This is a genomic window from Tunturiibacter gelidiferens, assembly GCF_013410115.1.
Taxonomy (GTDB): domain Bacteria; phylum Acidobacteriota; class Terriglobia; order Terriglobales; family Acidobacteriaceae; genus Edaphobacter; species Edaphobacter gelidiferens.
In genome coordinates this window covers 1,614,229-1,729,571 of sequence record NZ_JACCCV010000002.1, presented here as the reverse complement: position 1 = coordinate 1,729,571, position 115,343 = coordinate 1,614,229, and the positions used below count along the sequence as shown (strand labels likewise).

At 55.8% G+C, this 115,343-nt stretch carries 87 protein-coding genes, 1 tRNA gene and 4 pseudogenes (1 of these 92 running past the window's edge); 51 read left to right on the top strand and 41 right to left on the bottom strand.

All coding sequences use genetic code 11. The features are described 5' to 3' along the window. Nucleotides 1–82 precede the first annotated feature (82 nt). From HDF12_RS19235 to lepB, 6 genes are all read left to right on the top strand, one after another. The gene (locus HDF12_RS19235) at nucleotides 83–787 is read left to right on the top strand and encodes an RNA polymerase sigma factor (protein WP_179586011.1); all 705 of its coding nucleotides are present in this window, start codon (nucleotides 83–85) and stop codon (nucleotides 785–787) included. Next, on the top strand, nucleotides 784–1,467 hold the full coding sequence (locus HDF12_RS19230; RefSeq protein ID WP_179586009.1) for a zf-HC2 domain-containing protein: 684 nt from the start codon (nucleotides 784–786) through the stop codon (nucleotides 1,465–1,467). Before HDF12_RS19235 ends, HDF12_RS19230 begins: the two co-directional genes overlap by 4 nt. A 44-nt stretch (nucleotides 1,468–1,511) precedes the next feature. Beyond that, complete coding sequence (locus tag HDF12_RS19225) at nucleotides 1,512–1,871, top strand: nuclear transport factor 2 family protein (protein WP_179586007.1); 360 nt, start codon at nucleotides 1,512–1,514, stop codon at nucleotides 1,869–1,871. Nucleotides 1,872–1,947: 76 nt separating this feature from the next. Beyond that, on the top strand, nucleotides 1,948–3,750 hold the full coding sequence (locus tag HDF12_RS19220) for a tetratricopeptide repeat protein (protein WP_373563964.1): 1,803 nt from the start codon (nucleotides 1,948–1,950) through the stop codon (nucleotides 3,748–3,750). 309 nt (nucleotides 3,751–4,059) lie between these two features. Then, nucleotides 4,060–4,890, top strand: a complete 831-nt coding sequence (gene rnc, locus HDF12_RS19215) for a ribonuclease III (protein WP_179586005.1) — start codon at nucleotides 4,060–4,062, stop codon at nucleotides 4,888–4,890. Further along, nucleotides 4,887–5,756, top strand: a complete 870-nt coding sequence (gene lepB / locus HDF12_RS19210; protein WP_179586003.1) for a signal peptidase I — start codon at nucleotides 4,887–4,889, stop codon at nucleotides 5,754–5,756. Before rnc ends, lepB begins: the two co-directional genes overlap by 4 nt. Before the next feature lie 4 nt (nucleotides 5,757–5,760). Here the strand turns inward: lepB and HDF12_RS19205 are convergent, their stop codons facing one another. Continuing rightward, on the bottom strand, nucleotides 5,761–7,203 hold the full coding sequence (locus tag HDF12_RS19205) for a trypsin-like peptidase domain-containing protein (protein ID WP_179586001.1): 1,443 nt from the start codon (nucleotides 7,201–7,203) through the stop codon (nucleotides 5,761–5,763). A 358-nt stretch (nucleotides 7,204–7,561) separates the two neighbouring features. On the opposite strand from HDF12_RS19205, the gene HDF12_RS19200 reads away from it, so the two are divergent. Continuing rightward, a complete protein-coding gene (locus HDF12_RS19200; RefSeq protein WP_179585999.1) occupies nucleotides 7,562–8,236 on the top strand; it encodes a GNAT family N-acetyltransferase in 675 nt (224 codons plus the stop codon). Between the two features lie 81 nt (nucleotides 8,237–8,317). Here the strand turns inward: HDF12_RS19200 and HDF12_RS19195 are convergent, their stop codons facing one another. Continuing rightward, on the bottom strand, nucleotides 8,318–8,905 hold the full coding sequence (locus tag HDF12_RS19195; protein ID WP_179585997.1) for a ferritin-like domain-containing protein: 588 nt from the start codon (nucleotides 8,903–8,905) through the stop codon (nucleotides 8,318–8,320). A 163-nt stretch (nucleotides 8,906–9,068) separates the two neighbouring features. Continuing rightward, a complete protein-coding gene (locus tag HDF12_RS19190; RefSeq protein ID WP_257025741.1) occupies nucleotides 9,069–9,365 on the bottom strand; it encodes a hypothetical protein in 297 nt (98 codons plus the stop codon). A gap of 146 nt (nucleotides 9,366–9,511) precedes the next feature. Between HDF12_RS19190 and HDF12_RS19185 the strand changes: the two genes are divergently transcribed. Further along, entirely contained in the window at nucleotides 9,512–10,087 is a 576-nt protein-coding gene (locus tag HDF12_RS19185) for a PEP-CTERM sorting domain-containing protein (RefSeq protein WP_179585995.1), read from the top strand. Nucleotides 10,088–10,251: 164 nt separating this feature from the next. Here the strand turns inward: HDF12_RS19185 and HDF12_RS22055 are convergent, their stop codons facing one another. Next, nucleotides 10,252–10,416, bottom strand: a complete 165-nt coding sequence (locus HDF12_RS22055; protein WP_218892505.1) for a hypothetical protein — start codon at nucleotides 10,414–10,416, stop codon at nucleotides 10,252–10,254. Nucleotides 10,417–11,023: 607 nt separating this feature from the next. On the opposite strand from HDF12_RS22055, the gene HDF12_RS19180 reads away from it, so the two are divergent. The 8 genes from HDF12_RS19180 to HDF12_RS19145 all read left to right on the top strand — a co-directional run bounded on the left by HDF12_RS19180 (nucleotide 11,024) and on the right by HDF12_RS19145 (nucleotide 20,826). Continuing rightward, complete coding sequence (locus HDF12_RS19180; protein ID WP_179585993.1) at nucleotides 11,024–11,878, top strand: PNPOx family protein; 855 nt, start codon at nucleotides 11,024–11,026, stop codon at nucleotides 11,876–11,878. 198 nt (nucleotides 11,879–12,076) lie between these two features. Beyond that, on the top strand, nucleotides 12,077–14,095 hold the full coding sequence (locus HDF12_RS19175) for a glycosyltransferase 87 family protein (RefSeq protein WP_179585991.1): 2,019 nt from the start codon (nucleotides 12,077–12,079) through the stop codon (nucleotides 14,093–14,095). Between the two features lie 339 nt (nucleotides 14,096–14,434). Beyond that, on the top strand, nucleotides 14,435–15,391 hold the full coding sequence (locus tag HDF12_RS19170; protein ID WP_373563962.1) for a phytanoyl-CoA dioxygenase family protein: 957 nt from the start codon (nucleotides 14,435–14,437) through the stop codon (nucleotides 15,389–15,391). 63 nt (nucleotides 15,392–15,454) lie between these two features. Continuing rightward, a complete protein-coding gene (locus HDF12_RS19165; RefSeq protein WP_179585989.1) occupies nucleotides 15,455–17,341 on the top strand; it encodes an ABC transporter ATP-binding protein in 1,887 nt (628 codons plus the stop codon). Between the two features lie 447 nt (nucleotides 17,342–17,788). Further along, entirely contained in the window at nucleotides 17,789–18,547 is a 759-nt protein-coding gene (locus HDF12_RS19160; RefSeq protein WP_257025740.1) for a hypothetical protein, read from the top strand. Next, complete coding sequence (locus HDF12_RS19155; protein WP_179585987.1) at nucleotides 18,544–18,843, top strand: c-type cytochrome; 300 nt, start codon at nucleotides 18,544–18,546, stop codon at nucleotides 18,841–18,843. Before HDF12_RS19160 ends, HDF12_RS19155 begins: the two co-directional genes overlap by 4 nt. Before the next feature lie 35 nt (nucleotides 18,844–18,878). Continuing rightward, nucleotides 18,879–20,096, top strand: coding sequence for a putative sugar O-methyltransferase (locus HDF12_RS19150; RefSeq protein WP_179585985.1), 1,218 nt, complete (start codon nucleotides 18,879–18,881; stop codon nucleotides 20,094–20,096). Between the two features lie 88 nt (nucleotides 20,097–20,184). Further along, nucleotides 20,185–20,826 (top strand): DUF2306 domain-containing protein, encoded by a 642-nt coding sequence (locus HDF12_RS19145; RefSeq protein ID WP_179585983.1) that lies wholly within the window; start codon nucleotides 20,185–20,187, stop codon nucleotides 20,824–20,826. A gap of 115 nt (nucleotides 20,827–20,941) precedes the next feature. Here HDF12_RS19145 and HDF12_RS19140 read toward each other — a convergent pair whose 3' ends face one another. Continuing rightward, nucleotides 20,942–22,408, bottom strand: a complete 1,467-nt coding sequence (locus HDF12_RS19140; RefSeq protein WP_179585981.1) for a hypothetical protein — start codon at nucleotides 22,406–22,408, stop codon at nucleotides 20,942–20,944. 368 nt (nucleotides 22,409–22,776) lie between these two features. On the opposite strand from HDF12_RS19140, the gene HDF12_RS19135 reads away from it, so the two are divergent. Then, nucleotides 22,777–22,866, top strand: a tRNA-Ser gene (locus HDF12_RS19135). 568 nt (nucleotides 22,867–23,434) lie between these two features. Here the strand turns inward: HDF12_RS19135 and HDF12_RS19130 are convergent. Together HDF12_RS19130 and HDF12_RS19125 are read right to left on the bottom strand one after the other, a co-directional pair. Then, nucleotides 23,435–23,758, bottom strand: a complete 324-nt coding sequence (locus tag HDF12_RS19130) for an acyltransferase (RefSeq protein ID WP_179585979.1) — start codon at nucleotides 23,756–23,758, stop codon at nucleotides 23,435–23,437. Between the two features lie 995 nt (nucleotides 23,759–24,753). After that, entirely contained in the window at nucleotides 24,754–25,470 is a 717-nt protein-coding gene (locus tag HDF12_RS19125; protein ID WP_179585977.1) for a hypothetical protein, read from the bottom strand. 439 nt (nucleotides 25,471–25,909) lie between these two features. Here HDF12_RS19125 and HDF12_RS19120 point away from each other — a divergent pair, with 439 nt between their 5' ends. Both HDF12_RS19120 and HDF12_RS19115 read left to right on the top strand, forming a co-directional pair. Further along, nucleotides 25,910–26,104, top strand: coding sequence for a hypothetical protein (locus HDF12_RS19120; RefSeq protein ID WP_179585975.1), 195 nt, complete (start codon nucleotides 25,910–25,912; stop codon nucleotides 26,102–26,104). A gap of 27 nt (nucleotides 26,105–26,131) precedes the next feature. Continuing rightward, a pseudogene (locus HDF12_RS19115) lies at nucleotides 26,132–26,560 on the top strand (IS3 family transposase); the annotation flags it as partial. A 166-nt stretch (nucleotides 26,561–26,726) separates the two neighbouring features. On the opposite strand, the gene HDF12_RS19110 reads toward HDF12_RS19115, so the two are convergent. Beyond that, nucleotides 26,727–27,986 (bottom strand): IS110 family RNA-guided transposase, encoded by a 1,260-nt coding sequence (locus HDF12_RS19110; protein WP_179585973.1) that lies wholly within the window; start codon nucleotides 27,984–27,986, stop codon nucleotides 26,727–26,729. 143 nt (nucleotides 27,987–28,129) lie between these two features. Between HDF12_RS19110 and HDF12_RS22530 the strand changes: the two are divergent. Further along, nucleotides 28,130–28,540: pseudogene (locus tag HDF12_RS22530) on the top strand (integrase core domain-containing protein); the annotation flags it as partial. Here the strand turns inward: HDF12_RS22530 and HDF12_RS19100 are convergent. Continuing rightward, nucleotides 28,500–28,847 carry a hypothetical protein gene (locus HDF12_RS19100; RefSeq protein WP_218892503.1) on the bottom strand — a complete coding sequence of 116 codons (348 nt, stop codon included), beginning with the start codon at nucleotides 28,845–28,847 and terminating at the stop codon, nucleotides 28,500–28,502. The pseudogene HDF12_RS22530 and the gene HDF12_RS19100 sit on opposite strands and share 41 nt — an antisense overlap. A 385-nt stretch (nucleotides 28,848–29,232) precedes the next feature. Between HDF12_RS19100 and HDF12_RS19095 the strand changes: the two genes are divergently transcribed. From HDF12_RS19095 to HDF12_RS19080, 4 genes are read left to right on the top strand one after another with little or no spacing between them, the layout of a single operon-like run. Continuing rightward, nucleotides 29,233–30,684 (top strand): TolC family protein, encoded by a 1,452-nt coding sequence (locus HDF12_RS19095; RefSeq protein ID WP_179585971.1) that lies wholly within the window; start codon nucleotides 29,233–29,235, stop codon nucleotides 30,682–30,684. After that, nucleotides 30,681–31,001, top strand: coding sequence for a YtcA family lipoprotein (locus HDF12_RS22975; RefSeq protein ID WP_179585969.1), 321 nt, complete (start codon nucleotides 30,681–30,683; stop codon nucleotides 30,999–31,001). Before HDF12_RS19095 ends, HDF12_RS22975 begins: the two co-directional genes overlap by 4 nt. A gap of 11 nt (nucleotides 31,002–31,012) precedes the next feature. Continuing rightward, entirely contained in the window at nucleotides 31,013–32,239 is a 1,227-nt protein-coding gene (locus tag HDF12_RS19085) for an efflux RND transporter periplasmic adaptor subunit (RefSeq protein ID WP_179585967.1), read from the top strand. Further along, on the top strand, nucleotides 32,208–34,310 hold the full coding sequence (locus tag HDF12_RS19080; RefSeq protein WP_179585965.1) for an FUSC family protein: 2,103 nt from the start codon (nucleotides 32,208–32,210) through the stop codon (nucleotides 34,308–34,310). Before HDF12_RS19085 ends, HDF12_RS19080 begins: the two co-directional genes overlap by 32 nt. An 81-nt stretch (nucleotides 34,311–34,391) precedes the next feature. On the opposite strand, the gene HDF12_RS19075 is transcribed toward HDF12_RS19080, so the two are convergent. The 6 genes from HDF12_RS19075 to HDF12_RS19050 all read right to left on the bottom strand — a co-directional run bounded on the left by HDF12_RS19075 (nucleotide 34,392) and on the right by HDF12_RS19050 (nucleotide 37,932). Next, the gene (locus tag HDF12_RS19075) at nucleotides 34,392–34,625 is read right to left on the bottom strand and encodes a hypothetical protein (RefSeq protein WP_179585963.1); all 234 of its coding nucleotides are present in this window, start codon (nucleotides 34,623–34,625) and stop codon (nucleotides 34,392–34,394) included. A 228-nt stretch (nucleotides 34,626–34,853) separates the two neighbouring features. Beyond that, the gene (locus tag HDF12_RS19070; protein ID WP_179585961.1) at nucleotides 34,854–35,306 is read right to left on the bottom strand and encodes a DUF2924 domain-containing protein; all 453 of its coding nucleotides are present in this window, start codon (nucleotides 35,304–35,306) and stop codon (nucleotides 34,854–34,856) included. A gap of 172 nt (nucleotides 35,307–35,478) precedes the next feature. Continuing rightward, nucleotides 35,479–36,054, bottom strand: coding sequence for a phage terminase large subunit (gene terL, locus HDF12_RS19065; protein WP_179585959.1), 576 nt, complete (start codon nucleotides 36,052–36,054; stop codon nucleotides 35,479–35,481). Nucleotides 36,055–36,075: 21 nt separating this feature from the next. Continuing rightward, nucleotides 36,076–36,915 carry a hypothetical protein gene (locus HDF12_RS19060; protein WP_179585957.1) on the bottom strand — a complete coding sequence of 280 codons (840 nt, stop codon included), beginning with the start codon at nucleotides 36,913–36,915 and terminating at the stop codon, nucleotides 36,076–36,078. Further along, entirely contained in the window at nucleotides 36,912–37,346 is a 435-nt protein-coding gene (locus HDF12_RS19055) for a DUF5681 domain-containing protein (RefSeq protein ID WP_179585955.1), read from the bottom strand. The genes HDF12_RS19060 and HDF12_RS19055 overlap by 4 nt, the downstream gene beginning before the upstream one ends. Beyond that, a complete protein-coding gene (locus tag HDF12_RS19050; RefSeq protein WP_373563989.1) occupies nucleotides 37,336–37,932 on the bottom strand; it encodes a DNA-methyltransferase in 597 nt (198 codons plus the stop codon). Before HDF12_RS19050 ends, HDF12_RS19055 begins: the two co-directional genes overlap by 11 nt. On the opposite strand from HDF12_RS19050, the gene HDF12_RS19045 reads away from it, so the two are divergent. After that, nucleotides 37,870–38,886, top strand: a complete 1,017-nt coding sequence (locus HDF12_RS19045) for a tetratricopeptide repeat protein (protein ID WP_179585952.1) — start codon at nucleotides 37,870–37,872, stop codon at nucleotides 38,884–38,886. The genes HDF12_RS19050 and HDF12_RS19045 overlap by 63 nt on opposite strands. A gap of 602 nt (nucleotides 38,887–39,488) precedes the next feature. Here the strand turns inward: HDF12_RS19045 and HDF12_RS22970 are convergent. Together HDF12_RS22970 and HDF12_RS19035 are read right to left on the bottom strand one after the other, a co-directional pair. Next, nucleotides 39,489–39,965, bottom strand: coding sequence for a VanZ family protein (locus HDF12_RS22970; protein ID WP_373563988.1), 477 nt, complete (start codon nucleotides 39,963–39,965; stop codon nucleotides 39,489–39,491). Between the two features lie 991 nt (nucleotides 39,966–40,956). Next, nucleotides 40,957–41,385 (bottom strand): DUF3738 domain-containing protein, encoded by a 429-nt coding sequence (locus HDF12_RS19035; protein WP_179587119.1) that lies wholly within the window; start codon nucleotides 41,383–41,385, stop codon nucleotides 40,957–40,959. 45 nt (nucleotides 41,386–41,430) lie between these two features. On the opposite strand from HDF12_RS19035, the gene HDF12_RS19030 reads away from it, so the two are divergent. Further along, nucleotides 41,431–41,838, top strand: a complete 408-nt coding sequence (locus HDF12_RS19030; protein ID WP_179585948.1) for a hypothetical protein — start codon at nucleotides 41,431–41,433, stop codon at nucleotides 41,836–41,838. 569 nt (nucleotides 41,839–42,407) lie between these two features. Continuing rightward, entirely contained in the window at nucleotides 42,408–45,818 is a 3,411-nt protein-coding gene (locus HDF12_RS19025; RefSeq protein ID WP_179585946.1) for a hypothetical protein, read from the top strand. Between the two features lie 524 nt (nucleotides 45,819–46,342). Here the strand turns inward: HDF12_RS19025 and HDF12_RS19020 are convergent. Next, nucleotides 46,343–46,906, bottom strand: coding sequence for a hypothetical protein (locus HDF12_RS19020; protein ID WP_179585944.1), 564 nt, complete (start codon nucleotides 46,904–46,906; stop codon nucleotides 46,343–46,345). A gap of 401 nt (nucleotides 46,907–47,307) precedes the next feature. Then, the gene (locus HDF12_RS19015) at nucleotides 47,308–49,362 is read right to left on the bottom strand and encodes a phospholipid carrier-dependent glycosyltransferase (RefSeq protein WP_179585942.1); all 2,055 of its coding nucleotides are present in this window, start codon (nucleotides 49,360–49,362) and stop codon (nucleotides 47,308–47,310) included. Between the two features lie 973 nt (nucleotides 49,363–50,335). Here HDF12_RS19015 and HDF12_RS19010 point away from each other — a divergent pair. Then, nucleotides 50,336–50,857, top strand: coding sequence for a GNAT family N-acetyltransferase (locus HDF12_RS19010; protein WP_179585940.1), 522 nt, complete (start codon nucleotides 50,336–50,338; stop codon nucleotides 50,855–50,857). 75 nt (nucleotides 50,858–50,932) lie between these two features. On the opposite strand, the pseudogene HDF12_RS22965 reads toward HDF12_RS19010, so the two are convergent. From HDF12_RS22965 to HDF12_RS18995, 3 genes and pseudogenes are all read right to left on the bottom strand, one after another. Continuing rightward, nucleotides 50,933–51,049: pseudogene (locus tag HDF12_RS22965) on the bottom strand (DUF4826 family protein); the annotation flags it as partial. Next, a complete protein-coding gene (locus HDF12_RS19000; RefSeq protein WP_257025817.1) occupies nucleotides 51,030–51,362 on the bottom strand; it encodes a ParB/Srx family N-terminal domain-containing protein in 333 nt (110 codons plus the stop codon). The gene HDF12_RS19000 and the pseudogene HDF12_RS22965, both read right to left, overlap by 20 nt. A gap of 469 nt (nucleotides 51,363–51,831) precedes the next feature. Continuing rightward, nucleotides 51,832–55,347, bottom strand: coding sequence for an Ig-like domain repeat protein (locus HDF12_RS18995; RefSeq protein ID WP_179585938.1), 3,516 nt, complete (start codon nucleotides 55,345–55,347; stop codon nucleotides 51,832–51,834). Nucleotides 55,348–55,835: 488 nt separating this feature from the next. On the opposite strand from HDF12_RS18995, the gene HDF12_RS18990 reads away from it, so the two are divergent. Further along, on the top strand, nucleotides 55,836–56,888 hold the full coding sequence (locus HDF12_RS18990; RefSeq protein WP_257025738.1) for an AraC family transcriptional regulator: 1,053 nt from the start codon (nucleotides 55,836–55,838) through the stop codon (nucleotides 56,886–56,888). 370 nt (nucleotides 56,889–57,258) lie between these two features. Here the strand turns inward: HDF12_RS18990 and HDF12_RS18985 are convergent, their stop codons facing one another. After that, a complete protein-coding gene (locus tag HDF12_RS18985; protein WP_179585935.1) occupies nucleotides 57,259–58,266 on the bottom strand; it encodes a hypothetical protein in 1,008 nt (335 codons plus the stop codon). A 295-nt stretch (nucleotides 58,267–58,561) separates the two neighbouring features. Here HDF12_RS18985 and HDF12_RS18980 point away from each other — a divergent pair, with 295 nt between their 5' ends. Continuing rightward, nucleotides 58,562–59,257 carry a hypothetical protein gene (locus HDF12_RS18980; protein ID WP_179585933.1) on the top strand — a complete coding sequence of 232 codons (696 nt, stop codon included), beginning with the start codon at nucleotides 58,562–58,564 and terminating at the stop codon, nucleotides 59,255–59,257. A gap of 345 nt (nucleotides 59,258–59,602) precedes the next feature. Here the strand turns inward: HDF12_RS18980 and HDF12_RS18975 are convergent, their stop codons facing one another. Continuing rightward, complete coding sequence (locus HDF12_RS18975; protein ID WP_179585931.1) at nucleotides 59,603–59,911, bottom strand: hypothetical protein; 309 nt, start codon at nucleotides 59,909–59,911, stop codon at nucleotides 59,603–59,605. 545 nt (nucleotides 59,912–60,456) lie between these two features. Next, on the bottom strand, nucleotides 60,457–61,461 hold the full coding sequence (locus HDF12_RS18970; RefSeq protein WP_179585929.1) for a VWA domain-containing protein: 1,005 nt from the start codon (nucleotides 61,459–61,461) through the stop codon (nucleotides 60,457–60,459). A gap of 680 nt (nucleotides 61,462–62,141) precedes the next feature. Here HDF12_RS18970 and HDF12_RS22700 point away from each other — a divergent pair. Next, the gene (locus tag HDF12_RS22700; RefSeq protein ID WP_179585927.1) at nucleotides 62,142–62,654 is read left to right on the top strand and encodes an ABC transporter permease; all 513 of its coding nucleotides are present in this window, start codon (nucleotides 62,142–62,144) and stop codon (nucleotides 62,652–62,654) included. Nucleotides 62,655–62,972: 318 nt separating this feature from the next. Here HDF12_RS22700 and HDF12_RS22960 read toward each other — a convergent pair whose 3' ends face one another. The 3 genes and pseudogenes from HDF12_RS22960 to HDF12_RS22955 form a co-directional block, all read right to left on the bottom strand. After that, a complete protein-coding gene (locus HDF12_RS22960; RefSeq protein ID WP_373563987.1) occupies nucleotides 62,973–63,332 on the bottom strand; it encodes a transposase in 360 nt (119 codons plus the stop codon). Beyond that, nucleotides 63,220–63,837 (bottom strand): hypothetical protein, encoded by a 618-nt coding sequence (locus tag HDF12_RS22520; RefSeq protein ID WP_257025737.1) that lies wholly within the window; start codon nucleotides 63,835–63,837, stop codon nucleotides 63,220–63,222. The genes HDF12_RS22960 and HDF12_RS22520 overlap by 113 nt, the downstream gene beginning before the upstream one ends. Nucleotides 63,838–64,052: 215 nt before the next feature. Then, nucleotides 64,053–64,241, bottom strand: a pseudogene (locus HDF12_RS22955) (transposase); the annotation flags it as partial. Between the two features lie 1,145 nt (nucleotides 64,242–65,386). On the opposite strand from HDF12_RS22955, the gene HDF12_RS18945 reads away from it, so the two are divergent. Next, nucleotides 65,387–65,596 (top strand): dihydrofolate reductase family protein, encoded by a 210-nt coding sequence (locus HDF12_RS18945; RefSeq protein WP_179585922.1) that lies wholly within the window; start codon nucleotides 65,387–65,389, stop codon nucleotides 65,594–65,596. Nucleotides 65,597–65,670: 74 nt separating this feature from the next. Here HDF12_RS18945 and HDF12_RS18940 read toward each other — a convergent pair whose 3' ends face one another. Both HDF12_RS18940 and HDF12_RS18935 read right to left on the bottom strand, forming a co-directional pair. Then, on the bottom strand, nucleotides 65,671–66,849 hold the full coding sequence (locus HDF12_RS18940; RefSeq protein ID WP_179585920.1) for a hypothetical protein: 1,179 nt from the start codon (nucleotides 66,847–66,849) through the stop codon (nucleotides 65,671–65,673). A 239-nt stretch (nucleotides 66,850–67,088) separates the two neighbouring features. Then, on the bottom strand, nucleotides 67,089–67,865 hold the full coding sequence (locus tag HDF12_RS18935) for an ABC transporter ATP-binding protein (protein ID WP_179585918.1): 777 nt from the start codon (nucleotides 67,863–67,865) through the stop codon (nucleotides 67,089–67,091). A gap of 75 nt (nucleotides 67,866–67,940) precedes the next feature. Between HDF12_RS18935 and HDF12_RS18930 the strand changes: the two genes are divergently transcribed. The 5 genes from HDF12_RS18930 (at nucleotide 67,941) to HDF12_RS18905 (ending at nucleotide 76,615) form a co-directional block, all read left to right on the top strand. Beyond that, complete coding sequence (locus HDF12_RS18930) at nucleotides 67,941–68,261, top strand: PadR family transcriptional regulator (RefSeq protein ID WP_257025735.1); 321 nt, start codon at nucleotides 67,941–67,943, stop codon at nucleotides 68,259–68,261. Continuing rightward, nucleotides 68,258–69,766 carry a hypothetical protein gene (locus HDF12_RS18925; RefSeq protein ID WP_179585916.1) on the top strand — a complete coding sequence of 503 codons (1,509 nt, stop codon included), beginning with the start codon at nucleotides 68,258–68,260 and terminating at the stop codon, nucleotides 69,764–69,766. The genes HDF12_RS18930 and HDF12_RS18925 overlap by 4 nt, the downstream gene beginning before the upstream one ends. Nucleotides 69,767–70,428: 662 nt before the next feature. Then, on the top strand, nucleotides 70,429–70,635 hold the full coding sequence (locus HDF12_RS18920; RefSeq protein WP_179583712.1) for a hypothetical protein: 207 nt from the start codon (nucleotides 70,429–70,431) through the stop codon (nucleotides 70,633–70,635). A 1,364-nt stretch (nucleotides 70,636–71,999) separates the two neighbouring features. Then, nucleotides 72,000–75,536, top strand: a complete 3,537-nt coding sequence (locus HDF12_RS18910; protein WP_179585914.1) for a TonB-dependent receptor — start codon at nucleotides 72,000–72,002, stop codon at nucleotides 75,534–75,536. Nucleotides 75,537–75,853: 317 nt separating this feature from the next. Continuing rightward, nucleotides 75,854–76,615, top strand: coding sequence for a hypothetical protein (locus HDF12_RS18905; RefSeq protein WP_179585912.1), 762 nt, complete (start codon nucleotides 75,854–75,856; stop codon nucleotides 76,613–76,615). Nucleotides 76,616–77,149: 534 nt separating this feature from the next. Here HDF12_RS18905 and HDF12_RS18900 read toward each other — a convergent pair. After that, nucleotides 77,150–79,057 (bottom strand): tetratricopeptide repeat protein, encoded by a 1,908-nt coding sequence (locus tag HDF12_RS18900; RefSeq protein WP_179585910.1) that lies wholly within the window; start codon nucleotides 79,055–79,057, stop codon nucleotides 77,150–77,152. Between the two features lie 325 nt (nucleotides 79,058–79,382). Here HDF12_RS18900 and HDF12_RS18895 point away from each other — a divergent pair, with 325 nt between their 5' ends. The 6 genes from HDF12_RS18895 (at nucleotide 79,383) to HDF12_RS18870 (ending at nucleotide 89,534) form a co-directional block, all read left to right on the top strand. Continuing rightward, nucleotides 79,383–82,553, top strand: a complete 3,171-nt coding sequence (locus HDF12_RS18895) for a TonB-dependent receptor (protein ID WP_179585908.1) — start codon at nucleotides 79,383–79,385, stop codon at nucleotides 82,551–82,553. 75 nt (nucleotides 82,554–82,628) lie between these two features. Continuing rightward, nucleotides 82,629–83,981 (top strand): dicarboxylate/amino acid:cation symporter, encoded by a 1,353-nt coding sequence (locus HDF12_RS18890; RefSeq protein WP_179585906.1) that lies wholly within the window; start codon nucleotides 82,629–82,631, stop codon nucleotides 83,979–83,981. Next, nucleotides 83,968–85,068 carry an alpha/beta fold hydrolase gene (locus tag HDF12_RS18885; protein WP_218892502.1) on the top strand — a complete coding sequence of 367 codons (1,101 nt, stop codon included), beginning with the start codon at nucleotides 83,968–83,970 and terminating at the stop codon, nucleotides 85,066–85,068. Before HDF12_RS18890 ends, HDF12_RS18885 begins: the two co-directional genes overlap by 14 nt. A gap of 77 nt (nucleotides 85,069–85,145) precedes the next feature. Then, nucleotides 85,146–86,633, top strand: a complete 1,488-nt coding sequence (locus HDF12_RS18880) for an MmgE/PrpD family protein (protein WP_218892501.1) — start codon at nucleotides 85,146–85,148, stop codon at nucleotides 86,631–86,633. A gap of 34 nt (nucleotides 86,634–86,667) precedes the next feature. Beyond that, on the top strand, nucleotides 86,668–87,921 hold the full coding sequence (locus tag HDF12_RS18875; RefSeq protein WP_179585902.1) for a cupin domain-containing protein: 1,254 nt from the start codon (nucleotides 86,668–86,670) through the stop codon (nucleotides 87,919–87,921). Nucleotides 87,922–88,004: 83 nt separating this feature from the next. Then, complete coding sequence (locus HDF12_RS18870; RefSeq protein WP_179585900.1) at nucleotides 88,005–89,534, top strand: MmgE/PrpD family protein; 1,530 nt, start codon at nucleotides 88,005–88,007, stop codon at nucleotides 89,532–89,534. A gap of 616 nt (nucleotides 89,535–90,150) precedes the next feature. On the opposite strand, the gene HDF12_RS18865 is transcribed toward HDF12_RS18870, so the two are convergent. From HDF12_RS18865 to HDF12_RS18850, 4 genes are all read right to left on the bottom strand, one after another. Continuing rightward, complete coding sequence (locus HDF12_RS18865) at nucleotides 90,151–90,468, bottom strand: recombinase family protein (RefSeq protein ID WP_373563961.1); 318 nt, start codon at nucleotides 90,466–90,468, stop codon at nucleotides 90,151–90,153. Further along, entirely contained in the window at nucleotides 90,465–90,785 is a 321-nt protein-coding gene (locus tag HDF12_RS18860) for a DUF2924 domain-containing protein (RefSeq protein WP_179585898.1), read from the bottom strand. Before HDF12_RS18860 ends, HDF12_RS18865 begins: the two co-directional genes overlap by 4 nt. 513 nt (nucleotides 90,786–91,298) lie before the next feature. Then, on the bottom strand, nucleotides 91,299–91,826 hold the full coding sequence (locus HDF12_RS18855; RefSeq protein WP_179585896.1) for a hypothetical protein: 528 nt from the start codon (nucleotides 91,824–91,826) through the stop codon (nucleotides 91,299–91,301). A gap of 183 nt (nucleotides 91,827–92,009) precedes the next feature. Next, nucleotides 92,010–95,273: a TonB-dependent receptor gene (locus HDF12_RS18850; RefSeq protein ID WP_179585894.1), complete on the bottom strand. Its 3,264-nt coding sequence runs from the start codon at nucleotides 95,271–95,273 to the stop codon at nucleotides 92,010–92,012. Nucleotides 95,274–95,637: 364 nt separating this feature from the next. Here HDF12_RS18850 and HDF12_RS18845 point away from each other — a divergent pair, with 364 nt between their 5' ends. From HDF12_RS18845 to HDF12_RS18820, 6 genes are all read left to right on the top strand, one after another. Next, entirely contained in the window at nucleotides 95,638–96,693 is a 1,056-nt protein-coding gene (locus HDF12_RS18845; RefSeq protein WP_179585892.1) for a hypothetical protein, read from the top strand. Nucleotides 96,694–96,807: 114 nt separating this feature from the next. After that, the gene (locus HDF12_RS18840) at nucleotides 96,808–97,488 is read left to right on the top strand and encodes a winged helix-turn-helix domain-containing protein (protein ID WP_179585890.1); all 681 of its coding nucleotides are present in this window, start codon (nucleotides 96,808–96,810) and stop codon (nucleotides 97,486–97,488) included. After that, nucleotides 97,485–99,050, top strand: coding sequence for a sensor histidine kinase (locus HDF12_RS18835; RefSeq protein ID WP_179585888.1), 1,566 nt, complete (start codon nucleotides 97,485–97,487; stop codon nucleotides 99,048–99,050). The genes HDF12_RS18840 and HDF12_RS18835 overlap by 4 nt, the downstream gene beginning before the upstream one ends. 831 nt (nucleotides 99,051–99,881) lie before the next feature. Next, nucleotides 99,882–102,242: a GAF domain-containing protein gene (locus HDF12_RS18830; protein WP_179585886.1), complete on the top strand. Its 2,361-nt coding sequence runs from the start codon at nucleotides 99,882–99,884 to the stop codon at nucleotides 102,240–102,242. A gap of 8 nt (nucleotides 102,243–102,250) precedes the next feature. Next, nucleotides 102,251–103,138 carry an efflux RND transporter periplasmic adaptor subunit gene (locus tag HDF12_RS18825; protein ID WP_179585884.1) on the top strand — a complete coding sequence of 296 codons (888 nt, stop codon included), beginning with the start codon at nucleotides 102,251–102,253 and terminating at the stop codon, nucleotides 103,136–103,138. Continuing rightward, nucleotides 103,135–105,285 carry an HlyD family efflux transporter periplasmic adaptor subunit gene (locus tag HDF12_RS18820; protein ID WP_179585882.1) on the top strand — a complete coding sequence of 717 codons (2,151 nt, stop codon included), beginning with the start codon at nucleotides 103,135–103,137 and terminating at the stop codon, nucleotides 105,283–105,285. Before HDF12_RS18825 ends, HDF12_RS18820 begins: the two co-directional genes overlap by 4 nt. 146 nt (nucleotides 105,286–105,431) lie before the next feature. On the opposite strand, the gene HDF12_RS18815 is transcribed toward HDF12_RS18820, so the two are convergent. Beyond that, the gene (locus tag HDF12_RS18815; protein WP_179585880.1) at nucleotides 105,432–105,644 is read right to left on the bottom strand and encodes a hypothetical protein; all 213 of its coding nucleotides are present in this window, start codon (nucleotides 105,642–105,644) and stop codon (nucleotides 105,432–105,434) included. Nucleotides 105,645–105,859: 215 nt separating this feature from the next. Next, nucleotides 105,860–107,293: a sigma-54 dependent transcriptional regulator gene (locus HDF12_RS18810; RefSeq protein ID WP_179585878.1), complete on the bottom strand. Its 1,434-nt coding sequence runs from the start codon at nucleotides 107,291–107,293 to the stop codon at nucleotides 105,860–105,862. 224 nt (nucleotides 107,294–107,517) lie between these two features. On the opposite strand from HDF12_RS18810, the gene HDF12_RS18805 reads away from it, so the two are divergent. Further along, a complete protein-coding gene (locus HDF12_RS18805; protein WP_218892500.1) occupies nucleotides 107,518–107,709 on the top strand; it encodes a hypothetical protein in 192 nt (63 codons plus the stop codon). Nucleotides 107,710–109,836: 2,127 nt separating this feature from the next. Here the strand turns inward: HDF12_RS18805 and HDF12_RS18800 are convergent. The 3 genes from HDF12_RS18800 to HDF12_RS18790 form a co-directional block, all read right to left on the bottom strand. After that, a complete protein-coding gene (locus tag HDF12_RS18800; protein ID WP_179585874.1) occupies nucleotides 109,837–110,343 on the bottom strand; it encodes a hypothetical protein in 507 nt (168 codons plus the stop codon). Between the two features lie 209 nt (nucleotides 110,344–110,552). Then, nucleotides 110,553–110,732 (bottom strand): hypothetical protein, encoded by a 180-nt coding sequence (locus HDF12_RS18795; protein ID WP_179585872.1) that lies wholly within the window; start codon nucleotides 110,730–110,732, stop codon nucleotides 110,553–110,555. 407 nt (nucleotides 110,733–111,139) lie between these two features. After that, the gene (locus tag HDF12_RS18790) at nucleotides 111,140–112,015 is read right to left on the bottom strand and encodes a hypothetical protein (protein ID WP_179585870.1); all 876 of its coding nucleotides are present in this window, start codon (nucleotides 112,013–112,015) and stop codon (nucleotides 111,140–111,142) included. Nucleotides 112,016–112,332: 317 nt separating this feature from the next. On the opposite strand from HDF12_RS18790, the gene HDF12_RS18785 reads away from it, so the two are divergent. Beyond that, nucleotides 112,333–113,205: a hypothetical protein gene (locus tag HDF12_RS18785; RefSeq protein WP_179585868.1), complete on the top strand. Its 873-nt coding sequence runs from the start codon at nucleotides 112,333–112,335 to the stop codon at nucleotides 113,203–113,205. A 188-nt stretch (nucleotides 113,206–113,393) separates the two neighbouring features. On the opposite strand, the gene HDF12_RS18780 is transcribed toward HDF12_RS18785, so the two are convergent. Continuing rightward, nucleotides 113,394–115,343, bottom strand: partial view of an ABC transporter permease gene (locus HDF12_RS18780; protein WP_179585867.1) — the 3' portion only. The gene runs 660 nt beyond the window's last position; the window shows 1,950 of its 2,610 coding nt (coding positions 661–2,610); the start codon falls outside the window, past its right edge; it ends in the stop codon at nucleotides 113,394–113,396.

Genomic DNA, 115,343 nt, shown 5'->3' with positions numbered 1-115,343 from the left:
CAGTTTCTAATACCTTCTGGAGCGTCGCGCTCTCGAAAGTTGCATAGCGATTCATCACGTCGTAATGTAAAGGACACCCGATATGCAGGCGGGCACGATAGTGGGCAATCTAGCCAGTGCGATAGGCATTACCACCGAAGACGTTGCTCTCATCGCTGACCTCAAGGCCGGCTCCGAGGAGGCGTTCGCTGTGCTGATCGCGCAGTACCATCAGCCGCTCTACTCTCTCATCGCACGCAGCCTCAACGATCCAGCCGACGCCGCAGACATCACGCAGGAAGTCTTCATCAAGGTATTCCGCAGCATCCGCGGCTTCCACGGCGATGCCAGTCTGCGAACCTGGCTCTATCGCATCGCGCTTCACGAGGCCTCTAATCAGAGGCGCTGGTGGTCACGCCACAAAAAGCAGGAGATCACCATCGACTCCTCCTTTGAGGCCGATCCCGATGCCGAAAACAGTCATCTTAGCCTCGCCTCTACGCTTGCCGATCAGTCCGATTCTCCCTTCGACCACGTCGCCCAGGCCGAAGTTCGCGAGCGCGTCGAAGCTGCCCTTCGCCAAATTCCAGAGGCTTTTCGCACTGTAGTGATCCTGCGAGAGATCGAAGGTTTCGCTTACGAAGAGATCGCCGAGATCCTCAACGCCAATCTTGGCACCGTGAAGTCGCGACTCACCCGCGGCCGCGCCGCCCTTCGCACCATCTTGAACGCCGACGGCGCCGTCGCTGCAACCAATTCTGCGTCTTCCATAGACTCTCAGACATCCAACGTCGAGGTGGCCCAATGACCTCCCCAACCTGTCTGAAGTGCCAGTCTTCTTTCTCGGCTTATCTCGACGGTGATATCAGTGGACGCCAGATGCATAAGATCGCGTCGCATCTGGAGAGCTGTGCCGAATGCAAGCGCGAGTTTACCGCGTGGCGTGCTACTCAGCAGGTCCTCGCAAGCGTAGGACCGGCGAAGGCCCCTGCAGACCTGGCGCTTCGGCTTCGGCTGGCCATCTCGCATGAGCACTCCAGGCGCAAATCGAGTTGGATCGATACAGTTAGCCTCAAGTGGGACAACGCCGTCCGTCCGATGCTTCTGCAGGTCTCTGCAGGTTTCGCAGGCACCGTCGCACTCGTCGGCGGCATCGCGCTTCTGCTCGGACTTTTCGCTGCGCCGGAGCCCGTCATGGCAAACGACGAACCCCTCGGCGCGATGACCTCTCCTCACTATCTCTACTCTTCAGTCAATCCGCACGCCATCGTCACCGATCACGACGGCGTCATCATTGTTGAGGCCAGCGTGAACTCAGAAGGTAAAGTCTACGACTACCGCATCGTCTCCGGACCTGAGAGTCCGGCGACCCAGAGCCAGGTGGTAGATCAGCTTTTGACCAGTGTCTTCCAGCCCGCCAGCGTCTTCGGCGCACCGGTGCGCGGACGCGTCGTGCTGACCTTCTCGGGCATCTCCGTCCGCGGCTAGAAAGTCCATTTCGCCACACACAGGTTGACCCAAGAGTTGAGTCCATGCAAACTGATCGCGAACTGCTCGCCTCTGCCTACGAACACTTCAATATCCGCGAGATAGACTCCGTACTTAACCTCATGCACCCCGACGTGGACTGGCCCAATGCGTTGGAGGGTGGTCGTGTCCGCGGCCATAGCGCTGTGCGCGACTATTGGACCCGTCAGTGGGCCATGCTCGACCCTCATGTCGAACCCACGGGCTTTGCCTTGAACCCAGACGGCCGCACCATCGTTCAAGTTCATCAAGTAGTGCGCGATCTGACTGGCAAGGTTCTCTCAGATCGAATCGTGGAACACGTCTATCTTGTGCAGGATGGCCTTATTCGCAGTATGGAGATTCGCGAAACTCCGCTCTCCTGAACCGATGAATACCGTGGACAGGTTGCCTCGCATACCTTCGCTCCCATAAACTTCACGGGAGCGTCGAATCTATATCGTGTCCTTTCCAGCAAAACCGTCTTCCTTTCGTCATCCCGCGTTCCTCCTCGTCTGCCTCGCGTCTTCCTTGCTCCTGACCCCTCTCAGCGTCAGGGCGCAATCGAGTTCTTCCAGCAGCAGTTCAGAGAGCCCTCCCGATGCGACCATCTCGAAAGAGGCGCCCGCCAAATCTGCGCCCCGCATCGCTCAACCGGAAGCTGGTGGCTCTGCTATTACTCTCGAAACCAGTGAGCCTCTCTTCGATCTCGCTGTTGCGCTAAACGTCTGCGGATATGACGACGGCCTCGCCAACTCCGCCCCGGTGCGCCTCAAGATTCGCGATGACATTAACGCGCAAATTGCCGCCTCCGCCGACACCCGCACCAGCAGAGACGCGCTCTGCGCCTACGTCCGTGAGCACACCCTCGTTGATGCCAGCCTCAACCTTGCCCAATACATCTCGCTGGCTCTCTACCTGTCGCCTCCGCCCAGCCTCTCCCCCATCGTCGGCGAGACGGAATTGCCGCCCGACTCCACCCAGGTCGTCAACATCCTTCCTCTGCTAAGAACATTCGCTGAGAGTGTAAATCTCCACGCCATCTGGATTGAACATCGCGCTGAGTATGAAGACCTCCTCAAGCGTGTCCACGACCCACTCACACGCACCATTCTCAGCACCAACATCTACCTCCATCTCCCGGTCAGCAGCTACGATGGACGCCGCTTCCTCGTTCTGCTCGAGCCCATGCTGTCTCCCTCCGTCACCAACGCACGCATCTACTCGAACGACTACATCGTCGTAACCTCGCCGGCGGCCGAACCTCTCGGCGCAGTCCACATGGACGACATCCGCCATAGCTATCTCCACTACGAGATCGAGCCTCTGGTCTACTCTCGCGCCTCCGCGATGGAACGCCTCCAGCCTCTGCTCAAAGCTGTTCAGGATGCGCCGCTCGACTACACCTACAAAACTGAGATCGTGCCTCTCATCACGGAGTGCCTCATCAAAGCCGTCGAAGACAGGACGATGGACGTAGGGATCCCCAAACCAGCCAAGCCGACTGCCGTAAAGCAGCGCGCCGAGATCGAGCAGTACAACGCCGACCTGAGCGCCTACGAGCGTGAAGCCGAAGCCACCCGCCGCAAGGCAGTCGATCTCGCCATGCGACAGGGCTGGGTGCTCACCGAATACTTCTACAATCAGGTCGGCCAGATGGAGAAAGAATCCGTCAGCCTCAAAGAGTATATGGGCGAGATGGTCTACGGCATGGACGTCGACCGCGAGCGCCATCATGCCCAGCAGATCGCCTTCCTGCCCTCCGGCAGCCGCGACGTCCTCCGTCGCGCCCCGCAGCAACTTACCGGTCTGCAACTTGCCGAAGAGAAGATCTTCAAGGGTGATCTCGCCGGCGCGTCCGACATCGCCAACAAAGTTCTCGCCGACCCCAAAGGCGACCACGCCCAGGCCCACTACGTCCTCGCTCGCGTCAACCTCATGCAGCGCCAGCCTGGGGCCGCCTTCGCCGACTTTCAGGAGGTCCTCGACTCTTCGAAGGATCCACGCACCCTCGCCTGGTCGCACATCTATTTAGGTCGCCTCTATGACGTCAAAGACGATCGCAGGAAGGCCGTCGCCGAGTACCAGGCCGCTCTCACCGTCCGCGACGCCCAGCCCGACACCAAGGCAGCCGCTGAAAAGGGAATCAAGGAGCCCTTCGTTGCACCAAAAGTCGCCCATCAACAGGAAGAAGATGACGACGCCCCACTGGACCCCAGCGGAAAAGCCGAGAAAGACGCCTACCGTCCCCCGCCGCCCCACTAGGCATTGCCCCGCTTTTGCCGCTGTTTTGCTTTTGCTTGATTTTTGCTTTTGCCTGTCCTTTGCTTTTGCTTGTCCTTTTGCTTTTGCTTGTCATCCCGCAGGGATCTGCTTCTGTCTTTGTTTTGCTCGTCGCTGCCCATGGCCCGGACAGAGCCCTTGGCAGCATCGAAACTTCACCCCGAACAGGTGTCCCTTTCGCCGCCGCAGGAGTAAGCTTTCCCGGCAAATCCGCTTCTTTCCGCTACCATCGAGCGTCCACCCCTTAGCACTAAGCCGTCTCCGTCCGGTAAAGTAGAGCAGGGAAGTTCTATGACGACGCGCCACAGAAAGCCCGGACGATCGCAGTCGAACGACGCCCCCACGGCTCTGTTCGAACACATCTTCCAGCGTCCCGATCTCCTCACCTGGGCCCTCACCCACCGTTCGCTCGCCTACGAGACCAACCCTGAAACCCTCCCCGATCCAGCCGCCGACAACGAGCAGCTCGAGTTCGTCGGCGACGCAGTCCTTGGTCTCGCCGTCGCAGAGGCTCTCTTCCGCCGCTTCCCCGCCTCCCGCGAGGGCGAACTCACTCGCCTCCGCGCCTCTCTCGTCAGCCGCCGCCACCTCGGGGAGGTAGCCGCTCGCATCGACCTCGGCTCGCTCCTCCGTCTCGGTCGCGGCGAAGAGCAGAGCGGCGGCCGCAAAAAACCCGCCCTCCTGGCCAACGCCCTCGAAGCCGTCATCGCAGCCCTCTACCTCGACGGTGGCCTCCCCGCCGCACGCGCCTTCATCGAAAAGCACATCATCGAGCCCGCTCTCCCCGATCTTCACCTCGCCCTCGCAGGCAGCAAAACCTTCAGCGGCGCCATCGGCGACCACAAATCCGCCCTCCAGGAGCACCTCCAGGCTACCGGAGCCGGCCAGCCTCACTACGTCCTCACCGACCAGAGCGGACCCGACCACCAAAAGCGCTTCCGCGTCGAAGTCCGCATCGATGACAAATCCGGCGGCTCCCGCGCCCTCGCTGAATCCGAAGGCTCCACCAAAAAACAGGCCCAGCAAGCCGCCGCCCGCCTCGCATTCGAGCGCCTCATCGCCGAAGCCCGCATGGTGGCCGAGACCTCCTCCCTCGACGTAACAGCGGAGGTAGTCGAATGACCCAACCCGCCGCCGTCTCCAGCAATCCTGCCGCCCAAAGCCCCTCCTCATCCAACATCCCACCGACGCGTCCGCCGGCCCCGCACTCATCCCCAGCGCAGCGACGACACCACGCGCATCACGACAGACCCAGCGTCTTCACCGCACTCCAATCCCTTCTGCACCTCATCGTCATCGCCATCTTCATCATCACCTTCTGCGTGCAGCCCTTCCGCATCCCCTCCGAATCCATGGAGTCCACGCTTCTCGTCGGCGACTTCCTCCTCGTCGACAAGCAGGCCGCAGCCCCCGACGGTGCCGGCACTCTCCTCCCCGCCGCAGCCATCCACCGTGGCGATATCATCGTCTTCCACGATCCCGTCGACGCCACCCTCCACCTCATCAAGCGTGTCATCGGCCTCCCCGGCGACCACCTCCGCCTCCGCCAGGGCCGCGTCTACATCAACGGCCGCGCCCTCGCCGAACCCTACGCCGTCTACCGCCCCAGCCCACCCGACAGCTTCCGCGACAACTTCCCCCGCCTCCAGAGCGCCGACCCCGAGATCGACTCCCACTGGTGGATCCGCATGCGCTCCCTCATCGAGAACAACGAGCTCATCATTCCGACGGGCAACTACTTCGTCCTCGGCGACAACCGCAACGACAGCGAAGACAGCCGCTACTGGGGCTTCGTCCCTCGCGAAGCCATCGTCGGCAAACCCCTCGTCATCTACTTTTCGCTGCAACCCCAGGTCTCCGACGACGCCGACTCAAGCGGCAGCATAGCCCAGTCCGCCACCGCTAATCCCAGCCGCCGACGCGTCAGCAAAATCGACTCCGTAGTCGACTTCGCCCGCTGGGGCCGCACCTTCAAAATCGTCCGCTAGCCTGCTACTCAACTTCAAAAGCCACATACTGCAAAACCGACTGGCGTTCTACCTCCAACGCTACTGAATCACCTGGTTTGAAGTTCGCAAGCTGCTGCCGCAACTCGTCGGAGGTATTGAGCGGTCTCCCATTGATCGCCCGAACTACGTCTCCCACCTCCAGATTCGCAAGAGTAGACGGCTCTCCCGTCAGAACGCCGGCCACCACGACTCCCCGCTTGGAGCGCAACCCAGGCAACGCAGCGGCGATAAAATCATTGAGATCGACCACAAAGACTCCTAGAGCCGGAATCAGATCCTTCTTCGGATTTGTGAGATCCGACAAGCTATCCACGATAGGAAGCGAATCGACAGCATTCACAGAAAGTTTGACCGGTTTGCCACCGCGCAGGATCTCCATGTGGAGTGGCGCTCCGCGCTTATGCACATACAAATAGGCCGTGTACTTCGGAAAAGAGTCAATCGGAACGCCATCTATCGTCTGCACAATGTCCCCCGGGCGCAACCCCGCCGCTGCGGCCGGGCCAGTCGTATCGACATCAGAGAAGATCACACCATGATCCTGAGTTAACTTCAGGCCCCCAGCAAGATCAGGAGTAATCGCCTGTGCATGTGCTCCGATGGAAACAGAAGGCACAAATCCGTGCGCTTTCAATTCGTTATAGACGAAACGAACGACAGGTTCAGGAACGGCAAATCCCAGACCTTCGCTGCCACCTCCAGAGCTATAGATGAAGGTGTTGATTCCAACTAAATTGCCATCGCGGTCGATCAGTGGACCACCGCTATTGCCCGGATTGATGGGCGCATCGGTCTGCACGTAAACCATCGGTCGATCCAATTCAGGCTGTCTGCCCACCGCGCTTATGATTCCTTTGGTGATCGTGTGGTCCAGCCCCTGCGGCGATCCAATCGCAATAACCGTCTGGCCTAAGCGCACCTGAAAGGACTCCGGCAATGCTATCGCCGGAAGGTCGTGAGCCTCGATCTTGATGACTGCGAGATCAGCATATCGATTCGTGCCGATCAATTTTGCTTCGTAGACATGCTGCGGGTTCGCCAGTTGAGTGTGCCAGGTTAGCAACTCCACCGTCGTCGGCGCAACGATCACGCGAATCCGAAGAGCACCAGCGACTACATGGTTGTTGGTGACGATATACCCGTCCGGATCGACGATAACCCCTGACCCAATCACACGCTGTCGTTGCAGCGTCGTCTGATCCTGATCGTCGTCGCTGGTCTCCGGCTTTCCGAAGCCGGTCACTTCTATTTGGACAACGGAGTGCATCGCCCGTTCCGCAACCTCATCGATGGCTTGATCGTACTGCCGCAAAATCGTCGACCCCTCTGCGGAGGTGCCGGTCGTCTCTGGGCTCTTCTGGCCAAGTACAGACACCGACGCGGAGATGCATAAAAGAGTAGAGAGAAAAGGGATTGCCAGTTTCATTTGAGGCTCCTACGAGCAAGCAGGCTTCTAAACAATCTAAGCTTCTGCTCCATAACCATAACCGCAAAAGCTGAACATTGAGCCTGGCATTGATTCTCGGTTAGGATTTGAAAGTGGTAAAGGAGGATGTTGAGATGAGTTCGTCAACTGAGTCGATCTCTTGGGTGGATCGTTGGTGGCCGCTGCTGGTCATTCTTTTTGGTGTGATCTTTGTCACGGTTCTGGTGACGTTCCACCCGACAACGTAAAGGAGGGGTGCGGCGCAAGCCGTGCCTTCTTCCGTGCTACACGCTGGAACGCAGCAGGATCTGCGGGTCTCCACTGCTATCCTGATCTGGTGTCGGAACTCAACCTGAATTTGGCAAACTGGAAGTCGGCGCGCCCGCCTCAGGCCATTACCTTGGATGGTCAATGGTCCCGACTCGAACCGCTCACTGCAGCACAACACGGACACTCGATCTGGTTGGCTGTAAACGGCCACGATTCCGTATGGACGTGGCTCAGCGACGGTCCTTACGCGCGCGAAGAGGACTGCCTTCAGGCTCTGCATGCCAAAGAGAACGACAACGCTTCCCGGTTCTTCGCAATCCTCCCAAAACAACCTTCGGGGACAACCGCTGCCGCCGGATACGCCAGCCTGATGCGGATCGACCCACCCAACGGCGTCATCGAAGTCGGCAACATAATGTTCTCTCCCCAGTTGCAGCGAACGCGTGCCGCCACCGAAGGAATTTATCTCATGACGCGATATGTCTTCGAGGAACTGGGCTTTCGACGCTACGAGTGGAAGTGCAATGCGCTTAATCTGCCTTCGCGGCGAGCAGCCGAGCGGTTCGGCTTCACCTTCGAGGGTATCTTTCGCCAACACATGGTAATCAAAGGACGCAGCCGCGACTCAGCTTGGTACTCCATGCTCGATAGCGAATGGCCTGACCGCAAGCTTACTTTTGAGCGCTGGCTCGATCCCGCCAACTTCGACACAGAGGGGAACCAGATCCAATCGTTGACCTCCTTGGCGAACACCAGCAAATAATTCAAGCGAGCTCGAATCTCCTTGCCGAAAAAAGGAAAGAGCCCCGCAAGGCGAGGCTCTTAAGAAGTCCAACGGACCAGTCTAGGAAGCGCGCTTCTTCAAACCTCCAGCTGCCTCTTTTTCATCTTCGCGGCTCTTCTGTGCCGAATACTTCTCCTTGGCAGACTTGGGCTTCTTCTTATGCTCCGGCTCTTCAGAGCTCTGCCTCAGAATCGGCTGTGCGGCCTCGGTAATCTTTGCCGCCGCCGCCAGCTCCTCGTTCAGATTCTCCGTCAACAGGTCGATTACGTCCTGCATGCCCAGCGTCTTGGCCATCGCAATCGTCGCCTGGTAACCCGCGATCTCATAGTGCTCAGTCCTCAGCGCTGCGCCGATCAAACCGCAATCGAAGGAGGCTCCTGCCTCGTCCTTCTCCAGCGCATCCTTGCCTTCTTCCACGATGCCTTCCATTCCATTGCAGTGCTCTCCGGTCGGCTTCTCTTCCAGATGCCCGAAGACCTCCTTCAAACGCTCAACCTGACCCTTGGTCTCTTCCAGATGCGCAGTAAAGAGTTCCTTGAGCTTTGCATTCTTCGCACCCTTGGCAAGCTTGGGAAGCGCCTTCACCAACTGATTCTCCGCGCTGTACATATCGCGCAACTCATCCAGCAAAACATCCTTAAGCGGCATAAACCCTCTCCTGTATCGATCTATAGATCTGCGATTCCCGGCCATCTTGCCTCTTGTGAATCAACTAATGAGAGACACGTCACCCAAAGTAAGTTGGCCGATGGCAGCTTTAAATATCGAAGGGGCCGCGGAAACATCGCAGCCCCTTCAAAATCCGATCTAACTACTTCTTGCCGGACGATGCCGCCGACTTCGCGTGCGCATCTGTAGATTTACCATGCGCCGCCGTCGACGACTCATGAGCTTTCTTGGAGTGTTCATGCGCCTCGTCAACGTTGCCCATGTCGTGCTTGTTGGCTGCGTTGATGTGGTGACCTGCTGCCTCGGTGTGATGCTTTGCAGCATCCATATGTGCCTGTTTCGCCATTGTGTCCACTACCTTTTCTAAGAGCTTCAGCTCTTGACCCAGTACGATGACACCCCTTCGAACGGAGTTATCCGCGTCGGCTACCGGGCTCAAACACTTCTCCTGAAATTATTCATCGCTTCAAAAGGTCCGTTTCTATCACTCAGCTCTTCTCTTCCAATAATCAAAATTCACTTGACGCTCCCGCTCCACAAGCGCACCCTTAGGCTCATCAAATTTCGAGAAGGGAAATTCCCCCGATGCGCAACCCTCTCTTCGCCTTTGTCCTGCTGGCTTCCATCTTGACCCTGCCTCTAGCCGCCCGCGCCGACACCATCGACGACTTTACCCTCGTCGGCGATGGAAACACCTTCACCTTTTCCCTACCCGCCAGCTTCACCGTCCCCAACCATCCCCATCTGGACTCTGCGCTCCTCGGCAATGTAGCAACTTCGGTAGACGGCGCAGGTGGGTACTCCTCGGCCCTCACAATCTATCTGCCGCTATTGGGATTTCGCAGCGGCTTCGATATCTTCGTCGCCCCCTCCGGCTCGAGTGGTGGACACACCTACGACTACCAACTGCAGGGAGCTTATCTCGCCAATCAGCCCACAGAACCATTTACTGATCCCTTGGCAACCGTTACCTTTCTCACCGGAACCTATCAGTTGTCCACCTTTCTCGACGGGATCCCCTCTCTCACAAACGGCGGCATCCCTTTTACGCTGACAATCGCTCCTGAAACCGCTGCAACTCCCGAACCCGGAACCCTGCTCCTCATCGCCATCGGAGGCCTCGGCCTCATCACCGCAGCAAGGAGACGTATGTCTGTCTGACGATTCATAGACCGAACCCCGAGGTCCGGCCAAACGCGGGCTGAAAATAATTCAAGAAATCTTCGCCAAACTTGGCGTATGAGTTATATCCAGTTCGCTACAATTAAAAGAGAAATCAAAATCAAGGGCTGCCTGCGGCGAAAAGCTGCGGCGGCCCTTCGCATTTAACGTCCACAACGCACCACCAACGCACCATGAAAGAACCACAAAAAACCATGACCACGCGCATCAGAAATCGCTTCCTCCGAACCGCGGATCTCCCTGGCGAAGGCCACCCCGCAGCCAAAAAGCTCCATAATCCCGCGCCCAATCCATTTTTCAACGCTCATATACCGAGGAATAACGATCTACTCATCACCTCAACAACTGCTAACTCCAACAAAACAAGTATTTTAGCCATAACCCGCATGGATGCAATGGTTTAGCGGTATACCCTCCCGCTAAACCATTGCATCCATTGCACTTCCTCCCAAAATACCCCTCAAGGGGGGAGGGGGTGCCCCCGAAACGCCATCAACTATTCGCGGCGTGCCAAATAAGCCAGCATTGGCTTGCGGAAAAAACGGCGTGCTCCAACCTCTTACAGTCTTGTGACAGACTTAAGACTTGTCACTGACACATCGATAGCGGCACGACGATAGTCTTTCACTGTTCCCCGTTATAACGGGCTTGGAATTCAGCGGCGTCGTCCGTGGGAACCATCATATGTCGATCGTGAGTGAAGTTCGCACAGTGATAAAGAGGATGGCCTTCGGGAATACCTTACTACCCCAGGAGTTCACTCTCGGACTCGCAGAACCGCAGTCAGAGGTTACCGTGTGGCTGCATGGAGCAGGAGAACCCCGCGATGTAACTCACAGGCACTCCATGGTATGTGCTTCTCCACTAACTATCTGCATCGGATTTGACGAAGAACAAGTAACAAATGAGAAAGACTTGGCTAACCTATCGTTGAAATTCTGCGAGCGAGACGGTCGTAAGCGAGTCTTGGGAGAGATCGGACTTAAGCCTCAGATCATCGCTGCTGCGGTGGCCAAATTAAGGTTTGTCTTGTTCGAACCCCGAAGTTCAAAGAACTTTTGTCTGCCGAAAACGCGTCTCTGCGCTCACTATTTGCTTCACGCCTATCGCCAGTGGAGGAGCGATAACACCAAAGGGATCAAGATGTCGTTTCTCGAGAGACGCGCAGGTATGGTGATCTTTATCTGCCCTCGTCCCATAATGCTGGTAAGTGTGGGTAGCAGAGAAAACGGGAACATTTTTCCCATGAATATACTTGGCAATCTCGGTAACGGCTATCTGGGGTTTGCTTTAAGAGGCGAAAGATTGGCGGCCGGCCTCGTAGAACGTGCAGGCCGTATCGCGTTGAGCAGCCTCCCGTTGTCGGAGGGGGCTCTGGCATACCAACTTGCAAATAACCACACCAAGAAATCAATCGACTGGAGCCAACTACCCTTCGCAACAATGACGTCGACGACATTCAATATTCCGGTCCCTGAATTCGCTCAAAGAGTCAGGGAGTTGGAGATTGAGTCGGTTCGCGCGATCGGAAGTCATAAGTTTTTTATCGCGCGAATCATTCGAGAGGATAAATTTATCGACGGCTTGGAATTCTGCTCTATTCATGGGTTCTATCAGGCTTGGCGGCTCAGGAAACTCAAAGGGGGAGGCGAGGAGCTAGAGATTTCGTTGGCAGGAGATGCGTTCAATAAGCGAGGCCGTCACCGTTCAGAAGCTTTTAGGGATGTTCCGATCAAGATGATTCCATTGAACGATAAGCTCAATCGATGAGTGTGAAGCGCAAGCCGCCAGGCTATTGCAAGAACCATTGGAGGTGGTCACAAACTCCGAACGACTCGATCTTTTGCTAAGACAGACGGAGAACACCGATTGGAAGATCCAGTAGCCTCCAGAGTTGATCATCTCCACTCCCCACTCCGATGGTCTCGTATTGGGGGATGGATATTGTTAGCGTTGCTGGCGACGCAAATGGCTCTGCGCACTTTACCGAAAGCGTGGCATACGCTGAACACTGACTTTCCCAACTACTACTTGACCGCTAGTCTCGTACACGAAGGATACGATACATCGCGAGTTTACGAGTGGCTATGGTTTCAACGTCAGAAAGATCATCGTGAAATCGATCAACGGCTGGTCGGTATGGTTCCGATAACACCATTCTCGACCCTCCTCATCTATCCGCTCACTTCATTGCCCATCCTGACTGCGAAGCGCTGTTGGCTCATCTTTAACCTCGGCCTTCTGGTCGCGACTCTATCGATTCTGAGACGTATGACGCGGCATCCCTGGCAGCATCTTTCTCTCGTGGCTGTCTTAAGCTTCCCACTGCGTGTGAATTTATTATTTGGGCAATACTATGTTTTGCTGCTGTTCTTATTAACTCTGGCGTGTTGGCTTTATATCTGCCAGAAGCCATTTTTAGCCGGAATTGTGGTGGGACTTGCGACAGGTCTGAAGGTCTTTCCCGCCTTCTATTTGCTTTATTTTCTTAGGAAGAGGGATCTCAAAGCGTTTGCGGGTGGAGTGTTGGGCTCTTTGGGCAGTGGAGTCGCGTCAATATATGCCTTTGGTTGTGAGCTACATCGCGTTTATCTTTTCCAAGTACTACCCTCAGCACTCCGTGGCGAAGGCCTGGATCCATACAACCTGCAGGCAGCGTCTCTCTCTTCCCTCCTTCACAAGCTTTTTATTTATGAGCCCCAGCTAAATCAACATCCCGCAATTAATGCTCCTTGGTTGTTTGCAGGCTTGCATCCACTATTGCAGATGATGCTGATGGCGCCAGCCTTGCTCCTTGCTGCGCCCAACGAAACCTGTCCGCGTCGTGTCCATCTCGAGTGGGCGGCGATCTTACTAGCCAGCCTTGCGATTTCAACGTCACCGGCATCCTATCTCTTCACTCTCCTAATCTTGCCCGCATGTTTGATATGGGGAGTGCTCCGGGAGGAGAAGAAAAACTGGTGGCTCGCTATTCTCTTGCCTCTTTATGCTGTAGCGGGATTCGTGGGTGGAACAAATAACGGGGCAGCAGGATGGATTGCGGTACTGACTGTGCCAAGACTGTATGCAATGGTTCTCCTCTGCGCGTTTGCCTATGCGGTTCTGGTCAGCCAAGAGTCAAGCAAAAGTACGAAGCGTGACCGTCTTGCCTGGGCGCTTGCGCTCGCCGCAATCCTGACCTTGAGTATCGTATTCAATCTTCGTCACCAGCGCGGACTCTATGCCGATTATCAACAACGAATTCCTATTCCAAAAGGAGTTTTTATGGCGGTTCATCCAACGGCAGAAGAAGATGGGCTTCTGTTTGTGGGGATGCAACACGATGGTTACCGTTCCGCAGTTGAACGTTTCGGGGCCATCCACTTCAGCAAAGGGCACGATGACGAACTCGGAATAGCCGCCGCGAACGGTATCCAATGGGTCGAACAAACTGGGCACGAATCCAAAATCATCTCCGCATCAGGCGGGAGCACAAGCATCCAGCAGGCCGAGTCTCCAGTAGCATCTTTTGATGGCCGGTGGCTGGCGTTTCTCCGCGAGGAACACGGTCGAACGCGCATTTGGATACGCGCTCTGGGTCAATCGGTGGCCAGAGACAGTCCGCTTACCCCGCCGGAATTCAATGTGCTCGAAATGTCGTTCTTGCCCGGAGGCGAGATTGTATTTTCAGCCACGTCGGGAGGTGGTCACCCGGGACTATTTGTGTCAGATCGAGTCGGAAGCGTACGATCTCTCGGCATGGGCGAGGTCAGATATCCTTCTATCTCACCAAACGGGCGGTGGCTCGCTTATAGCGAATTGCAAGGTGGAAACTGGAACTTATGGCTGCGCGATTTGAGCAACGGCCAAACTCACAGACTTACCGATGCCGCGTGCAACAACACTGAACCTGCTTGGGCCGCGGACTCGCAAGCTTTGATCTATGCCAGCGATTGCGGACGAGCTCTTTGGTTTTCGGCTCTTTGCAGACGGCGCATCATCTACTGAACGATTTGCTGATGTTATTCCGTCGATTGGCAGTCCATTCCTTGAAACTAACCCTAATTCACGTCTGCAGAAACAATCAAATGACAAACCGGTGACAACAACAAAATACTAAGCAAGTAGTATTTTTGTTGTCTTTGTTTTTTGTGCGCAAATGCAAGGAGTGCAAACTCGGAGATAGAACTATCTGAGCCAATCTCGCCGCATCATCTCTTCATTTATTAGCATACCCTTGAGTCGTGTTGACCTGCTTTCGATATCGGCTCGACTGTAGATCGTGTGCTAGAGCTTTGACTAAAGGCAATCTTGCGAAACTCATTTATTCAGCAGGAGTCGGGAACAGTGGATGACCTCGTGAAGCCGTTTCGTGAAATCTATGCTCCTGATCTACAGTCGCGCTCTTTGAAGAAGGAAATAGCCTCACAAGGTTATTTGCTAGTTAGGGGATTGCTGCCCTTCGAGGACGTGAATCAACTGCTGAATGAGATTCTGCTGATTGTTGGTGTCGCTGGCTGGCTTATGCCTGGTTATGGTTTCGTGGAGCGCGTAGCTGACAACGGCGCCATATGTGGTGAGTCTGACTCATCGTTCAATCTTGTCTATCAACAAGTCTTTGGCTTGGAATCTTTCCACGCTCTCGCACATCATTCGGCCCTCCGGGAGGTGATGAAACTGCTTATTGGTTCACGACTCCTGATACACCCGAAGCCGATCGGCCGGTTAATCTTTCCTAACTGTGAACGTCTCGTGATTCAGGCACATCAGGACCATCAGTCCATCGCGGGCGATCCGGAAAGCTTTACGGCCTGGATTCCACTCCACAACTGTCCACTAGAACTAGGGCCGTTGCGGATTCTCGAAGGGTCTCATCGTTTTGGGCTTCAGAAGGTTGACCCCGAAACAGGCATTATTCCAAACGGGACAGCGCGCGGAGGCGATTGGGTCAGCGGACAAATCAATGCAGGAGATGTCCTAATTTTTCACAGTCTAACGGTCCACGCAGCCGCTCCGAACGTCTCTAAACAACTCCGTATCTCATTGGATTGCAGATTTCAGGATTACGAACGAGCGGTTGATCCCGCGAATCTGGTATTCGCGGGATCCTCAAATAGATCCTGGGAAGCTACATACGCTAATTGGCGCTCAGATGATTTGAAGTATTTCTGGAAGCATATGTCCCTGAAGTTAAAGCCTTCCAAAGACGAACTGATTCAGCTTGCCCAAACGGCCGCTTCTCCAAAGATGCAATCGAGATATGCCAGAATCCTGAGCCAGCTTGAGTCACAAATGCCTGGGTGATCACATTGACAATTTCGAACTAATAATCCTATCTGCACTCAACTCCAACCCCGGCATCTATCCATGGCTTCTTCTCTCGACTCCTCCAGCTTCGGTGACGATGTAAGGTCTGTTGATCAGACTTCGCGGGACATCTACGCTAAAAAAGAAGAGCGCCTCTCATCGGGTCGAGGGTCAAAGTTTGTCAGAATGATCCCCGAGATTTGGAGACTCGTCGAGCCGTTTCGGTGGGTTCTTGCGAGCAGTTTTTTGCTAATGATTGTGAACCGAGTCTGCAGCTTAGCTGTTCCCATTTCTTCTCGTTACCTTGTCAATAACGTAATGTACAAGCAGCAGTTCGAAAGGCTGCCCCTGATCGTAGGTGCTGTAGCCTTTGCTGCCTTCATCCAGGGCATCACCACTTACACCCTTTCGAAGCAGCTTTCCACTGCGGGCCAGCGTCTTGTCGCAGATCTGCGCATTCGGGTCCAACAGCATATCAGCCATTTGCCCATCTCTTTCTTCGATATTAATCGTACTGGAGTCCTGGTCACTCGCATCATGTCCGATGTGGAAGGAGTTCAGAATCTCGTTGGGGCAGGGCTCATAGACTTTGTCGGTGGCATTCTCACAGGGATTATCGCGCTCGTCATTCTCATTCGCATTAGCATTCTCATGACGATCCTCACGTTCTGCATTTTGATCGTTTTCGCATGGTTTCTCAAAAAGGCATTTGGGGTTACGCGACCGATCTTCCGTGAACGCTCCCGTATCAGCGCCGAGGTCACCGGTCGCCTCAGCGAATCCATCAGCGGTGTGCGCGTCGTCAAGGGATACCTCGCGGAAGCCGCCGAAGGGCAGGTCTTTGCTCAAGGCGCCGGGCGTCTTCTCCAAAATGCCACCAGTTCGATAACTGCTCGGTCGTTTATGTCGCTCTGTTCCACGATTGCGATCGGAATCGTGGTCTCGCTAGTTATGTACCTCGGAGCAAGAGGAACGATGACGCACCATCTCGATGTTGGAGGCTATGTGGAATTCACAATGCTACTGGCCTTCCTAGTTGCACCGATTGCCCTGTTGGTCAGCGTCGGAACTCAGCTCACCGAAACGTTTGCGGGTCTTGATCGCACCTTCGAGATTCTCGATGAACCCGAGGAAGATGACGAAGTAGCCCGTACGGAGGCAATAGATTCAATCATGGGGGACGTAGCGTTCAAGGACGTCACTTTCTCCTATGTTCCCAACACCCCCGTTCTGCACGGGATCAGTTTTGAGTCGATGCCGGGCACAGTCACTGCGCTCGTCGGGTCTTCGGGCTCGGGTAAGTCGACTATCATCTCACTTATCTGCGGCTTTCATAGTGCATTCGACGGTCAGGTGCTGATCGACGGCGTTGACCTTTGCACCATCCGTCTGTCGAGCTTTCGTCAACAACTCGGCGTCGTATTGCAGGAGACGTTCCTCTTCGATGGAACCATCCAGGAAAACGTTCTGTTCAGCCGTCCAAACGCTACCGAAGAGCAACTGATGGAAGCATGCCGCATCGCGCGAGTCGATGAGTTTGCCGAGCGATTTGCGGAGCGGTATCAGACAGTCGTGGGAGAACGCGGAGTCAGGCTGTCAGGCGGACAGCGTCAGCGGATCTCTATAGCTCGTGCCGTCCTGGCTGATCCGCGCATCCTCATCCTTGATGAAGCTACCAGTTCGCTGGACTCCGAATCTGAAGCGCTGATCCAGAGCGGACTCGACTTTCTAATGCAGGGCCGCACCACCTTCGTGATCGCGCACCGGCTGTCGACGATTCGACGTGCCGATCAAATCCTGGTGGTTGAGCAGGGGAGGATCGTCGAACGAGGAACTCACGAGTCCCTGTATCAGCGCGGGGCTCGCTATTATGAGCTTTACACGCGTCAGCACGGCCTTGAAGCTAATTTATTCCTCGCACCCGGCGAAGGCGACAGGATCATCTAACATCACGCTTGTCTCCATGCCACTGCGGCAGAGTAATTCCTTGCGTAATCTGGTTTTAAGATGTGACGATCTGACAAATTAATGACAGACTCCAGACCATCGAATGACACACCCGTTGGAGCCTCGCGATAGCGTTAAAGCAGCATGTGTACTTTATTTAGTTTGAGAGATCGCGCACTTCTCCGACGAGTCGGCAACGTGCTGTTTTTCGTCTGGATGCTGTGCTACTTGCCAGTTCTCGCTGCTCAGGACACTCCTCTCCTCTCGGGAGGGTTAGGCTTACTTACAAACACTAATGGCGGTACTACGTCTTACCAGACAATCGCGGTCCCAGTGCTGGAAGCTCCGATCGGTCAACATCTGCTGGTTGAATCGCGTGCCAATGTTCTCGAGACTTTTTCCCCGAAAGGGAACGGCCAAGGGTATAGCCATTCGGGGTTTCTAGGATTGTCGTATCTTCAGGGAGACTACATCGCCACGCCGCACCTCACAGTGGTAGGCGGCTACTTCCTTACACCGTTTGGCACCTACAACGAGCGGCTTTCACCGATCTGGATCAGTAACCTGCAGGATGCTCCTTTGATATACGGTATCGGCACCATGGGAAGTGGTAGTGGAACGGGCGGCATGTTAAGAGGTAACGCGCACTCGACGGAAACGGTCTCAATCAGTTACGCAGCTTACTTTTCGGCAGGCAGCACGAATAAACAATTTCAGTCGTCGCGTTCAACGGGCGGACAGATATATGCGTACTTCCCTAAGGTAAGGCTCGAGATCGGAACGTCCTATGGGAGGACGCTGGAGGGTACCGAATCAAACTCCTTTGGAGTGCATCTCTGGTGGGAGCCGGCAGGGATTCCTCTGAAGATCCGCTCTGAGTATGCACATGGGGCTCACTCGCAAGGATATTGGATAGAGACGGACTACCGGTTGTCTCAGATTCATGGCGCTGACAGCTTGATCGGGCGACTGGAACCGATATTCCGGCTGCAGCAGACCTTTCGAAATAGTCCGGATGCTTCGGACTTTCTGCCAAGCGCCGATACGCAGAGAAGCGATTTTGGACTCGATTACTATCTGCCGCACGAGGTGAGGGTCAACACAAGCTACTCGCGTCAGTTCTCCTCGACCGGAAACGTCAATGTCTGGGAGACTGGCGTTGTCTATCGTTTCTTATTTCCGGCCTGGAAAGGCAAGCTGCGATGAACATTTTTATACGAATTTCCTTCTGTGTTCTCTTGTTATCTGCGGTGCAGACGTTCTCGCGGGCGGAAAGTACTAACGCACCCGCCGAGGCTCAGCAACAAACAAAGGGCAACGCGGTGCATGGCGCAAAGCAACGAGACGGACAGCAGGTGTTTGAGCAAAACTGTTCGCGTTGCCACAACGCTCCACAAGGCTTTTCGCCTCGGATTTCTGGGACAGTTACAAAACACATGCGCGTGCGCGCGGGACTGAGTAGTGATGATGAAAAGGCTATCTTGCGTTTTCTGAACCCGTAACCTAAAACTCTGCAAGCGCTTGAATGAAAGGATATATGCTAAAGCTCAAACACCTGCGCCATCCTTTTCAGACGGCGACTGCTGCGAAGAGTCTACTCGGGGCACGCCTAAGCATGTGGAGGTTCGCAAATCACGGCGCCCATCGTTTTAAGGACGATGATCGCTACGATCTCCAAAATGTGACGGAGGGGTTCAAATCCCGCATCGATGATTCAAGCGATGATGATGCGTTGCTGGAAAGAATATGCACGGCATACATCAGAGCCGTAAAGCAGCAGAAGTTTGCGCCAAGCGCATACCAGGCTACGGAATGGTGGAAGCAGGTACGACACAGAAATCTGGGACCTGTAATCCAGGCGCTGCTCACCAACGACACTAGCACGCTCCGAGGAATGTACCAGAATTTTTTCCGTAATCCTTGTTCAGCGGGTTTGCTAGGAGCACCTTTTGGTATGTCGAAGGCATATTTCGGCGGGAATATCAAAGATGTCTATAGGAAATTTTATCTAAGTCACGTTCTATACCGATTTGACTATTGGAATGCGCAGACAGATGGCCGCTTCACATTGCATCACCTGGCAGGTCCAGGTATAGGAAATCCATTTGGCGTGCTAATCCACGGGACACACATAAATGTAGGTGCGGAGTATGCACATTACTGTGCGCATAGGATCGACAGCATGCTAGCCCCAGAGTCTGGCACCATTGCCGAAATAGGAGGTGGGTTTGGTGGGATGGCTTACTATCTGCTGCGCGACCGGGCGAACCTAACTTACGTTGATTTCGATGTTCCGGAGAGCATTGCGTTAATCTCGTACTACCTGATCAAAGCTTTTCCAAAGTTGAAGTTTCTGCTTTATGGCGAGGACAAGCTGACAAAGAAAGCGATCACTCAGGCGGACGCGGTGCTATTGCCCATGTTCGACTTAGAAAACATGCCAGCAGAAAGTGTTGACATTACTTTTAGCTCCCATGCAATGTCGGACATATCGCCAGGCGCGATGGATGAGTATCTGAAACATATCGATCGGATGACAAAAAATTGTTTCTTTTATATAGGCAAGCAACAAACGAGCGAGTCTATATCTGGCATTCTCGGTCGAAAAAAGGATTCGTTCAAGTTGTCAGATACTCGAACGTCCGGATGGCACAGTCATAAGGTATCGGGTGCCGGAGTAGGGGGCGCTTCGGGCATGGCAGCGTCAACGATGTTGGAGCAGAGTTACACACGAATTGCTAAACCTACTCGCTAAGACGGTGTTCGAGTCACCTGATGCGAACCATGAGCTTAAACCTTTTGGCTGACTACTTATTCACAAAAGAGTTATCCCCGTGAATTTGATGACAACAGAAACATCAACGCCTACCCCACCTGCGTTGCGCCGAAAGCTCAAAGCTCTTCTCTGGGTTGCGATGGGTGGGATGACAATATCGGTCCTTCTTTACAGCGAGGTACCGCTTCTGCGTCAGGTAAAGGAGCGGGCTTATCTAGGCTCGATCCCCTTCCTGATCATCCCACACGTTTTAGCGGGAATCACCGCGTTGCTAGTTGGTCCGCTTCAGTTTTCGAGCCGGGTACGGCGGGGTAACCCAAAATTTCATCGAGCCCTCGGCCGAGTCTACGTCTGCTCGGTCTTTATCGCGGCTCCGCTTGCCGTTATCCTATCCCACCACCGCCACGATTCCCGCGCGATCCACTTCGTTGTTGCGAATATCGTCCAGGCAGGAACCTGGGTCATCGCGACGGGGGCTGCTTTTCTGACGGCTCGCAACCGGCACTTTCACCAGCATCGCGATTGGATGGTCCGTTCCTATGCTGTAACCTTCACCTTTGTTGGTACCCGTGTCTTACAGCCTCTCCCAGCATGGAATCGTCACAGCGAAGCGGGATTTGCTATCGAGATAATCATGATCACCTTCATGGCCATCCTGATTCCGGATCTGGCCTTTCATTGGAGCGCCTTCACACGGCGCCGATCGTGAATCGGGTGTTTTCCTCGTGCTAGTTGTGAGAGCGCAGCTTCAGCCCAGCAATGCGTCCCCTTCGGCGTATTGCGGTCGGTGCCAAAAGAGAGCACGCTCGCTCTCGTAGCAGCAATTACCGGGCAGCGCGCAGCCCGTGCTCCTGCTCGAGACCAATCGACTCCGGCGGACCAACGCCATTGTGTCGGGCAAGCGCCTCCGCGATGCCGGAGTAGCGCGGTGAATCCCTCAGCAAAAACCAGCACTCGCGATCGCCCTCACCGTAACGCCAACCTTTCCGCAGCCGATAGAACTCCGAGCCGTATGAGACCAGCCACAATTCATACCGCGATGGGTCCGCGCCAATTACCAGGTTCCGAGTCAGATTTGGCCACGTCCTACTTCCGTACTGCATCTGCCATCCGGGTTGGATCAGGCATCTCTCCGGCTGATCGGGATGGACAACGATCACATCCGCATGCAGACGCTCCACATCCGTAGGTTGTATAAAGCGATGGGCGAACTCCGGAGTGTTCAAACCCCACGGATCGTATGTCGTCCACCCGGAATAATAGGGCAGAAAGCCAGTCTCCGTTGTGATCATGGTGGCGTGTTCCTGCATCGCACTCAGTTCCTGCGCAATGTCCTTCGCCTCGTTGAATTGCATATCTCGAAAGGTACGAAGCTCGCGATAGAACGGCATCGCAATCAAAAGGAGCCAAGCCCCGAAGCTGATACGCAACACAGCCCTACGCGACGAGAGTGGCGTCTGCTTCCAGTTGACCGCCAGCAGAACAGCCGCAGCTAGCGGCAGATAATAGAAGAAGCGGTCGCCGATATTCTGATCGAGACGCATCATCCAGTAGAACGCCGTAGGCGCCGCGATCAAACTCACAAACAGAAACCGCGGTTGCAATCCGCGAAGCAAAACCATTGGTATCAGCACCGCTGCGTCGAACAGCAAATACTTGAAACTCTCCTGCAGCGAATGAGCGACCACCAGCCCTAGCACGCGCCGAGCATCCGACTTGACCAGGAACGGCAGCGGAAAAAGTTCACCGAAGTAATGCACTCTCCAGGTGAAATACACCAGCCCCGGCAACAGAAAAAATGCCGCCACCCTCCCCAGCGTACCCCTCCTGTCCTCCGAAGAGACCATCGCATAAGTCAGCAGAGGCAGCACAAACACCACACCATCGGGCCTGAAGAGACAGAGCCCAAGCGCGGTAAGCGAGGCCCGGACCACGCGTTTTTCGATCACAAGCAGAGTTACCGTCGCAAGCAGCAGTGCATCCGGAAGAACTGCGAACCCTGATGCCGCGGCAAAGATCTGCGGAAACAGCGCAGCCGATCCCGCGATAGCGAGCAAACGAAGCGTTGAGATGTGAACCCGCGCAAGCCGCAGCAACGCAAACGCCAGCCCCAACAGCGATCCCACATTGACCATCGCTGAGAACCAGGACGGATCGAGGCCAACACGCATCGCCCCGGCCACCAGCGCCATCCACGCAAAATCCGTCGCGCCCTCTACGCGGGGTCCGCCTGCAAAAAAAATAATAGCCCCATGCACTACGAGGTTTCTGCTGTAGGCAAATAAGATCATTGCATCTTCTGCGGGAAGAAAATACTTTGGCACAATCGCCAGAAGACTCAACCCAATTGCGCCATAAATCCCCAGTAGCCACACAAGCGCGCGCTCCGACAATACAGACCTGGCCTCTGACTCTTTATGCGACGAGCCATCATGAGTCAAGGACGAGGACGATTCCGGTTCATGATCGTAGATTGGGTTCGGCAAGTGTCGGCTGTCACTTTCTTGTACTACGCTATGCTTCATGCATTGTCCGCGGCTATCAACGAGTATAGATTCCATAGATCGCAGATGAATCCGCCCTTTGGTTACAACGTGTTGGGGCGGAGGCGGCCAACGTTTTTTGCGCAATAGGCAGCAGCGTACTAAACTTCAGACAGGGAAGAGTGGCCGAGTGGTTGATGGCTCCAGTCTTGAAAACTGGCGTACCTGAAAGGGTATCGGGGGTTCGAATCCCTCCTCTTCCGCCATTTATTTTGTAATGTCTCGAAGTAGCGACTTGCTGCGGTAGAAGACTCGCAAAATCCCCATAAAATACCTTTTCTTTCGCCTGAGCGCAATCTCCAGAGATGCTGACACGGATCGTTATCTCGCCGGAGTGGACAAATTCCTCCAAATAGGAGGGCTGGAGAGATTTCTGACGGGCTGCGGTTGGTTCGGTCATGAGCCGTAACTCGTGGGCCGCTGTTATCGCCATGAAAGAGGGTATGAGTGGTTGGTTCAGGCTTTGCCTCAACTTGCAAAATCGTGCTAAACATCAATATCCGCGAAGAGAATCGTGGGACGCTGCCTTGCAGTGTTTGCACTGATTTTCACCCGTTTGGATATCAATTAGTCACCACAGAGTCACTGGATCGCACGTAATGCGGCTACAAACACGCGCTTCGGACGCGAGTTCCTCGCAGTCATATATGGGGTTCTGGACGCCTCAACAGAATCTACGTCCCGAGTTGGGCTTCGGGCCGCGTTTAGATACTGAACCATAGGGAGGTAACGCTCCGGATAGAACAGTCCGTAGCGACTTCGTAAACAGTGAACTCAAGCCACCTCCAAAATCCCTCGACGCGTTTCGCTATCGGTCAGCAAAGAGCCGCGCAGTTTCCTGTTTATTGGTTGTTCCACTATCCGATACAAGACGATTGAAACCGGGATTGCGCAGCAGAGCATAATCAAAACTGAGGCAATCTCACCTTTCAGGTGCGCCCCGGCCGATGCCAACGTTGAAATTTTCACCATTCTTTTGGTCAGTACGATCATAACCAGGAAATGCGACAGGTACAGCGAATAGGACGCATCTCCAAGCAGGAGCGCCCAGCGTGGCCAGAGCCCGCCAAAACGATCCTCCAGCATGACAAAGGCCAAAGCCAGCAGAGCAGCCGGAACTCCCCATTGCAGGATGCGTATGGATGGTCCAGCGGTCTGTGGAGAGAAAAAAACAACATCGGAGCGAGGATTAAGAGCAGCGCGGCAGTTTTCACGTTCAAGCGAACCCCTTGAATGACGAGTTGTCCTATCAACAGACCCGCAAGGAATTCCAGCAGCAAGGGATCAGTCAGTACCAGGATCGCAGGCCAATGCGCCCCGCGGAATGTGCCCGCCACCACCAGTATCGACATTGCAGGGGTCAGGAAGTAGGCCACACGAATGCGAAACGCAAGCGCTATCGCTAACAGGAAATAAAAGAACATCTCAAATGACAGCGTCCATCCAACGTTTAGTACAGACCTTGCCAACCGGGGACCGTCAACGAGACAACGGACGACCAGATCACAGTGAAACGCGACGGCAAAAGCGACAGACTCATTTTTGTCCCTCAAACTTTGAGCAGTTCGACCTCGGCTTACGCCGTCACGTCACACAGCTCCCATGGTTTGACCGCTGGCCGCGTCTTGGTCAAAATCGACATCGAATTCAGCAGCTACCTCGTCAACGAACGCCTCGCGTCTGTCGCCATTTCTCAAGCGTCTCACTCCGCCAAGATTTGGACCAACAACACTGAGACGCTCCTAAGACCAAGCGCGGAGATTCAGTTTGTTGATCTAGTCGCACGATGATCTGAATCCAAACCATTTATATGCTTAGAATGTATGTGAGCGAGGACTACTAAACCAATATCATAGGAAAAGATAACGGTTGTTGCTTATGTGACTTTTGCAAGTTAACCCGACTTCTTGCGGAGAGGTGTGCGGAGGGCGCGTCCGGCATGGCGGCACCGTGTCTCGCGTTTAGCCGAACCTGGACGAACTTGTTCAGACCACGTCGAGCTCGATGAATCGCGGCGACTTGTAGGGCTGCTGTTTGCGCAGCACCCAATAGCGTAAAACCTACAGATCCGCCAGTCGGAAGCGTTATGCCAGTCAAAAATCAATAATGGCCGGGTGACGAGCCACCCTACTTCCGACGCGAAGCAGCGTGCTCTTCATTTGGAGAAGAACGGTTCCTCTACTCGGACGATGGAAGCGCTGCACCTTTCGAGAGAAGCGGGGGGGCAGACATCTCAGCCGATGCCGTGTGGCTGCTCCAAGCAGAGGCCAGTACGAATCAACTGTGGTCTGGGCTTTCAACAGAGCTGGCAGCACTTCCAAGGTCAGCATGTCAGTGACTCGTTCGTCTTTAGCGACTGCCATCTCTTCTAGGAACAGCGCAGCTTGCTCAAGCGACTCATGGCTAGACCCTACAAGATCGACAAGATAGCGGTTGAACAGGGTTCCAAAAACAATGTAAGGACCATCGTGGATGTCAACCATCAGTTCCTCATACTGCGGTTTCTGCAGGTCGGGAAACCGATGAAACAGTTCTTCGTTCAGTGAACTATAGACTAAGTTTTTCATTTGTCTTACCGTCCAAAGAGTTCTTGAGGTCGAAGATGAGGCGATAGCGATATTTAGGTCATGGGCACCAACGATCTTACCCTCATCGATAAGAGTATTTAGGCGATTGATCGTATCACCAGCCTTAATCCAGTGACCTCCATTGATAAACTCACCCGTCGTCGCTTCATTTCGCACTGCACCGGCGGTTCCTCCAGGAATCTCATCTGTGTCTTGATAGATGATTGCGAATGATAGCTCCAAGTGACGTCATTATTTGACCTTCAATAAAGCGATTGCATCTGATGCCGGCCGACGGTTTCAACACACGGTCACCTGTACTACCAACCAGTCCGTCGCATTTCGAGCAAATAATCAATTTGGATACAACTCACATAAGATGACCGGCACAGCAAACGCTCATCTTATCGCTGAACTGCTCGTTGGAGACAGAAGCCGCCGAACCTTTACCACCACAGTTGCTCATTCTGCTCAAGCGTCATCGCTCGAGCAAGCGATGGAATTCCGCGCCTGAATGATGTCAGATCCTACCTTTCGCGCGGGTTCCGGATTCTTCCCCCCATCAAAGATTTCCGGGAACATTTCTTCGTTTGCATAAACGCCGGATGACCTGTACGTTTTTTGCGCCCATCTCCCAACTCACAGTGCGCCCGCACCCAACTTCAGAAAGGACATCAAAGCTATGCAATCAGACCTGAATCTGCAAAACGACTCCACCGAATTTGAAGAAGACATTGTGGATCTTGACGAGGACGACTCCGAGATCTCCGGCGACTGCAACGAATCGCAACCCTGCCGCGACGACGAAGCCTGGCTTCCTCAGGACCTCGATGACAACTTATTGCTGGCCGAACTCATAGAGCAATCGCGGCCATGACCATCAGGAAGCGAAAACCTTTCGCCTGATCGGTTTCGCTTCCTGGAGTACATCATCACGTTGGCCAGTCAGTATGGCCGTTATGGATACCGCCGGATCACGGCGTTGCTCAAGCGGACAGGCTGGCAGGTTGGCAAGGACCGGGTAGAGCGGATCTGGCGTCGTGAGGGGCTGAAGGTTCCAAAGAGACAGAAGCCAAGAGGGCGGTTGTAGCTCAACGACGGGTCGTGCGTGCGGCTGCGTCCGCAGCACACCAACCATGTCTGGAGCTACGACTTCGTGAGTGCTAAGACGCATGACGGGAGGACGGTGCGGATGTTGAACCTGATCGATGAGCATACCAGGGAGAGTCTGCTCGTGCGTCCCGAACGGCGATGGAGCAGCGCCAAAGTGATCGAGGCGCTGGCTGATGTGATGGTGATCAAGGGCGTTCCAGAACATATCCGTTCCGACAACGTACTAACACAGGAAGGAAAAGCTGGAGAGAAGAGAAGGTTCCCTAGCATCCCGTATGGGATGTTCTTGATGACGACTGTACCTCCAAGTGGCTTCCACGAGCAAGGGCTGAGCGTTCGACCATAGCGACACGAGATCTGCCGACGGTGCGCAGTCTCCACTGTACTCAAAATGAAATCTCAACCAAGTGGAAGGCCGGATCATTATCTACGAGGTCCTCGGTTCCGGTCTTGATGATCCCGTGGGCCACGCGAGCCATCTTGGCAGCTACGGCGACATACGCCATGCGCTTGCGGTCGGCACTCAGGGGATCACGCCGGAGATATCGTTCGAACTTGTCTCGGAAGCTGTTCTCACGCAGACGCACGGCCACGGTGGCGGCCATCCAAAAGGCGCAGCGTAGGCGGGCGTTACCGTACTTCGACAGCTTGGTGGTTCCCCGGAACTGGCCCGACTGCTGGGTCGAGAGATCGAGGCCACAGAACTTGAGGAACTGACGATGGTGATTGAAGCGACGCAGGTCACCGGCTTCGGCAAGGATCGTGAGCGCCAGGATGGGACCGATGCCCGGCATCTGCTGGAGACGTCGGAAATCGGCGTTGTCCTTGAGATGACACGCAGCTCGTTGTTCCAGCTGATCACGTAACTGACAGAGTCGGATCATCTCACCGAGCACCACTCGGAACATGGCAACTGCTTCTGAGTCCATCTCAACCGGGATACCGATCGAGGACTGAGCAGTACGGTAGATGTCTTCGAGCAGCCGCTGTTTACTGACCTTGTGTCCGACAACCGTCCACGCTTGCTGGACAAAGTCTTCCATCGAGAGGCGTGCAATCAGAGCAGGCGTGGGGAAGACCTGAAGGAAGACTAAGAGCCACTCAGAACGTGAGGCATGATAGTACCGCTCGATCTTCGGAAAGTAGAGCGGCAGGTAATGGGTCAAGAGCCGATGCTGCGTCCGTGTCTTCTCCAGCGAGATCTGAGCATAGGTCAGCGACAGCTCCTGAAAGTCATGGATCTGGTTCGTGAGCGGGTCATGGTAGTGCTGAGTCACGCCAGTCTTGAGCAGATGAAGCAGGACTTGGGCGTCCTTCGGATCATTCTTGTCCCAAGAGTTATGCATCGCTTCACGGGTACGGGCCACGGCTAAGGAAGCGATCAACTCCAGATGGAATCCTTCGCTCTTCAGGAAGTGGGCAAGTGGCCGATGGTAGTTGCCGGTGGCCTCGAAGACGACCCGCACGGGATGCTTCAGGCCATGGAGGTAATCGGCAAAGAGCCCGAACTCGGCCGCAGTGTTGGGCAGAATCAGGCGCTTGCGGTTCTTCCATCCCGGCGCTTCACTCAAGACATCGTGACGCAGCTTGGCGATATCAATGGCTACCAGAACCGCTGGCGTTTGAGTAGGCTGGACAAGGGACATGGCTGGTTCTCTCCTAAGTGAAAGTAGGCATACGTTCAGCTTACGAGCCAGCCATGGCCCAGGAAGTCGGGTCGCTACGCTCCCTCAACCCGACTTCCTGCCTTCCTCAGACTCTTCCTTCCAAGTGCTTCGTGTGGTGCTACGGCCCTGAGTTCGTCGCCAAAGACCTTCGCAAATGGCTGGCTGATACCGGTGCAAAGACGCTCTACATCGAACCCGGAAGTCCCTGGGAGAACGGTTACCGCGAGAGCTTCAACTCGAAGCTCAGAGATGAGTTCCTGAACGGAGAAATCTTCTACTCGCTGAAGGAGGTGCAGGTTCTGGCCGAACGCTGGCGGGTTCACTACAACACGATCAGGCCGCACTCGTCGCTGGGTTATCGCTCACCAGCGCAGAAGCCTGGGCGATTGAAACCAATCTCACGGGGCGTAAAGAGCCGGGAATCGCTACGCGCTTCCCAGCTCTTCACGCCCCGTCCGGCAGCCATCCAGGTACATCAAAAGCTGCGCTACACTAACAATCCAACTGGTACACAAGATCGGTCAGGCCAATGACGCTGGCCGACCTTGATGGTGGATTGCGCTCCGCGACAGGTGGCTTCCATCTCGCCGTCGAGGAGGGTGAAGGTCTCTTCGAAGTCGTGGCGATGTGGAGGGGGCCGCCGCCTGGAGGGATGTGCATGTCGATAAGGCAGAAGCGACCTGCAGTGTCTTTTCCTGAGAGGAGGATGGTGTAGGTGTCTCCTACTAAGCCGATGTGGGACCGATTGTTGTCGTCGGCACTGGCGAGGATGAGGCTGCGGGCTAAATCGTCGGGCGAAAGGGGATTATTCTGGGAGGCTTCGTCGGTCGTGATGGGCATGTTCGTCTCCTCTGAAGGTTATGATGCGGATTCGGATGGGGAGTTGGAGGGGATCGTACCACGGCCGCAGAAAACTCATGATTAGAACTCCCACCGAAATCCCGGGCCTTGGTTTTCGATAAAAAGGGGTTCCGACTAGGGTAGATTAGAGGCTAGAAATCAGCCATGCTTAAAGCATCCTCCTTACTAGAAGGGGCTTGCGCGCGTTTCATGATGATGGTTAATTTGTTGTGGCACCAATCCTTAATACATTCTCGGGTAGAACACGTCGTCCAGGGCCGGTCACCACTTAGCGTATCGATTCCCAGTCCAGATTACTTGCACTAAGATAAGCTGGCTCGACACGTCTTCAATCAATCTGCGTTCAGTGTGAAGAGTATCGGAGATGAAATTACAAGGATTACTCCTGTCGAATCGTGGAATGTTGGGCATTGCCTTCGTCTGCATGTTTCTGCCAGTGATTGCGCATCCGCAACATGCGCCGCAGGTTCCTGACCGTCCATGGGACAGCAACTGGGCAGAGAGCGGTGTGCATGCGGAGCCAGGTAACGAGCTGAAGCTTGATCCGACCCACACTTATGTACTCGCGGAGCTGATTGATCTCGCCGAGCTGAATAATCCTGAGACGCGTGAAGCCTGGGCATTCGCCAAAGGTCGCGCAGCTCGATTGGGGATCTCCCGCTCTGACCTATACCCGACGCTGGTGGCGAGCGCTTTGGGAGTGGCGTCGAAGGATGGCATTTTGATCAATGATCGCTTTGTGCTGCAAACGCTCGGAGAGTATGACCTTGCTATCAGCCTCTCTTATACGCTTCTCGACTTTGGCGAGCGCCGCGGTCACATCGACGAGGACCGTGCACAGCTTCTGGCGGCTAACTTCGCATTCAACCAGGTTCACCTGAAGATTGTGAGCAGGGTACTTGCAGCTTTTTTCCGGCTTCAGCAGACTCAAGGCGAAGTCGCTGCAGCGGAGGCTAATCTAACTTCGGCGCGTACTGTGCGCGAAGCCGCCGAGCAACGACTTGATCTTGGCGTGGCCACCGTTCCTGATCTGCTTGAGGCACGCAGCACGGAGGCGCGCGCTGTCTATAACCTCGAGTCGGCACGAGGCGCGCGCCAGATTGCTTCGGGCGATCTTGCAACCGTACTCACGGCCTCTCCAGCGAGTGACTACAAAGTTCAGAGCCTCGATAGCCTCCCAATTCCGAATGAGTTGAATGAAACTGCTGAACAAGCGATTAATAAAGCACTCTCGCAACGCCCCGATCTGCTTGCCCAGATGGAGCGGGTTCGCGCAGCCAGCGGAGCGATCACGAGCGCTCGTTCCGAGTGGTACCCGCGATTGACGTTTCAGGGTGACGAGGATTTTCTGAGGGCATATGGCGAACAAACTCCATTTCCTGGTGTGTATGCTGGCGCAAATACCTATCATGCGGAACTTTCGCTGAACTGGACGGTGTTCGATGGCGGGCGCCGGAGGAACGATGTCGAGGAGGCACATGCTTCGCAGAAGCAAGCGCAATCGGCGGTTGATCGAATGCGCGATGAGGTGAGTGATGAAGTGTGGAGGGCATATTCCAATGTCAACACCGCGTTTCGTCAACGCGACGCTGCGACCATGCTGTTGACCGCTTCGACGGATTCTTATGAAGCCGCGTTGCAGAGTTACCGCCTTGGCGTACGCAACCTGGTTGACCTGCTGGCTGCAGAACGCGATCTGGCTGATGCCCGTTCGGCTGACATAACGGCCCGGGTGAGTGTGCTTAATTCGCTGGCGGAGCTGGCGTACAGCACGGGAGATCTTCTTAAAACCACAGCCAGGAGACCTTCTCCATGAACAACCACTTTCATTGCTCTCCTGTGTCGTCTCTCGGAATCAAAGATTCTCGAGTGCTACGTCGTCCTCGATTCTGGGCGACGTTCCTGCCGCTTGCCGGGTTGTGTGGTTGCCGACGGGCCCCATCGCTCGGCATCTATGGCTCCTATTTTCCTGGGTGGCTGATCTGCCTTGTCCTTGGTATCGCACTCACTGTAGCGATCCATCTCGTGCTGAGGCGACTGGGCTATGAAGCTCGCCTGAATCCGCTTGGCCTTGTGTACATCGCGCTTTCGATTACGCTCACGTGTCTGTTGTGGCTGGTTCTCTTTTATTAGGAGGTGTTTCTATGGCCGACTCCATCGATCCTCGACCAGACGCAGACCCGGTTGGGAGAATCATCTCGATCACTATCATTGCGAGCGCTGTTGTTTGCCTCATTCTGGTGATCGTGCTGACAGCGATGCACCCACGAACGGATGACGCCACGGTGTTCGCAAATTTCATTGGGATTGCTCCGGTTGTAGAGGGGCCAGTAGTGCACCTGGCTGTGCAGGACAATCAGTATGTACACAAGGGCGATCTGCTTTATGAGATCGACGATCTGCCTTATCGCTACGCTCTGAAGCAGGCACTGTCGGAGCAGGCCGCGCTTGAGGGGAATATTCGCGATCAGACGCGCCAGATCGCTGGTCAAAGGAGCGCCGTCGTTGCGCAGAGAGCGGCGCAGAATGCTTCAGAGGCTGCGATGCATCGGGCTACGGCATTGATTGATGAGGCGACAGCCGACGTGGGACATGCGGAGGCCGCCGTAAAACAGGCTCAGGCTGAGTACGACTATGCCGAGAGCAATCTGAAACGCGTCGAGCCATTGCTGACGCGAAAGTTTGTGACTGCGGACCAGGTGGATCAACTGCGCTCGAATACGAAGGCCAGAGCTGAACAGCTTCGGCAGGCGCAGGCGCAGTTAGTGCTCAAGCAGGCGTCGCTGAAAGCTGCTCTTGAAGGACAGACTCAGTCTGTCGCCGAGGTTGGTCAGAATGAAGCGCAGGTGGAGCAGCGCGGTCGCGAGGTGAGAATACTTGATCCTCTTACGACACAACGCGAAGGGCGACAGGCAGCGGTAGAGCATGCTTACTACAACCTGAACCATTGCCGGGTGTATGCACCCTTCGATGCGCGCGTGACGAATCTGACGATTGCGGAGGGCGCGTATGCGCATGTTGGGGAACAACTGTTCACGCTGATCGATGCGCGAATCTGGTGGACGGTCGCGAACTTTCGCGAGGACCAGATTGGCCATATACATCCTGGCGATCACGCAAGGGTGTTCATTATGCAGGTGCCGAATGCGGAGTTTGACGGAGTCGTCGACAGTGTTGGCTACGGAGTTATACCTGACCCTGACGTTATTGGTGTCATAAAGCCCGGATTGCCGGCAACCGATCGCACACTCAACTGGGTGCACCTGGCGTCACGGTATCCGGTTCGGGTCCGCATTCTGAATGCGCCTGCGGAAGTGCTGCGAGTGGGCGCTACGAGCCTTGTCGCGATACAGGGAGGCAATCATCGCTAGCACCGCTACCATCGCGGCACAGGGGCGGCGGTCGTATTGGATAGCGCTGTGGCAGATCGTGCGGAATGAACTCGAGCCGTATCCGGGCCGTCTCGACAAAACGGTTCAATACACAGTTGCGACCGTGATTGCAGCCATCGTAGTACTGACCTTTCGATTGCCGAGCGCTGTGCTTGGGGTCTACTATCCGCTCCTGCTGATGGAGGACACGCCTGCTTCGAGCTTTCGCGTAGCTAAAAAATGCGGCCTGTTTCTTTTTTTTGCCGCAATCTGGGTTTTGTGCGGTGCGGTCTTTTTTCTTGGATCTCCTATGATGCACTTTCTTTGGGTGGTCTGTACGCTATTTCTCGCTTGCTGGTTGATTGAAGCGGGGGAGGATCATGCGGCGGCGACCAGTTTCGGGATTTACGTGGCCACAGGCATCAGTGTTCTTGATGCGCCGATCTCTCCAGATGTTCGCTTTGAGAACATCCTTTACATTTTGCTGAGCCTGGTCATGGGGATTGCGATCTTCCTGGCCGTTCAATATGTCATGGCTGGCGACGAGAAACAAAATGGCCTGGAGCGAGGTATCGGTACAAGGCTTCTAATTTTGCGTAACTGTCTGGAGTTGATTTCGGAAGGGCGTACACCGGGGCGATTGCTTCGGCGGCAGTTGCGGAAGTATTTCATGATCGGGACAGGGCGAATACGAAAGACATTGCTTGGGCTGGACTACACGCGACGAGTTCGCGATGAACAGTCGTCAGCCGTTGGTCTGATCGGCAATATGATTGAGTTTACTTACAGTCTGGTAGAGACGCCCGGTCAACCTGTGCCCAATCAGCAGGCGCGACTGCGTGGGGTAGTGAATGCGATTGATCAGGTGCGAGCGGATTATGCTGCGAGGCGAGCGCCGGAACCTATTCCGTTGCCTGCTCCGCAGCCGGGTGAACTGCGTCGCTCGCCGGTGTACCGGCTCGAATACTCGATTGCTATTCTTACCCAGGTTTACTCCAGCTATTTGATTGCTGACCGGGTTCCTGAAGAGCACCCGAAACCGAAGGGCCTGATTCGACCTGGATCAGTTACGAATCCTGCAACTCTGCGATTCGCCATGCGGGCGTCTTTGGCCGCTATTTTTTGCTACGTGTTTTATTGGGCTGTTGATTGGCCAGGTTTGTCCGTCGCTCTAACCACGTGCATCGTGACGGGGCTCTCGAGTGCAGGGGCGTCACGTCAGAAGCAGATGCTTCGCTTTTTTGGAGGGGCTATTGGTGGGGTGTTTGCCTTCGTTGCGCAGATATTCATTTTGCCGCGTGTTCAATCGGTTGGCGGATTCAGCTTGACGCTGGCCGGAGCGATCTTCTGCTCGGCGTGGGTCTTCTTAGCTTCGCCGCGTATCGCGTATGCCGGCCGTCAGATGGCGCTTGCTTATGAGGCTGTCCATCTAACCGATCCGTACTATAACGTCGGGCTCACTCAGGTGCGGGATCGCGTCTTTGGAGTTTTTCTCGGGCTGGTTGCAATGTGGCTGATCTTTGACCGGCTGTGGTCGCGTCCTGCGGCACCCACGATGACGCAATTGTTTGATGAAACGCTTGATTGCATCGCGGAGCTTCCTGAGCGGGGGAGTGTTGAAGCGGTTCCTGCGCTCACGCGATTGCGAGAGACGATTGATGGTAACTTCGACAAGATCCGAGATCTGGCTGATGCTGTGTTGCTCGAATTCAGACGGGATAGGGCACACGACCTGATATCACGCTATCGCGTTCGTTCCTGGATGCCGCTGATACGGAGCATCTTCATGCTGCGGTTGGCTATCATGCGGCGCTGCTGGGTTGACGAAGCGGGTGCAGATGATCCGCGAGTTGCAGAAGCGATCGCCACTTCGACGAGTGTGCTCCAGGAGATTCGCGGGATGGCTACCGTTGATATTTCGAAGAGGCCTGATCCACCTTTGGCAGCGCGCGTGGTGCCGATTCCTAAAACAACAGCGAACGAACCGGCGGTTGTGAGGATTGCTGCTTCTCTCGCAACGGTGAGCGCCTACCTTCGCGAAGACGTATTGCTTGATTTACGCGGAACTTGAAGGTGTTCGAACCTGGCTCTCCGTGGTGTTACGAAGGGGCGTAGTGCGTGAGGGCGCTTTGGTCGAAACGTTTTCAACTGCTTACTTTGCTGGTTTCATATGCAGAAGATCGAGACACGTGATGCTGAAGACGAGGACCTGGCCTGAGGTGCGGAGCTGTACTCCGAATTGCTTCTCGTACCGAACGTCGAAGGCCAGGCGATGCTTGATGTCGGTGTACTTCCACTCGGCGCCTGCGCCGAAGCCGCGGTCGAGTTGGCCGGCAATCAGAGGGTTGATTCCACTGCCGGAGTCAGCCGTTCCTGGACGCAACACCGAGCGGACGCTCGACCTGTTTTCAAAAAAGTGACTTTGCCCTCATGAAACCGTAACGGCTTCTGCGAGACAGCGCGGCCCAACTTCTTGGCAGTCCAGTGAGGATCGTTGTGCTTCCTCCATCGGCGCCTGGACATTGCCATGAGAATGCCCCGGCAATGACGAAGCCTTTCGTAGACAGCCAGTTTGCCAGCCAGATGACACAACGAATCTGAGTCTTGGCCGAAGTCACGAAGCCTTCACCTTCTTCGTCCCGAAAAAGGCTGGGCCAGACCAGCGTGTCCCAGTGATCTCACATGCGATCGGAGAGAGACTTTTGTAGGTCTTGCCTAGATAGCGATAGCCGGCATCGTTGAGGGTCACCTCGTGGGTCGTTCCCCTCCATTCCCGCACGAGCTTCGTCCCTGATTTGAAGCGCTGACGAGCTTCATCTCGAGAACGACTCTGCGGCCTAAGCGAGGTTGCAATGACCTGCGACCTCGCACTGGTTTTCGGGGAGAGACCACCGTAGGCTCTTTCCTGGATCCTGTACGCAAGAATGGGAAGCATGAGTTCGGGACGAATCCGTCCCGGCTCTCTACCAAAGTTGTCCTTCCATAGCTCTACCAACCGCGTTTTAGGAAGCTTCGGCAGGCTACGAATCAAGAGAGCTGTAGCATCCTGTGATGATGCTTCGTCCATGGGCCCGCCCCTCTCTGGGCTGTCCCATTTCCGCTCCGATCAGGCGAACAGTCAAGTCGAAAGTTCTCTGATCGACCTCAGATTATTTCTTTATTGGGCTCGTGAGGCGGCCTGAAGGGACCTCTGTCGACTTCCCGGCTGTCTCAACAACTCGCGCCACAAAGTAGGCGGATTAAGCTCCCATTCGCCCCAGGCGCGCCCAGATATCGCCGCTATTGTTGTTGCGTAGGTAATTGAGAGCTTGTGTTGTCGAGTCGACCTGGTCGTCATATTTTGTCCCGGGAAATGTGGTTAGTTCGCGAACATAGTCGGCTAGCCACGGCGCCTGTTTTGGAAGCCATACGCAGCCGTTCTCAAAGACTGCAGACTGAGCAAACAACCGCATCGCCTTATCGTTGCCAGGCGGTGGACAGTAGGCCTTTAGAGCAAAAACGCCATCAGCACGTAGATCTTGTAAAAGCTGGATACCGGAGCCCTTATCTTCGATCACAACTGCATTGGGAGAATGCTTCAGGTACTGCTCTTTCACTGCGCGTCTCAAATCGGGATATTCCAACCGACAACGGAAGACGTCCAAGAGATAGTGCTGCTCGTTCAACTTTCCCCAAGTCGTGCAGACACTGTAGTCGTTAAACTCTCCGCTCTTACTCGCTGTATCCCAACTCTGGATCTTTGAAGAGAATCTGCTCGGACGTTCTTCTGGAGAGTAATACCGAAGCCACGCGGTTTTGATGATGGCGCCACCCATAGGAACGGGGTTCTGTTGATACTAGCTTTGGAAGAGATAATCGCCCAACTCATGTTTTATCTTCTCGATCGTTTTACGGTTCTCTCTTCCGGCATCGAGTACCTCCCCGGCCTTCCTTTCAAAGTGAAACTCGCCGAACAACGTTTGACCAACGTGAACCTCGTCCTCTTCGGCGATGGCAGGGAAGCAGAGCACGTCCCATTCGCCCACCTCAAGCAAGTGTCCCACCAAATCGTCCTGATGCAGTCTCTGCATGACAACGATGATCACCCCGTCCTGTTTGTTATTGAGACGACTCACCAACGTATTGTCGTACCAGTCGTTGACGTACTTACGGAGTGTCTCGGAAAAGGTGTCTCGTGGCTTGATCGGGTCATCGATGATGATGAAGTCCGCTCCTCTCCCGGTCAGCACGCCGCCGACAGAGGTGGCCATCCGAAAGCCGCCCTGCGTCGTGTGAAAGTCATCTACGGCTAGCTTTTGGGGAGGGAGCCTGGTGGGAAAGGCGCGTCGATAGTCCGCACTCGACATGATTGTGCGGGTGTCTCGAGCATGTTTATCTGCGAGGCTTTGTCCGTAGCTGGCACATATGAGTTGCAGGTGCGGCCGCTTTCCAAGCAGCCACGCCGGGAAGGCGACATTGGTCATAATCGATTTGAGCGAGCGAGGCGGAAGACAAATAATCAACCGTTTGCACTTACCGGAAGCACACTGTTCAAGCTTGGCGGCGAGGATGGAAAGGTGCGGACTGTCTGAGAAATGAGTCTGTGGGAAGAGCTCGCGAAAAGTGTATTCCGTGAAAGCCATCAAGCTATGCTGCATTACAAAATCAAAATCACTGACTGCCAGGTTGGTGCTCACTTGGTTTCCTCTTCTTCGTTCGCTGGGAAGGTGGGCGACGACTCATCTACCACTGCTTTGCTCATTAGTTTCATTCGGTTGATAAATCCGTTCATGACTTCTTTGTTCCTTTGAGTGAGCTCTCTCGAAATCTCTTCTGTAGGCTCTGCCAGGCTGTAAATTCTGTCTGTTTGTAGGTAGCTTTGTATCGCCCACCGTTCTCCGGAGACTGCTTTGTTTGTCAGCTGAACCATGACCGCATGAGCTTTGTTCATGGTTCGTTTGCGCCCGCCTTCGGTGACAGTCACTTGCTCCTGACCTATCTCCCTGAAAAGGGTAGCTAAGTTCCTTGATCCCTTCGGACGCCCATTAGGGTTTCCGGATCTTCCCTTTGCGAACTGAATGCTCTTCGGCGGTTTTCCGTACCCCACCTCATACTCTTCATCGGCCACGAGACACCTCCTCGAATACTTGCTCATCAAAGGCGATTCCAGTGTCAGATTTGTACGCGTGCTCTCCGGTGAGCTGCTGCCACCGTCGAATGCTCAGATCAACATACCTGCCCTCGATCTCCATCCCGTAGCAAACTCGGCCTACACGCTCGGCGGCGAGCAGGGTGCTACCTGCCCCCAGGAAAGAATCGAGAACGATCTCTCCTCTGGCTGAGCAGTCGAGCAATGCATCCGCGACCAGCGCTATGGGCTTTACGGTGGGGTGCATCGCGAGCACGTTGCCTTCTTCACCGGTCCGCGAGAGAGTATTGTCGCCGGGGTAGTTCCAGGAGTTCGTCCGGTTACGGCCAAACTTTCCCAGCTGGATGTTGTTTCGGTATGGCTCCTTGCCCGATTTGAAGACGAAGATCAGTTCGTGCTGCGATCGGTAGAAACTGCCCATACCTCCGTTGTTCTTGTTCCAAACACACAGGTTCAATAAACAGTCATAGACTTGTCTCCCGGCTGACAACAGCTCTGTCATGTGGCGCCAATCCATCGCTACGAAGTGGACGGACCCATCGACACTAGCCTTGCAATCCTGTATGGCCGGACCCAGCGTCTGAAGGAGGCCGTCGGGATGGATACAGAGGCCGTTGAAATCTATCGCAATCTCGTTATATCGGACGCCGAGACTTACCGACCTGATTTGGCAAACACTCTTAATAACGAAGGCGACTTATGCAGCGATTTTCAGCGGCTAAAAGATGCCGAGAAAGCTTACAAGGAAGCACTTCAGATCCGCCGTGACTTAGCGAAAATCAACTCTCAGGCTTACCGACCTGATGTAGCAAAGACTCTCTCTGATATTGGAACTTTGTATTCCCAAATGGGACACTTTGAGGAAGCGTATGAAGCATCTAATGAAGCCCTTCAAATCTTTCAAGACCTTGCTAAATCGAGCCCTGAGGCATACCAACCCGGTTTGGCTTTCACTCTAAACGCCCTGGGTACGTTAGATTTGCAAACTCAGCGACTAAAAGAGGCGGATGAAACACTAACCGAAGCGCTCCGGATCCGCGCCAATCTCGCACAATCTAATCCGCAAGCTTACCAACCGGACCTCGGCGCCACTCTTAATAACCTGGGTATCCTGTACCGACGAACTTCGCGGCGGGAGGAAGCGGTCCGTGTATATACGGAGGCCCTCCAGATCCGGCGCGATCTTGCGAAAGCAAATCCTGTGGCTTATCGACCGAACTTGGCAATGACTCTCAATAACCTGGGCAATCTATATTTAGAAATGGGTAAGCTGGAAAAAGCTGATGAATGCTTTACTGAGGCGCTCGGCATTCGACGCGAGTTGGTGAAAGATAATCCAGAGGTCTACATGCCCGTATTGGCGCAGACTTTGAGTAGCTTGGGCATGGTTTACAAAATGGAGGGCCGCAATCCTGAGTCGATCCCCCTTTGTACTCAAGCTGCGACGATATACCAAAGCCTCGCTGCCGACAACGCCGACAAATATCGGCAAGCGCTTAGCCAAGTTTGTATGAGATAGGCAATATGAACCACACACCGCCAAGCAACACGAGCTGTGGGCAGCTCGTGATTGTTCATGAAGAACGCAAGAATGCAAAGAAGTGTTCCGCAAATCCCACAAGCTATCACTGTCGCTCCGAGTCGTGGACGCCAAATACCGACGACAGTACCGGGCAGATCTAGGAGACATGAGCAAGCCACGAAACCCGCCAAGCCGAGCGTGTAGTGTCCAGTAAACGTGAGTCCCATGGCAACAACCGCATCGACCAATACGACTACCAAAATATGAGGAGTAGAGCTACAGTAGCAATGATTCGCAAAGGTCAAGCCCTCAAGAAGCTAAGCTTAAGCGGATGGTTTGACTTCGATTATGGCAGAGTTCATCTCCAATCTCGCACCTCTGCTTAGATCTCCCCCAAAGTCAGGTTTTGACCAAGTTCGCGATAGTGCGTCTTCGGTCCGGGTGAACTTGCCGCAAACCCCGTTTCCAAGGAACTACGGGACGCCACTTGTCCGAGATGCTGACTTTTCGCCTATGTGTCAAATTGCGAGTTGCCGACAAATCCAGAATTTCTCAATTGACGAGGTGCGCGTTTCTCGGTAGTCATGCACTGTTCGTCGCTACGTTGCTGTACTGATACGATCCGATAACGAGTCCTGTCGTCTCCAACTACGCGACCACGTGAGAAGAAGGAGCTGCGCCGCAATGGCCCCGCAGAGGTCAATGCAGACATCGATTGGGGAGCTCGTCCGGCTCGGCAAAAAGCTCTGGTGGTACTCATCTAAGATGGCTATCAAAAGGGTGCATGATACTGCCAGGAAGGCGGCACGCAGCCAAATGGGACGATAGCTGCCGCGCCTGCGGTGTAACGTCCGAAGCCAGCCATAGAGAAAGGCTACGCTGACACCTCCATAGCCGACGAAGTGGCCGGTCTTACGGATGAGGTGGTGAACTTCTGCCCAGTGCGCCGTACTGATCGGGCCAAACAGGCGCGCCCATAACGGATAGAGCCACCGACTGGTGTTTTCCGCCGACATGGTCGCCGTTGACTCAGCGACGATCACCGCAACGCTCAGCGCAGCAGGGAGCCAATCCATGGCACAGGAAAGTCTGGAAGAGCGCGAAAGTCCCATGTTTGCATTGTAGCGGTCGCAGAGAACCTCCTAGTGAGCAATGTGGTCGTCGATTGGCTTTCTTGCCTTTGGAGCAGCTCGCTCATAGTTCTCATCCAAGAGCGCAGCCACGGTCGCCGCCGGCAAGTGGCCGTATAACTGGCTATCCGGAAAGGTGAAACCGAACTGCCAGAAAAGTCCGGTTGCGGCAAGCTCAAAAATCGTAGTTTCCGAAAACCCCTGCCAGCTCAACCGGTCGATGCGTTACACAGACGACGCGATTTGAGGTTGATAGGTATGTCGAGCGGGACGCATCTTCAGCGCTGGATTCTCGGATTGTTTGCCGCAATATTCGCGCTCTACTGCGATAAGGCTTCACTCGGAAACTCCAAAGGTCATTATCAGGAAGTACTTTGGAACCTAGTGCTCGTCGGGGAATTCCTTATAGAGCTTCGGCCCACTCTTCGCAGAGCGAGAGCTGCATTCCTTGCTTTGGCGCTTTTCGGCTTCTACTGCCTCTTCATGTACCTCAAGCGAGACGCGTTCCCACTCGACTCGTCCCTGATCTTGATCTTTTGTGCGCTGGTCGAATGTGTCATCCTGATGTTCGTGTATCTGAGACTGTGTCAGTCAATCGATCCCCAAGGACCCTTTGGGCTAACGAGTGCGAAAAAAGAAGCCAGGAAGAATAGGGCGGTACGGCTCGGCTAGCTCCTCCAAAATCGGGTTTTCGGCAACTTCAGAATACTGGACGTAGTTGCTCATAACCCCGTTATTTCGGGAGCTTCATGAAGAATCGACAGCAGAATATGGAAGATGGCCGACTAACCCGGCCGGGGCTGAGGCAGACCGGGTACGCGAAGCGGGATCAGCAAAGAGCGTGGGGGCGAGGAATAGCGTTTCGAGTTACGCGTGAAGGCAGTTGTCAGTTGAAGGTCATTAGTTGCTCGCGCGGGATTGCCGCGTGAGTAACTTTCTACTGAGGAGTGAAGACGAGCATCTCGACGCGGCGCTGGGCGGGCGTGACGACGAGGTTTAGCTGAGTGCGGAGGCGTTCGGTGAAGTTGTTTTGCTGGCCTTCGTCAGCTCTGACCTGAAAATCGAACTTACCGTCAAGATGGGTTTCGTTGATTAGCGGTTGATCAAGGCCCTGTTCAAGCATGTGGCAGAAGTCGTCGACCGTGCCGTTGATGAGGTCGATGCTACGCACAGCGTTGATTCCGGCCGGCCAGAGCATGCCGCGGTTCTCATCGATGTTGCCCGCCGATCCCCACGCAACACCCCCTACGCTCTCGGGGGCGTTTGGATCGGGATGTGCCGGGGGCTTGCCGTTGGGCGCGGTTATCAGATAGACGTCCACCAGGCGGCCTTCGCGGGTCGCGGAGAGATGGAAGTAGTCCTGAATGCCCTAACATCTCCAGCCGATAGATCAATCAGACAAGGAAATTTGATGCAAGACGAACAAATTCTGTTGGAACGTGCCAGACTGCAAGCCGCGAAGGCGCTTGTTTCATTCATTGACGAGGACCGAGACGTCCTAACTCCGAACGGTTGTCCCTACAAAGACAAAAGGAATGGGCGACGAGTTGGACTGAAAGAGAAAGTAGCGAAAAGGTTCCTTGCTACCTTTTACACCCTTATCACGTCTGCCGCCCGCTCCACGCGGAAAGACGACGGCGATTCTGAGATCCTGCGCGTACAGGTGGACCTCTTAGGAAAAGCGCTTGCCAAGGTCGTTGTTGAACTCGAAATTATCAAAGGCGACATGCCCCTGTCGGGTCCACAAGCTCTCCTTTTCGCTGATGATGCGCTCCAACTCATTAGGGAATTGAAGGTACGTGAGAGCGCGCCGTTCTGAGTGCGGCGCATCGTTTGACTGTCTGACAAGACATACAACATCGAGGAACGGCGAAATAGAAAGCGAAGTTTTTTCCGACCCTCTTGTGAATAGATTCTTGGAAGTAGGTGATCCTGAGGGCAGGCTTTACATTGCCTCAAGACTCGAGGCCGTCATTTTGGAGCGATAAGCCGGAAGCTCGTGGTACGGTAGTAACGGTTCACCAATTGGGAAAAAGCATTCTTGGTGCTGGCTCTGTGGCAGAATCTTCCTGTGCATGCAAGGAAATGCACGTGGAGATCCGATTCCGGCTGCAGAGGCAGCGCTTATATATCGTGAGGTTTCGTCTTCCGATGTTCCCATCTCTCCGTAGTCTCTCCTGTGTGGACGTCTTTCTTCTGGCTCGGTTCCCGTATCCACAATACTTGCGTCGCATTCTGTTGGCGGCTCCGGCTCTGCTTGAGACTGTGGGTTCTCTGGAGAGTTTGATGTCTCCTTGATTCTGAAGCAGCGTTTCGCCACATGTAACTAGACCAGTGCGGTCCCCCTATTCACGTCCTTTGTATAAATTGCTTTTTCTGGGAGTCTCCGTGATCAATTTCGCCGCGTTCGTACGTTTTTACTTTGTGTTTGGACATCTTCGTAAGGTGGGTGTGGAGGCCGCACGTTGCATCGCTCTGGCGGTCCTAGTGGGGGTGGTGTGCTCAGTCTCATATGCACAGACCGCCCATTTCAGTGGGTCCCAGATCACTATGCCATTCACCGGTCTAACCAATCCACGGCAAGCCGCAGTGGATGCGAGCGGCACTCTATATATTGCAGATTCAGGTAACAATCGGGTGTTGAAGGAGACACTGCTGGGTGGTAGCTACACGCAAACCACGATAGGCACTGGTCTGAATTCGCCCTTGGGAGTTGCGGTAGATTCCAACGGGAACGTCTATATTGCCGATTCGAACAACGGTAGGTTATTGAAAGAAACGTTGTCTGGTAACAGCTATTCGCAGAGTACGATCAGCAGCAATGTGGGTATAACCTGGAGCGTCGCCGTGGATGTGAGCGGGAATGTCTTTGTCGCCGATCCGCAGGGCAGTCGGGTACTGATGGAGTCGCCTTCAGGAAGCAGCTACGTCGAAAGCACGATAGGCAGCAATCTCTCTCTTCCCGATGCCGTGGCGGTGGACGGAAGTGGCAATGTCTATATTGCCGATCGAGGTAACAACCAGGTCTTCAAAGAGACGCTCTCGAATGGCAGCTACACCCAAAGCACGATCGCCAGCGGTCTGAACTATCCCAGCAGTGTCGCGGTGGACGGAAACGGCAACGTCTATATTGCTGTCTACGGGACTCCTGGAGATGGGGAGGCCAGTCAAGTATTGATGGAGACGCCTTCAGGTGCCAGCTACACCCAAAGCTTGGTCGGGAGCAGTGCTTATATTTTTGTGGTTCCGATTTATGTTGCGGTGGACGGGAGCGGTAATGTCTTTATCTCGACTTACAACAGCTTACTAAAAGTGACGCCGTCAGCCGGAGACTTCGGCATGATCAACGTTGGCAGTTCAAACTCAGCGGTCTCATTGATCTTTACCTTCGATACCACTGGCACTATTGGCAAGCCAGCAGTGGTGACCCAGGGCGCGGCGGGCCTGGACTTCACAGATACAGCCACAGGAACCTGCACTACATTTGGGACAAGCTTCACGTACACCGACGGCGAAAGCTGCCTAGTGAATGTTACTTTTACGCCGAAGTCGATCGGGACCCGGTACGGCGCGGCGGTGCTACAGTCCAGTTCGGGGGATGTGATTGCCACTGGTTACGTTCATGGCACAGGCTCGGGTCCGCAGGCGAACTTCTTGCCAGGTACGCAGAACACTTTGCCCTTTAGCAACGTGGTTAGCCCCTACGCCATCGCAGAGGACGCCGCTGGCAGTCTTTACATTGCGGAGGCCGTCAGTGCCTATAGTCCCCAGAACGCGGTCGTGAAGGAGACCTGGACAGGGAGCGGCTATACGCAAAGTACGGTAGCCACCGGTCTGGCTTACCCGGTTGGCGTGGCGGTGGATGGGGCCGGCAATGTATATATTGCAGATCAAGATGCCACGGAGGTGTTGAAGGAAACGCCGTTAGGTCGAGGGGGCTATACGCAAAGCGCTGCTTTCACCGGCCTGGGCAATGTGGAGTCGGTGGCTGTTGACGAGAGAGGCAACGTCTATATCGGAAGTCTTGCTTACGGGGTGTTGAAAGAAACATTAACCGCCGGCGGCTATAGCCAAAGCACTATTGCTAGAGCCGTTTATGCTTTTGGGCTTGCGGTAGATGGTAATGGCAATATCTACGCTAGCCGGAACGGAGATTCGCCGTTATACAAGGAGACCCCGTCCGACGGCAGCTACACCCAGAGCACGATTTCGAGCACTTCCGGCCTTGGGGTCGCTGTTGACGGCAGCGGCAACGTCTATACAGGGGAACCCTTCGCTATTTATAAGTACACGTTGTCGGGAGGCGTTTACACCCAAAGCACGATTGCCACTGTGAATGGCGTCGCAGGTATTGCGGTCGATGGGAGCGGTAATGTCTTTGCCTCGAGCCCTCAAGCTAATAGTGTCGTAAAACTAGATTTCGCCGATCCATCGAGTCTGAGCTTTGCGACGACTGCGGGCTCGACGAGCGATGCCCAGACGGTGACGGTTGAGAACATCGGCAATACTCCGCTGAGCTTCCCGGTTCCAGCTTCAGGGAACAATCCGAGTATCTCGACGAACTTCACTCTGAACAGTACGGGGGCAACAGCATGCCCGCTTGTTGGGGCCAGTTCCTCGGCGGCAGGAACGCTGGCAGCGGGTGCCTCCTGTCAGCTGCTCGTCAGCTTTGCACCGGCAATCGGGGGCAACATCGATGGAGCGCTGGTCCTGACGGATACCAACCTTAACGCATTGGCACCCGGCTACACTACGCAGAGTATCGCGTTGAGCGGAACTGCACTTGACCCGCCAACGCTGGGCTTCGCCGCGATCGCATCGCAGACCTATGGCAATGCTCCATTCACCGTCAACGCAACCTCGGCTTCGAGTGGAGCAGTTACCTATACAGTAGCCAGCGGCCCCGCAACCATCTCCGGTTCGATAGTCACGCTGACAGGAGTAGGCACCGTGATACTGAACGCCAGCCAGGTTGCCAGCGGCAACTATGGTGCGGCGACGGCGACCACCAGTTTCACCGTGATGCCAATTGTGCCAACGCTGAGCTTCGCCGCGATCGCATCGCAAACCTATGGCAATGCACCATTCACTGTCAGTGCAACCTCGGCTTCGAGTGGAGCAGTCGCCTATGCGGTAGCCAGCGGCCCCGCAACCATCTCTGGTTTGACAGTCACGCTGACAGGAGCAGGCACCGTGGTACTCAATGCCAGCCAAGCCGCCAGCGGCGGCTATGCTCCAGCCACAGCGACCACGAGCTTTACAATAGCCGCACAGACCTTCACACTTGCGCCCGGTTCCAGTCCTGGTTCTGGCAGTGCCACAACCACTCCGGGGGGAGCAGCAAGCTACACCCTCATGCTAACCCCGGGTTCTGGAACCACCTTCCCAGATCCAGTAGCCTTCAGCGTAACCGGTCTGCCCACTGGAGCAACTGCGACCTTCTCGCCGGCCACACTTCCGGCAGGGAGTGGGGCGACCTCGGTTACATTGGCTGTTCAGACCAGCAATAGCCAAACGGCTCGTGATGAGAAGTCCCCCTCCACACGGCCCTTCGCGCCGGTGGCGTTTGGATTGTTATTGCTGCCGTTGGTAGGGATGCGCAAGCGGCTTCGGCAGATACCGCGCCAATCGGCGATGCTGGCCTTCGCGGCTCTGTCATTCGCGGCGATTAGCTTGAGCGGTTGCAGCAGCAATGGTTCATCTAGCCAGCTTGCCAAGAGCTACACAATTGTAGTAACTGCAAAGGATGCGACCACCGGTACAAAGACCTCGACCAACCTGACACTTACAGTGCAGTAAACACAGTTGTGGTGTGGATTCTTATGATCGAAATGGGCTGGATGCCGGCTTAGAGCACAGCGGACATCCAGTCCCCGATCCGCGCAACCTCATCAAACGTAATCTCCTCGTTGCACCGACGCTATTCCGTTGTGCCTGCAAAGTCTGGGTTTTCGGCAACTTCAGCTAGCCGTTTGACTTTCGCAGCCAAACGCCACCCGTGACACAACCGCATAAAAACACTACCGCCGACGAGATGACAACGCAAACAGGATATTTCGAGGTCCAATGAACATCCGCGTATATCGATTCGAGGAGGACCAAAAGAAGTCCGCCGCAAACAAGCACAAATGCGGGTGAGAGTATGAGCACTATCCCGATTACACGACGCCATCCTCGCATTACGTCGTTGGCTCCTTCAGAGGGGCTTCTTGCCTCCCAGATTATAGTTCCTGAAAGTCGGGTTTGCGGCAAGTTCATTATTAGCGGCTGGCGAAGTAGATCGAGGCGTCATGGCCGCTGAATGGGACGACGATGAGTGTCAATCACCGAATTTCAATTGCGATCGGCGTAGCAGTAATCCGACCTTTGGCCACTAATGCTTTGTCATCAGGCAAGTTCACGGACCAGCCGATCAACTCTTCAGGACTCAGGTATTCCGCATAGAGACAGTACTGGCCAGGAGCGATCGCCTTCGTTGGAAGATCGATTTTCCAGGTGCGAATCTCTTCAGGCTTGAGCTTGACGTATCTAATCTTCGGAGCCCCACCTGTATAGGCGCATCCTGGCAAATTCGGATTGGCAGCTCTGCCTTGAAGGGTTAGTACCTCAGTCGCAAAGCCATGACTGCACGTTTGTTGGAAAGCCCCAAAGAAGTCTGGCAGATAGACACCCTCTTGGCCAGCTCGGACGGTCAGGGTGACATGAATTGGGATGCCTTTTTTGTAGGCGGAGAGGGTCGCAACACTCTCTAATTTCACGAGAGCAGGGCTGACTTGCGGAGTACCGAACACCGTGCATTTGCTTCCGGATTGCGCGATTGTCAGTCGAGGAGATAACACGGTGATCGCTATCCAGGCAGCAGCCAGAGGAGGTGCAATCTTCTGCAATCGATGATGAGTTGTTCGCATCGGCTCTTACGAGGCCTCATGTCTATAGACACCTTACTCCGTCCTCTTGTTCCTCTACGAGGCTCCTGCGAACCGCTATCCTCCCCCGCAAAGCTCTCCCGCAGCAACCGGTCATCTTACTTGAGGGCTCAAAATCACGTGGCGAGAAGCCGGCATCTCGGGCACCCACGACAACTCAGGTTGTCGAGGGGATGCCTGCAAAGTCAGGTTTGCGGCAAGTTCAAAATCGTAGTTTCCGAAAACCTCGTTTTGCGGAAATCTCACAAGGCCGCGATTGCGGCATCTAGCAGATTTTGCAGCGGCTGAATCACATGGCGGGCGGGCTTTGGAAGAGATCTAGGAAGGTTCTTCCGAGCCGACTCGGTAAAATCATCTCGCGGCTAACGGGAAGCGTGGCCAGTGGCAGCGAGGCCTGCACGAATCTCGGCTCTCTGAAGGAAATACCATTCTGGTTGGGAAGCCTCGATTGTCTCGGCTTTCTGGTATTCCTGATGGGCCTGATCATTCAGACCGAGTCCAGCCAACGCATTTGCAAGCGCTAAATGTGCAAAAGAGCTAGTGGGCATCTCATGCGCTGCGGCTTTAGCTGGTTCGAGTGCTTGAGAAAACTGTTTCTCGCCGTTCAGCCTCATCGCTTCAGCGAGTTGGTTGATGGCTATCACTCTGCTCATATCGAAGGTCCCGGTGTAAACCATGTCTGCGCCGCCAATGACTGCGCGGGGCTTTGCTTTCTGGAACACCTCGTATGGGTTGAGATCAGGACGCTCCCATTCGATGCCTGACCAGCTGAGACCACTGATAATGAAGGTTCCGGACTGGACCCTAGACAATTGGGCTTCGCCCTTATCTCCATTCAGCTCGAAAAGATTGGCGATGATGCGCTTACAACCGATACCTGAATGGTCCGGCCTTGCGAAGCCGTCGTAGGCAAACGAGCAATCGGAGACTCGATTGTCTTTCAACCATGTCGCGACCTGCGGGAGGGCCTGCCCCCAATCGTTGTTTGAGTCCGTGAGGAGCTTGTGGCTGTTTGAAACCCCTCCAAAGATTTCGTTGCCATAAGCGAGCTCGTTTGGAAATGCAGCAAGCGATGAAGCGACGTGCGCCACCATCGAGATTGCGATAGCTGAACGCACGAAACGCCCGTTTGTTCGCCAAAGGTGGACGACCGCCACACCTATCAGGCAACAAGCTGGCGCGATCACAGGGAGGATGTGGCGATATCCAATATTCAGTGTGCTGACCATGCCCGCAAGTAGCCACACTAAGCTGGGAACCAGAAAGTAGAAGGGCCGTATGTCGAAGCTGTGTTTTCTGAACGCAAGTAGAGAAAGGAGAGCGAGGCCGATCATTCCAAGCGTGGTTTTGATCAGGATGACGCACGGGAAGTAGTGGGGAACGCCGTGGGGATACAAATGCCCGAACAGAAATGCGGATTGGCCAGGATCGGAAATGCTGAGGACATCAACGAAGCCGTAGAGATATGCCTCTGGGAGTAGATGGTGATGCGCAAGAAATGGGATCGTCTTGAGGATGACGCTGTGGTTTTCCTTAGCTCGCGTATCCGCCATGAAGTCGTTTAGTGACATAGCCATCTGAGCCCCATCTGGTCTGGCCGCATAGCGAAAGTGATAAGTTGCCCAAAGAACCCCGAAGCCTAAGAAAAGAATGAAAAGAACGGCCGCCGCTTCCTTCAATACCTTGCTTGTTCGCGACTGCTCACCGCGGTTCCAATCAAACGCGAGCTCCGCGAAGGCCAAGAGCAGAAGTGTCGGGACGATCAGAACTCCTGAATGTTTCACGGAGAGAGCGAAGCCACAGCAGAACCCGGCCAGCAGAAGCATCAGAAGAGTGCGCCGCCGGTGAAACAGGAAAAATGACGCCACCGCGAGAAGGCTCGTAGCTGAAAGCGCCATGTCCGTGGTGACGAGTGAGCCGTGTGCTACAAGGGTCGGCTCGAAAGCGATGAGAGAGAGGCTTACCAGAGCGCTGAGATCACCGAACATTCTTCGGGTGAAGAAGAAGGCTGTTAGTGCCAGAAGCAGTGCAAATGTCGCCATCCCGCGACGCGCGAGCGGAATCACTCGATCGATCTTCGCTCCCGCGCTCGGACCAGTGGCGCTGTAAAGCCACTCCGCCGAATCTGCATACCCTGACCCCTTAGCCGTGGAGACTACCGGACAAGGCCCACTCGGAGCCGGGATCTTCGCGATTTGAAGCACCAATCCGGCAACCATCTTCGCAAACGGAGGATGCTCTGGATTCACTCCAAAATCGGCGCATTGCCAATAGCGATATCCTGCATAGGTGTGAAAGCCTTCATCATTGGTAATGACTTCTCGGTTGGTGACCGCGAGCATTTGCCAAAGGAAGGCACCCGTAAGGACCGCCGCGAGCAGCCGGATAAGAGCCGGAAGAGTCGTTATTCTTGTCATTGCGGGGGGTTCCTGTTCGGATGGTAAATGGTACGCCATCCTCCAATGAGAGGCCATCTCGAACGAGGATTGCGGATAACGAAACAGCATTCAGAGATGAGCACTTCGACTGTGGCGCTGTACCTTCCCGTTCCTACTTGGTTAGGAGACCGATGCGCTAATCGAGCTTGGACAAAGGATTAGTACCAAAAAACGCGCTTCGCTGAAGCAATGAGAACCCGGCCTGAACACGCGGTCTGTGCTGCCTGCAAAGTCCGGTTTGCGGCGAGTTCAAGGTCGAAGTTTCTCATAATCCCGTTTTTCGCCAGCCCAAGTTAGACTGCCTGAATGACTCCCGATGATCCAATCGATTCTTCTGCCTTCGCCGCCTTCTCTGCTCCGCTGATCGGTTTGCCGGTAAGTCGCATATGGCAGGCGTATGGCTCAGCCATCTTCCTTGAATTCGGAGCTGTACAGCCAAGGCTTAGGCGTGACGGATCGCCGGGAAACCCACGCGGTGAGTGGACGTTGATGATCGAGTGGAGTTGGCGCGTTGAAGGTAAGCGAAAGGTTTGGTGTGGCACTTTCAGTGACGGAGAGCGATGGCCAAGAGCATTCTCGCGACTTGAGGGGGCAAGTGTCGCCTCAGTGAAGCTTTATGGAAGGCTCCCAGAGATTGATCTGGGTTTGTCCAATGGCCTCCACGTCCTCTCGATGATGACAGCAGAAGGAGACCCGGCTTGGAAGCTCAGCAAACAAGCAGAGGGTAGCTCAACTTGCATTCACGTTGTTTCTGGAAGGCTCCGAATTGAGGATTGATTGCCTCCCGCAACGTCGGGTTTGCGGCAACTTCAGACCGGCTGGCCGTCCTGAGGGGGGTTGAAGTTTACGAAATCAGCGTTTTGCAGGTGGATGGATCGCTATGCTGGAGGGAATCGGTATTCTGTCGACGCATTGCCTGCGACCATAAAGAAGAATGTCTGGAAGAGCGAACATGATGCAGGTTTTGATCCGATCCGCCAGATTGCAACTAAGCCAGTTCAAAATGGCTGATGCCGGAGAGGTATTCGAATGCATCACCCCTGCGACCGCTCGCTTCATGCGCTGGGATCCCCCGAAATCGCTCAACGAGTACAAAGCACACCGGGAAGCCAGATTACAGGCGAACGATCAATCGGTTTTGTCCTTTGTTATAAGACGCAGTGACACGATGGAATGTCTAGGCATTGCCGGACTGGATGAGGCGGATCAACCAACCCCAGAGCTTGGCATCTGGCTAAAAGAAGCAGCTCATGGTCACGGCTACGGAACAGAAGCCATCAGAGCTGTTGCTGAATGGGCGACGAAAACTCTCGCGAAGGAGAGCTTCCTTTACCCCGTAGCAGTACAAAATGTCGCCAGCAGGCGTATCGCCGAAAAACTTAACGGTGAAATTGTAGGAACACGCAGAAATCAAAAGTATGAATCTGTCGTATATGAAATCTGCCCTCTTACCCGACCCTGGTCGGGCGGTTAAGAAGACTGTTGCGTCTGGCCGCTTGCTTGGCGCTTTCTCAGAGCTTTCGTGACAACCAACATGGCCAGGAGCTAGCAGACTTTCGACAGCCCAAATCGAGACGTAAGGAACAAGATGCCAAGCTGGCCAAGAACCGACCTTACCGTGATCTAGACCTTCTTTGGCGAGATATTCAGTAACAGTTCCGCTCATCCCAGGAGGAGTTCTCAGTCAAGCGGTTGTCGGCGATCAGAAAAGCTGTGCGTTGCGACTTGGTGGGGTGACTCAATCGAATGGCCGGCACGGTTTCCCGTCCGAGTCTGCGTGCGGGCAGGAGTCGGCCATGGCCCGCTATCACCATCTGCTGATCATCGATCAGGAGCGGGACGTTGAATCCAAACGACTCGATGCTCTGAGCGATCTGGCGAACTTGTTTATCGCTATGAACCCTGGGGTTTCGTGGGTCAGGTTTAGGGGATGTAGTACGGAGATAAGTAACCTCCAATTGCGCTATCGACGATTGCATTTTTTCCACCTCTGCTCCTGAAGAAAAGTAGCATAGGCGTAAAAATTGGACCCCGCTTTTCGGCGCCCAATTCTTGAAAATCAGCTAACTCAAATTGGCGCCCGACCGATCTTCCGATTCGATGTTCATGAGATTTCCTTGTTTGGCGCGGCTTTGAGCAGATTGAGGCAGCCCAGCGATTTATGAGCGGCCCGGGCGCCGGGTTCAGTCGAACACTCATTGTCCGGCTTGGAGGCGGAGATGGTTGATCTGATGAATCGTGGAGATCCGGGTTCCAAGCAAGATCAGACCGACCCTGCCTCAGCTGGGCCAGATACTAATGATGAAGGCGATGGCCATGCTGACCACACACCCCGGGCCGAGTGCGGCGGATAGCTCAATGAGTAGCCTCGTCGAAGCTTAACAAAAGGTCAAGGCGCCACATCATCGTGACGCCTTGCCAATGAAGTCGAATTGTTCTTTTCTATTTCTATTTCTTGATGGTTAGATCAAGTGTGGATTGTTTCGGAGTGGTTCCAGCCACACTAGTCGCTGTAATGATGACTGGGACGGCTTTATTGATAACCTCCGCGGATTTGCCAGCTTTCAAGGTCAGGGATACCGAGGCAGGATTGATGCCATCGAGGGTGACAGTCGATTTGGTGAACTTGCAGGTGACATCTTTGGGCAAATTCGAACAGGCTAGTTGAACAGGATTCGTGAAGCCACCTTGTGGGATGAGATCGAGAGTAACGCTTTCGGAGCTGCCCTGCTTGAGTTTGATTGATGAAGGTAAGACTTGGAGGATATAGTCCGCGACCGCCACCAAAATTGGGGATGACACAGAAGGTGTGAGAACGGCATCGCCTGAATAGCTTGCTGTCAAGCTGTTGTTGCCAGCAGGGAGCTTGCGGGTAACAAGGACCACAGTTCCACTCTTGGGAACCTTAGCCGATCCAATGGCGGTTGTGCCGTTGTAGAAGGTGACCGTTCCAGTAGCGGCGTGCAACGAAACATTTGAGCCGATCGCGGCGGTCAGGGTGACGGGTTGCCCACCGAATGAGGTTATAACGTCAGTGCTGAAGTTCACACTGGAAGGATCTATGGCTGTGAATGGTACGTAGTAGGTCGACGATGTGCCTTTGACGTTACTGTCGCCGGTGTAGTCCAACCTCAGGGTTCGCGTGCCTGGAGTAGTCACTGTGACGTTGGTTGTCCAGTAACCGTCATACCGCGTGCTGTCAACTTTGCTTTTGCCTAAAACAACGGGCTTTCCGCTGGTGATATCAGAGACAGTAATTACTCCTCCATAGGGTGCGAAGCCGCCGTTGGTAAATCCGATCTGTGCGACTAGCTGGATGGGAACATTTGCGACGGTGTCTCCGACAGGAAAGAAATCCAAGATGGCTCCCTGTGCCTGGCTAACCGTATAGGTATAACTTCCCTGACTGGCTCCGAAGCTTGGATCGCCGGGGTAGGATGCCACAAGTTGGTGAGAGCCCGCGCCTAGCATCTGCGATGGCAGAACATAAGGGATAGTACTCGACTGGCTGGTTGGAAGGCCAGCTTTCGTGATGGTCTTCTCGCCATAGTTCAACGTCATCGTACTGGGGGCGAAGACTCCCGTTGCGTAGTTGTAGACTCCGCCGGTAGTGATGGGTGTCCCGTCCGCCGTCATGGTCATCTGACCGGAAGGAAAGCCGTAGCCCGAATTTCCTGCCACGATGATCCCGACTGGCCAGGACAGACCGTATCCCACCGAGATGGGACCAGTTGTGAAGGTACCTCCCCCAACCGATCCGACAAACGTTTGGCTCTTCTCGGCGGAGATGCTTACAGGGACCGAGTTAGAAGTACTTGGTCCGTATTTGCCGTCGCCACTATAGCGAGCACTCACGTTATAGCTGCCGCCGGGGACGACGGAGGTCAAAATGTTAGCTTCGCTGGAGCCTACCTGCGGTAGGAGTTCGCCCGAGCCTACTGCCACGGTTGCAGCTGTTGATGAAGCAGCTGAAAGAGTTACGGCGCCGGTGGGAGCAGAACATGTTCCGTTAGCAGAGCAGGCGACGGTGGCCTGAAAGCTGATCGGCATACCGTGTACTACGGCAGCTTTTTGTCCGGCGCCAAGTGCAAGGGTTAGAGCGGTTCCAGCTCCGCTGGATGCAACGGACTTCCAATGGTTGACCAGGGCATTGACATCCATCGAGCCAAGTCCGGTTGCCAGGTCGTAGCCGGAAGTTGCATCGTATCCGACGGTGTACTGGCCGTTGGGATCGGGTACTTTATTGTTGCCTTTGGTCGTGTCGTGGAAGATCCCAGAGACCTTGGCAAGTCGGTAGAAGACGTAGTTGGCCATCCCTTGCGGCTGACCGCCCATCTTCTGATTCACCAGCGCCATGACGCCAGCAGCGGCTGGGCTCGAGGCAGAGGTGCCACCAAAGGTGAAGAAGTAGTCGCCGTAACCACAGTTGCCATTCAGGCATACAAGATACCCATCGTGAAGTGAAGCAGTGAGGGAGATGTCGGGCAGGTCGCGTGCTCCGTCATCGGGAACACCTACCCCGGTCTGCCAGTTGGGTTTCGCGTAAAGACTGCTTACGCCACCACTACCTGCGTAGAGCAAAACACTATTTGGATCGTTACTGCTTTCATTCCATGCCATCTCTGGAATGTAACTGAGCGCAGACTCACCGGTGGTTGGATCGTTAGTCGCGCTCCAGTACTTGCTGTGGCTATTTGTATCCTCAAACTGGGTACCACCAACGGCGACGTTGTAGGGTGTTGATGCAATTCCGTTAACAGCAAGGATGCCGGAAGAATAAACTCCGCCCGCAGGTGCGTCACAGCCTGCACCGCCGTTGTCTCCAGCAGATACAAATGAGGTAATTCCCTGTGCAGCTGCCTGCTGCCAGAGTGAAAAGTAGAAGGCATTTTCGACCGGGCCTAAGTCAGTCTCGCATGATCCATAGCTGGTGCTCATGACCGGAGCTAGATTATTGTCGACAATGTACTCTGCAGAGACATCTACTCCATCAGCGAAGTTGCTTTGAGAGATGACAAAATCAATCTTTGCCATCGGAGCTACTGCGCCCGACCAGGTGACATCGAGCGTTGCCTCGTCGACATCAGTCGTTATCCCGGGATCGTTTCCGTTGATAATGACCTGAGGATCATTCGCGGGAAGCCCGAGAAGGTTGCGGAAATCACGTATGTCTTGAATGGTTATATTGCTGCGACCGACAATGGCGATCGTCTGGCCCGTACCGTTAATTCCAGCATTGTAGAGAGGCTGCACGTTATATATCTTCGCGAAGTCGGCGGGGGCGATTCCATGCGAACTGTCGTCAAAGGTAAATTGGCCGCCAACCTTTTTGAAGTGTACCTTCGTTCCGCTCAATACAGCGGGAGAAGATGGATTACTGTGCAGCCGAACGACACCCCTGACGACGTTGCGTAGGGCTGCAGGAAGTTGAATATCGCTGGAGTTCGAAATGAACGTTTTATTTTTGTAGGAATACGAGTGCATCTGCGTCGAGAACGCGTTCTCGACCTGTGCGACATTACCGCTGAACACGATGAAGCGGCGGCTTTGTGAGATATGGTGAACGTTCAAACCCTGACTCTGAAGCCACTGACTGACTTGAGAAGAATCGGTATCGGCGACTCCGAACTGTTGGCCAAATTCGGCCGGGCTCAGCCACTTGTGGAATAAGGGAGAAGACGCGTCATGCTGAGAGGCGATAAGATCGGCCGCGGCCTGATCCTGCGCTGCCGTTGGCGCCAGCAGAAGTACCATCCGACCAAGACTTTGGCTGGAGGAGAGGCGTCCGATGTCTTGGCTCACCGAGATGAGTCGGTCAGGACTGCTGCCTTTGACTGCGACGCGCTCCGCGTTCTGAATTGAGTCGGTGATTCGTGATTGAGCCTTTGCTGCTTGACCGAAAACCAGGCATATCGCAAGACCCATAACCTTGGCGACGTTTCTACAACGGTTGTTTCTGTGCATGAGTTTCTCCGTATGAGTGTTTCTGGTCCTTCTGTGGACCTGCTATAACCAAACCTGCTGCTTGAAGCGGGACCGTGTTGGTGCGAACCGCAGGGCATCACGACGCGTTGGTCCGAGGCGTGGCTGGTTCCAGTTCTTACCGATGTTGTGACCATGCGAAGCGGTGATTCCGCTCGTTGACCTTAGCCCCACCTCCGAAGAGGCGCGGCACAACGGTTCCGCGGCGGTGCAGTCGTATCTATCAATTCAGTTTGCTGTCCTGACCAACCCTCAACACATGGCACAATCGCACCCTTGCGCCATTGCCCGCACCGAACACGCACAAGGGTGTCAGGCTCTTTGGGGCATGTTTCACAAGGTTAGCGGGCTAGTTATGAGTTCGAATCGACTATAGTCTGACTCGCGTAGAAGCACTTGACTATAATGGACAAAATTTCTAAATATTTGTTGGGACCAGACGGCTCCGTTTCGGAAGAAGAGCTAACGAGATGCCTCAACCGCATTTACCCGAGAACCTCCAAAGAGTGGGTTTTCTCTCTTGCCTGCCTGAGCTTCTTAGGCGCTTCGACGTAGACCCGTTAGTAGTGTTGGCCGCTGCTGGTCTGAGTGCGTCCGCGCTAGAGAATCCGGATGGAACGATTCCTTACCGAGCAATGGGGCTGCTCTCTCAGTTGTCCTGCGAGAAGACTCGGTGTTCACATTTTGGGCTAGAAATCGGTCGACAGATCCGGACCGAAACTCTTGGACTTCTCGGCGAACTGATGCGAAATTCGCCGACGCTCCGCGTTGCATTGCAGGATTTTGCGATCAATCAGCATCGAAACGCTCACGGAGGTGTCACATATCTGCTGGAAGATAAGATGCACGCGTTCTTCGGGTACGCTGTTTACCAGCCAAACGTACCCGGTCAGTATCTAATCTGCGACGGCGCTGCCATGGGGGCATTCACCATCTTTAGCGAGCTTGCCGGTACAGGCCAGGCGTCCGCTCTGGAGGTTCTATTAGCCCGATCCGAGCCCAGAGATGTATCTCACTATCGGCATTCGTTTGGGGTCAAGCTTGCCTTCAACGCCGATCAAACCGCTGTAGTTTTTCCGCGAAGAATGCTTGATCAGCCGATTGCGGGTGCCGACGTTCGGCGTCGGATCGTCATCGAGAAGCGAATTCAGACCCTATGGCACGCTGGCTATATCGATCTAGTCACCCAGCTTCGGCGCGAACTGCGGGTAGCGCTCATAAGGGGTAATTTCTCTGCTACTACGATTGCGGAACAGCTAGGTATGAGCCGTCGCACGCTCGACCGCCGGCTAAATGCTTCAGGGGTGAATTTTCAGGAGGTGTTGGACGAGACGCGGTGCGAGTATGCTCAGCAATTGCTTGAGTGCACCCGGATGACAATCGCTAATATCGCCACCATCGTTGGCTACGCCGACCCGAGCATACTCACGCGTGGGTTTGTGCGATGGGCGGGGGTAACTCCGAGCCAGTGGAGAGCGAAGCTAGGAAGGGAAGCGGACACTTGCGCCGGCTTCGCCTTTTAGAGACATAATGTGAATCGCTTTGCACCGAGGGAACAACGCCACCTGGAGACTGGATTTAACCCAGATAGTCAAAATTCAATTCCCTGATCCCTATGATTTAATTCCCTGTTTCGTTTGAGCCTCGATCAGAATAGAACACAGAAAACCCCAAGTTCCCAGATGGGGATTGGGGTCGAAGTTGCCGACAACCCGTTTTTCGGGAACTTCGGCTCGCGCCTAAATTGGGACTCGGCCCCTGGCGTTCGGTTGGTTAGTAAACGCAAGCGCGTTTCTCATTACCGACAGGGCGTATCAGATCCTAGTGTCCGACTGATGTGCCACTCTCTTCACAGCATTGGTGGCCATAGCTTGGGTTTGGAAGGAGCGACGTTTACCAGTAGACGAGGATGCGGGTGTCTTCCTCGTAGAGCTTGCGTTCGGGAAGCTCAGGGGATATGACCCATATGCTGCGGCGAGTCCAGTTGCGACGGCTGTCTACCTCGTAATCGTAGTAGGCGGCGTAGAGGAGCTTGCCGTCGCCGTCGCGCCACTCGGCGCTCTTGAGGTCGTGTGATTTGGGTTCCACGAACTGCTCACGAATCACCGCCCGCTCGCGATTTCCGTTGGCGAAGCAATGGGTTTCTCTCGTTCCGTTCTTGTCCTCGTCGTCTCCCAGGCAATCTCCATATTGGTTACCCTCGTCTGAGCGTTCCCAGAAAGAGGCCATCTTGTCGTCTGTCCGCGTCCAGGCGAGCTTCAGCATGCCAGCATCATCGAAAGTGTTGAAGCTTTCTGTGTGCTTCTCCGGGTCGATGAGTTGTTGCCACTTCAGCTGACCGTTCCTGCCCCAAGCGGAATCCTCGGTAAGAACCCCTTCCTCGGTGTAGGTACTGTGAGAATGTTCAGTTTGTTGACCACTGCCTGCGAATGAAGCCGTTTCGCTGATGTACCCAAACGGATCGTAGCGAATTGTTCGCGAGGAAGTGACCTTGCCCCGCTCGTAGTAGGTCTGTTCCGTCAGGCCGAACGGGCCAAGGACGTCGTGTACCTTGAGGGCACCGCTTGAGGCGTCGAGTATGCGGCGGTCGAAGACGTGGCCTTGCGCGTCACGACTGAGGAGAATGTTGTTGCCCTGGAACCCGTCGGCAGATCGTTGGCCCGATCTGACTCTTGCACCATCGGGGTCGTAGTAGCATTCCTGACAGCCGATCGGCCAGATAAGGGCCATCCCGTCTGGCTGGCGCCACCCAATGTTATGACGGACGGTTGTTGAAAGAACCGATTTCAGCGGCCCATTGAACCCATCGCTTCGCGCATCAGTTCGCGCTATATCCTGTCCAGAGCTAGCTCCTATTAGTAAGAGGGATGCTGCCGCCGGGATCCACTTCAAAGCACGCATGAGAGCCTCTCCGCGTCAGTGCCTATTGTACGGCGCAGGCAAGCGCAAGGAGTCTTCACCGATGTTAGTACTGGGAAGTCACCTCTGCGGCAAGTTCAAGGTCGAAGTTTCTCATAATGCCGTTTCCGGGAACGCGGTTAGCTTATTACCACTGTGAAATTCGTTCCTATCCTTGAGGGCATATCCTACTGACGCACAACGTTGTACAAAGGGTGATCCCGTGGAACTGATGCCGGCATCGAGAACCATTCGCTTTCTTTTTCTGGCTTCCCTCCTATGGGGGCCGATCCTTTTCATGGTGCTTGCCTGCTCCTTAGGCGGTGCCCAGACTTCGATTCTTCCGGGCGTGAAGGAGAGACACTGTTCCGAGATTAGAGGTAACGCTGACAATACAACCCTCGTCTGCTTGGTATGGGATCGCCGACCCGAGCACTTCTCTGAACCACGCCAGATACAGATCTATCGGAAAGGCGAGCAGCCGCAAACCATTGAGACGGGAGAGTCGATCCAGGAGTGGCATTTTTGGAGAAACGGCAAACAGCTTGCCGTTCATTTCGGGGCACAGGGACCCAGCGGCAACTTCGTCCTGTATGACACGGCATCGGGAAAACAGGTCGAAAGGATCTCTGGCATCTCAGAGCCGAGTGGACTGCCTCAGTGGGCGAAGAGCCAATCGCAACTGCGGGACGAATCCGTCCCGGAGGGTCCTACGTACAAACAGGAACGGACCGATTGGATTGCAAAGGTTCTAGACAGACTCAACAGTATTCATCCAGGGATGACGAGAAAAGATCTTGATCGTGTCCTTACCACCGAAGGTGGCCTATCGACCCGCTTGCAGAGAACTTATGTATTTCTCGACTGCCAGTACATCAAAGTGGACGTTCGATTTAAAGCCGCAGCCGGAACGCCGAACTCATTCGGAGAAAGTCCTGAAGACGTGATTGAGTCTGTTTCTAAACCATATCTGGAATTCGGACACTCAGATTAGTTCGCCATGTTGCTGCAAAGTCCTCTTTGCGGCGTCTTCAAGGTTGATGTTGCTCAAAACTCCGTTTTCAGGGACTACAGAATCCACGAGCGCGGAAGCCACCTACTCGCCGAGTCGGGACGTAGAATCCTGCACGATGAACTCGGAAGGAGCGATGTCATCCTCTCACGCTTGCATTCTTTGGTGAGACTACTTGAATGGGCATCCATGTATGGGTTGAATTCCATGTAGGGGTCTCACGCCATCCAAGTTTTGTTGTGGCTAGAATGGCCACCCGCCGCCCAGGTTGGTAAACCCGGCGGCGACCAATGTCTGTCGTCGCCGCCGAGGAGATCCAAGATGCGTTTAGGATGCCAAATTCTGACCAAGGAACTCCTTGGCCTTGGCAATCTCAGCGTCCCACATCTTCATTTGGTCCGGGGTCAGGAAGTTCACCACACGCTGGCGAATCTGGTCCCGATGGCCGGCGACCTGTTTGGCGATGTCGGCCTTTGTGATGTTTGGATGGTCTTTGAGATAGTCGCCCACCTTGGAGCGAGCATCTGTAAAGGCGTTTTGCAGCTTTTCTTTTTGATCGCCACTGAGGTGAAGGTTGGTGGCAAATTTCCCTGCTTCAGCAACGACTTGATCACGTTGTTCTTGTGTAAGGTTCATAGCAACCCTCCGGTTGTAGATCGTTTGTTGAGGGCCCCGCCCCCAAGACAGTTGATTGTGTTTCGAGTCCGTCAATGGAGAGTGAAGTTGACGGACGAACGGCACTTTCGCGAGGGCCGTGCCAGCCTGCGATGCTGTCGCGCGGCAAACCTGCTTGATGGTGGGCCGTGAAGTCGCCCGTCTATCGGATTTGGTCAATCGCGATCGTGTGGACCAGACCGCCCCTTACCCATGACCTGCGCGCAATAATAGTAGAGAAGTACACTGGCCTGCAACCAGTGAAGGCGCTTATTGATCCGCCCGTGGACATGAAGACCTCATCTTTAGACCAAGTAAACAAGATGCCTGCCGCCGCGTATCCCACTATCCTTGGGTGAAGTTTCCGGAAAGTCAGGTGCATTCGATAGGTCGACGCAACACCATCTACTAGAACCTTTCTATTGAAGGATGGTGTTTATGAGCGAAGGGAAGCAGTCGAGACTATCAGCAGGCCATACCGATACCTCACCTGCACTCCGCTTATAGACTTATTTGTCAACGCTTTGTCATTTCTGAATCGACGGCTCAGAGGCCCAATAGTTGCTCCGCGCCGACACCAGCAACTCCGGATGATGAGCCAACCGTACCTTGATCGTATGCAACCCCGGCTCCGAAGAGGTCGGCGTAAAACTCAAGACATAGCTATTGTGAAGATGACTCGTCAAACCACCGAGATCCTGCGCCAGCTCTTGCGCATTATCGAAGCTGCTCCACTCGCCCCCGGATAACGTCGCAACCTCAGCCGATGTGTTCTTGCTCATCGCACCGAGGATCAAACGCAGAGGCTCGCTTAGGTTGAAGTAAGCCTGGTAGTCTCCTTCGCCGACATGCAGCGGCTTATTCAAAGACCCCGGATCCTTGAAGGCCTGCCGCGCCGCCGTCTTCTCCGCCGAAAACGTTACGCTGTAAATCGCAGTATTCGTCTCACCCAGTTCCCGCAGAACCTCCTTCAGCGGCATCTTGCTCCCCACATCATGCTCCTGGCTCAACAACAAAATCGCATGACGATTACCCGCGGGACGCTTCCGAAGCAGATCAAGTCCGTACTCCAGGCTGTCGAAGGTAGCGGCTCCTCGATCCCCCGCCTCAGGATGATCAATCGCATCGCCCCATTCCGCGACGTTCGTTGTAAAAGGAGAGGCCGCCTCCGGCTGGCTGTCGAAGTTCACAATCGACACCTCGTTCGGAGCCTCGCCCAGCAGCTCAGCAATCATTGTGTCGAGATGTGCATAACTTGGGAACTGCCCACGCGCATCACCACCCGTCTGCATCAGCACTACTAGCGACAGCGGCCGCTTCGCCTGCTCCTCTAGCGTCACCCTTTGCTGAACCCCATTGTCCGTTAGCACAAAATCCTCCGCTCGAAGTGAGAACACCAGATCTTTGTCTGGAGTCTGCACAAGCGTCGGCACAAACACGAGCGTCGTCGTCGTATGCAGCGTCGTCTGTGCAAACGCAGCGCAACTCCAAACTCCAACGAAAGCAACGATTTTGCGGAGCTTTAACTGCATCGTGTCTAAGTTAGACGACTTAGCGATGACCTATGTTTCACCGAGGGCGCTCAGCGGAACCAGCATCATTGGTTTACGTTTCTGCTGAAATGCGCCATGACGGCAAGTTCCATCACGGTGGTGACACTCCAGAGTATGAAGCAGGCGGGAGAGATCCGCTGCTCACCCAGGAGAGCTTTTTCATTCCAATGAATTTTCTACTATTTACGGTAACAGGATTTACGAATCTCCCGAAAAGTCACGTTTTGAGCAAGTTCACCTGGCCAGAAGGTTCGGTGCGTCGAACTTGGTGAAAACCCCGTTTTTTTCGTGCACTACAAGAGGAAAATGATTACTTCCGTATTGCCGACAATCCGCTCAGAACCCGTTAATGAGCTGCTTTGACCTGTTGGCTCAGGAAACAGGGCTCACATCTCATCCGAGACGTGGGCCGCACGGTCCGTACCGACACCGCCTACAACTTGTGCAGCGTTCCGAATCGAAGCCTTGAGCCCGCTGCCGCGAATCCCGAACCTCCGCCTCTTCATAAGTCTACGAACTGGTAATTCGCACACTAACCCTCCTCGAAGAATCGGGATAGACTTGAAGCCCTAGACGGAGGGTGCAACCTATCTGGGCAGGTAAGCGGCTCTGTTCAATAAGCTCTCCAGGGTCTATTTCGCAAGCGACGGAGGACCTAAATGAGTAATCGCATGAGTGTTTTATCGCGTCGACTTGGGCGCTTCGCGGGCGGCTTCTCATTCGCAACCGTCGCCTTCTTCTCAATCGGGTTGTATGCCGCCGCCAACACGAAAGGCCAGGTAGTATTTCTCTTCGCTGGCCTTGTTTTGGTGTGCCTCTTCGCCAGCTTCTTTTTGTGGCTGGCGCACGGCTTCGCGTGGGCGATGATCCCAGAGAAGCCCGCAGAGGAGAAGAAGCCTGCAGAGGCATTGAAACCTGCGGACCCGCTGGAGCCTGCAGAGGCATTGAAACCTGCGGACCCGCTGGAGCCTGCAGAGGCGATGAAACCTGCGGAGCCGATGAAACCAGCAGAGCCGGTGAAACGTGCAGAGGCGATGAGATCTGCAGAGGCGAAGAGGCCTGCGGAGGCGATGAAAGCTACGGAAGCGATGAAACCTGCGGAGGAGAAGGTGATCGTCTCAGAGGATCCTCCCGACGCAAAATACACCATCACCGGAAGGCGCGTCTACTGACCCTAGAGACCTTGTCAAACTGCCCTGCAATCGCGGAGGCTCTGCACGAACGAGAGTGAGACGATGCCGCACGCCCTGCGATCGTTCTCCGTCAAAGATGAAAATTGCGACGAGAAATCGCGAACTCTGTAGCGAGCAACAACCGGCATCCGGAAGTAACCCCGAAATGTCCGTATTGCCGACAATCCGTCGGGAATCCTGAAACGCCGCGCTTCGATGAGTGCTAAGGCTTGTGGGTGTTGAAAAAGTCGGTGCGGTTTTGGGCGTTTGGGGTTTCGAACCCCGCAGTTGACTTAGTCGGTAGCCCCTTCTTGGCACCTATGCAGTGGCAGGTATCAGTGGTGTCGTTGTCCGGGAGAGGAACCGGACCAATCGTTTGATGTTCTGGGCGGTGGCCGCCAGGAAGAACTGCTCTCGGACGAACTTCAACCTGCGCAGGCGTAAACGACGAAGACCGATGTGACTCTTTAGTTCTGCGAACAGCGCTTCGACCTTCTTCCGTTGCCGTTGCGCGTGTTCGAACTCCGGTGTCGTCCGGAGATCTCGTGCTCGCTGTCGAGCTGCTTCATTCATATGGATGGCAAGATACCGGAACGGTCCAGTCGTGCACTGGGATCTCTGTTGGCACGGGCCGCACTTTGCGCGTTCCGATATAGCCGAACGTGCGGTTCCCCTCATTGCGCCCGCCATAGTTCAGTTGCTGACCCGCCGGACAGATGTAGCTGTTGCTCTCCGGTAAGTAAGTAAAGCACTCCGGACCGTGGAAGGGACTTCTCGTTCGCCCGACAGCATCCCTGGTGGGCATGTAAGGAGTGATCTCCCGATCCATCAACCACTGCAAAAACTCACCATTGCCATAACTCGCATCGGCAGCGGTGGACTGCGGTTTCCTGCCTTGCCATTGAGAGAAGCGAGCGATCATATCCTCTGCGGCTCGAGATTCCTCACTCAGTCGAGCACCTCTCGCTTGCACGCCCACAACGATACAGCTGTGGTTATCAACCAGATAGTTGTTGTAATAACCCATACGCGCCAGCGTGCCGCCTTTTGTTGCATACGTGGAGTCCGGATCGGTGGTAAACACCTTGTCCTGGCTATGTGTCGGCTCCTCGACTGGATTTTGCATTTCAAGCTCAGCCAGGTACTCACGCACCGTTCGGTTGATCTGCGCGGCTTCGGCCAACTGCTCTCGCGGGATGCGGCTCTCCTTCGAAGCGTTTGCCTCGACGAAAGTCCATCGACCGATAGTTTGTCTCCACGCACCAGTCCAACTGTGAGGCATCGGGCAACAACCTCCTCGAACAACTGCTCGAACACCTTCGATTCCTGGAATCGCCCATGGCGGTTCTTCGAAAATGTGGAGTGATGCGGGACTTCCTGGTCGAAACCGAGACCTGTGAACCAGCGCCAGGCAAGATGCATGCGCAGTTCCTCAACGAGCTTGCGTTCGCAGCTAATCCCGTACAGATAACCAATCAACAGAATTCGCAACAGCAACTCCGGGTCGATCGACGGACGACCAGTTTCGCTATAGCTGTCCTCTAGACGATCACGCACGAAGCCGAAGTCGATATGCTTATCAACCAACCGCAACAGATGATTCTCTGGTACCTGATCATCCAGTCGGAAGTAGTAGAACAGCGATTCAGAGCGGGTGTGCTGACCATCATGAGCGTTAGTCCTCCGACAATGATGATGCAAACAGCATGGTCAAACTATGCCGCTGACCATCTCCCATTGCCATACGAATCTCATGAAAATCAGCTGATTCGTACCGACTTTTTCAACACCCACGCTTGTTAGCGCCAAATGAGATCCGAACAATAGAAATGTCAACGAAAACAGTAAATTCAAGCCGACTTGAGGAGACTAGTCTTAGCTTGACACAGATGAATCCGTCCCGGATTGCCGTTCATCCACAAATCTCGCCCTGTGTTCACTCAAGTGACTGACGGACTCGGCGATACGAATTCAGGAAGACAGCCTGCCAAAAGAGTGGGCATGGCAATTCTGAATCTGGTCTAGTTTTTCGGCGGCTTATAGTTGGGTCGAGGCGGTTTGCCCACTGAAATTCTCGCGCAGCTTCCTGCTTTCTATCCGTGCGTACAAGCGCCTGGGCCAGGCTGTAGTGGACCGCGGCAGAATCTGCTATGCCATCGCGAAGTACAGAAGCTCCAAAGGCACATCTGAACTCCAGTGAGCACCAGACTTCAAGCCTCCGCCTACTCTTAGCTGTCGCTAAATCGCCAATGCGCTCATCGAGCTCTGCACAAACACACAATTCCGCGTTGCTCCCGAATGACGGGAAATTCGGAAGATCCGAAGTTCCTGAAATGTCCGGATTTCGGCAAGTTCAACCATCGAAGATACCGATAACCCCGTTTTGCGGGAAGTACGATGACATCACTACTGATAAGCGAGTTTATGGAGAGAAATCAGCGGACCGCCGCCAGTAGACTTCGAATATGTCCATCGATGCACAGCCGCTGAGGATGTACATCAGTCCAGAAATCAGACGGCGAGTATGTTGGTTGCAAGGCAATACGATACTTAATTACTGGTCGAAGCTGCTGTCTCGTTGTTCGCTGGATCCAGTTCGCACAGTCTGTCACTTGCCGCGTTTGGCGGTGAAAGCCTCGTCGAACTGTTGTCCGCCGGCTTTTGCTCTTCGTTCATTCGGTCCTAGGTAGTCCCTCACGAAGGCGCAAACCGAGCATTTATAGGAGATCAATATGCGCAAACTCAAAATCATCGAGCATATCTCGCTCGATGGCGTCATCCAGACGACCAGCGGTCCGCAGGACGATTTCCCATACGGCGACTGGACCGCGCCGTATCGCTCGCCTGCAGGGTTACAGATAGTAAACGAGATGTACGGCAAGACCTGCGACGTTTTGAGCAAGTTCACCTGTCCAGAAAGTTCGGTGCGTCGAACTTGGTGAAAACTCCGTTTTCAAGGAACACCGCTTCCGTTCAGAAATCGCGTAGCCCCAACTTCTGCGGAAACTCGTCGGCCTCATCTGGCTGGGGGTGAGAGGCTGTGAAGTAGAAGAGCGGTGCTGCTTCCGATGAGGAAGGTCGCGAGAGAGATCCAGAGGTAGGCTCCGGCGAGATGGGCGGAGCGCGGACGCCCGATGAGGACGCGGAAGAGCCATGATCCTCGGCGATCGACTGGCGCTGCGAGAACGGATCGAAGTCCGGCGACGGTGAAGAAGGCCATGATCGGGATTGCAGAGCGGATGCCATCGGGCTGCAGGGTTGTGTGGGCGTGGCCGGGTTCGACCTGGAGAGTGACCATCTGTGCCAGGGCAAGAGCGACGCTGAGACCGCCGAAGATGGCGAGGCTGATGCGCTGACGCTGAGAGCGCAGGATGGTCTGACTGATGAAGTGGAAGGCGGCTCGCTGCGAGGGATGGCGCAGGATGGTGGCGTGGAGGAGGCGGCGGATGGGATTGGGTCCCTGCCCTTTGGCACTGGTTGCGGCTGACCCCTCGATGAGCTGACGGACGCGGCGACGGTAGGCGAGAGGATAGGTCAGCAAAGTACAGGCCGACGATAAAAGGACTGCGGAGCATCCGGTTCGCGCCAAAGCGTGGAAGATGGCAGGGTTTGATGGTCCGTTGAGGAGGCACTCGTAGATGCCGAGAAACCAGAAGGGCGGAAAGTAGCGGATGGCGGGGCTGCCGGAGGTCAGAAGAGCTTCGAGCGATCCTGCGACGGTGGGGCAGAGTAGAAGGATCGCCAGCAAGACCATGATGGAGAGGCCCTGGAGTAGCGGGGTGATCCGGCGGAAGAAGCCTTCGCCGATAGCGTTGAGGAGGATGCCCTGAATGGAGAGGAAGGTGGTTGCGGCAAAGATTCCGCTCATGGTGACGGCGACGAAGTGTGAGAAGAGATGACGGAAGAAGTTGTGCTGCTCCGCGGCGAGAGGAAAAAAGAGCGTGCCCAGGATGCTGGTGCCGAGTTGAACTAGGAGGAGAAAGATAGCGAGGGCAAGGACGCGAGCGAAGAATAGTGTGCGGCTGGGGATGGGGAGAACCGAGAGAACGAAGATGTCCAGAATGTCGGGGAAGAGTAGATCCCACTCGTAGACGGTGACTGCTCCCATGACGACGAAGGAGTAGACGACGTAGAAAGAGTGGTCGCCTGCTTGCGACCAGAAGGGACGATGCAAGGGGGGCGGGCGGGAAGGCATGGTACGCAGGAAAGAGAAAGAGCGAAACGATCAGAGTTGGCAATGCGACGGCAGCGGCGATCTGCATGACGCGCTTGGTCTCGTCGTCTGAGGCGAGAAGTTCATTGTGGAAGAAGCGGTGGAGGATGTGGCGCACCAGAACTTCGAACCTGCTTTGTACTCGCGCGGGAGATGTAGTCTGCGCCTGCACGGCGAGCGAGAGGACGGAATGCCGAGGTGGGGCGAAGAGGCCGGCGTGCTCAGACATGATGCACCGCCATGGTCTGGACGAGCTGCTGCGCAACGCTCTGCGTGTCCTGCTGCTTGACCAGTTGCGCGAAGACGCTCTCGAGGTTGGCCAGCGCGAGGGAGGTTTTTAGTTCGGAGGGAGGTGCGTCGGCCAGGATCCTTCCCTTGGCAATGACGATGACGCGATGGCAAACCAGCTCGACGACTTCGAGGACATGGGAGATGTAGAGGATCGCTTTGCCCTGGGTGGCGAGCTGTTGCAAGAGATCTTTGAAGAGCCGGGCCGATAGGACGTCGAGTCCGGAGAGGGGCTCGTCGAAGATGAGGAGCTTGGGGTCATGCAGGAGCGCGGCAGCGATGAGGATGCGCTGCTTCATGCCTTTGGAGTAGAGCGAGATGGGCGAGTGCCGCCGCCAGGACTCGAGGCCGAGAAGTGCGAGGAGGCGGTTCGCCTTGAGGTCGATGAGAGGCTCTTCCATCTCGCGCAGGCGCCCCACTAATTGGAGATATTCGAGGCCGGAGAGATGGGTGTAAACATGCGCTTCTTCAGGCACGTAGCCGAAGGCGGCTCGATAGCCGTCGAGGTCGAGGCGGATACTCTTGCCTTCGAAGAGCACTTGGCCGGTATTGGGCTCAAGGAGGCCGGTGACGATTTTGACGGTCGTGGATTTGCCGGAGCCGTTGGGGCCGACGTATCCGACGATCTCGCCCGCGCGGATGGTGAAGGCGACGTTGTCGATTGCGGGAAGGCCGCGGTAGCTTTTGCAGAGTGCTTTGACTTCGAGCATGCAGAGTACCTCTGTACCCTATGTAGCATTCGGAATAGGGGCTCAAGTAGCTTACTACATAGGTATAGTTCTGCCATGGCAACTGCGGAGACCAAGCTCTCGCATACGGCGGCGATGATTCTTCAGGCGGTGAACGCCGGGTATGGTTACGGCTTCAGCGTGATGGAGATGACTGGCCTGCCGAGCGGCACGGTGTATCCGGCTATGAGAAGGCTGGAGCGCGATGAGTTGATCCGGTCGAGCTGGGAACAGCAGGCTATCGCAGATGCGGAGCAACGACCGCCGAGAAAGTATTACAAACTCACCAGGTCGGGTAAGGCGACGCTCGAGGCTTCGCGGAGGCGCTATCCACTGCTTGCGAAGTTAATTCCTTCGGAGCAGGAGGAGCAGGTATGACGCTACGTCCTTCGGCTCTATGCGAGTTGTTGTGTCTCGCACTTCTACGTGGCGCTTCGTGGCTGGTGCCTGGGCGGCAGCGAGAGGCGTGGTGGAGAGAGTGGCGAGCGGAGCTTTGGCATGTACGCCGAGCGTATGCTGCGGAGTATGGTCTCTGGTGGATGGCGGAGCGAGAGGCTGCGGCGTTTTGCCTTGGAGCCTTTCCGGATGCGCTTTGCTTTCGAGAGCAGTTCAAACAACGACGCATACGTTTGGCTACGACGATGGGATCTGCGACGCAGTGTGTTCAGGTGCTCTTTGGCTTGATCGCGATTAGCTATGGTGTTGCGATGCTATTGCCGGATGTTCTGGCAATCCTGCACTTCTCGGCTTATCGCGATACGCGAAACCTGATGCTGCTTCGCGACGAGCACTCTTCTGACGATTCTGTGCCGACGATTACGGCCCCGCAGTACCAGGTCTGGAAGGGGCGACGACAGGAGCTGTTTAGCGGTTTTGCTTATTATCAGATCGCTCAGCAGCCGATGGTACTTGAGAACAGCGTATCTGTTACTCCCCTCGTTGGATCGATTGCTTCCATGAGTTCAAACCTCTTTAGTCTGCTCGGTTTGCGCGTGCGCTTCTCGCGAGAGGCTCCCGGCTCGCTTCCGCGATTGATCCTCAGCGAGCGGATGTGGAAGAGGCGATTTCGCGGCGATCCCCACATCTTTGGGCGCGTTGTTAAGGTTGGGTCGAACCCCGCTATGGTGAGTGGAGTGGTGAGTACAGGCGCGTGGAGGCTGCCAGGACAGGTGGATGCCTGGTTGCTGCTCCCGCAGGATATGGGCTTCTCCAAGGATCTCGGCTTTGTGGTGGCACGTCTTCAAAGGTCGCATGCGGAATGGGGAGAGGGCTGGCACATGTCCGCGCCTACACCCGCGGGAACTGCGGATGACTTCTTCTGTCAGTCGCTTACTGAGAGAACCAGAGGGCCGGGAGATGTCTTTCTTTTCGCTGTGCTGCTGGCTTGCCTAGCGCTACCGGCGACAACGTCACTACCCCTTGGGGAGTACCGCGCCAGTTCGCGACGGGTTTCCTGGTTCACCAGAGTTCGCCGTTGGAGTTTTCTTGGTTGCAAACTGGCGCTGCTGCTCCCGATCGTTTACTTCGTGTCGTTGGATCTCGCTCATATACGCAGCGGGATGGATCCGGTTACGTCAGAGTACATTCAGCTGATGTCTGCGTTTTCAGTGTGTCTCTTCGGACTACGCTGGAGTCTACGTGACCAGCGGCAACGGTGTCCGGTATGCCTTGGGAAGTTGAGCAATCCCGCTCGGGTGGGCCAACCCTCCAGAAGCTTTTTGGCCTGGAATGGAACGGAGCTGATCTGCGTCAGCGGTCACGGCTTATTGCATGTTCCCGAGATGGCTACGAGCTGGTTTAGCGAGCAGAGGTGGTTGTATCTCGATGCGTCCTGGGAGGTTTTGTTTACCGAACCCGCGTTTGAGACGCCGGGCTACTTCTGACGATCGCCCAGATTTGAGAGAGCGCGGCGAAGCTCCCTGAAATTTCGGCTTTGCGGCAAGTTGATAAGAACCTGAAGAAAATGTCGGCGGAGCTGATTGACTGGACATTGAATAACCGAAATTCAGACCCGACGCCAATACCTGCAGTCAGTCGATCCACTTCACGCATTCCCGATCCAATTTCCACAATACGGGCATTATTTGCACAAAAAAATAGACGTGGCATTCGATGCTTTTCGAGCGGATCACGAGTATCTTACGAATCAACGGAGGAGAAATCTTCCAGTAGGAGAGGGTCGACAAAGTCCATCTGGAGAACCGGCGACGGGACTCACGGAGCACTCAGGAAACTGGATGCTTATGGATGGAACGAGAAAGCTCTTACAACGAATGTGATGACAGTAATGTTTGGGGAGCGCGGGCTCCGCTCGCGGTCACCAAATAATTCTGAAGTGGCAATCAGTTGTGATCCGGATCCCGAACCGGGTCTTCGAAAATCGGAAAGCAGGGGGCGAGATCTCGAAAGAGAAAACGCCCCTTTCGCTTTCGTGTACTCGTAGTTCCCATAACCTCGCTTGTCGCGAACAGGGAGCACTCTCTAGACGCTGAGCTACCCTGTGGATGCGGCAAGGGGGAAGGACCGCTCCGGAAGGAGCCAGAGGGTGGATTGTGAACTGGATGTTGGTGGAGTGGGATGGCCTCCCGCTGTATCGGCTGCTGTGACGGTGACGGACTGGAGGCCAGACGGGGTGCCGGGAGTTGAGATTGGGGTGGGTGGGTTCGGCTTTGCGGGAGAGGAACTACAGCCGGAGACCGAGGCAAGAGAGCCGGTGGCGCTGTGGTCATGGCCTTACGAAGGAAGTCGGTAAATTCGGCGGAGTTCATCTCGCCCGATGCCATACCGAACTCTCGATGACGAACTTTGCCGAGTCCGGTAACATGCCCGTAATGGCCACATTGTAGGGCGGATCGGACACGATGCTTGCCCAACTGCCATAGATCACCTGCAACGGTGATTGGAGACTCCGCGATCTCTGGTGAATGATCATCAGGATCGGCCTCGGGCACTGTGTTGAGACCATCGATAAGGAGATCGATCTCAGGAACCTCGAAGCCAATCGCCACTAGATCAAAGTCGAGTTCCAGTTCGGAGAGGATCTTGAGCTGCTCGCCGAGCATCCGCTCATCCCAAGAAGAGTTATCGGTCAAGCAGTTGTCGGCAATCAGAAACGCTGTGCGTTGCCACTCGGTGAGATGACTCAGTCGAATGGCTGGCACGGTCTCCCACCCCAGCCTGCGCGCGCTTGGAGTCGGCCATGGCCCGCTATCACCATCTGCTGGTCATCGATCAGAAGCGGGACGTTGAATCCAAACGACTCGATGCTTTGAGAGATCTGGCGAACTTGTCTGTCGCTATGAACTCTGGGGTTTCGCGGGTCAGGCTTCAAGGGATGTAGTACGGAGATATGTAACTTCTAATGGCGTTATCGACGATTGCATTTTTTCACCTTTGCCCCTGAAGCAAAGTAGCATAGGCACTTAATTGGACCCTCCTTTTCGGCGCCGAGTTAGCTAACTCGCTTGTCGCCCAGTCCGATCTTTCTCTTCAGTGTTCATGAGAATCTCCTTGTTTGGCGCGGCTTTCAGCGCACTTACGCAGCACGACGATTTATGATCAGCCCGGGCGCCGGAGTTCAGTCAAACCTCATTACTTCGTGTGGAGACAGTGGTGTTTGACCTGATCCGTAGGGAGCTAGCCAGGGTCTATGGACAATCAGATTGACCTTGCCGCATCTGCGTCGAATCGCAACCGAGGCATCGCCGTCAGTTCCCGCTTAATCCGATAGCCGACCAAAAAATTGTCCCCTGAATCGGAGAGGGAATCGAAGGCGCTGTACTTGGAGCACGCCTGTTCAAAGGATTTGAGTTTGCGTAGGTCCCGGATCGAACGCCCGTTACAGTTCTCGCGGTAACCAATGCGAAACGGGCCATTCATGGTGGTCCTGTCATGATCCGTTCTAAGTAGGATTGTGCATTAGCGGGCACTTTATTTGGCCTGGCTCAATCTGTCGCGCTCTGTGTTGGCCACCAAAGGCGACGCCATAAAAGATCGCGAAGCTCGCGGCTGTGGATATACGAAAGTATTTCGAACTGGCTCTGTGATTTCAAGTGGCCCGATCCTAAGGTTGATCCCGTACGTGTTCAAACCAAAAACATATGGGAGAAGCAAACCATGAAACGCAACTTGATCAATACGATTGACCGCATAGGCCAGTGCGGACGCACAATGTTCCAGGGATGGAAAAGCGCAGTCTTTCTTTTGGCGCTCTCGATCCTCTTCACCGCAACGGCCCTCGGCCAACTGAACACCGCCGACATACTAGGCACAGTGCAAGATGTCACCGGAGCGGTCGTCCCAAACGCCACTGTGACCCTGAACAACCTGGGAACCAACGAAAAGCGCACCACTCAGTCCAACAGCTCTGGTGAATACAATTTCACGCTCCTCCCTGTCGGACACTACTCCGTTACCGTCAAAGCCGGAGGCTTCAAGGTGTCATCCACCAAAGACATCGCGGTGGAGGCAGGTGACCGCGCGCGTAACGACATCCGCCTTCAGCTTGGTTCAGAGTCAACCACCATCGAAGTCACGGCAAGCACGCCTCTTCTCCAGGCGGATAACGCAACGGTCAGCTCTACCGTGACTGCAAGGGCAGTGCAGGACCTTCCCTTGAACGGCCGCAACTTCGTTCAGCTCGTTGATCTCGTTCCGGGCGCCAACGAGGGTGCCGGTAACGGACTTAGCAGCGGTATGCGTCCAGATGATCGCCGCTCCAACGCCGCCGGCCTGTCCGTCAACGGTCAGGACGATACGCTCAACAACTGGGTAGTAGATGGAGTCGACGATAACGAACGTATTATCGGAACGATCGGAGTCAAGCCGAACGTCGAAGGCATCCAAGAGATCACGGTCCAGACCAACAACTACGCAGCGGAAGTGGGGCGCACTGCCGGCGGTGTCGTCAATGTAGTCACGCGCTCTGGGACAAACACTTTCCACGGTAGCGTGTACGAGTTCTTCCGCAACAACATTTTCGACGCCCGTAACGTGCTTCAAACCACCGGAAACCAGCCCGAACTGCGCCAGAACCAATTTGGCGGTGGCATCGGCGGACCGGTATTCAGAGATAAGATGTTTTTCTATTTTGACTATGAAGGGTTCCGGCAGGTTAGCGGTGTCACAGATACAGGCACGGTACCAACTCTCGCTGAGTACGACGACATTAACAGCCTCAACGGCGGATCGCCCCAGGCGCTGTTGTCGACCAGTAACGGCACATTGACTCCCTCGGGTGGCTATCTCACGGGCCCGAATCTAGTCAATGGCATCAATCCGCTCACCTTAGCTTATTTGAAACTTTTTCCGGCGCCGACGAACCCTGGTGCCGCGGCTGGTTCGCCAAATTTCACGATCAGCCCAAACAAAATACAGAACTACAACACATACGACGCACGGGTCGATTACAAGTTCAACGACAGCAACCTCCTCTTTGCACGCTTTACCTACAACACCGTCAACACTTTTACACCGCCGAATTTTGGAACCGTGAATGGCTTCGAGATAAGCGGCGGCAGATTCAATTTTGATGGTCCCGCAAGTGATGTGGCCCAGCAATATGTTCTTGGTTATACTCACATCTTCAACTCAGCCCTCCTGCTTGATCTCAGAGCAGCGTTCACGCGGATCAACAATCTCTCCCTTCCACTCAACTACGGATTGAATGCCGATCAAGCGGTTGGGTTCCCCGCGAGCATGACCTCTTTCAGTCCTTATGCCGACTCCCTGACGCCGGTTTCAGTTGGCCCCTTCGGCGACATCGGCGACGGCGCGTATGTTCCTCTTCAGGACATCGACAACACCTTCCTCTATTCCGGTGTCGTGAGCTGGACCAAGGGAAACCACAGCATCAAAGCAGGTCTCGCCCTCATTCGCAGGCAGGCTCGTAACGTTCAAAGCGCTTCCGCAGTCGGTGCTTACCAATTCAATCTGCCCAGCGATAGCGCCTCTACCCAGTTACAGACCCAGAACAACCAGCTCGCGTCGACCTTGGTCGGAGCCTACGCATCAGAAACTCGCAACTTCAATCTGTTTCCTCCTGACTACCGCAGCTGGGAGCCGAGTGGCTTCGTCCAGGATAGTTGGAAGGTTAGCCAGAAGTTGACAGTGCTTGCGGGAATTCGTTACGACGTCTTCACCCCATTCACCGAAGCACATAACCGTATTTCGAACTTTGATTTTCCGGAGGCTGTCACCTTATCCCCTACAAACATAGAAGAGGCATTGAAGATAGCGAATGTTAACGGTGTCAACTCACAGGTAAACATCCCGACCGATTACTCCAACGTCGCCCCGCGCCTCGGTTTTTCAGCAGAATTGACGCCGGGAACCGTCGTGCGCGGTGGCTATGGAATAAGCTACTTTCCAGGAAACTACACCTCCAACGCAGACCTGAAGAACCCTCCCTTCACCTCAATCTTCAGCCCCAACTGCCAGTCCACCATTGCGGTTCAGATTGAAACTAGTCAAGGTGCTCTTGCAGGCCAAAACCCGGACTGCGCGACGATAGGCGCACCAGGAGTGATCAACCAGGGACTGCCAACTCCTGTTCCGCCCAACATAACCGACCTAGCCGGCATTACTGGCCTGGCGTTCGTAGCCGAAGCTCCGAAGTTCAAGTCGGCGATGATCCAGCAGTTTAATCTGCAGGTTCAGCAGCAGTTCGGCGCCAACGTCTTCACTATCGGCTATGTCGGTAACGTCGGCCAGCATCTGCCTGAATCAATTAACAACATCAACCAACCCGCACCATTCAACCCCTTGGCTCCTGTAGGCAGTCCGTCTAATCCTGTGGGAGGAGCACATCAACTCCAAGCTCAGCTTCCCAATGTCGGTACTGTCAGCTATATCGCGAGCGAGGGTATATCGAACTACAACGGTCTGCAGACGTCTTTCCAGCGTCGCTTTACCAAAGGGCTGGCATTCGATGCGAACTACACCTGGAGCAAGGCGCTGAGCGACATCACTGGCTTCTCTCAGCAAGGTAGTAACCAGGGCTGGAGCGACGCAGATCCGACCCGCATCCGTCAGATCGAGTACGCCAATGCGGAGACTGACATTCAAAACCGTTTCGCCCTCAGTCTGAACTACGAACTGCAGTATGGGAAAGACTTCACCGGCGTCAAGAGAGCCTTTCTCTCCGGATGGCAAGCTAACACGATCGTGGTCTGGCAGAGTGGTAAGCCTTTTACCATCATCGAAACCGGCGCCGGTGCCGACAATCCTATCGAGAGCGACGGTATAGCACACGGCTTCAACAACCGTGCGACCCCGCAAAACAGTGGAGGGCAGGATCGTCCCAACCAGATCATGGACGCCCGGCTCAGTCACAAGACCAATTCGCACTTCTTCAACACGGCAGCATTTGCCCCTCAACCACTCGGCACAGTTGGTAATACTCAGCGCAACTCGCTGTTCGGACCAGACTTCCGCCATGTGGACCTGTCCATCTTCAAAACCTTTCCCGTCACAGAACGTCTGGGTGTTCAGTTCCGCGCGGAGTCCTACAACATCTCAAACACGCCAAACTTCTACATGCCAAACGGCAACTCAGGCGATGCGTTTGGAAACTCCGCCTTCGGACAGATCTCGGCAACTGATCCGAACTACATTCCCCGTCAGTATCAGTTTGCACTCAAGGTGCTGTTCTAAATTTCAACCGACCCAGAAGCCGGCGGTGGCGACACACTTCTCTGTCGCCGGCCCTATATTTGAAAAAAGAAACGCAAGTGGATTTTGCATCGAGGTTATTCATCTGTAAGCCTAGAAACGTTTCGAATAGGATGTGAGTGAGTGCGAATTATCAATAGGTGGGGATAGCAAGGTGTAGCTTTGACAACCATATATGCGTCTGTTGCATTAGCGTTCGTCTGTTGCGCGACCGTTAGCTATGAACATGTCTGCGCTGCACAGACACCAACGGGAGTGCCGGTAGTGGTCGAACTCTTACCTATTCCGCAGGCGTGTTTATGGTTGTCACGGCGGCGGCCATCGAATGGCGCCAAACCGCGGCCTGGGGTGCCGCGGCGCTTACCGGCTACTACGCCGTCTTTGTCCTCCTGCTAATGAACGGCCGTTTGCTGGTCAGCGGTTACGCCGTATACGGCACCTACGAAAACATCGCCATGCAACTGGCGATCGCCGCGAGCGCTCTGATCGTTTATGCCACCATCGCCCAGATTGACAGAGCACTGACCGTGCGCCTCACACGGCTGGGCCGGATGGCGTTCGGCGTTTGTTCCATGATATGGGGCGCAGCTCATTTTATTTATATGAACCTCACCGCCCCGCTGGTCCCAAAATGGCTGCCGCCGGGGCAAGTTTTCTGGGGTTGTGTAACCGGAGTCTGCTTCATCGCGGCCGGCCTTGGAATCTTGACAGGAATACAGGCCAGACTCGCAGGGATTCTGCTGACGGTTATGATTGCATCCTTCGGCTTGTTGGCGAACGGGCCGATGCTCGTAGCCGATCCCTCGAGCCATTTCAACTGGACCGAAAGCGCACTAAATCTTGCGCTGACCGGCGCCGCCTGGGTTGTTGCAGATTCGCTAGCTCAAATGCTGAGCGATACAAGCAAATCGGCAGCGGGTGTCGACACAAAGGTGGCCACTGGTTGTCCCATAGTGAAGAGCAGGGAGACGCTAGATTTAATGTTGGAGAGTACCTCAATCTTCCCAAATCATCAAATTAAATTCCCTGATACCCAAGGATTAATTCCCTGTTCTATGTAGCTACTGCTAAATGCTAGTAAAGGGTAAGTCTCCGTCAATGAAGCCAATACAGTCGCTTCGGCTTCAATAAAGTCAACCATAAAACGCCGAAAAATCCCTGTATTTCTCCCTGTTGACGGGAATTGAGTTGGAGAGCGGTTCGCTTAAGACTGCGTCCACCGCCATTTAGTCCCGCCACTTGTGGAGCAGCTGTTTGTTTCTCGATATTTTGACCGGAATCCGCGGGAAATAGCAGTTGAGTGGGATCTTCAGAGAAGATCATGCGTCGAGTGGGTTGCTGAAAGACGGAAGATTTCTCCCGTTTTGAGAGGTGGAGAGATTTGCTGTTTTGGGGTTCAAAGCTGCTCGGCCTAGATACGCAGGATAAGATGGCTCCGCCGTCGTGATTCCTCCTAAGGAGGCCAAGACATAGTTTGAAAAGGGCACTTCGCTGCAGTAATTTTTTGAAACGGGTAGGTATCCGTTTTCGCTGGGGTTTTGGCAAACGGACTTGGAGCGGGGACGTGCATTGCGTAATACGGTAACTGTGAAAATCTAAAACTTCATCCGCTGCAAAAGTTTGGCAAATCTCGGATCGGAACGCAGCCCGCTCAGGAAAGGGTCAACCTTCAGATATGCCATGGACGTGGAGTGGTCGGCAGAGGTTTTTTCTAGCCAATAGAGAGCCTGCCCGTTATCCTTCAGTCCGGCGTATACCATCGCAACCGCAAACGCGGGCACGTATTGGTGAGCGGATTTATCCAGCAGCGAAATGAGGACCTGCCGTGCATCGCTAGTCCTGCCCGCCATTGCGTACGCATGCCCCAGGCCCGCCGTGTAGTAGACGTCACCTCCCGAGAGCTGCACGGCCTGCGTGAACTCCGTGATTGCCTTGTCGTACAGACCCCTCGTTTCATACACATTACCGAGGCGAAAGTGAGTACGCGGAAAGCTCGGGTCTATGTCGATTGCCCTGCTAAGGGTCTGGATAGCCTCTTCATACTGACCAGCCAGACAGAAGGTCCATCCAGCGTTACTGTTCACAATCAGCGACAGAGGATCCTCCTCCACCGCCCGTCGCGCCTCCACCAGCGCCTCCGGAAAGCGCCCCATTGCCGCCAGGTTTTCGGCGTTCCACGAATGCGCCATCGCATAATTGGGGTTTACATCGAAGGCGCGCTGAAACTCGTTCTGCGCTGCGGGGCCATTCCAGTCATAGTAGAAGTCAATCAATCCCAGAGTCGCATGCGCATCGGCCAGGTCTTCGTTCATCTGGAGAGCCTTGTGTGCCGCATCCCGTGCCGCCGGGAACGCCTCCTCCGGAGGAATCGCCGCGTAAAGTCCCAGCGCGGCATAGGAATCCGCCACCCCTTCATACGCCTCAGCGAAGTTCGGATCCATCCGTATCGCCTCGCGGAAATACTCCAGCCCTTTCATCATCCCTTCGTTCGTCCGCTTGTTCCAGTAGTACCTGCCCTTGACGAACGCGCTGTAAGCCTCCTGATTCTCCGTGGGCCTTTTAGTAAACCTCTTCTCTTCCTTATTGTTCAGCTGTAGACGAATGGAATGTGCGACACGCTCCGAGACCTCATCTTCCAGGCTGAAGATATTCGTAAATTCCTCATCAAACGTCTGCGCCCACAATTGCGCTCCGTCCCCCACCCTCACCATCTGGACCGTCATCCGCACGCGATTCCCCTCGCGCTGGATCCTCCCGTCAATGATCGCGTCTACCTGCTGCTCCTTGCCGGCGCTCTCTACGCTGATTGAGCTGTTCCTATACTTCTCGATTGCGCTGGTCGGCCGGACCAAAATTTTGCCAGTATTCGAGAGTCTCGTGATCAGCGCGTCGGCCGTTCCCAGGCCAAGATACTCATCGGAACTCTTGCCACCTATGGTCGCAAAAGGCAGTACAGCCAGTGATCCTATCGAACGGCCATTTGCCGAAGCCGTATCAATATGCCTGCTAACCAGCCACCCTGCCATAGCGAGCAGCCCGGCGAGCGCAATGGCCGGGCCAGCCATCCACTTCCGCACCATCACCACCCTGGGCATAAGCGCATAATCTACTGGCGCCATCGCGACGTGCTCCTCCAGCTCTGCGTGCAGTTCACTGGATTCGAGCGGAACCTCCGGCCCTTCTAATACCTGTGCCACAAATCGGTACCCCTGCTTCGATACCGTCTCAATATAGACATGCTTCTCGCGATCGTCCCCTAGGATCTTCCTCAGATGCGAGACCGTCACCGCCAGATTACCCTCCTCGACCGACACTTTCGGCCAGAGAGCGTCCATGAGCTTTTCTTTCAACAGCAGCTGACCGTTGTTTTCTACCATCACCACCAGCAGGTCGAACGCCTTCGGAGTTACTGAGACAGGTCTTCCATGGCGAAGAAGAAGCCTCTGAACGGGGTCCAGACTGAAGTTTCCAAACTCGTATAAGTGGCTGACCGTGTGTGACATGGAGCTTAATAATTCCTTTATCTTTTTTTTGCAATTCTCAAAAGACTTTCTTGGACGCTCAGTCTACGGTGATAGCTGCCTGATCACCGAGAGTTCCTCACAGGCCCGAGATTATAGGCACAGCGAACTATGCAAGTCGAGACGTAAAAGAGGACCCCCCATGCATGACACAGCCCATGGCCCGAAAGATTCCGTCAAGATCAGCTCCTCTACCCAAGTCCCACCCACTATCGGAGCCCCTGAGCCGTCTCACGCACAACTTCTACGCTTTCCAAAGAAGTCTATAAGGCATAACGTCGCAACGCGATCTGGAGTGCACTCTCTGTTGGCACTGCTACTCGCGCTCGTCGGTATTTCGATATCCCACGCACAGACTAACCGCGCAAACCTCTCCGGAACCGTTGAGGACATCACCGGAGCCAAGATTCCCAAGGCTCAGGTCCTCATCACCAACGTCGACACCCGAATAAGTCGGACCATGGTTGCAAACGATGACGGCAACTACAACGCGTCCGCCCTCGTCCCCGGCAACTACGTCGTTAAGGTCTCCGCACCTGGGTTCGCTGGCGAAACCCGCAAGGGTGTTGTGCTAACCGTCGGAGAGGCCTCCCTTATCAACTTCACGCTAAAGCTCGGCAGCATCTCTCAAGAGGTCGTCGTCACAGAAAGTCCTTCGTCGGTCGACGTCACCAGCTCTCAACTTAGCGACTCCGTGAGCGGCCACGAGATGCGCGAGCTTCCCCTCAATGGCCGCTCCTGGACCGATCTCGCAGCCCTCTCTCCGGGTGTTACCGTCATCCAGACCCAGCCGCCCGTCAGCGCGCCCGACCGCATGAAGCGAGGTCTCGGCGGCCAGCTCAGCATCGCCGGAGGACGTCCCCAGCAGAACAGCTATCTCCTTGACGGGATCAACATCAACGACTACTCGAACGCAGGCCCCGGAAGTGTGCTCGGAGGGAACATCGGAGTAGACGCACTGCAGGAGTTCACAGTCGTCACCACTAACCCCATGGCTCAGTACGGTCGCACCGCGGCTGGAGTCGTAAGCGCCGTAACTCGCTCGGGAACCAACGTCTTCCATGGAAGCGTCTACGAGTTTGCCCGCAACGCCGCCCTCGACGCCCGCAACTACTTTGATCCCGCCCAGAAGCCGGACTTCAGCCGCAATCAGTTCGGAGCCTCCTTTGGCGGCCCCATTCAGAAGGAAAAGACGTTCATCTTCGGCGACTATGAAGGCGTCCGTCAAAACCTTGGAGTCTCTTACATCGATACGGTCCCGTCACCAGCCGCTCGCGCAGGAACCCTCTGCGTTCCCTCCGCCGACGGCTCTAACCCCTGCGCTTCCACTACGCACGTTACCCCCGACCCCGCCATCGTGACATTCATGAATGCCTTCATTCCTCTCCCGAACACTGGAAACACACAGGGAGACACCGGAACCTACACCTTCCCGGCCTATCAAGTGACCAGCGAGAACTATTTCACTATCAAGGTCGACCGCACCTTCTCAGCAAAGGACAGCATTGCCGTCGTCTACATGTATGACAACTCACCGAGCCAGCAGCCGGATGCCTTCAACAACGTCCTTACTCTCAGCAAAACAGTTCGCCAGGCAGTCTCGATCCTCGAGACGCACCTGTTCTCCTCAGCCACAGTCAATACCGCCCACATCGGCTTCAGCCGCGACAACGCTGGCTCCCCCTACGCCGCCTCCGCCATCAAGCCAGCTGCCGCCGACCCGCAGTACGGCTTTCAGCCCGGAGACAGCGCCGGAATCGTCCAGGTCCCCGGCCTCACTACCTTCACCGGAGGCGTTAGTGCTGCGAGCCCGCTTCTCTTTCGATGGAACTCCTTCCAGGGCTACGACGACGTCTCTCACACGGCCGGTAAAAATAACTTCACCTTCGGCATCAGCCTCGAACGCATCCAGGACAACCAGGAGAGCTCCGATGCCCCCGGCGGCAACTTCTCCTTCCCCTCTCTGGATTCCTTCATCACCAACCAGCCACAGTCTTTCATCACCACCCTGCCCTCCACCCTCACCCCGCGCAACCTACGGCAGACCATCTTCGGAGCCTACGTCCAGGACGACCTCCGTCTAACTCCCAATCTCACCCTCAACCTTGGACTCCGCTATGAGACTGCCTCTGTCCCCTACGAGATCAACGGCAAGCTCTCCAACCTCCGCGTTCTCCAGGGCGACACTCCCTACCTCGGCAACCCCTACATCAAGAACCCAACCTTCAAGAACTTCCAGCCCAAAGTCGGCTTCGCCTGGGATCCATTCCGCGATGGCAACACCTCGGTCCGCGGAGCCTTCGGCATCTACGACATACTGCCTTACATCGTAGAGATGGGCAGCGGCGTTGACGCGGCCTACCCCTTCGCTCAGGATGCCAGCACAGGAGTCCTCCCTGCAGGAGCTTTTCCGACCACCGCCTATGAAATCGTCGCGAACAATCCTGCCAGCCGCAACTTCTACGTCCTCCAGTACAACCCCCCGCGCAATTACATCATGATGTGGAATCTCAACGCCCAGCGCGCCATTGCCAAAGACACTACCTTGCTTGTCGGTTACGTCGGCTCTCGCGGCGTCCACAACTGGTACCAGACGGACGACGGAAATATCGTCCTCCCGACCACTCCGGATGGAAAGAACTATTATTGGCCTACTCCCATCGGCAGCGGAACCGTCGTCGATCCTCTCGTTGGCCAAACCCTCGACGCACGCTGGAACGGTAACTCCTACTTCCACGGCCTTGAAACCCAAATCACTCAGTCTCCCTGGCATGGCCTCCAGGGTCAGCTCTCCTACACCTGGTCTCGTTGCATCGATACCAGTTCAGGCTCGGCAGCTTCTGATCAGTACAGAAACTCGCTTAATGTAGACCTCTACATCGCTCCCCAAACCCATCGCGGCCCTTGCGACACAAACATTGGCCAGAACCTCACCATCAACTCGATCTACAACATTCCCGGAGACCAGTCCCGCCATGGCATCGCAGGATGGGCCACTAATGGTTGGCAGACCGGTGGCATCTTTACGGCGGCCAGCGGAGCTCCGTTCAGCGTCACCATCGGCGGAGATCCCCTTGGAACCAACGCCGCCATACCCTTCGACTTTCCCGACCGGCTCAAGGGCTGCAAGCTCACCACCGGAGATCCGAACGGCTATATCAATCTCAAATGCTTCGCGTTCCCAAATCCCGTCAATCGCATGGGTAACGCCGGAAGGAATGAGCTCACCGGTCCGAGAAGCATTAACTTCGACTTCTCTCTTTACAAGAACACGCCGATTGAGCGGCTCGGCAAAGACGCCAACCTGCAATTTCGGGCAGAGATCTTCAACTTGATGAACCACGCCGACTTCGCTGCACCCACAGACCACTTCCAAATCTACGATGGGTCAGGAAACGGCGTTCCTGCCGCCGGTCTGATCGACCAGACCACCTTCACCTCCAGGCAAATCCAGTTAGCAGTCAAGCTGACCTTCTAATCTGTCGAACCTCTCACCAGTACCTGCATCGCGAGCAGCACACAGGCCCTGGAAGCATGGCCCAAGGAAGTGACCATGAGAACAGAGATCGCTCCAGCCGTTGAGGTACGCACACCCTTTTATCAAAGCCTCTCAGTACAGGTAACCGTCGCGATCCTCCTCGGTGTCGCCCTCGGCCGCTTTGCCCCGCAAACAGCCATCGCCATGAAGCCTCTCGGAGACGGCTTCATCAAGCTCATCGCCATGGTCATCACCGTGGTGATCTTCTGCACCGTCGTCACGGGCATCGCAGGCATGCAGGACATGAAGAAGGTCGGCAGGGTTGGAGGCAAGGCCCTGCTCTACTTCGAGATCGTCTCTACTCTTGCGCTTTTCATCGGCCTGGTTGCGGGAAATCTTGCCCACCCCGGCAGAGGTTTGAACGTCAATCCCGCCACCCTCGACGTAAAGGCTGTAGCCGAGTACGCCGGCGCCGCCAAGGCACAAAACACCACGCAATTTCTCCTGCACATCATTCCCAATACCATGGTCGATGCCTTTGCCCGCGGAGACATTCTGCAGGTCGTCTTCATCTCTGTCCTCCTGGGTATCGCGCTCGCCATGATGCGCGGCCGCGCCGAGCCTCTCATCCGCCTGCTCGATGTGCTAACAGGAGCCATCTTCACCATCGTCAATCTCTTTATGCGCCTCGCGCCCATCGGCGCGTTCGGAGCCATGGCCTTCACCGTGGGTCGCTATGGTGTTACGTCCCTCGGGCCTCTACTCAAACTCATCGTCACCTTCTATCTCACCTGCGCCTTTTTCGTCCTCATCATCCTCGGCGCAGTCTCCTGGCTCGCCGGCTTCAACATCCTCCGCTTCCTGCGCTATATAAAAGAAGAGATTCTTCTCGTACTCGGCACCAGTTCCTCAGAGTCTGCTCTCCCCAGCCTTATGGAGAAGCTGGAGAACCTCGGCTGCTCCAAGGCTCTCGTAGGCCTCGTCGTCCCCACTGGCTACACCTTCAATACTGATGGCAGCAGCCTCTACATCACGATGGCCGCGCTCTTCGTGGCTCAGGCGACGAACACCCACCTAACCTTTGCCCAGCAACTCAGCCTTTTTGCTGTTGCGATCTTGACCTCCAAGGGCGCCAGCGGCGTACAGGGCGCAGGCTTCGTCGCGCTCGTCGGAACCCTCATTGTCGTGCCCGCTATTCCCGTCGCAGGCATGGCGCTTATCCTCGGCATCGATCGCTTCCTCAGTACCTTTCGCGCTCTGGTCAACATGATCGGAAACGGTGTCGGCACCATCGTCGTAGCCTCATGGGAGAATGAGATCGAAGGCTCCGTACTCACCCACGCTCTCGCCACGCGTGAGAACCGTACCATTGACCGACAGATTATGGACCAACAGATCGCGGAGGGTGAAGAACGTGAACGCATCTGATGAACCTCTACTCACAAGTTTCGCCACGGCTGAGGTCACGCCTTCCCGCCGAAGTTTTCTGCTCAGCTCACCCGCCATCCTCGCGAGCGGCCTGGCAATATTAGAAGAGTCCTCTTTACACAGCGCCCGCGCCTCTGCCCAGCAGCCTTCGCAACCGGCCATCTGGAGCCGCGAGTACTGGGCACGCAGGGGCGACATCAAACTTTACCTCTTCCGTAAGAACGCCGGCTCCGCCTCTTCAGGTCACTCAACCCGTCCCATCCTCTTCCTCTGTCACGGCTCCTCCGTCTCCTCCCGCCCCACCTTTGATCTCACCGTCCCCGGCCACGGCGAATACTCCCTCATGGACAAGTTCGTCGAATTCGGCTTCGATGTCTGGACGATGGACTTCGAGGGCTACGGAAGATCTTCACCCTCCGCTGGCAACTCGAACGTCGCAGACGGGGTGGAAGACTTAAAAGCAGCCAGCCTGGTCGTGCAACTCGAGACCGGCCAACCCAGCTTTCATCTCTACGGAGAATCCGGAGGCGCACTCCGCGCCGGAGCCTTCGCCGTCGCACAGCCCGCGAGCGTACGTCGCCTCGTCCTCGCCGCCTTCACCTGGACTGGCAAAGGCTCTTCCACCCTCACCAAGCGCGCCGAATCGCTGGACTCCTACCGCACCCACAACCTCAGACCCCGCGACAGAGACGCCATCCGCAGCATCTTCACGCGCGACAAGCCCGGTACCTCCGACCCCGCTGTCGCCGAGGCCATGGCCGACGCTGAGCTCAAATTTGGTGACTCCGCCCCTACCGGAACCTATCTCGATATGTCCGCCAACCTTCCGCTGGTCGACCCCACGAAACTCCGCGCTCCAGTCCTCATCGTTCGTGGCGAGTACGATGGCATTGCCACCGAGGAAGATCTGCTGAACTTCTTTCGCAGCCTTCCGGTCCCCGACCGTGAGTTCATCATCCTCCCCGGGGCCGCTCACTCCGTCGCCCTAGGCACGAACCGAAGTCAGCTTTGGCATACCATGCGAGCGTTTCTCGATATGCCTACGCGTCTCGATCAGAGACCTGCGCCACCCACGTCCGGTTTATAACTTTGTTCTTTAACTCTAAGGGCAGTCCGCATCAGTACTTTGCGTGAACTTTCGGAAAGCGAGCACACTCTTTTCCTATGAGTCTCTTTAATCTGCTCTCCCGCCGTGACTTCCTCGTTCAGGGAGCCCTGGCTGGTGCCTCCGCAAAAGCGCTTCCTCTCGTCTCTCCCGGCCCGTCTCCGCAGCCACCCACGCAGCAAGCAATCAGCGACGTCCAACATTCCACTACCCCCGTGACCCACATCCTCGCCGATTGGCTGGTCGCCTGCCCGCCATCCGACGTACCCGATAGCGTGCGCAAGGAAGCCGTGCGCTCTATCGTGAACTGGGTGGGAGTCACCGTCGGAGGCTCTGGCCAGCAGGCCGTCCTCCGAGCCCTCAGCACCCTTCAGCCCTACACTCGCAGTTCCACGGCCCATCTCTTCGGACGCTCCGAGGCCCTCGACCCGCTCCGCGCCGCCCTCATCACCGGCATCAGCTCCCATGTGCTCGACTACGATGACACTCATCTCGAAACCATCATCCATCCAGCAGGCCCCGTCGCCAGCGCCCTCTTTTCGCTCGCGCAGAGTCGCCTCGTCAGTGGCGCCGATCTCCTGCACGCCTTCATACTCGGCACCGAGATCGAGTGCCGCCTCGGCAAAGCTATCTACCCCTCCCATTACGACATGGGCTGGCACATCACAGGAACCTGCGGAGTCTTCGGTGCCGCCGCTGCCTGTGGGCGCATCCTCGGACTCAACGCCCAGCAGATGCGGTGGGCTCTCGGCATCGCCGCCACCGAAGCCGCTGGCCTCAAGATCATGTTCGGAAGCATGTGCAAGAGCCTCAACATCGGACGTGCCGCCGAGAACGGTCTTCTCGCCGCCCTGCTCGTCGCAAACAACTTCACCAGCTCCGACGAGAGCATCGAAGGTCACGAAGGCTACATCTTCGCCGCCTCCCGCCAGCACGACTACGCCCCTCTCGTCGACGGTCTCGGCCAACACTACGAGATCGCCCTCAATACCTATAAGCCATTCGCCTGCGGCATCGTCATCCATCCCATCATCGACGGCGTTATCAAGCTCCGCAACGCGCACACCCTCAAAACCGCTGAGATCCGCTCCATCTCCATTCGTGCCAACCCCCTCGTCATTGAGCTCACCGGCAAGAAAGCACCTGCCACCGGCCTCGAAGCAAAGTTCAGCGTCTTCCACTCTGCCGCAGTCGCTCTCATCCGCGGCTTTGCAGGGGAAAAAGAGTACACGGACGAGGCCGCACGCGATCCGGAGGTCGTTGCTCTTCGCGAGCGCGTCTCCGTCTCCGTTGACCCCTCCATCCGAACGGACGAGGCTTACGTCACCATCACTACCACCGGCGGCCAAATCTTCACCAAGCATGTAGAGCACGCAGTCGGCAGCGTGCAGAACCCGCTCACCGACCAAGACCTCTCCATTAAGTTCACCCAGCTCGCCACTGGAATCCTTCCCCCCGCCCAGATCGAAAAACTTCTCACCTCCGTCTGGAACCTCCCCGAGCAACACAACGCCGGCGACCTACCGCGCCTGGGAGCCCTTGCATGACAAACATTCCATCCACTCCCTTAGCGAGGAATCCATGTTGAACCAGAATGACGAAAGGCCTTCCGCCGACGCTCTATCACGCCGCTCCTTCCTGGAGGCGGGTTCCGCGGCCTTAGCCGCAGCAGCCTTGGGAGGCGCCAGCCTCTCCGCCCAGCTGGCCCCAGCTGCCTCGCCTAACGCATCCGGCTCTAATCCCGGTCAAGAAAACCTTCCGCTCCTCAAAGAAAACCCCAGCTCTAACACTCCTCCCCGCACTGACCGCGGAGACGTTGGCCCGATCTGGTACTCCTTCGACCTTAACCACAAGCGCCTGGAGAACGGGGGCTGGACACACCAAGTAACCCAGCGTGAGCTTCCTCCATCCAAGGATCTCGCCGGAGTCAACATGCGCCTCACCGCCGGAAGCTTTCGCGAGCTCCACTGGCACACCGCAGACGAGTGGGCCTACATGATCTACGGCTCCGCTCGCGTAACTGTCCTCAACCCAGACGGGACCATCCAGATCGAAGATGTTTCCAAGGGCGACCTCTGGTTCTTCCCCGCCGGCTTCCCGCACTCCATCCAGGGCCTCGCCTCAGACGGGTGCGAGTTCCTTCTGGTCTTCGACGAAGGATTCTTCTCCGAGGAGAACACGTTTTCCATCTCCGAGTGGGTCGCTCACACCCCTCCAGAGGTCCTCGAGAAGAACTTCCGCCTTAGCCGCAGCGAGCTCTCGAAGCTGCCCACACGCGAACTCTTCATCTTCCCCGCCGCTCTCCCGCAATCCCTCGAGCGAGACCGCCAATCCGCAGGCGGTCCCTCCGCCGAATCGTCCATCCAATACATCTTCCGTGCCGGCTCCATGCCGCCCACCAAGTCTTCACCCCAAGGCGAAGTTCGCATCGTCGACTCGCGTAACTTTCCCGCCTCGAAGTCCGTCGCGGCCGGTATCGTAACCCTCAAACCCGGGGGCCTGCGCGAGCTCCATTGGCACCCCACCGCTGCCGAGTGGCAGTTCTACATCGCGGGTTCCGGCCGAATGAGTGTCATAGCCCCAGGCGGCCGCGCTCGCACCATGGACTTCAACGCCAACGACGTTGGCTTCGTCCCCACTGCTGCTGGTCATTACATCGAAAACACCGGATCCTCCGACCTCATCTTTCTTGAGATGTTCAAGCTCGATCAATTCCTCGAGTTCTCTCTCAATAACTGGATACGTCGCCTCCCTCCAGAGATGGTCTCAGCTCACCTCAACCTTGACGCCTCTTCGATAACCCGCATCCCCGCCGAGAAGCTGGCCATCCTTTAATCGCATATCACGATTGGATCCGAGGGATCCTCGCTGTTGCGCTTCCCCACTCGCACCGCGATTCGCCGAATTCAGGAGACTCTATGGACGCACCGCACAGATCGTTCGTACCAATGGCGGTCCCGAACTCCGGCCCCGAGCTCACCCGTCGGAATCTACTCGCAAAGGGCACCTGGGTACTGGCCGGCACTGCTCTGCATCTTCCTTCCTACCTATTCTCAGAGCCGCAGCAAACACCCTCCGTCTCCGCTCCCATCGGCCCCGTCATGCAGAGCCTCAGCACCTACATGGCCTCAGCCGCCACCCGTCCCCTGCCTCCCGCCATCATCGAGCAGGCGAAAGATCACATCCTCGATACCTTCGCCGCCATGATCTCCGGCTCCCAGCTTCCCCCCGGCCGCGCCGCCATCGCCTTCGCAGAATCCTATAGCGGCAAACCAGTCGCCTCCGTCGCCACGTCCAATATCCTTTGCGGTCCGCTGGAAGCAGCGCTAGCGAACGGAGTCCTAGCCCACTCCGACGAGACCGATGACTCCCACTCCCCTTCACAGTCCCACCCCGGCTGTGCTGTAATTCCCGCCGCCCTCGCCGCGGGCGAACAGTTCAGCATCTCCGGCCACCATTTTCTTCGCGCCGTCACCCTTGGGTACGACATCGGCCCGCGCTTCGGCGTTACCCTCGGAGGAGTTGACTACCAGACCGAGACGCATCGCGATCCGCACGCTACCTCCGAAGGCTTCGGAGCCGCAGCGGCCGCAGGCTGCGCCGCCGCTCTCGATGCCCGCCAGATGCGCTTCCTCCTCGACTATGCCGCGCAGCAGTCCTCGGGCTTCACGGCGTGGCAGCGGGACACCCTTCATTTCGAAAAAGCGTTCGTATTCGCAGGCATGCCAGCGCGCAATGGAGTCGCCTCCGCCCTGCTCGTTCAGGCCGGCTGGAGCGGAGTCGACGACGTCTTCTCCGGCCCTGAAAGCTTCTTCGCCGCCTACGCCCCCCACGCCAATGCTAAGGGCCTCGTCGATGGCCTTGGAGAATGTTACGAGATCACGCGTACTAATATAAAAAAATGGTGTGTAGGTTCTCCGATTCAAGCGCCGCTCGACGCCGTTCAGCTCCTACTCAACCAGCACTCCTTCACCCCCGACCAGCTCCGTCACGTCACCGTAAGAGTCGCCACCCGCGAGGCCTCTATCGTCGACAACCGCCCACTCCCCGACATCTGCCTCCAGCACCTCGTCGCCGTCATGCTCGTCGAGCGAACCCTCACCTTCCGCTCCGCCCATGACACCGCTTTGATGAAGGACCCCGCCATCCTGCGACAACGCGCCAAGGTCACCCTGCTCGGAGATGAAGAACTCGAGAAGCGTCTCCCCGCACGTGAGGCCACCGTCGAGATCCTCCTCAACGATGGAACCGTACTCACTCAGCACGTCGACGCCGTCCGGGGAACCGCGGAGAATCCGATGAGCCGTGAAGAAGTCATTGCCAAATCCCGCGATCTCATCGAGCCCGTCCTCGGCGCTGCCTCCTCGAAGCTGCTGATCTCCGCAGTCCTCCAGCTTGAACAACTCACAGACATCCACCATCTCAGCCGATTGCTTCGGACCTCCTGATTCGAACACGCCTGACTCTGCCTCTTTGGCGAGAAAACACATGGGTTGAATCTTCTGGCTGGCGTTGACTAATCTCTCTCGGGTTGGCGTTGGAGAGATTCCTTGGAACAGACTAGGCGGGTTGCTCTACGTCGACAGCCGGAATGGGGTCGCCGCCGTCGTCAGTCCGCCGGAAGAGGGCAAGAGACAGCTTGGACAAGGAAGTTTGTTGCAGTAATTTTTTTGGCGTGGTGGATGCTCGTTTTTGCTGGGGGTTTTGGCAAAAACGGGTGCCAAGACGTGGTGTTTTGGTGGTGAAGTTGTGGTGTTATGCGTGGTAAACGTGGCGTTTAAGCAGTCACTTTGTGGGGCTCGAAAAATGCGCCACGGATTCTGGATTTATTTTTGAGAGTTTCCCGTTTTGGGAATACTATTCGCGTATCCGCCCAAAAGCGCTCAATGCAGTAAGATTTCGTTGCTGATGGCATTTATGTATTCCGACGCACCGATCACAGTCGCGCCGCTCGACCTCGAATTCCAAGATAGACAGCCGCGACCGCTCTTGCGCTTCTTCAAATGGCATAACTGCTTCTTCAAATCTCAATCAGCTTATTGGATTTTTGGGCACCGAACATGTTTAATGTTTCGGCTCTACGAAGTCGGACAGTGCGCGAGTGAGGCGATCTACTTTATATACGACTACCGTGTCGATCTTACCCGCGGCGATGTCGGCGATCAGTTTCTTCAGTCCGGGTCGCTCCGTGTTGCCACCAGAGAATCCGCCGTCGTCATATTGGGTTGACAGAAGCTGCCATCCCTCGTGTCGTTGGCTCAGGACATAAGCTTCGCAGGCCTCTCGCTGGGCATGGAGAGAGTTGAAAGACTGTTCGAGTCCCTCCTCGGAAGACTTTCGGGTGTAGATGGCACAACGAATCTGACTCTTTGTCAAAGTCACGAAGCTTTCACCTTCTTCGTACCGAAAAACGCCGGGCCAGACCACCGCGTCCCAGTGATCTCACATGCGATTGGAGAGAGACTCTTGTAGGTCTTTCCGATGTAGTGATAACCTTCATCGTTGAGTGTGACCTCGTGGGCCTTTCCCCTCCATTCCCTTATGAGTTTTGTCCCGGCCTTGAAGCGCTGACGCGCTTCATCCCTCGAACGGCTCTGCGGTCTCAGCGAGGTCGCAAGTGATTGCGACCTCGCAATAGCCTTAGGGGAAAGGCCGCCATAGGCTTTTTCCTGGATCCTGTACGCAAGAATGGGCAGCATGAGTTCCGGACGTACCCGTCCCGGCTTTTACCAAAGTTATCCTTCCATAGCTCTACTAAGCGCGCATTAGGAAGTTTGGGCAGGCTACGAATGAAGGCAGATGTGACACCTTGCGGTTGTGTTTCCTCCATGAGTCCGCCCTCTCTGCGGCAGTCCCATTTCCGCTCCAATGAGGCGAACAGTCAAGTTGAAACCATCTCCACCTAGTCTGAGGCTATAAAGGGCCGAGCATCATTAGGAGTCTTCCGGCAACAAAATTCGGCCTTGCGACTACTCTCTTTGTTTCACTAATCCTTGTGCGAACGCCGTGATCGCCATGGAAAGTTTAGGTTTCCGAAGTATCGAAATGGATCCAGCCTGAGCTAAGACTCTTCACCATCTCGATGTAGAGCGCGGTGCGGTCGGCTGGCATACCCATCCCCTCCAGAACGCTTTGCCAGGCTGCCTCGGGCAACTTTGAAGGAAATCTGCGTGGCTGTCTTTCTGGATCGCAATATTGCAGCCACACCGTTTTTATGCGGGGGGTCCGAACAGAGCCGCGGCGTTTGGCGTCCCGGCCTGCATCTCATCGCGGATCTGCTCTGCGATTTTAGCCAGTGCAGCCTTATCGTCGCCTGGCTTGTAGTTGAAGACCACGCCCACAGCACCTACCGTTTTGCCGCTTTGATCTTTCATGGCAACTTCGTCCTCGAAGTGATTGCCGTTGACCTCCAGGTTGCTTTTGCCGGTGCGAATGCAGCGCGTGTCATCCTCGTCGCCGATCTTGCCAATGCGTCCGAAGTTGGAAGCTACGATGAGGTTTTTGTGGCCGGGAGGCGTTGCGTGTATCGCAAGGAGGATGACTTCAGGGTGTTTGGCGAGTGCTTCGTCGACCAACTTCTGCGCACCGGGGGCGGCAGTGGTGTAGGTGGGGTCCATCTCTTTGGCATCAACTTTTCTCATGCCTGCGATAGCCTGCTCCCGTGTTTGCTGCGCGTATGCTACGCCGAGAAGTGTCGCAAAGCTTGCGATCCATAGGATTCGAAGTGCTGTTTTCATCATGTCTCCTAGACTTAATCCGGCAATTACTCCGGTCTTCTGTGTGACGTACTCCGGTCTTCCGTGTAACGCTGTTGAAGCAGGCTAACGGATCTTCAACAGTAACAACGATGCCTCTCCGAGATGAGCCGCGACTTAACCAGATATGAAATTGCATTCATTCAGAGAGACTGGCTAGATAGCAGGTTAGAAGATCACCTTGAGAGCGAACTGGGTTTGACGACTGCTTCCGGCAGTGGGGCCTACGAGCACTCCGCCGGTGGAGGTGAGGACGGCACCGCTCGCGTTGAACAGCTGAGTGCCTGTTTTGGGGGGTGTGGCGTAGTTCACTTGATTCAGGACGTTGAAGAGTTCCGCGCGGAACTGGAGATTGAAAGTCTCCGAGATGCGTGGAATATACGTGTTCTTCACAAGCGAGGTATCGAGATCATTGAGGCGGGGGCCGATGATGGAGTTGCGACCTGCGTTTCCGAGATGCGTGAGCCCGGACGTCGGGTCGAAGGAGGGGAAGGCGAAGCAGTTGAGGTTGACGTAATGACGATTGAGCGAAGAGACGCTTTTGACTGGATTGCCTGTGCACCCCGGACCGGTGAGACGGTCTGGAAAGGCGAACGGATCGGCGCTATGCAGGTTGAGAGAATCGCCGGAGATGAGAGGCGTGAAGGGCTCGCCTGAGCTGGTCTGGAAGATCCCTCCCCACTGCCAGCCATTCAGAAGTATGTGAGCTACCGGGATGTCCTTGCGGACGTTGGGAAGCTCGACGATGTAGTTGAGGACGAGGTTCTGTCCGATGTCGAAATCGGAGATGGCGCGGCGGCGATTGGGCGCCCACAACGGCAGACTGGAGACCGAGTTGGCAAAGGTGTCGCCAAAGGTGGAGGAGGAGCCGTCATCTATGGATTTGGACCACGTATAAGAAATTTGAAACTGCGTATGGTGATTGAAGCGCTTGTTGAGGCTGGCCTGTAGCGAGTTGTAATGGGAATAGCCGGTCATGAATACGGCACTAATCTGGCCAATGTTGGGGTTCAGCTTGGCAGCATTAAGAGCAGCGGCGCTCGGCGAGTTTTTTCCGTTGGGGCCATAGAAGAGGTAACTCCCATTAGTGACGATGGGTTGTACGGTGTTGACATCGTCCACGCGGTAAGGAAGGTGAGTGCCACGAGATCCTGCATAGCCTACCTGAAGGATCATGTCGTAGGGCAACTGCTGCTGGACGTTCATCGAATACTGCTGGACGTAGCTGCGGGAGGAGTGATTGGGGGCGTAGGCATAACGCAGATTTGCTGCAGAGAGCGCGAGATAAGCACCCGTCGGGAAGGAGCCGATACCTGGAGCGGCGTTGTTGCCGAGTTCAAGATAGGGGGCGGTGAAGATGGATAGCCCCTCGTAGAGGTAGTTGAGCTGTTGCGCGTCGTAGATGCCGTAACCGGCGTGAACGCTCGTCATGTCCTTGCCAAATGGATCCCAGGCAAAACCGACGCGTGGAGCTATGTTCTTGAAGCTGGCATTTTGAAAATATGGACTGCCGAGATGGGGGGTCGTGTCCGTGAGATTGCGGAGGTTGGCAAGACGGTTGGCCGTCTCGGTGGGGACAGTAACTGGCTCGTAACGGACACCGAGATTAAGAGTGAGATTGTTGGAGATGCGGTAGTTGTCTTCTAGGTAGGCGCCGAAGACCGACTGGCGAAGATCGCGTGGGCTGACACCCTGGGCGAGCGGCGCGTTGAAGCTTGTGGGGTGATTGGTGAGGAAGCTCTGCAGGCTGGAGAAGATGAATTGGCCATTGGGATTGGAAGTGCCAAGTTGATTGTTCTGCAGTCGCTCGAAGGCAAAACCAAATTTGAGGGCGTGTTTTCCTTTGGTCAAATAAAGATCGTCGTAAAGCTGGTATGAGTTGAGGTGGAAGACAAACTCGCCGGTCGCCTTGAGGCCGCCCTGAAAGTTGGAGAGTCCTCCGATATTAATCAGTCCAACAGGAAGCCCCGGAACGAAACCCAGAGCAGGATCACTCGCAGCTGGGTTGATGGCAGCGAGGGTGGTGGGCGCATCGGAGAAGACGCGGCTATAACCAAATTTAAAGGAGTTGAGCAGCGCGGCGGAGAAGACGTGCGATTCGCCAATTGTCGCCAGCTGACGTTTGGCCAGATTACCGGTGATACGAACGTTGAAGGGATCGGGTGAGGTGAGTTTTCCGTTGTCGTAGAAGTAGGTTCCTGTGAGCGAATCCTTGTCGGAGATGCGATGGTCGGCGCGAATGGTGAAGTAATCTTCGTGGCTGACAAAGGGATCGTTGAAGAGGAAGCTGCCAGTGTCGGCATTAGGACCGGGATCGACGGTGGGGAGCGGATACAGAGCAAAGTAGGGACTGACTACCGGACTGACGGGCACCTGCATGTGGCTGGCGCAGGGGTTGCTACCGGAGGCGACACAGAGGCTACCGGTGCGGGCCGCGGCGGAGGGTACGATGCTGGAGGTATTTGCGCCCTGGTATTGGCGGAGACCCTCATAGTCACCGAAGAGAAAGGTGCGTTCTTTGATAACGGGACCACCAGCGGATGCGCCGAATTGGTTGCGACGGAACTCGGCGATCTGCCCCGGAGTATCAAACTCATTGCGCGCGTCGAGCGCGGAGTTGCGGAAGAACTCATAGGCGGAGCCGTGAAGACGATTCGTCCCGGCGCGAGTGACCGCGTTGATGATGCCGCCAGCAGCCTTGCCGTAATCAGCAGAGGCGTTGGATGTGACGACAGAAAACTCCTGGATGGCGTCCACGCCGAGGTTTGACCCGATGACGCCGCCGGGGCCGCCATTGGAGTAGTCATTGATGCTGATGCCGTCGACCCGATAATTGTTCTGCTGCGGGCGCGCGCCGCCGACGGTGAGTTGATTCCCGATGCCACGGTTGGCTCGTTGATTGGTGACGGCGATGGCAGGCTGGGTGCGCACTGCGGCGACGCCGGGCTGCAGATTGGCGAGTTGAGTCCAGTCACGTCCGTTGAGCGGGAGGGCCACGATTGTGCGCTCGTCGACGATCGGCATGGTGGTGGAGGTAACCATATCGATTGCGGGCGGCGCGGTGGTCACTACGATTTTCTCTCGGGCCGAACCTATTTGAAGCTGAATGTTGATCTCCTGCTGCGCACCAACATTGAGGGCAATATCCTTGATCTCCTGTGGCACAAAGCCGGATACGGTAATGGAGATGGTGTAAGTACCCGTTTGGAGATTGGGAACAGAATAAAAGCCGGAGGAACTGGCCGTGGACTGGGTGACAATCCCCGTGTCGGTATTTGTAATTACAACGGGAGCATTTGGAACGAGTGCGCCGGCGGGATCGGTGATGGTTCCTGCAATGGTTCCGGTCGAGACCTGTGGGCGCAGAGCTGGAGCTGCGCAAAGAAGAAGGGTAGCTAGGTAAAGTGCTTGCTTTAAAAATCGTACTCTCATGTAGTGCCTCTCAATACTGGCTGACTGCAATGCAATCGCTGTAACGTAATGCCAGAGTGATGCTCACGCGGCGGTGACCCAATTCATCACGGCGACAATGCATGACTATTGGACCTCTGCCATTTAGTTCTTTGCGAATGAAGAGTCGCTGAAGGTTACATAAAAGTTTGTTTAGAGATGGCTGGTGAGTTGTTTCTGAACGCAGCGACGAGCAAGCATAGCGGCGGAGAGTGGATGAATGCAATTTCATTTTGCTTTCAACACAGCCTCATGATGGTGCATGAGGCTTACTGTGAAGTCCGCGTAGATGGAGTGGCTCGATTCGGGCGACACAAGGTATGCGGCCATCGAGGAGAGGTATCGGATGAAGATTCAGAAGAGATTAGCCGGACTGCTTGTCTTGAGTTCCTCTGCAGCGATCTATACCGTTGCGGGAGTGACGGGTGCCCGCGCGCAGGCACCCGCTATGAAGTTGGTGCAAACAATAGAGCTGCCGGGCTATACAGGCGACTTCGATCACTTCGCTGTGGATGAACAGCGCGGACGGCTGCTACTGGCCGCAGAAGACCATGCGACGATGGAGGTCTTTGACCTGAAAACGGGTCGACACCTGAAGACAGTGAAGGGCTTTGACGCGCCGCACAGCATCCTGGTGCGGCCTGCCGCTTCGACGATCATCGTAACGGATAGTGGCAAGACGATGACGAAGGTACTCGACGCGGAGACGTACGCGATCAAGGGCACGATCAAGTTGACGGAGGGCGCGGATTCAGCGGCATATGACCCGGAGACGAATATCTACTACATCGTGACCGGCGGCAAGGATGTCGACATGAAGACGGCCAATGTGGAGGCCGTGAACCCGGATACGGGGCAGCGGCTGGGCGGGGTGACGTTTAAAGATGACCATGTCGAGGCGATTGCGCTGGAGCAGCACGGGAACCGCATCTTTGTGAATCTGACCCAGACCAACAAGATGGCTGTGGTGGACCGAAAGACCATGAAGGAGATTGCCGAGTGGCCGGTTGCGCCGGCGCAACAGAATGCGATGGTGGCTCTGGATGAAGCGCAGCACAGGTTGTATGTGGTATGTCGTGCAGACCTTAGCGGTGCTCCGGCGGGAAAGGTAGTGGTGATGAATTCGGATGACGGCAAAGTCGTGAGCACGCAGGATGCTCCGACAAGAGTCGACCAGGTGATCTACGACATCGTGATGCATCGACTGTATGTGCCTGGGGGGCAGGGATATACCGAGATTTATGACACTTCCGATGCCAATAATCTAAAATCCGTGGCGAAGGTATCGACCGCCCCAGGGGCCAAGACGGGGATTCTGTTGCCGGGCAAGAACTTGGTGTTGGCGGCTTCACCGGGTGAAACCAAGGCCGTTGCCAAGGTGATGTACTTCAGCATCCCATAGCAACTTTTCGCCACGACACTCCCGTTGTAGCAGTCAATCGCAAGTGAAGGGGTTTTCATCTATGCTTCATCTCTGCTTTACTGCTCAAGACTGTAATAGTGCGAGGTGTACGCAATGCGGATATTGCTTGTGGAAGATGAGCCTAAGGTCTCGGGCTTCGTAGAGCGTGGACTCGCCGCCGAGCGGTACGCAGTGGATGTCTCGGCGGATGGCCGCGACGGTCTGGAGATGGCACAGACCTATCCTTACGACCTGATTATCCTGGATCTAATGCTGCCCCGGCTGGATGGCCGCGAAGTGCTGCAGCGGCTTCGCCATAAGGATGCATGCGTCCCCGTTCTAGTGCTGACGGCGCGGGACTCCATAGAAGACAAGGTGCGCCTCTTCGAGAGCGGTGCGGACGACTACCTGACCAAGCCATTCGCCTTTGCCGAACTGCTGGTTCGGGCGAAAGCCTTGTTGAGGCGCGGACCGGTAAATCGATCGAGCACGCTGATGGTGGGAGACCTGGAGCTGGATCGCCTGACCCAACAGATTAAGCGCGGTGGCAGACGCATCGAACTGACAGCGAAGGAGTACTCCCTGCTGGAGTACCTGATGCAGAATGCAGAGCGGGTGCTCTCACGCAATATGATCATCGAGCATGTGTGGGACCAGAGCTTCGACGGAGTGACAAACATCGTCGACGTGTATGTGCGGCATCTGCGTTCGAAGGTAGACGACGGACAGGAGAGTAAGCTGATTCGCACAGTGCGCGGAGCCGGATACATGATTCGTGCAGGTGGTGAGGCTTGATTCCGGCCATCCATTTGACGACACTGCGGACACGGGTCACAACATGGTATGTCGGCCTGATGGCGGCTGCGTTGCTTGTCTTTGGCGCGGCTCTCTACTTTGGCGTGCAGGGCTATCTGCGAAGCTCGTTGGAGGAATCGCTGATTGGTGAAGCAAAGGGGATCGTCCTCACTTTTCTCTCGCAGGAGGAGAGCAAGGGACAATCATGGATGCAGGGTGAAATCGCTGAGGCATATGCCCCGGAGAACAGCGGACGGTTTATTCGCGTTAGCCGGCAGGATGGCACCGTGCTGTACCAGGGCGGCGACACGCGAGATCCTCATATCGATTCCTCGATTGTTTCGCAACCTCAATTGAGTGAGTCGAAGGATTTTTTTCGACACGAAAGTGCCGGCGGAACGCACAATCTGCTGATCTATTCACAGCCATATGTATCGCCCTCGGGAACCAGATACGTCGTTGAAATGGGCGCTTCCCTTGCCCCGATCTCACGTGTGCTGGCAAGCCTGTTGAAGATTCTGTTCCTTATAACGCCGTGCATTCTTTTTGCAGCGGCACTCGGTGGACACTTCTTGATGAAATTGCCGCTGCGGCCCCTGGAAATCTTGAGCGAGCAAGCAGAACGGATCGGCACTCATCAATTTGGCGAGCGCCTGCCCGTCATAGCGACCGGCGACGAGATGGAGAGGCTGTCGCTCTCGCTGAACCGTATGATTAGTCGCCTTGAAGACGCGCTTGCCTACAATCGGCGCTTCTCTGCAGATGTGTCTCATGAGCTGCGTACGCCGCTCACGATACTTCGCGGCGAGTTGGAACAGTTGCTCCACACCTCCAGAATGCCGATGACGCAGCGTGATTCCCTGGGCAGTGCACTCGAAGAGATCGACCGCATGGCACAGATAGTGGAAAGCCTGCTGACCATCTCCCGACTGGATTCCGGCACTGACGGTATGGACCTGAAGCAAGTAGACCTGAACTGCCTCGCACAATGGACCGTCGACCAGATGCACCTCATGGCGGAGGAGAAGAATATCGCGCTGCGATGCTCGCGGGTTGAGCCGGTGGCAATTATGGCTGACGCTGGCAGAATCAAGCAGGTGCTGGTGAATCTGTTGGACAACGCCATCAAGTACACACCAAATGGAGGCGAGGTGGCCGTCTCGGTATCAGCAATCGGCGCAACCCAGCTTGCGATTCTGGAGGTCAGCGATACCGGCATAGGCATTCCGGCTCGATCGCTGCCGCATGTCTTCGAACGCTTCTACCGTTCAGACAAGGCACGGACCAGAGAGTCGGGCGGTACTGGTCTGGGACTCTCGATCGCGAAAGCGATCTCGAAGGCTCACGGTGGAACCATGTCGATAGAAAGTGTAGAAGGCAGAGGGACGCGAGTCAGGCTCGAACTCCCTCTGTCTCCTTTGCCCGTTTCGGCCGTCCCCGGACTAAATATCCAGACCACGCCAGAAGGAAAGCCTGGAAACGTCTCTGTCGAACGAAGTCTTCATCAATGCGTGCATCTCGGTAGTGATCGGATTGGTGAACACAATCTGAATTCCCGTTAACTAATCCATCTCCATGACTCGGCGATTTTGCTTCAATTTACTAGTCGATGAGACCCACGCTTCCGAGTTGCCGACGAAACACAATCGCAAGGCACCACACCTGCCTTGATTCGTGGTCTACCCAAACTCCCTAAAACGCGCTTAGTAGAGCTATGGGTTGGTAAAGAACCGGGACGGGTACGTCAGGAACTTCGACGCGTGGGTCGGTGTATAGCTCTGACCCATCGGAAGTCACTACCTTCCCACTCAGCAAGCCCGCTGATCTACGAGCTGCTGCGATCATGTCGCTGTGTGCGATCTACGGGCTGCGAAGTCCGGATCAGCAACATCAGGGTGAAAGCCTCGGAGGTTGCGCGTTAGGCACCATACGTATCCGCCGTCCACAACTACAAGACTCCCGCCGTCAGTCGCGACATCTTGGGAACCGAAATCGAAAAATGTTCGCTCTTTAAGGAACGGCCCAAAGCAAAGAGTAATGTCGACTGCTGAAAGAGTTCCGCCGCTCTCATCGATTCAGCTTGTGAGAGCCAATAGAGCGGCCCCACGCGCCAAGTTGCCCGGCTTACACCGAGAAGAGTTCGAAGCGCCGGTTCATTTATACGCCAGTGCTTTGTAAGTACCTCGGCAAAGAGACTATTGTGGGACGTTTCCGGGACTGCCATGCATGGACTCTAAGCGGATACGTGAAGGCGGCCTGACGCTGGGCGCAAAGTGAATAAGCTTCCGATGGATGTGCCGGATATGAGTTCGTGCGGTGTCAGCGACGAAGGAAAGCTTCACGGGAAGAGTGAGGCAGGATACTATTCTAGCCATCGATCAAATGGATGGCGGATGGAGATTCCTGGGGTGAGTGATCGGGTGACGGCATCGCGTCTTGTTCGTCTCTGTGGCTTGTTGCTGAAGCAGTTGGAGAGCGCGGCCCGGGCACGCGTGCTGGCGACCGAGGTGGAGGCGCTGTTTGCGGATTCGGCAGTGGTGGTTTACATGGCGGATGAAGCGGCGCAGGCGTGGCAGGTGAAGGCGACTGTGGGTGGACTGACGATCAGCCGTGGTGCGATAGCGTATGATGCGGCGGGCAGCCTGGGCGCGGTGTTGGAGGAGCACGCGGTGATGCAGTTTGCCGCGGGGGATCTGGCGCGGGAGGAGTTTGCGCACCTAGATCTGCGGCGGAGTTTCAGTGCGCTGAGCTATGTGCCAATTCTGTTGAACGATCGGCTGCTGGGTTGCATAGAGATTGTGAGCTTTGGCGAGGCCGCGACGGAAGAGGCGCTGGACGAAGCGGCGGAGATGGCGGAGCATGCGGCGGTCGCGCTGGACGCGGCGCAGCGGTATGAGGCGGAGCGGGGCGCAGGGCTGGCTTCGGTGCTGCGGCTGACGCAGCTCTACGACATTGAGCGGGTGTTCAACTCTACGCTGGAGATGCGGGAGCTGCTTCCGATCATCTGCTCGAAGGTGCAAGATCTGATGGGGGCGGATGCGGTGAATCTGTGGTTGGTGGATCAGAGTGATCTGCTATTGACGGAGCAGGTGGGGGAGGAAGGGACGGCGTTGGGGGAGCGTCGAGCAGATGGCGAAGGGGTCGTGGGTGGAGTGGGAGAGACGGGCGAAGAGGCGCTGGTGCAGGAGGACGAGCGGTCGGTGATAGCAGCTCCGCTGCTGCATGCAGAGGCGCTGACGGGAGTGCTGGAAGTGGTGCGGTTCGGCGCGCAACGGCGGTTCACAGAGGATCATCTGTTCACGCTGACGCAGGTGGCTGGGTCGGCGGCACAGGCGCTGCATAACTCTTCGCTGCTGCAGGCGGAGCGGAAGATCGAGGTGCTGCGGACGCTGGTGGGGGTGGGGCAGGAGATTACGTCGACGCTGAATCTCCAGCGTGTGCTCGAGGCGATTGTGAATCAGCCGCAGCTGGTGATTCCGTATGAGCGGGCGGCGATTGCGCTGGAGAACAGGGGCCGGATCGCGGTGCAGGCAATCTCGGGGGTGACGAAGCTGAATGCGTCGACGGCGGAGGTGCAGGAGCTGAATGGGGTGTTGAGCTGGGTGGCGGGCTTGGGAACGGAGGTGTATGTCACGCAGCGTGGGGAGGCGATCAGCGACGCGAGGCCGGAGACGCGGGAGAAGTTCCGGCGGTACTTTGAGACCTCGGGAATGCGGAGCTTTTATGCGCTGCCGCTGACGGATGATGAGGGGCGGCTGGGGATTCTATCGTTCGAGAGCTCGGATGCGGAGTTTCTGGGAGCGCTTCATCTGGAGATCATCAAGATTTTGTCGAGCCAGGCGACGCTGGCACTGAGGAACGCCTCGCTGTACAAGGAGGTTCCGTTCATCGGGATATTGGAGCCGTTGATTGAGAAGCGGCGGCGATTCATGGCGATTGAGCGACGGAGACGGGGGCTCCTGTTGGGTTCGGTTGCGATGGTGGCGTTGGCGATGGTGCTGGTTCCGCTACCAATGCGGGTCTCGGGGCAGGCAGAGGTGAATCCATCGCAGACGCAGTATGTGCATGCGGAGGAGGACAGCGTGGTACAGCGTGCGTTTGTGCACGAGGGCGATCGCGTGGAGCCGGGGACTCCGCTGTTCCAGATGGCGGACTGGGGGCAGAGGGCGACGCTGGCGGGTGCGCAGGCGAAGTACGAGACGGCGATGGCGCAGAGGAATCGTTCGCTGACGGACAATGATGCAACGGCGGCGGGGCAGCACGAGGTAGAGGTGGAGTATGCGCGGGGCGAGGTGACGCGGCTGAACGACAGACTGGAGCGGACGACCTTGCGGTCGGAGATTGCGGGTGTGGTGGCGACTCCGCATGTGGAGGACCTGGTGGGGAAGAAGCTTTCGAACGGGGATCCGGTGGTGGAGTTAGTGAGTACGGCGAGTGTGGTGGTGGATGTGGCGGTGTTGGAGCGGGATGTTGCACTGGTGAGGCCGGGAGCGGAGGCAGTGGTGAAGCTGGAGTCGTTTCCGACGGCGACGTTTCGCGGACGGGTGGATGTTGTGAGTCCTTCGGGGACGACGGTGGGAGATAAGCACCTGTTCTTTGCGCGGGTGGAGCTGCCGAATGCAGATGGACGGCTGCGGCCAGGAATGCAGGGCACGGGGAAAGTTCGAGTGGGTTTACGGCCGCTGGGGTATGTGCTATTTCGCGATCCCGCTTTGTGGGTTTGGTCTACGCTGTGGAACTGGTTCGCCTGGTAAGGAGCGCTATGGTTCGTCTGGTTGCGGCTGCTTTGGTGATGTTCGGGATGTCAGGATGCACGTCAGACCCACCTCCGGTGGCGGCGGCTTCGGCGGAGAGGGTGCGACCGGTTGTGGCTTCTACTTCGAGTGCGAGCGGGCCGCGGGAGATTGTGGTGTCGGGTCCGGTGACGGTGGAGGAACAGCTGGACGTAGTGGCGCTGCGGGCGGGGGTGATTGTTGCGATGCCGGTGGATGTGAACTCGGAGGTAGAGAAGGGTCAGGTGATGGCGCGGCTGGATGCGCGGCAGCTGGAGGCGGATCGCGCGACGTCGGAGCACAAGGCAGAGAGTGTGGATGCCGATCTGAAGAACTGGGAGTCGGAGCTGCAGGTGAAGGAGGCCGACCTGCGCCGGGCCGAGGCGATGCACAAGGAAGGGATCAGTACGCAGGAGGCATACGACCATAGCCTCTACGAGGTGACGGCTAGTAAGTACGAGGTGGAGCGGCAGCGCGGAGACGAGTTGAGCGCAAAGGATAGTGTGCGGTCGATCGATCTTGAGCTGGAGAAGACGCGGATCGTGGCGCCGTTTCGCGGTGTGGTGTCGCAGCGGTATGTCCGGCAAGGACAGTATGTGACGGTAGGGGAGAAGTTGTTTCGGGTGATCGGGCGGTCGTCGCTTGAGGTGCGATTTACACTGCCTGCGACGGAGGCGCAGCTGCTGCGGCGTGGCGATGTAGTGACGGTGTCAGCGACTACAGACTTCAAGGAGAGCACGGCGGCGACCGTGACGCATTTGAGTCCGGTGGTGGACCCAGGAAGCGGCACGATTGAAGTGGTGGCGGTTGTGAAGGACCGGCTGCGGGGGCTGATTCCGGGGACGATGGCTTCGATAAGGATAGCGGGCACGCGATGAACCTGGCCGAGGCGCTTAATGCAGCGTTGCCGGATCTGCCGGCGCGGCGGATACGCACGGGTTTTCCTAAGATGGATCCGGCGGCGGTGGTGAAGGAGAACGTGGAGGACGGAGAGCCGGTGATGGTGGTGTTGAACCGGAGCACGGACAAGATGTTTCGCTTCAACCCGGTGCAGTGGCGGATTATCGAGCTGTTCGATGGCGTGCGGACGTATGAAGAGATTGGGGCGTTGCATGCGGAGCGCTACGGTGTGGCGTACGGCGCGGACGATCTGCGGGAGTTTGCGGCGGGGCTGGATGATGCAGAGTTCTGGTATCGAACGCCGCTGGAGAGGAGTGTGGCGCTGCGTGAAAAGCTAGAGAGCGGACGTCACCAGCACACGCACAGAAAGTCCAAGTGGGGCGACATTGCGCATATGCAGTTTTCGGCGTGGGATCCGGATCAGTACTTCAATCGGATCTATCCGTACACCCGATGGGTGTACAGCGGATGGTTTACGACGCTGACGGTGGCGTTGTTTGCGTGCATGCTGTTGCTTTCGGCGGCGAACTGGCAGCAGATCCGCCTGGACACGGTGCAGTTCTATACGTTCACGCACAAGAGCGCGTCGGAGCTGGCCCAGTTCTGGCTGATTTTTCTGTTCCTTGGGTTCTTTCACGAGTCGGCGCATGGGCTGACGTGCAAGCACTATGGCGCGGAGGTGCATGGGATGGGGTTTCACCTGGTTTATCTGACGCCTGCGTTCTTTGTGGATGTGAGCGAGGCATGGGTGTATGCGACGCGGTGGCAGAGGCTAATGACGATCATCGCGGGGATATGGGTTGAGATGATTTTCTGCGCGATCGCGACGATAGTGTGGTGGGGGACGCCACCGGGAAGTGGAGCACACGACTTTGCGTATAAGATCATGCTGCTGACGGGAGCCGCGGTGGTAGTGGTGAACATGAATCCGCTGATCAAACTGGATGGATACTATGCGTTCTCGGAGATCATCGGGTTTTCGGATATCAAGGAGAAGTCGACGGCGTATCTGTCGGGGCTGGTGCGGGGCAGAATCTTTCGGCTGCCGGTGGAGATGGAGTATGTGGTGCAGCGGCGGCGGCCGGGGTACGTGGCGTATGCGCTGCTGTCGGGAATCTACAGCTATGGACTGCTGTTGACGGTGGTCCGTTTCAGCTACAACGTGGCCGTGAGCTACAGTCCGCAGTGGGGGTTCTTGCCTGCTGGAATCTTTGCGCTGGTGATCTTCCGCGGGCGGCTTCGAACGCTGCTGCAATTTGCGCGGACGGTGTACCTGGACAAGAAGGATAGGGTGCGGGCGTGGTGGACGGGGGCCCGGGTGGCGTTGGCGTCGGGGGTTGCACTGGTGATTGTGTTTGCTCCAGTGTGGCACGAGACGGTGACGGCGCGATTTGTGCTGGAGCCGGGCGAGCGGGCGGTGGTGCGGACTACGGTTCCCGGCAGGGTGGTGTCGGTGATGACCCGTGAGGGGGAGAGGGTGACGGCGGGCACGCCGCTGATCGAGATGGAGAGCCGCGAGGTGAGCTCGATGCGTGCGGGTGCGGGAAGCGAGTTTGCCTTGACGGGGATGAAGCGCGTGGAGGCGCAGCTGGAGCATGGCGATGAGAGCGAGGCGATTCCGGAGCATGCGCGCGCGGACGTGGAGCGGACGATTGCGGAAGAAGTGGAGCAGCAGCTGCGGCCGCAGGCACCGATCTCCGGTGTGGTGATGAATGCAGGCTTGAAGAACCTGGCGGGAAGTTACCTGGATGCAGGGGCGATGGTGGCGGAGATCGGCGATACGGAGCAGATGCGGGCGCGGATCTTTGTGCTGGAGTATGCCCTGCCGCGAGTGCGGGAGGGAGCGCGTGTGGATCTACTAGAAGATGGACGGTTCGGTGTGCTGCGATCGCGGGTGCAGAGCCTGGAGAGAGCGCCGGAGGCACTGGATGCGGCACTGGATACGGATGAGAAGATTCGAGGGGCGGGGACGCTGACGTACTTTGTCGCCGATGCGATGATCGCGAACGATGGCACGCTGCGCGATGGGATGACGGGGACTGCGAAGATCGCAGTGCGGCGGCGCAGCCTGGCGGGGGTAGCGGCTCGCGAGGTGCGGGAGTTTGTGCAGCGGAAGCTTTGGTAGGGAGAAAAAAAAGACGGGCGGAGGCAGAAGCCTCCACCCTGATGCACTTCGAGTTGCTGCAGAGAACCTAAGCGGAATTAAAGCAAAGGACCAACACAGGACAGAGTTACGTATACAGATCCTGAGGTTGTCCGGAGTATCTACGGTTAGAGCGAGGGGTTCATGGCTCGGCTGGCGATCTTCTTCGAGAGGACCGCGCGGCTGGCGATGGTCTTGGAGAGGACGGCTCGGCTGGCGACGGTTTTCGACAGCGCAACAGGAGCAGCTGCGGCGGCTGACTTGGGTGAAGACTTCGTGGTGGAGGCGGACTTCTTCTCGGGGCTCAGGTTGCTGGTGAGGGATTTCTTTTGGATAGCCATGATAGTTTCTTCTCCTTGAAATGTCTTCAGATCAGCTTGAGGTTCTCTTTGCTGGGACTGTGCTATGTCTTATTGCAAGCAGCGTGCCAAAGGTCGGAATTGCCAAAATACAGGGATTTTGGCGATTTTCGGCATGGGGCAGGTGGATGCGTACGATGGAGGGTCTCCGTGGGGGGGTAAATTTTCACCTCGCCGGGTTAATTTTTAACCCCGGACTACCTTTTGCCGTTGAGTTTGATCTGGTCTTCGTGGATATGGTGTTTGCGGCAGAGATACTTCATCTTTTCGACTGGGATGTGGAGGAGGGCGGCAGCGGCCGTCTTGCCGCCGGCGCGGCGCAGGGCGGCGAGTAGATAGGCGACCTCGATACGTGTGAGCTCATCTTCGAGGTCGAGGCCTTCGGGGGGGACAAGGATCTCGTCGTAGCTGGCGGTGCTCTCGTAGAGGACCTTTTCGGGGAGATGCTGCATGGAGATGGTGTCGCCGTCGACCATGAGGGCGAGGCGCTGAACGAGGTTTTCGAGTTCGCGTACATTGCCGGGCCATGCGCCGGTTTCGAGCACCTGGAGCGCTTCGGGGGAGAAGCGTTTGTGCCGCAGATTGCCGGCGGTGCAGTACTTGGTGAGGTAGTGGTCGAGCAGGAGGGGAATGTCGCCTTCGCGGTCGCGGAGTGGAGGGAGCGCTACGGGGATGACGCAGATGCGGTAGAAGAGGTCTTCGCGGAACTGGCCCTGCCGAACCATCTGCTCAAGGTTGTCGTTGGTGGCGGCGATGAGGCGGAAGTCGATCTTGCGCGGACTCTTGGCGCCGATACGCTGAACGGTTTTTTCCTGGAGGACGCGGAGCAGCTTGCTTTGGAGGAGGAGAGGGAGCGAGCCGATCTCGTCGAGGAAGAGGGTGCCGCTGTCGGCGAGTTCAATTTGTCCGAGTTGGGTGGCGTGGGCTCCGGTGAATGCACCTTTTTCGTGGCCGAAGAGCTCGGACTCCATAAGGGTTTCGGGGAGGGCAGCGCAGTTGACGCTGATGAAGGGCTGGCCGCGGCGCGGGCCGAGGTCGACGATGGCACGTGCGGCGAGTTCTTTGCCGGTGCCGCTTTCTCCGCGGAGGAGAACGGTGCTGTGGCTAGAGGCGACCCGGCGGAGGGTTTCGTAGAGGCGCTGCATCGGCTCGCTGCCGCCAATCATGTCGCAGAGGGAGTTACGCCGGGCTAGCTCGCCGCGGAGGTGCACGGCTTCGAGGTGCCTGCGGTGTTGCTGGCCGGCTTCGAGGAGATGATCGCGGAGTTCGGGGAAGCCGATGGGGGCTAAGAGGAACTCGTCGGCTCCGGATTTCTTTGTGCGAATGCGGGCGTTTTTGAGATGCGTCCGGGAGATGACGGTCAGATAGATGTGTGGCGCGGCGGCGCGGATGGATTCGATGTAGCAGAAGACGTCGGTGCCGGGCGAGACGATAGTGTCCAGGTCGATGACGAGGATCTCGGGTTTGTGTTCGGCGAGACTCTGGAAGAGAGTTTCGGAGTCTGCGGCAAGACGGATGAAGAAGGCGGGCGCGAGCTCCTGGCCGATCTCGGGCAGAGCGTCGTTATCGCTGGTGGCAAATAGCAACTTCAGCCCGTCGGTGGACTCTTGTGCACCTGCATTGGATAGCAAGGGCGCTCCAATAATAAAAAAGGATCAGGCGAGTATTATACGAGAGCTTCAAAATATCGTCCGCGATGAGCGACGGATAGCCATTCACTCCGGCGACGAGGATTGCCCATCCACGATCGACCGGAGCATCCACTCGCGGGATATAGCGGCAATCAGGTCCGCAATCCGATTCCGAATCCTCGCAAAATGGAGAGGTTTCTCACGCCGCCACCTGCATGTACACAATGACACCCGATAAGCATTTCATAATCGATGTCCATCCACGGCACCCGCAGGTCAGTATCGCCGCCGGCTTTTCTGGTCACGGTTTTAAGTTTTCATCCGTAGTGGGTGAAATCCTCTTTGATCTGGCAATGACAAAAAACGCTTCAAGCGATATCGCCCTTTTCTCAGCTTCCCGCTTTCGTCCGCAATGAATGATGAGTAGAACCGGCGTCGTTGTTGGTTCGGGAGTACGAATCAATATCGGTACCGACAATTCCTAGTACAAGGAGGCATAGTAGTGAAAGTGATCCTCGATTCGGCCCCCAATACCGCTCCCGGTTGACGGGCAAAACCGGAAGTTAGCCTCGCTTGGCGATTTCAGGGCAAGGCTCGTCGAGCTAGCTCAGTAAGCCTTCGAAAGAGTGGATGATGCTGGTGAATTTACAGAGTCTAGCCATACGTCGGCTTGATGGATTCCGAAGCTCTGATATCGGCCTCAATTTTTACCCAGATAGACAATTACGATTCCCGGATAGTTGAAATTAAATTCCCTGTTCAGTCGGGGCCTAATCTAGAGGAAGGTGCGAGAAATCGCCCTGGATTCATGAGGATTGACGGATAATGCTAGGGCATTTTCTGCAAAGCCCATGAAAGATCCCTGTATTAGTCCCTGATAGCAGGGAATCGGGCCGGGAGAGCGGTTCGCTCAGGGCTGTCTCCACCGCCATTTTGTCTGCGCGGTCTCGCAGTAGCGATTGGCCGCCGCAGAAACTAGCGAAAATCCGTACAAAATCGAGTTTTCTTTCGCCGAGCTCGATCTCCAGAGAGATTGTCAGTTCAATCATCTGGCCTGCGTGGGCCAATATCTCCAAGTCAGTCCGCTGGAGAGAATCCTGGGCAATTTGGGGCGCGTTTGCCAAGCAGCCTCGATGGACGAAGATCGTCGCGTATCTGCGAAGCGCCATGCATCATTCCACCGTCCCGGTGTTATCGCCGTGAAAGGGCGATTTGAGGGGGTTAGGGGTAGTTTGTATGAGCTATGCAAAGTTCGCAAAAACCCAGTAAACACGCATGGTTCAAGGCCATTCGCTACCCTGATTCGTTTGGTGAGGTTTGTACCAGTTATTAGGGGCGTTCGCCACAATAACGTCACAGAGCAATTCTTCAGTGTTCACAGGGGTATCTAGCAGGTCTAGACCAAGAAATGATCTGAGTACGCGTTTGTTATTACCCCGTGAGCTTGAACCATAATGTGTTGCTGACGAACACAGTCTCAGCATGAAAGGGGAGGACTCCACTGAATTGAATTCCATCGGTCTGCCTGACCACCGTGTACTTTATGCTTCCTTGGAAGGTATTGGATTGAAAGTAACTCTGGCTACTGTTCGCAATTTTAAGCAGGGAAGCGTGGACGATCGGAACCGAAAACCCTTTGGAAAATACCTTGTCACCATCGACTGCATAATCGTGTAGTTTGCTCCGGATGTAGATAAAAGCGCCGCTTCCAATAAAGCAAATTCCATGTGCGATTTCAGATTGAGTTTGTTGTCCTGTTCTTGTCCTTCAACCAGCGAAACGATACTGGCTGAAGGCTTCCACCGCGCCGCTTCAGCCTTCTCCTCGTCGGCCTGTCGGCGGGCAGTTTCAGCTGCCTCAGCTCGTCTTTGATAATTGTTTCAAGCGCCTTTTGCACTGCCGTCGCTGGTGCGGACGTGGAGGATTCATTTCTCCACATACCGAGCTGAAGCGGCTTTGCAACGCTTCACGATTCCGGTGAGATGTTGGGATATCTGACGGCGTAGATCGTCCGAGCTTGAAAACACCTCATATTTAGTGTCTTTTTGACGAGACTGTTTATATTGGTCGAGCGCGTCAAGCTGATCTCGGTCCGTGTCGCGCGGAATAGGAGCGTTCGAAAAAATAGAGCGCAACGTACTTAACTGCTTTTCGAAACTCTTTAATCTCCTCGATCGTTCCTGACTCCGCTACCCCGGTCGGTGTACCAAGCCGCGTACCAAAGATTCCGATTAGGAAGTCTCCTCGTGCGACGATCTGACGGTTCAATAACGCTTGCGGGCGATCTCCAGACTCGGGATAAGAGTGGTTTCCCATCTGATCGGGTGAAGCGATATATGTTGATAGTGTCAGGGTTAGAATCGACGGCATTCCATTCGTGGATTGCCATTGTGACCGCATCTCTTTCGTCGTTCACATCGCTAGGCGACGCGATCAACACATTGAGAACGTCTGGACGGTTACTTTCTCTGAGTTCTTTGGTGGTAGTGGTAACGGTTGCTCCTTTGTTCTCGGACGAAGCGGCTTTCTGAGCAGCAGCTTTTTCATTTTCGACGCGTGCTCTCTAATGCAATCATAATGTCGTTGTAACGAGGAAGGCTCTGCGGGCGGTGCTGTCGATAACTCAGGGGAATAGGTATAGCGCCAGGAATATTCTTCGCGGCATTGTTTACCGCGTTTCGCTGTTGAACAAGCAAAAAGTCCTTTACTGCGGCTTCGATGCAATCGCACAGTGGTTTGGTGAGCAGTATGTCGTACAGATGCCTCAAAATATCCGAAAGCGCGGCAAGGTAGCAGCCGACGTCGCGACTTCGATGGAACCGTTCTTTGGAACCCAGCGTCAGGACATAGGTCAGCGCCGTGAGCTGGCCAACGCCGTAGACCTTGATCAGAGCTTGCGTTTCGGTGTACTCCGTCTCCGTAAGCCGTTTGAACCACTTCTCCACTCCCTTGGGACTGGTTCGGAAACGGCCTTGATCGATCACTTCTCCTTCTTCGTTGAGCGTGCAGTAATGGCTCCAGACGTCCCCAAGATCGAGGCCGATCGTCATCTCAACCTTGGACCGCCTGGCGGGTGCTTCGCCAACAATCCTGTGGAGTTCAAAGGGAAGCTGGTGCAGGTTCGAGCTCAAATCTGGCCTGTTACGGTTACTTTGAATGGGACAATGCTCGATGGATACCAGTTCCTTGGGGTAGAGTCTGGAACCTGTCATTTTTTACCTGCTAACTTCATCAGACCTAACAGTCTGTACGGGCATACTTACTTTGCCACCTTCACTGGGAGAGTTGTCGGAACAATCAGGCCGTTGATCCACTTCACCCTTGGCGGCCCAGTAGGCGCTCTCCGGTTATGCTGCTGATCGAAAGTCAAGCAGACGTTCACGGGGAGGAAGATTACCTGAACGGCCTGGTCAGAAGGCCACAGATCTACGATCAACATAGTCGTTCCTTCATTACTCCGGAATAGCGCGATTGTTGTTCTGCCCGAAAAGTCACCTTTGCGGCAAGTTCAAGGTCGAAGTTTCTCATAACCCTGTTTCAAGGAACTACAGGAACCACTTGTCCGAGAAGCCGACTATACGGCCAAATGGAGAAGTTCCGGTTTGCCGACGACCCGGAAGTGAATGACCAAACAGATTGACCGGTCATCGCATGATCATAGGTTCGCTGGGAACTTGGAGAGGTCGGCTATTCAGAACACAGACTTCGATTGCTCGAGGCCAATTCGATCATTCACGGCATTATGAATCCGCTGCTTGCACCCTGGGTAACGCTCCGTTGTCTGAACTGACATATGGCCAAGCAGATAACGCGGTTGTTAGCTGATTCAACCCAGCTCATTTTGTTTCATGAGAGCCATCCGAGATCCAAAAGGTCGGCGATAGGTTCAGTAAACGAACAGGAGCCGAAGCCAATAGCGAAGTTCTCTCGCGCTTCTCTGATTTGTTCCGCGGATAGTTCCTGATCACACCATGCAAGAGCGTGCCTGCTCCAGCGAAAGGCGGTAGGATCGTGTTCATTCAACACTGCTAAAACCTTCTCTTCTGTTGCTCCGTAATAGGCGATGATTGCCGCGACGAAGACATTGATGAAACCGTTCATCAGAGCGGATGCGCTCCCCGGTTCATACGTGAGCCGTTGAACGGAACGCAAAGGATGATGCAGTCCAGCCGTTGCCTTGAAGGGAACCTTTGCTTCGGCGCAGGCCGCGAGAAATTCCGCGACCTGCTCGACGCTGGGGATGGCATCGGCAGTAACGCCTCCGGTCCTAATCTTTGCGCGCGCGTTCCCTTCCTTCAGTGCAGGAATCATTTGCCTGCAATTCTTCAGTGGAAATTCGACGTAGAGAGTTGTCTTTGGGGGTGCGGCTGAGAGCAGCTCATGCACCTCAGCCAGATTTGCAGCCTTGGACTCGAGGACGTCAACAACTGCGACCCTCCTATCGAGTCCAGATATCAGGCGAGCATCATGCTGCGCATTGCCCGTGCCGAGTGCGCCCAGGAGCCATGGTGTCAGCTGCTCGTCGCTGCCCACCTCCATCAATGCCGCGCTGAATTCTGTCAGCCTCGCAACTGGGACGATCAAGCGTCCCAGAGCCCGTGCATATTTACCAGAGCGGTAACTGGCATAGTTCCGGGTCGACGTTAGCATATCGAGGCCTGCGGGAGGAAAGAGCCCCGCGTAATCTATCAATCTGTTCAGGAATGGTTCAATTGGAGTCATTTGCTTTTTCTCTTCTTTACCTTCGTCGTCGGCATTCCGAATTCACCCTTCCATATGCGATGCCAGTCTACCTCCTGAAAGGTCGGGTCATTGGCAACTTGCCGAAAGTTCCGCCGGGTGCGGGCCGCGTGCCCGTATTCGCGCCAAGTTCGCCTAAGTGCGACCGGAGGGCTGTCGCTATCGTCGCCTGACCAGCGACCCCGCTCGTCAGGCGAAGTTGCCGATAACCCCGTTTTCAAGGAAGTTCGACGCCAAGGTTCTAGGCGCGCCCGCTTCTCGCTGATACTCTGGCGTCACCACGGTCCCCAAGGAAACTTATGCCTGAGACACCGGACATCTCGGCGGCTGTGCCCGCTGAGGCGACGCCACCGCTGAGCGAAGGCGAGACGGCAGAGAGTGCGGAGACAACACACGTTCCAGAGACTGCGAAGGAGCACGAAACCATGCTTGATGTACACCCGGCGCATCATGCGGCCAGTAGCTGGAAGGAATTCTTCATCCATATCGCGACGATTGTGCTCGGGTTGCTGATTGCGGTCGGTCTGGAGCAGGCGGTAGAGCACTCCCACCATCGCCGGGAGGTCGCAGAGGTGCGGGAGGAACTGCGGGGCGAGCGCGAAGCTAACAAGGACTCCTTCAGGAGTGAGACGACCAACTGGCGTTGGGAGACGGCGGAACTCGAAAATAACCTGATGGTATTGGCCTATCTTCAGAAGCATCCGGGCACGCCGGATGAAAAGCTGCCCGGCAGCCTCGTCTGGTTCCATGCTTCCGCTCCTAACACCCAGGCGGCCTGGGATGCGGCCAAGAACAGCGGCGTCACCAGCCTGATGCACCGCGAAGAGGTAGAGCAGTATGAAGACACCTACAACAAGCTTAAGAGGATCGATGACGCGCGGTCGCTTGCGTATGACGGGATGAATGACGCCTCACGGTACGAATTGACGGATAACCGGCTTTCGCACCTAAGCCCCGCGCAGATCGCCGAGATTACCACTCTGACGCAGATCGCCCTTTGCTCTGACGATCTCGCGGATGAAGGCGGCGGGGTATGTGCCGTAGGCGGCGGCCAGCGTGCAGGTTCCGGAGATGAATTAAGTGCATCGCTCCATGCGAGGCGTCTACCCGCCGCATCACGCCGCCAACACCGCCAACACCGCATCTTTCCTTCAATGAGGATAGAACTTTGAATTCCCGTAAAGTCGGCATTTCGGCAAGTTCGTCACGAAGTTGCCGAAATGCCGTTTTCATGGAATGACTGTTGCGTAGTCGAGGATTACTACTGAGAAGCCGACTTCTCGTTACTAATCCAGCCTTGATGAGCGCTTAGACGATGACGTACCAATTGAGTGCCTCTGGAAGATTGGCGGAATATCGACTATTCGGCTCTCAATGCTTTCATTGGATCAAGGCGCGATGCACGCCACGCGGGAACGATACATGCAAAGACGGCCACTGCAAGCAGTGTTGCGGCAACCGCGGCAAAAACCGCCGGATCGAGCGGCTTGATCTGATAAAGCAGGTCGCGCATTAACCGGCCGGCTGCCAGGCTTGCTGTGAGTCCCACGACAAGACCGAAGACCGCGGGCTGCATTCCATCCAGCAACATCTTCCGCATTACCTGTTCACGTCGTGCTCCCAGTGCGATGCGGATGCCGATCTCGGTCGTCCGCTGCGCTCCGATGTACGACATCACGCCGAACAATCCAACCGCCGCAAGAACCAGCGACAGCGAGCCAAAAGCGACGAGCAGCGTCGTGTTGAAGCTCTGGTCCTGGGTCGATTTCCCCAGCAACTGGTTCATGGTGAGCACATCGGAGACAGGCAGATCGCGGTCCATCTCCGAGACGATTCGCTGTACCGGGAGAGCGAACTGCTCCGGGTCATGACTCGAGCGAATCACAAGCGTCCCAACGTTCTCAACGCCGGCATCCAGCGAAAAGTACTGCACCGGCCGCGGCGTCTCGCCGATTGCGTAGCGGGTATCCCCGACAATCCCCACAATAACGGCATTCTGCCCATGTACGTGCAGATGCTTGCCCAGCGGATCTTCACCCGGAAAGTACTGGCTGGCGAAAGATTGGCTGATAATCACTTCGTCGGCTGCAGCCAATCGCTTCCCGTCAAATGTGCGTCCGCGCAAAATCGGAATGCCCATCGCGCCGAAGTACTTCGGATCGGCCGAGCGGCTTAGAGCATACAGACCTCTGCCTTGGGGCAAAGGGGGATGCTCCACAATGTTGAAAGTTGAATCCACCTCATAGCCCTGCCCGGGCACAAGTGTTGCAAAGCCTGCCGCGTCCACCCCCGGCAAAGCGCGCACACGTTCGAGCAGCGAGTCGTAGAAGTTGGCTCGCTGGGCTGGCGTCGCATAGCGGGCATCAGGGAGGCCAAGATGCATGGTGATCACACCTTGCGTAATGCAGCCCATATCGGCGGAGCGCAATCGTTCATAGCTTTTGAGCAGCAGCCCTGCGCCAACGAGCAAGATCACAGTCAGTCCGACTTCGAGCATGAGCAGCACCTTGCGCAACGTGGCCCGCGCAGTGCCCCCACCTACCGAACGCGACGCCTCATGCAGCGCGCCGAGAATGTGCCTGTCGCTGTTACTGAACGCAGCAATGAGTCCGGAAAACAGCGCGCACAGCATGATAACGCCGACCGTAAACGCCGCCACCACGCCGTCGATGTGGATCGAGTCGACACGGCTCATGTCGTGGCGAGCCTGCGACAGCCAATGAAGCGCGGCGAAGGCGAGCAAAAGTCCCAGAACACCGCCGGCTGCCGAAAGCATCAGGCACTCCATCATCCGCTCGCTCATCAGACGCAGCCAGCCTCCGCCCAGAGCGGTGCGAATAGCCAACTCTTTGCGCCGCGCCGCCGCACGCGCCACCAGCAGGTTGGCCACATTGAGGCAGGCAATCAGCAGCAGGCAGCATGTCGCCTCCAGCAGCACGTAGAGTGGCTTCCTGATTTCGCCTACCAGGTGCTCCAGCAACGGCCGGCTGCTCGCGCCTCTGAATACGAATGGGTCGTCGAGGTGCGCATTGTGGATGCGCTGGGAGATGAGACTCAGATCGGCCACGCCTTGCGCCGCGGTGACTCCCGGCTTCAGCCGCCCCACAACGCGGAACATGTGATTGTTCAACGAGGTCATCATGGCTTCGGGCTTGTCGTGGTAAACCGGTGTCCATAGCTGCGTAGACGGGTCAGGAAAATCAAACCATGCCGGCATAACACCGATAACGGTAAATGGCGCAGCATCCAACTCGATCGTCTGGTTCAGAATTCCAGGGTCACCGCCGAAGCGTCGCTTCCACAGACCCCA

Bases quoted from the DNA above. Each gene is read 5' to 3' on its own strand.
- HDF12_RS18845 (WP_179585892.1), top strand. From the start codon at position 95,638: ATGAAGATTCAGAAGAGATTAGCCGGACTGCTTGTCTTGAGTTCCTCT.
- HDF12_RS19150 (WP_179585985.1), top strand. From the start codon at position 18,879: ATGCTAAAGCTCAAACACCTGCGCCATCCTTTTCAGACGGCGACTGCT.
- HDF12_RS18990 (WP_257025738.1), top strand. From the start codon at position 55,836: ATGCCTCAACCGCATTTACCCGAGAACCTCCAAAGAGTGGGTTTTCTC.
- HDF12_RS18930 (WP_257025735.1), top strand. From the start codon at position 67,941: ATGGCAACTGCGGAGACCAAGCTCTCGCATACGGCGGCGATGATTCTT.
- HDF12_RS22700 (WP_179585927.1), top strand. From the start codon at position 62,142: ATGAGTAATCGCATGAGTGTTTTATCGCGTCGACTTGGGCGCTTCGCG.
- HDF12_RS19070 (WP_179585961.1), bottom strand. From the start codon at position 35,306: ATGGACGAAGCATCATCACAGGATGCTACAGCTCTCTTGATTCGTAGC.
- HDF12_RS19195 (WP_179585997.1), bottom strand. From the start codon at position 8,905: ATGCCGCTTAAGGATGTTTTGCTGGATGAGTTGCGCGATATGTACAGC.
- HDF12_RS18875 (WP_179585902.1), top strand. From the start codon at position 86,668: ATGTTGAACCAGAATGACGAAAGGCCTTCCGCCGACGCTCTATCACGC.
- HDF12_RS18850 (WP_179585894.1), bottom strand. From the start codon at position 95,273: ATGAGAGTACGATTTTTAAAGCAAGCACTTTACCTAGCTACCCTTCTT.
- HDF12_RS19145 (WP_179585983.1), top strand. From the start codon at position 20,185: ATGACAACAGAAACATCAACGCCTACCCCACCTGCGTTGCGCCGAAAG.
- HDF12_RS18975 (WP_179585931.1), bottom strand. From the start codon at position 59,911: ATGAACCTTACACAAGAACAACGTGATCAAGTCGTTGCTGAAGCAGGG.
- HDF12_RS19110 (WP_179585973.1), bottom strand. From the start codon at position 27,986: ATGTCCCTTGTCCAGCCTACTCAAACGCCAGCGGTTCTGGTAGCCATT.
- HDF12_RS19225 (WP_179586007.1), top strand. From the start codon at position 1,512: ATGCAAACTGATCGCGAACTGCTCGCCTCTGCCTACGAACACTTCAAT.
- HDF12_RS18940 (WP_179585920.1), bottom strand. From the start codon at position 66,849: ATGCCTTCCCGCCCGCCCCCCTTGCATCGTCCCTTCTGGTCGCAAGCA.
- HDF12_RS18970 (WP_179585929.1), bottom strand. From the start codon at position 61,461: ATGCAGTTAAAGCTCCGCAAAATCGTTGCTTTCGTTGGAGTTTGGAGT.
- HDF12_RS18840 (WP_179585890.1), top strand. From the start codon at position 96,808: ATGCGGATATTGCTTGTGGAAGATGAGCCTAAGGTCTCGGGCTTCGTA.
- HDF12_RS19235 (WP_179586011.1), top strand. From the start codon at position 83: ATGCAGGCGGGCACGATAGTGGGCAATCTAGCCAGTGCGATAGGCATT.
- terL (WP_179585959.1), bottom strand. From the start codon at position 36,054: ATGGGTGGCGCCATCATCAAAACCGCGTGGCTTCGGTATTACTCTCCA.
- HDF12_RS18980 (WP_179585933.1), top strand. From the start codon at position 58,562: ATGGTGCTTGCCTGCTCCTTAGGCGGTGCCCAGACTTCGATTCTTCCG.
- HDF12_RS18905 (WP_179585912.1), top strand. From the start codon at position 75,854: ATGGTTGTCACGGCGGCGGCCATCGAATGGCGCCAAACCGCGGCCTGG.
- HDF12_RS18815 (WP_179585880.1), bottom strand. From the start codon at position 105,644: ATGGCTATCCAAAAGAAATCCCTCACCAGCAACCTGAGCCCCGAGAAG.
- HDF12_RS22055 (WP_218892505.1), bottom strand. From the start codon at position 10,416: ATGAGCGTTGAAAAATGGATTGGGCGCGGGATTATGGAGCTTTTTGGC.
- HDF12_RS18900 (WP_179585910.1), bottom strand. From the start codon at position 79,057: ATGTCACACACGGTCAGCCACTTATACGAGTTTGGAAACTTCAGTCTG.
- HDF12_RS19205 (WP_179586001.1), bottom strand. From the start codon at position 7,203: ATGAAACTGGCAATCCCTTTTCTCTCTACTCTTTTATGCATCTCCGCG.
- HDF12_RS18860 (WP_179585898.1), bottom strand. From the start codon at position 90,785: ATGCTGCCCATTCTTGCGTACAGGATCCAGGAAAAAGCCTATGGCGGC.
- HDF12_RS19000 (WP_257025817.1), bottom strand. From the start codon at position 51,362: ATGCAATCGTCGATAGCGCAATTGGAGGTTACTTATCTCCGTACTACA.
- HDF12_RS18945 (WP_179585922.1), top strand. From the start codon at position 65,387: ATGCGCAAACTCAAAATCATCGAGCATATCTCGCTCGATGGCGTCATC.
- HDF12_RS19095 (WP_179585971.1), top strand. From the start codon at position 29,233: ATGAAATTACAAGGATTACTCCTGTCGAATCGTGGAATGTTGGGCATT.
- HDF12_RS18825 (WP_179585884.1), top strand. From the start codon at position 102,251: ATGGTTCGTCTGGTTGCGGCTGCTTTGGTGATGTTCGGGATGTCAGGA.
- HDF12_RS22975 (WP_179585969.1), top strand. From the start codon at position 30,681: ATGAACAACCACTTTCATTGCTCTCCTGTGTCGTCTCTCGGAATCAAA.
- HDF12_RS22960 (WP_373563987.1), bottom strand. From the start codon at position 63,332: ATGAGGGGAACCGCACGTTCGGCTATATCGGAACGCGCAAAGTGCGGC.
- HDF12_RS18880 (WP_218892501.1), top strand. From the start codon at position 85,146: ATGAGTCTCTTTAATCTGCTCTCCCGCCGTGACTTCCTCGTTCAGGGA.
- HDF12_RS18785 (WP_179585868.1), top strand. From the start codon at position 112,333: ATGCCTGAGACACCGGACATCTCGGCGGCTGTGCCCGCTGAGGCGACG.
- HDF12_RS19030 (WP_179585948.1), top strand. From the start codon at position 41,431: ATGCAAGACGAACAAATTCTGTTGGAACGTGCCAGACTGCAAGCCGCG.
- HDF12_RS18925 (WP_179585916.1), top strand. From the start codon at position 68,258: ATGACGCTACGTCCTTCGGCTCTATGCGAGTTGTTGTGTCTCGCACTT.
- HDF12_RS18855 (WP_179585896.1), bottom strand. From the start codon at position 91,826: ATGATGAAAACAGCACTTCGAATCCTATGGATCGCAAGCTTTGCGACA.
- HDF12_RS19120 (WP_179585975.1), top strand. From the start codon at position 25,910: ATGCAATCAGACCTGAATCTGCAAAACGACTCCACCGAATTTGAAGAA.
- HDF12_RS18820 (WP_179585882.1), top strand. From the start codon at position 103,135: ATGAACCTGGCCGAGGCGCTTAATGCAGCGTTGCCGGATCTGCCGGCG.
- HDF12_RS18985 (WP_179585935.1), bottom strand. From the start codon at position 58,266: ATGCGTGCTTTGAAGTGGATCCCGGCGGCAGCATCCCTCTTACTAATA.
- HDF12_RS18800 (WP_179585874.1), bottom strand. From the start codon at position 110,343: ATGACGATCGGCCTCGATCTTGGGGACGTCTGGAGCCATTACTGCACG.
- rnc (WP_179586005.1), top strand. From the start codon at position 4,060: ATGACGACGCGCCACAGAAAGCCCGGACGATCGCAGTCGAACGACGCC.
- HDF12_RS22970 (WP_373563988.1), bottom strand. From the start codon at position 39,965: ATGGATTGGCTCCCTGCTGCGCTGAGCGTTGCGGTGATCGTCGCTGAG.
- HDF12_RS19015 (WP_179585942.1), bottom strand. From the start codon at position 49,362: ATGACAAGAATAACGACTCTTCCGGCTCTTATCCGGCTGCTCGCGGCG.
- HDF12_RS19140 (WP_179585981.1), bottom strand. From the start codon at position 22,408: ATGATCTTATTTGCCTACAGCAGAAACCTCGTAGTGCATGGGGCTATT.
- HDF12_RS19230 (WP_179586009.1), top strand. From the start codon at position 784: ATGACCTCCCCAACCTGTCTGAAGTGCCAGTCTTCTTTCTCGGCTTAT.
- HDF12_RS18870 (WP_179585900.1), top strand. From the start codon at position 88,005: ATGGACGCACCGCACAGATCGTTCGTACCAATGGCGGTCCCGAACTCC.
- lepB (WP_179586003.1), top strand. From the start codon at position 4,887: ATGACCCAACCCGCCGCCGTCTCCAGCAATCCTGCCGCCCAAAGCCCC.
- HDF12_RS18995 (WP_179585938.1), bottom strand. From the start codon at position 55,347: ATGCACAGAAACAACCGTTGTAGAAACGTCGCCAAGGTTATGGGTCTT.
- HDF12_RS18795 (WP_179585872.1), bottom strand. From the start codon at position 110,732: ATGTTGATCGTAGATCTGTGGCCTTCTGACCAGGCCGTTCAGGTAATC.
- HDF12_RS19185 (WP_179585995.1), top strand. From the start codon at position 9,512: ATGCGCAACCCTCTCTTCGCCTTTGTCCTGCTGGCTTCCATCTTGACC.
- HDF12_RS19100 (WP_218892503.1), bottom strand. From the start codon at position 28,847: ATGCCCATCACGACCGACGAAGCCTCCCAGAATAATCCCCTTTCGCCC.
- HDF12_RS19175 (WP_179585991.1), top strand. From the start codon at position 12,077: ATGGCTCTGCGCACTTTACCGAAAGCGTGGCATACGCTGAACACTGAC.
- HDF12_RS19010 (WP_179585940.1), top strand. From the start codon at position 50,336: ATGATGCAGGTTTTGATCCGATCCGCCAGATTGCAACTAAGCCAGTTC.
- HDF12_RS18790 (WP_179585870.1), bottom strand. From the start codon at position 112,015: ATGACTCCAATTGAACCATTCCTGAACAGATTGATAGATTACGCGGGG.
- HDF12_RS19165 (WP_179585989.1), top strand. From the start codon at position 15,455: ATGGCTTCTTCTCTCGACTCCTCCAGCTTCGGTGACGATGTAAGGTCT.
- HDF12_RS19085 (WP_179585967.1), top strand. From the start codon at position 31,013: ATGGCCGACTCCATCGATCCTCGACCAGACGCAGACCCGGTTGGGAGA.
- HDF12_RS18830 (WP_179585886.1), top strand. From the start codon at position 99,882: ATGGAGATTCCTGGGGTGAGTGATCGGGTGACGGCATCGCGTCTTGTT.
- HDF12_RS18935 (WP_179585918.1), bottom strand. From the start codon at position 67,865: ATGCTCGAAGTCAAAGCACTCTGCAAAAGCTACCGCGGCCTTCCCGCA.
- HDF12_RS18890 (WP_179585906.1), top strand. From the start codon at position 82,629: ATGAGAACAGAGATCGCTCCAGCCGTTGAGGTACGCACACCCTTTTAT.
- HDF12_RS19155 (WP_179585987.1), top strand. From the start codon at position 18,544: ATGAACATTTTTATACGAATTTCCTTCTGTGTTCTCTTGTTATCTGCG.
- HDF12_RS18805 (WP_218892500.1), top strand. From the start codon at position 107,518: ATGACACCCGATAAGCATTTCATAATCGATGTCCATCCACGGCACCCG.
- HDF12_RS18910 (WP_179585914.1), top strand. From the start codon at position 72,000: ATGAAACGCAACTTGATCAATACGATTGACCGCATAGGCCAGTGCGGA.